The following is a 115,343-nucleotide window of genomic DNA, read 5'->3' as shown; positions in this document are numbered from 1 at the left end:
GCAGGTGATCGTGTTGCCGGTCCTCTTCGAGGGCAAGGTGCTCGGTGTGATCGAGCTGGCGTCCTTCACGCCGTTCACGCAGATCCAGAGGGACTTCCTCAACCAGATCGCCGAGATGATCGCGACCAGCGTCAACACCATCTCGGTCAACACCAAGACCGAGCTGCTGCTGAAGCAGTCGCAGGAGCTGACCGAGCAACTCCGTGAGCGGTCGGCGGAGTTGGAGAACCGGCAGAAGGCGCTGCAGGCCTCCAACGCCGAACTGGAGGAGAAGGCCGAGCTGCTGGCCCGGCAGAACCGGGACATCGAGGTGAAGAACACCGAGATCGAGGAGGCCCGGCAGGTTCTGGAGGAGCGTGCCGAACAGCTCGCGGTGTCGATGCGCTACAAGAGCGAGTTCCTCGCCAACATGTCGCACGAGCTGCGTACGCCGCTCAACTCGCTGCTGATCCTGGCCAAGCTGCTCGCCGACAACGCGGACACCAACCTCACGCCGAAGCAGGTGGAGTTCGCCGAGACCATCCACGGCGCGGGATCCGACCTGCTCCAGCTGATCAACGACATCCTCGACCTGTCGAAGGTCGAGGCGGGCAAGATGGACGTCTCCCCGACGCGTATCGCGCTCGTCCAGCTCGTGGACTACGTGGAGGCCACTTTCCGGCCGTTGACCGCGGAGAAGGGCCTGGACCTGTCCGTGCGGGTCTCCCCGGAGCTGCCCGCGACCCTGCACACCGACGAGCAGCGGCTGCTGCAGGTGCTGCGGAACCTGCTGTCGAACGCGGTGAAGTTCACCGACTCCGGGTCGGTCGAGCTGGTGATCCGGCCCGCCGGTTCCGGTGTCCCGCAGGTCATTCGTGAGCAGTTGCTGGAGACCGGCTCGCTCAGCGATCCGGACGCGCCGCTGATCGCGTTCTCGGTGACCGACACCGGCATCGGTATCGCGGCGAGCAAGATGCGGGTGATCTTCGAGGCGTTCAAGCAGGCGGACGGCACGACCAGCCGCAAGTACGGCGGCACGGGCCTCGGCCTGTCCATCTCGCGGGAGATCGCACAGCTGCTCGGCGGTGAGATTTACGCGCAGAGCGAGCCCGGCCGCGGCTCGACGTTCACGCTGTACCTGCCGCTGCACCCGAGCGAACTGCCGCCGCAGGGCTACCAGCAGTCCGTGACCCCGCTGGAGGCGGGCGAGCTGGTCGCCTCCGCGGCCGGGCTGTCGTCCGAGCTGTCCGCCGTGGAGATCGAGACGCCGGCGGAGGTGAAGTCGTACCAGGAGACGCAGAACGGCGCCGCCGCGCTCTTCCGGCGCCGCCGCCGGAGCCTGCCGCCGGTCGAGTACCGCCCCGAGCGGTGGGCGACGGTCGGCGAGCAGGAGAGCGCGCCGCAGCCGGACCGAGCGGTACGGTTCGGCGGTGAGAAGGTGCTGATCGTCGACGACGACATCCGCAACGTGTTCGCGCTCACCAGCGTCCTGGAGCAGCACGGGCTGTCGGTGCTGTACGCCGAGAACGGACGCGAGGGCATCGAGGTGCTGGAGCAGCACGACGACGTGGCGGTCGTGCTGATGGACATCATGATGCCCGAGATGGACGGATACGCGACGACCACGGCGATCCGCAGGATGCCGCAGTTCGCGGGGCTGCCGATCATCGCGCTGACCGCGAAGGCGATGAAGGGCGACCGGGAGAAGGCGATCGAGTCGGGTGCCTCCGACTACGTGACGAAGCCGGTCGATCCGGACCATCTGCTGGCGGTCATGCGGCAGTGGATGCGTGAGGAGTGACGGGGTGACCGGCGCGGATGTGAACGCTGGGGGAACCTTGGGAGTGCACTCGGAGTTGTCGTTCCGAAGGGTCCGGGGGCGTGCGGGAATCCCGGATTCCGGGAACTTTCCGGTCTCTCGCGGCGTTTCCGTTGCGTGCACAGTGACATCGCGGTGACAGGGTGTGGCGACGGGCGGGGTGCGGCTACGATGACCGGCACAAGGACGGGCGGCGAAAGGGAGTCGTCCCCTGGGGCGGCGCCCGGTGTACCGCCGGGGCGAGGAGGGCGGGCCATGGTGCAGAAGGCCAAGATCCTCCTGGTCGATGACCGGCCGGAGAATCTGCTGGCGCTGGAGGCCATCCTCTCTGCGCTCGATCAGACGCTGGTGCGGGCATCGTCCGGGGAGGAAGCGCTCAAAGCACTGCTCACGGACGACTTCGCGGTCATTCTGCTGGATGTCCAGATGCCGGGCATGGACGGTTTCGAGACCGCGGCGCACATCAAGCGGCGGGAGCGGACCCGGGACATCCCGATCATCTTCCTCACCGCGATCAACCACGGTCCCCACCACACCTTCCGGGGCTACGCGGCGGGCGCGGTCGACTACATCTCGAAGCCGTTCGACCCGTGGGTGCTGCGCGCGAAGGTGTCGGTCTTCGTCGAGCTGTACATGAAGAACTGCCAGCTGCGCGAGCAGGCGGCGCTGCTGCGGCTCCAGTTGGAGGGCGGCGGCAAGGGCGCGGTCGGCGGCAAGGAGTCGGCCGGGCTGCTCGCCGAGCTGTCGGCGCGGCTCGCGGCCGTCGAGGAGCAGGCCGAGGCGCTGTCGAAGCAGCTGGACGACGAGTCGGCGGACGCGGCAGCGGTGGCCACGGCCGCGCATCTGGAACGCAAACTCACCGGGCTGCGCCGTGCGCTCGACGCGCTGGAGCCCGGTGCGGGCAGCGGTACCGCGTCGGTGCCGACGCAGAACTGACACTCGCCGGGGGCGCAGTTGCCCATGAGCGTGCGTCAGTTCCGCGCCCCGGCAAGGGCGACACGAACGGGTGAAGCAGTGGGCACGCGTGTCCACTGTCGTCTCCCCCGGTAACCTCACACCCATGGCCTCACGTCCCTCCGCAGCCAAGAAGCAGCCCGCGAAGAAGGCGGCCGCTCCCGCGAAGGCTCCGGCGAGGAAGGCCGCAGCGAAGAAGGCCCCGGCCAAGAAGGCGCCCGCCAAGAAGGCTCCGGCGAAGAAGGCCGCGCCTCCGAAGCCGGCACCGAATCCCACGGGGGGCGTGTACCGGCTCGTGCGCGCCGTCTGGCTCGGTCTCGCGCACGCGGTCGGCGCCGTCTTCCGGGGCATAGGGCAGGGCGCGAAGAACCTCGACCCGGCCCACCGCAAGGACGGTGTCGCACTGCTGCTCTTCGGCGTCGCGCTGATCGTCGCCGCCGGTACGTGGGCCGATCTGCGCGGTCCCGTCGGCGACCTGGTGGAGATCCTGGTCACCGGTGCCTTCGGCCGGCTCGACCTGCTGGTGCCGATACTGCTCGCGGTGATCGCCGTACGGTTCATCCGGCACCCGGAGAAGCCGGAGGCCAACGGGCGGATCGTCATCGGCCTGTCCGCGCTCGTCATCGGCGTGCTCGGCCAGGTCCACATCGCCTGCGGCTCGCCCGCCCGCGGCGACGGCATGCAGGCCATAAGGGACGCCGGCGGCCTCATCGGCTGGGCGGCGGCGACCCCGCTGACGTACACCATGAGCGAGGTGCTCGCCGTACCGCTGCTGGTGCTGCTGACGATCTTCGGGCTGCTGGTGGTCACCGCCACCCCGGTCAACGCCATCCCGCAGCGGCTGCGCGCGCTCGGCGTGCGCCTGGGCCTGCTGCCCGACCCGGAGGAGTACGAGCCCTCCGAGGACGACACGCGGTACGAGGAGCAGTGGCGCGAGGATCTGCCCGCACGCCCCCGAAGGCGCCGGAGCGTCCCCGAGGCGTACGACCCCGACGGCGCCGAGGAGGAGGCCCTCTCGCAGCGCCGCGGCCGCCCCAGGCGCTCCGCGGTGCCCCAGCCCGATCTGCAGCGCCAGATGGACGCGGTGGACGTCGCCGCGGCCGCCGCTGCCGCCCTAGACGGTGCCGTCCTGCACGGCATGCCGCCGTCCGCGCTCGTCGCCGACCTCACCCAGGGGGTGAGCGTGGGCGACCGTGAGGAGACCACACCGGTTCCCGCTCCGTCGCCGGAGCCCACGCCGGCCCCGGTTCCCGCGCCCGCCGCGCGCCCCAAGCAGGAGAAGCTGAAGGTCGCGAGCGTCCCCGACCTCACGAAGGCGGCCCCCGAGGAGTCCCGTGACCTGCCCGCGCGCGCGGAGCAGCTCCGGCTCTCCGGGGACATCACCTACTCGCTGCCGTCGCTCGACCTCCTCACCCGTGGAGGCCCCGGCAAGGTCCGCAGCGAGGCGAACGACGCGATCGTCGGCTCCCTGCGCAACGTCTTCTCCGAGTTCAAGGTGGACGCCGACGTCACCGGGTTCACCCGTGGCCCGACGGTCACCCGCTACGAGGTTCAGCTCGGCCCCGCCGTGAAGGTGGAGCGGATCACCGCGCTGACCAAGAACATCGCGTACGCCGTGGCCAGTCCGGACGTGCGGATCATCAGCCCCATCCCGGGCAAGTCCGCGGTCGGCATCGAGATCCCGAACACCGACCGGGAGATGGTCAACCTCGGCGACGTGCTGCGCCTCGCGGAGTCCGCCGAGGACGACGACCCGATGCTGGTCGCCTTCGGCAAGGACGTCGAGGGCGGGTACGTGATGCACTCGCTGGCGAAGATGCCGCACATGCTCGTCGCCGGTGCGACCGGTTCCGGCAAGTCCTCGTGCATCAACTGCCTGATCACCTCGGTCATGATGCGGGCGACCCCGGACGACGTCCGGATGATCCTGGTCGACCCCAAGCGCGTCGAGCTGACCGCCTACGAGGGCATCCCGCACCTGATCACGCCGATCATCACCAACCCCAAGCGGGCCGCCGAGGCGCTGCAGTGGGTCGTACGCGAGATGGACCTGCGCTACGACGACCTGGCCGCGTTCGGCTTCCGGCACATCGACGACTTCAACAAGGCCATCCGCGACGGCAAGGTGAAGCTGCCCGAGGGCAGCGAGCGGGAGCTGCAGCCGTACCCGTACCTGCTGGTGATCGTGGACGAGCTGGCCGACCTGATGATGGTCGCGCCGCGGGACGTCGAGGACGCCATCGTGCGCATCACGCAGCTCGCGCGTGCGGCCGGCATCCACCTGGTGCTCGCCACCCAGCGCCCGTCGGTCGACGTGGTCACCGGCCTGATCAAGGCCAACGTGCCCTCCCGGCTGGCGTTCGCCACCTCCTCGCTCGCCGACTCCCGGGTCATCCTCGACCAGCCCGGCGCCGAGAAGCTGATCGGCAAGGGCGACGGCCTGTTCCTGCCGATGGGCGCGAACAAGCCGACCCGTATGCAGGGCGCGTTCGTGACCGAGGCCGAGGTCGCGCTCGTCGTGCAGCACTGCAAGGACCAGATGGCGCCGGTGTTCCGGGACGACGTCACCGTGGGCACCAAGCAGAAGAAGGAGATCGACGAGGACATCGGCGACGACCTCGACCTGCTGTGCCAGGCGGCGGAGCTGGTCGTCTCCACCCAGTTCGGGTCGACGTCCATGCTCCAGCGCAAGCTGCGCGTCGGCTTCGCCAAGGCCGGGCGGCTCATGGACCTGATGGAGTCCCGGAACATCGTCGGCCCCAGTGAGGGCTCCAAGGCGCGTGACGTTCTTGTGAAACCTGACGAACTGGACGGCGTGCTCGCGCTGATTCGCGGGGAGTCTGACGGATAGGGCTGCGGACCGCCCGGCGTGTCGGGTTTACGCCGGGTGGCGGCAGGACCGTGATCCACCCGTTAGAGATCTGCGAGCAACCGTTTCCCTTTGTCGCACGTCAAGTTGAGCGAGAGGACAGGTTAGGGGCTCACTGTGGGCTTTGTGCCTGGCCCGCCGTTGGGATGAGCGGCCGTTCCGATGGCGTACAAATAGCACCGCACGGTCGCCTCATCGTTTCGCACCCCCCTAGACTGAACCTCCAGCACAGGTGGCTCACACGCTCGAAAGGCGCCCCCGTGTCCATCGGCAACTCCCCTGAAGACGAGCGTCCGTTCCAGGACGCGTCGGAGGAAGTCCGTCCCTCAGTGGGACGCGCCCTGAAGCAGGCGCGCATCGAGGCCGGGCTCACCGTCGACGACGTCAGCAGCGCCACTCGTGTCCGTATCGCCATCGTGCACGCCATCGAGGCGGACGACTTCGCCCCCTGTGGCGGGGACGTCTACGCCCGTGGGCACATCCGCACGCTGGCCAAGGCCGTCCATCTGGACCCCGCTCCGCTGATCGCGCAGTTCGACGCCGCGCACGGCGGGCGGCCCGCACCCACTCCGGCGGCTCCCCTGTTCGAGGCGGAACGTATCCGCCCCGAGCGGCGCGGGCCCAACTGGACCGCGGCCATGGTCGCCGCGATCGTCGCCGTCGTCGGCTTCGTCGGCTTCACCGCCTTCAAGGGCGGCGACAACGGGAACGACGCCAAGTCGCAGGTGGCCGACGGCGCCACCTCGCCCACCCCCAGCAAGGCCGCCTCGCCCACGCCCAAGAAGGACAAGCCCGCCGCGCCGACCTCCGAGGCGTCCGACAGCGCCATCGCGGCCGCCCCCCAGGACAAGGTGACCGTCCAGGTCAGTGCCGCGGGCGGGCGCAGCTGGATCTCCGCCAAGGACCACAACGGCCGGATGCTCTTCGACGGGCTGCTGAAGCAGGGCGAGTCCAAGACCTTCCAGGACAGCTCCAAGATCAACCTCATCCTCGGTGACGCCGGCGCGATCCAGCTCTACGTCAACGGAAAGAAGATCGAGGACAACTTCCAGAAGGGCGCTGTGGAACGCCTCACGTACACGAAGGGCGACCCCGAGGCCGGATGACGGGCCTCTGGGGGAGCGGACGCGAAGGGGTTGGCCAAGATCGGCCAACCCCTTCGACATGGGGTGTCTGACAGACAAAGTAGTCTTGAGCCCATGCCTGAACGCCGTACCGTCGCTCTCGTCACTCTCGGCTGCGCCCGTAACGAGGTGGACTCGGAGGAGCTCGCAGGCCGTTTGGAGGCGGACGGCTGGCAGCTCGTCGAGGACGCCGCGGACGCCGACGTCGCCGTGGTCAACACCTGTGGCTTCGTCGAAGCCGCCAAGAAGGACTCCGTGGACGCCCTGCTGGAGGCCAACGACCTCAAGGACCACGGCAGAACCCAGGCCGTCGTGGCGGTGGGCTGCATGGCCGAGCGGTACGGCAAGGAACTCGCCGAGGCCCTGCCCGAGGCCGACGGCGTGCTCGGCTTCGACGACTACGCCGACATCTCCGACCGCCTGCAGACCATCCTGTCCGGCGGCATCCACGCCGCCCACACCCCGCGTGACCGGCGCAAGCTGCTGCCGATCAGCCCGGCCGAGCGGCAGGAGTCGGCCGCCTCCGTCGCGCTGCCCGGCCACGGCCCGTCCGACCTCCCGGAAGGGGTCGCGCCCGCCTCCGGCCCCCGTGCGCCCCTGCGCCGCCGCCTGGACGGCGCCCCGGTCGCCTCCGTCAAGCTCGCCTCCGGCTGTGACCGGCGCTGCTCCTTCTGCGCCATCCCGTCCTTCCGCGGCTCCTTCATCTCCCGCCGCCCGAGCGACGTGCTGAACGAGACGCGGTGGCTGGCCGAGCAGGGCGTCAAGGAGATCATGCTGGTCTCCGAGAACAACACCTCCTACGGCAAGGACCTGGGCGACATCCGCCTGCTGGAGTCCCTGCTGCCGGAGCTGGCCGAGGTCGACGGCATCGAGCGGGTGCGGGTGAGCTACCTGCAGCCGGCCGAGATGCGCCCCGGCCTGATCGACGTCCTGACGTCCACCCCGAAGGTCGTGCCCTACTTCGACCTGTCCTTCCAGCACTCCGCGCCCGACGTGCTGCGCGCCATGCGCCGCTTCGGCGACACCGACCGCTTCCTGGAGCTGCTGGACACCATCCGCAGCAAGGCCCCCGAGGCCGGTGTGCGCTCCAACTTCATCGTCGGCTTCCCCGGCGAGACCGAGTGGGACCTGGCCGAGCTGGAGCGCTTCCTGAACGGCGCCCGCCTGGATGCCATCGGTGTCTTCGGCTACTCCGACGAGGAGGGCACGGAGGCGGCGACGTACGAGAACAAGCTCGACGAGGACGTCGTCGCCGAGCGCCTGGCCCACATCTCCCGGCTCGCCGAGGATCTCGTCTCGCAGCGCGCCGAGGAGCGCCTCGGCGAGACCGTGCACGTCCTCGTGGAGTCCGTGGACGAGGAAGAGGGCGTGTACGGCCGTGCCGAGCACCAGGCGCCGGAGACGGACGGACAGGTGCTGCTCACGAGCGGCGAGGGCCTGAGCGTCGGACGTATGGTCGAGGCGAAGGTGGTCGGTACGGAAGGTGTCGACCTCGTCGCCGAGCCGCTCACCGGCTCGCTCGCGTGTAGTGAGGAGGCGGGCAGATGACCGGAGTCCCGGCATCCGCCGCGGGCGGCTCCTCCGGCGCGCAGGGCGCGCGGGGTTCCGCCGCCGCTGCCGACGGCGCTGCTTCCGAGGTCTCCGGTCCCGCTTCCGACTCCGCTGCCGAAGGTGCGAAGCCCCCGCGTGGCGCGAAGATCGCGGCCGCGGCCGTCAACCAGGCCAGCCTGTGGAACGTCGCCAATCTGCTGACGATGCTCCGGCTGCTGCTGGTGCCCGGTTTCGTGGCGCTGATGCTGGCGGACGGCGGCTACGACCCGGCCTGGCGCTCGCTGGCCTGGGCGGCCTTCGCCGTCGCCATGATCACCGATCTGTTCGACGGGCATCTGGCGCGCACCTACAACCTGGTCACCGATTTCGGGAAGATCGCCGACCCCATCGCCGACAAGGCGATCATGGGGGCGGCGCTCATCTGTCTGTCCGCCCTGGGCGACCTCCCGTGGTGGGTGACGGCCGTGATCCTCGGCCGGGAACTCGGCATCACGCTGATGCGTTTTCTGGTCATTCGCTACGGCGTGATCCCCGCGAGCCGGGGCGGCAAGCTCAAGACGCTCACCCAGGGCGTGGCCGTCGGGATGTACGTCCTGGCACTGACGGGGTGGCTGGCGACCCTGAGGTTCTGGGTGATGGCCGTGGCGGTCGTCCTCACCGTCGTCACTGGCCTCGACTACGTGAGACAAGCCATTGTGCTGCGCCGGCAGGGAATCGCCGAGCGCGCGGCCGCGTTGGAGGAGAAGGAAGCGTGAGTTCCCCGGCCACCGAACTGGTGCGACTACTGACCGTGAGGGGCGAGAGCATCGCCGTCGCGGAGTCGCTCACCGGTGGTCTCGTCGCGGCGGAGATCACGGCCGTCCCCGGGGCGTCCAAGGTCTTCCGGGGTTCGGTCACCGCCTACGCCACCGACCTGAAGCACGAGCTGCTCGGCGTCGACGCCACTCTGCTGGCGGCGCAGGGGGCGGTGGATCCGCAGGTCGCGGCCCAGATGGCGGCCGGGGTCCGCAAAGCCCTGGGAGCCGACTGGGGTATCGCGACGACCGGTGTCGCCGGACCCGAACCGCAGGACGGCCGCCCCGTCGGAACGGTCTTCGTGGCCGTCGACGGGCCTCTCACCGCCAGCTCCGGTTCTGCCGGTGGCGGAAAAGTAGCGGCCCTGCGGTTGAACGGCGACCGTGCGGAAATTCGTATGGAGAGTGTACGGAGCGTACTCGCACTGCTTCTGAGGGAGCTTGCGGGCGAACAGACCGGGAACGAGCGGGCACAGGATACGGAACGGAACGGGGGGTTTTGATGTTTACAGCCCTGAGTGAACACGACATCGCTCCCCGCACGGCCGCGGCGCGAGGCGGTACGGTGGGGCGAGAAGGATGCGGCTACGCGGTCCGAGGAGGGAGCCACCGATGATTCTGCTCCGTCGCCTGCTTGGTGACGTGCTGCGTCGGCAGCGCCAACGCCAGGGCCGTACTCTGCGCGAAGTCTCCTCGTCCGCCCGAGTCTCACTCGGCTATCTCTCCGAGGTGGAGCGGGGGCAGAAGGAGGCTTCCTCCGAGCTGCTCTCCGCCATCTGCGACGCGCTGGACGTACGGATGTCGGAACTGATGCGAGAGGTGAGCGACGAACTGGCGCTCGCCGAGCTGGCCCAGTCCGCCGCGGCTACCGAGCCCGTACCCACGCCGGTCCGTCCGGTGCTGGGTACCGTGTCGGTGGCCGGCGTGCCACCGGAACGGGTGACCATCAAGGCGCCCGCCGGAGCGGTGGACGTGGTCGCCGCGTGACGTCCGTGTGCGCGGCTTAGCCACCCGGGAAGGCGTGAAGCCTCGGCCGGGCTTCCCCAGGTCTCCCTGGGGAAGCCCGGCCGAGGCTTTTGTGTGCTCCGGGCGTGTGATTCCTGTCTCTTTTGCCTCCATTTGCCGGTATTCGGCGGGGCGGTCATCGTGGAGGGACGTGCCTGCGCCGAATGCACCGGAGGAAAGTGGATGTCAGTCGTGAAGAGCCCATTGCCCGATGACGATCTGAAGACCGTGTCCGAGGCGCTGCACGGCGCCCTGGTCGACCTGGTGGACCTCTCGCTGGTCGCCAAGCAGATCCACTGGAACGTCGTAGGACCCCGCTTCCGGTCCATCCACCTCCAGCTCGACGAGGTCGTCGACTCCGCCCGCACGCACTCCGACACGGTGGCCGAGCGGGCGTCCGCCCTCGGTGTCCCGCCCGACGGGCGCGCGGCCACGGTGGCCTCCGCCAGCGGCATCGGGACCGCCCCGGCCGGCTGGATCAAGGACACGGACGCGGTCCGCACGATGGTGGACGCCCTGGGCGCGGTGATCACCCGGATGCGGGAGCGGGTCCAGGGGACCGGAGAGGCGGATCCGGTGTCCCAGGACATCTTCATCGGCATCACGGCGGACCTGGAGAAGCATCACTGGATGTTCCAGGCGGAGAACGCGTGAGCGTGTCGGAGTGCCCGGTGTTGCATCGGTGAGCCCTCGGTGCGCCTCCCGTGCGGGTCACGAGGCGTTCTAGCTTCCCGCTGGAGGTGGCGGCCATGGTGGGGCGGATACTGCGCTGGGGGGCCGCGCTCGGGCTGGGGGCGGTCTGGTGGTGGGCGGTCCTGCGGATCGCCGTGGGGTCCGGCGCCGGGGTGCTCGAGGGGGCCGTCGCGGTCAGCGGATGGGGGCTGAGCGTGCTGCCGGTGCACTGCGTGTCCAAGAGACGTGCGGTGGGAGCCGTGGAAACGGGGCGGTGGGCGGCCGCCTGGCGGGCGGAGGGCGCTACCAGGGCATCGCCACGCCCCCGTTCGGACGCAGGATCTGACCCGTCGTGAACGCCGACGCGTCCGACGCCAGGTACAGCACCGTGTGCGCGACGTCGTCCGGCTCGCCGACCCGGCCCAGCGGGGACATCCGGGCCATCAGGGACTCGGTGTGCGCCTGTGCCTCCTGGTCGTGACGGTCGGTCATGGGCGTCCGGATCCAGCCCGGTGCGACCGCGTTCACCCGGATGCCGTGCCGGCCGACCTCGGTGGCCAGCGTCTTCGTCAACTGGACCACGGCCGCTTTCGCCGCGCCGTAGCAGAGCAGTCCGGGGCCTCCGGTGTCGACGGCGCCGGAGGCCATGGTGACGATGCTGCCCCGGGTGCCGTGGGCGAGCATCAGCCGGGCCGCCTCCTGGCAGGCGTACAGCACACCCTTGAAGTTGACGTTCAGGACGCGGTCCAGATCCTCGTCCCGGGTCTCCAGGACCGGGCTGCTGTGCATGATCCCGGCGATCGCGGCCATGGCGTCCAAGTGTCCGCAGGAGCGGACGGCCGCCGCGAGGGCGGCTCGGTCGGTGACGTCGACGGTGTGCGTGCGGGCCGTGCCGCCGCGGTCCTCGATCAGCTTGGCCGTGCCGAGCAGGCCGTCCGCGTCCAGGTCGGCGCAGTGCACCATGGCACCAGCCGACGCGAGCAGGACGGCGGAGGCCCGGCCGATGCCGCCGGCGGCTCCGGTGACGAACGCGGTGCGTCCGGTGAGGTCGTACGCCTGGAGGGGCATACAGGGACGGTACGAGCGTTTCTGACGGTCCGTCAATTGGCTGGACGGGGATAGCGGCTGCGCCACTGCTGTGCCGTCCCCGGCGCCGGCGCGGGGCCCGTCTGACAGGCCGGGCACCAGTAGGTGGGGCGCTCCTGGGATCCGTCGCCCTGGTCGGCCACCCTCACCGGTGTGCGACAGCGCAGACAGGGGCGGGACGCGCGGCCGTACACGAACAGGTCCTGCCGGGGCAGGCCCGTGGTCTGGCGGACCGGGCGGTCGCGGTTGGCCTCCAGGAGCTTCTTGGCGAGGGCGGGCAGCTTGGCGGCGCGGTCCGCGGGCAGGGCGCCGGCCGGCAGCCAGGGCGTCACGCCAAGCAGGAAGCACAGCTCGCTCTTGTAGACGTTGCCGATGCCGGCCAGATTGCGCTGGTCGAGCAGGGCCTCGCCGAGGGGGCGGGCGGGGTCCTCGAGGAGGTTGGCGAGGGCACGCTCCGGGTCCCAGTCCGGACCGAGCAGGTCGGGTCCCAGGTGACCGACTACGCGCTCCTCCTCGCCGGTGCGCAGGAACTCCAGCACCTGGAGGCGATAGCCGACGGCGGTGCGATCGGCGGTGCCGAGGATCACCCGGATCTGGTGCGCCGGGCCGCCCCGCCAGCGCTCGTCCGTGCCGTACACCTTCCAGGCGCCTTCCATGCGCAGGTGCGTGTGCAGGGTCAGGTCGCCCTCGAAGCGGGTGAGCAGATGTTTGCCGCGCGGGGTCGTGCTCAGGACCGTACGGCCCTGGAGGTCGACCGTCGCGTATTTCGGCACCCGGAAGTCGCTGCGGGTCAGCACCTTGCCCGCGAGGGCCTCGTGCAACCGCCTCGCGGTCTGCCAGACCGTGTCACCTTCGGGCATGCGTCAAGGGTGCCACGGTGGGGTGACACGGGGCGGCCGTAACCCGGGGGCCGATGCTCCGCGGGATCGCGGTGCTCAGGCTCTCAGCCGCAGACCACGCGGCGTGGCGATGAAGCCCGCCGCCTCCAGCAGGGTGCCCAGGGGAGCGGTCAGGGCCTGGGCGCCGTTGATCCGCTCCACCGTCACCGTGCCCAGCGAGCCCGCGCGGGCGGCAGCGGCCAGGGCCTCAGCGGCCGTGCCCAGCCGTGGATCGTCGGCGGCGGCGGCGGCATCCGGGTCCGCGGGCCAGGCCAGCAGCGTCTTGCCGCCGCGCTCCATGTACAGCGTCAACTCGCCCTCCACCAGCACGACGAGGGAGCCCGCCTTGCGGCCCGGCTTGTGCCCGGCCCCGTTCGGCGGCTCGGGCCAGGGGAGCGCCGCGCCATAGGCGTTGGCGGGGTCGGCCGCGGCGAGGACCACGGTGCGCGGGTCGGGGGACGACGGTCGCGTACGACGGTCGCCGAAGCCGCGGCTCGCCGGTGAGCCGTACGGGGAGGCCGCGCCGCCGCGGGGGCCGCCGTAGCCGGGGGAGGCGAAGGGGTCGGGGGGAGCAAGGTCGCGGGGGGAGACGTACTCGTCGGCGCGACGGTTCTCCGGTGGCCAGGTGAAGTCGCCCGGCGTGGCCGGGTGGTCCTCGGGCGGCCAGGTGAAGTCGCCGTCGAGGCCCGGGTGGGCGCGTCCGGCGTCGGCCTGGTCGAAGACGTTCGGGGTGGTGTGGCCGCCGTCGAGGAACAGCGGGTTTCCGCTGCCGAAGCCGTTCGGACCCGGGGCGGGCAGGCCCTCGCCGCGATCGCGGGCGTTGGACACCGCGCGGAGACGGTCGACCGCGCCGTCCATCGCGAACTGGGCTGCCCCCAGGCCTTCGACCACGTAGCCGCGCCGCGCCTGACCGCTCTCCTCGAACGCCGACAGCACGCGGTACACCGCCGAGAAGCCGCCCTCGACGCCCTCCGCGGCGACCGCTCCCCGGGTGACCACACCGTGCCGGTCGAGGAGGGTGCGGGCCAGCGCGTGGGCGCGCACGGTGGCGTCCGGCTCGGCCGCGGGCAGCAGGGCCCAGCGGCCGGCCACCGTGGGCGGGCCGGTGCGGGAGGCGGGGCGGGCGGCGGCCGTCAGAGAGCCGTACCTGCCGCGCGGGACGGTTCGCTTGGCGCGGTGCGCCGTCGAGCCCGCCGTACGGCCCGAGCCCAGCAGGGAGCGCATCGGGGCGAGGGTGTCGTTGGTGAGCCGCCCCGACCACGCCAGGTCCCACAGGGCGTCGGCCAGTTGGGGATCGGTGGCGTCGGGGTGGGTGGTGGCCCGGATCTGGTCGGCGATCTGCCGGAAGAACAGGCCGTAGCCACCGGAGAGCGCGTCCAGGACGGACTGGTGGAGCGCCGTCGGCTCAAGGGGATGCGGCGGCGGCAGGAGCAGCGGCGCAGCGTCCGCCATGTACAGCGAGACCCAGCCGTCCTTGCCGGGCAGGGCGCCCGCTCCGGCCCACACCACCTCGCCGGCGGAGGTCAGTTCGTCGAGCATCGACGGCGTGTAGTCCGCCACCCGGGAGGGCAGGACCAGCTTCTCCAGCGCGGAGGCCGGCACGGAGGCGCCCTGCAACTGCTCGACGGCGCGCACCAGTCCGTCGATGCCGCGCAGACCGTGACCCTTGCCGATGTGCTGCCACTGCGGCAGGAACTGTGCCAGGGCGGCCGGCGGCACCGGCTCCAGCTCGTGCCGCAGCGCGGCCAGGGAGCGGCGGCGCAGCCGGCGCAGTACGGCGGCGTCGCACCACTCCTGGCCGATGCCCGCCGGGTGGAACTCGCCCTGCACGACCCGGCCGTTCGCGGCCAGCCGCTGCAGGGCGCCCTCGGTGACCGCCACGCCCAGGCCGAAGCGGGCCGCCGCGGTGGCCGACGTGAAGGGACCGTGGGTGCGGGCGTGGCGCGCGAGGAGGTCGCCGAGCGGGTCCTTCACCGGCTCGGTGAACGCCTCGGGGACACCGACCGGCAACGCCGTGCCGAGCGCGTCGCGCAGCCGGCCCGCGTCCTCGACGGCCGCCCAGTGGTCCCTGCCCGCGATACGGACCCGGATGACCCGGCGGGCAGCGGCCAGCTCCCGTGCCCACTGAGGCTCGGCGCCCCGCTCGGCCAGCTCGGCGTCGGTGAGCGGGCCGAGCAGGCGCAGCACGTCGGCCACGCCCTCCACGTCCTTGACCCGCCGGTCCTGCGTCAGCCACTGCAGCTCGCGCTCCAGCTCGGCCAGCACCTCCGCGTCGAGCAGCTCACGCAGCTCCGCCTGGCCCAGCAGCTCGGCCAGCAGCCGGGAGTCCAGGGACAGCGCGGCGGCGCGGCGCTCGGCGAGCGGGGAGTCGCCCTCGTACAGGAACTGGGCGACGTACCCGAACAGGAGGGACCGGGCGAACGGGGACGGCTCCGGGGTGGTGACCTCGACCAGGCGGACCTTGCGGGACTCGATGTCGCCCATCAGCTCCACGAGGCCGGGGACGTCGAAGACGTCCTGGAGGCACTCGCGGACCGCTTCCAGGACGATCGGGAACGAGCCGAACTCGCTGGCCACCTGCAAAAGTTGGGCCGCCCGCTGGCGCTGCTGCCACAAGGGCGTGCGCTTGCCGGGGTTGCGGCGCGGCAGCAGCAGCGCGCGGGCCGCGCACTCCCGGAACCGGGAGGCGAACAGGGCGGAGCTGCCGACCTGGTCGGTGACGACCTGGTCGACCTCGCCCTTGTCGAAGGCGACGTCCGCCGCGCCCACCGGAGCCTGCTCGCTGTCGTACTCGGTGCCCCCCTTCATGGGCTCCTGGTCGAGCAGGTCCAGGCCCATCAGGTCGGCGTCGGGCAGACGCAGCACGATGCCGTCGTCGGCGTGCATGACCTGCGCGTCCATGCCGTACCGCTCGGCGAGGCGGGCGCCGAGCGCCAGGGCCCAGGGGGCGTGCACCTGGGCGCCGAAGGGGGAGTGGACGACGACCCGCCAGTCGCCCAGCTCGTCGCGGAAGCGCTCGACCACGATCGTGCGGTCGTCGGGGACATGGCCGCAGGCCTCGCGCTGCTCGTCCAGGTAGGACAGGACGTTGTCGGCCGCCCATGTGTCCAGGCCCGCCGCGAGCAGACGCAGCCGGGCGTCGTCCTTGGGCAGCGAGCCGACCTCGCGCAGGAACGCGCCCACCGCGCGCCCCAGTTCGAGCGGACGGCCCAGCTGGTCGCCCTTCCAGAACGGTAGCCTTCCCGGCACGCCCGGCGCGGGGGAGACCAGCACCCGGTCGCGTGTGATGTCCTCGATGCGCCAGGAACTCGTGCCCAGCGTGAAGACGTCCCCCACCCGGGACTCGTACACCATCTCCTCGTCCAGCTCGCCGACCCGGCCGCCGCCCTTCTTGGGGTCGGAACCGGCGAGGAAGACACCGAAGAGGCCGCGGTCGGGGATCGTGCCGCCGGAGGTGACGGCCAGGCGCTGGGCGCCCGGCCGGCCGGTGATCGTGCCGGCGACGCGGTCCCACACCACGCGCGGGCGCAGCTCGGCGAACGCGTCGGACGGGTAGCGGCCCGCCAGCATGTCCAGGGTCGCCGTGAACGCCGACTCGGGCAGCGAGGCGAAGGGGGCGGCGCGGCGGACCGTGGCGAGCAGGTCGTCGAACTGCCAGGTGTCCAGTGCCGTCATGGCGACGAGCTGCTGGGCCAGCACGTCCAGCGGGTTCGCGGGGACCCTCAGGGACTCGATGGCACCGGTGCGCATCCGCTCGGTGACCACGGCCGACTGGACCAGGTCGCCCCGGTACTTGGGGAAGACCACACCGGTGGAGACGGCGCCCACCTGGTGCCCCGCGCGGCCGACGCGCTGGAGCCCGGAGGCCACCGAGGGCGGGGACTCGACCTGCACGACGAGGTCGACGGCGCCCATGTCGATGCCCAGCTCCAGGCTGGACGTGGCGACCACGGCGGGCAGCCGGCCCGCCTTCAGGTCCTCCTCGACGAGGGCCCGCTGCTCCTTGGAGACCGAGCCGTGGTGCGCGCGGGCGATCACCGGGGGCGCGCCCTGGGCCGCTCCCGAGCCGCCCATCAGCTCGGCCGGTGCGTGGTGCTCCTGCAGCGTCTCGCCGGTCGCCCGCTCGTAGGCGATCTCGTTGAGCCGGTTGCACAGCCGCTCGGCCAGGCGCCGGGAGTTGGCGAACACGATCGTGGAGCGGTGGGCCTGGACCAGGTCGGCGATCCGCTCCTCCACATGCGGCCAGATCGACGGCTTCTCCGCTCCCTCGTTGCCGTCGGCCGCCTGGGAGCCTCCCACCCGTCGCTCACCACCACCCTTATTGGGACGCGCTTCGCGCGGCTCGCCCGGATTGCTCATGTCCTCGACCGGGACGACCACGGAGAGGTCGAACTCCTTGCCGGACTCCGGCTGGACGATCTCCACCTTGCGGCGCGGCGAGAGATAGCGGGCCACCTCGTCCACCGGGCGGACGGTCGCCGACAGGCCGATCCGGCGGGCCGGCCTCGGCAGCAGCTCGTCCAGCCGCTCCAGGGACAGCGCGAGGTGCGCGCCGCGCTTGGTGCCCGCGACCGCGTGCACCTCGTCCAGGATCACCGTCTCCACACCCGTCAGCGCGTCCCGCGTGGCCGACGTGAGCATCAGGAACAGCGACTCGGGGGTGGTGATCAGGATGTCCGGCGGACGCGTGGACAGCGCGCGCCGCTCGGCGGCCGGGGTGTCGCCGGAGCGGATGCCGACCTTCACCTCGGGCTCGGGCAGGCCCAGGCGCACGGACTCCTGGCGTATACCGGTCAGCGGGCTGCGCAGGTTCCGCTCGACGTCGACCGCGAGCGCCTTCAGCGGTGACACGTACAGCACCCGGCAGCGCTTCTTCGGGTCGGCCGGGGGCGGGGACGAGGCCAGCTGGTCAAGGGCGGCGAGGAACGCGGCCAGCGTCTTGCCCGAGCCGGTGGGGGCGACCACCAGCACGTCCGAGCCCTCGCGGATGGCCTGCCACGCGCCCGCCTGGGCCGCGGTGGGCGCGGAGAACGCCCCCGTGAACCAGCCGCGGGTCGCGGGCGAGAAGCCGTCGAGGGCTCGGTGTGCGGAGCTGACCATGCCACCCATCCTGCACCCGGCCACTGACAATCGTGCTGACCTGCAAGGAACAGGCGGGAGCGGGCCGGGGCGGACGGCCGGCGGGCGGGACGGACAATGGTCGTATGGCGGGTTCAGCGGAGCGGGCGCGGCACTGGCGGTACGAGGAGCTTCCCGGCGTCGACCTGCTGCGCGCCCACTACATCCGCAAGACCTTCGTCCGGCACACCCACGAGAACTTCGTGATCGCGGCCATCGCCGACGGCGTCGAGGTCTTCCACCACCGAGGCTCCGACGTGTCCGCCGGCGCAGGTGCCCTGGCACTGGTCAATCCGGACACCCCGCACACGGGCCGGGCCGGTGTCCCCGAGGGCTGGCGGTACGGTGCGGTCTACCCCTCGCCCGAGGTGGTGGCCGGGATCGCGGCCGAGACCACCACGATTCGCGGCACACCCGGCTTCGTCAGTCCGGTCCTCGACGATCCGTACGCCGTCCGCCTGGTCCATCAGGTGCTCCGCGCCGCGGACGAGGGCAACGCGCTGGCCGCGGACACCCTCTTGCGTGTGGCCGTCACCAGGCTGCTGCGGCTCAACGGCGGGCCGCTGCCGCAGCGGCGGACACGGACCGCCGGAGCGCGGACCGCGGCACGCGCGCGTGCCGTGCTGGAGGAGCGGATGGCCGAGCCGCCGACCCTGGAACGCCTCGCCACCGACCTCGGAACCAGTCCGTTCGCCCTGCTGCGGGCGTTCCGCGACGCCTACGGCATGCCGCCGCACACCTGGCTGACCGACGCCCGGGTACGGCGCGCGCGGCTGTTGCTCGACGCGGGCACGGCGCCCGCCGAGGCGGCCGCCGCCGTCGGCTTCACGGACCAGCCGCACCTCAACCGGCACTTCACCCGGATCGTCGGAGTCCCTCCGGGCGCCTATCAGCGCGAGCGCAAGAACGTACAAGACCTGGGCTGACGACCGCCCGTAGCGTCAGGTGTGTGGCACAACAGACAGCACTCGCGGACATGGCCGCCGACGGCACGGAAAAGCCCGACTCCGCCGTCGTACGGGACGCCCTGGGCGTCGGCGTCGCCGTCGGGCTGTCCGGGGTCGCCTTCGGGGTGACCTCGGTCGGCAGCGGACTCGGACTCATGCAGACCTGCGCGCTCAGCCTCCTGGTGTTCACCGGCGCCTCCCAGTTCGCCCTGGTGGGCGCGCTCGCCGCCGGCGGCAATCCGTTGACGGCCGCCGCCGGCGCGTTCTTCCTGGGCGTGCGCAACGCCTTCTACGGGCTGCGGCTGTCGCAGCTGCTGGCCCTCCCGCGCGCGGTGCGGCCGTTCGCCGCCCAGTGGGTGATCGACGAGACCACGGCGGTGACCCTGGCCCAGCCGACCCGGCGGGCCGCGCGGATCGGGTTCACCGTCACCGGGCTCAGTCTCTATCTGCTGTGGAACCTCACCACGCTGCTCGGCGCGGTGGGTGCTAAGGCCATCGGGGACAGCGACGCGTGGGGCCTGGACGCGGCCGGACCGGCGGTCTTCCTGGCCCTGCTCGCGCCGATGCTGAAGACGTCCACGGAGCGCATGGTCGCGGGCCTCGCGATCCTGCTGGGCCTCGGCCTGCTGCCCGTCCTGCCGGCCGGCGTACCGGTCCTGGCGGCCGCGCTGGCGGCACCGGCCGTGCTGTTCGCCGCGGGGCGGCGCAGCGGTCGTACCCGGCAGGACGCGCCGGACGCGCAGGGGGAGCCGGACGGTCAGGATGTGCCGGGCGGATCGGAGGAGGTCCGATGAACACGTGGATCGCGATCGCTGCGACCGCTCTCGGCTGCTACGTCGTCAAACTCGCCGGACTGCTGGTCCCCGCGGACGTCCTGGAGCGGCCGTTCGTCCGGCGGCTCGCCGCCCTGCTGCCCGTCGCCCTCCTCGCCGCGCTCACGGCCCAGCAGACGTTCGCCGACGGGCACACGCTCGTGCTGGACGCGAGGGCCGCCGGACTCGGCGCGGCCGCCGTGGCGCTGGTGCTGCGGGCACCGTTCCTGCTGGTCGTCGCGGCGGCCGTGGTGGTGACGGCGGGGGTGCGGGCGATCGGTGGGTGAGCGCGGCTGGGGCCGGCGGGCTGGCAGGCTCAGCCGGGTCAGCCGGGTCAGCCGGGTCAGCCGGGTCAGCCGGGTCAGCCGGGTCAGCCGGGTTCAGCGAGGTCGGTCGGGCTCGGACGGGGGCGGCCGCGCTCAGCCCGGGGCAGCTGGACTCAGCCCACGAAGCGGCTGTACGCCCTGAGGGTGCGCAGCGCCTCGATGGTCACCACGGGGCGCGCCTCCAGCGTGGCCGCCGGTGCCCAGTGGTGCCAGCGGACGGGCCAGCCGCCGTCCTCCTGCTGCTCGGCCGCGAGGTGGTCCAGGGAGCGCGCCATCTCCGCGTCCGTGAACCACGCGCGCGCGAGCGATTGCGGGATCTTCGCGAAGTCGTGCGGGAAGTGGTGCTCGCCCGGGGCGTAGCCGGGAGCGACCGGGAAGGCGTCGAGGTGATCCGGGTCCAGGGCCGCCAGCCGTTGCTCGCGCACGAGGCGGCCGAGACGGTCGGCGGCGGCCTCCGCGCGCGAGCGGTCGGGAGCGGAGTCCAGGAAGGCCACGGCGGCCTCCACCTCGTAGGGGTGGGACTTCTCCAGGGACTCCACGGCCTGCCAGCAGAAGTCGGTGGCCCGGAACAGCCAGGCGTGCCAGACCTCGTTGCGGTGCAGGAGACCGACCACGGGGCCGGTGGCGAGCAGCTCGCTCGGGGGGTTGTCCACCACCGGGACGAACGGGGCCGACGGGTAGCCGCGCTGGCTGGGGTGGATCGCCGGCAGGGCGCCGTCCGCGGTGGAGACGGAGGTCAGATAGCGGCACACCCGCTCCACCCGCTGCCCGCCGCAGCGCCCGACGGCGTCCAGGACGCGCAGCGCGTGACCGGTGTGCAGGGGCTGGCTCACCGGGCCGCGCAGATCGGGTTCCAGCGCGTGACCGTACCCGCCGTCCTCGTTGCGGTAGGCGTCCAGCGCCGCCTCCACCGGATCGGCGGCTCCGTTCAGGAAGTGGTACGCGAAGAGCCGCTGCTCCAGCACGCGCGCGGTGAGCCAGACGAACTGTTCGGCGCGGAAGAGCGGGGAGCGCGCCGGGGGCGTAGAGGGCAGGGAGGAAGCTCCTGATTCGGCCATGCGACAGACCGTAGGGCGGAAAGCGGTCTCGGCAAGCGGTCCCGGGCGGGCCCCACTCTCAGGGGCGGGATACTGGGGTCATGCGGTTGACGGTCTTCTGGCAGCGGATGGCGGAACACTTCGGTCCGGGGTACGCCGACACCTTCGCGCGCGATCATGTGATGTCGGAGCTGGGCGAGCGCACGGTGCACGAGGCGCTGGACGCCGGCTGGGCGGCCAAGGACGTGTGGCGCGTGGTCTGCTCGGTCATGAACGTGCCCGGGGAGCGGCGCTGACCGGGCACGAACTTCCCGGGCGGCCATCGGGTTGTCGGCGGCGTGGGCGAGACTTGGCCCGTGGCACCCACTGACGAGACCGTGCCGGTCGACCGGCACGCAGCATCCCCGACCGCTTCGACGACGCCCGACCGGCCCCCGGCCGACGCCGCCGCGCCGGGCGGCCGCATGCCGCGCTGGCTGCCGCGCGCCATGGTGCTCGCGCTCGCGCTCATAGCCGCCTTCCAGCTGGGCAGCTGGGCCTTCCACCAGCTGACCGGACTGTTGATCAACATATTGATCGCGTTCTTCCTGGCCCTCGCCATAGAGCCCGCGGTGAGCTGGATGGCCGCCCGCGGCATGCGCAGGGGACTCGCCACCTTCCTGGTCTTCCTGGGCCTGGTGATCGTCACCGCCGGCTTCGTCACGTTGCTCGGCTCGATGCTGGCCGGCCAGATCATCAAGATGGTCGAGGGCTTCCCCGACTACCTGGACTCGGTCATCAACTGGATCAACGAGACGTTCCACACGGACCTGAGGCGCGTGGACGTCCAGGAGGGCCTGCTGCACTCCGACTGGCTGCGCAAGTACGCGCAGAACAGCGCGGCCGGAGTGCTCGACGTGTCCGCCCAGGTGCTCGGCGGCCTCTTCCAGCTGCTGACGGTCACGCTGTTCTCGTTCTACTTCGCCGCCGACGGTCCCCGGCTGCGCCGCGCGCTGTGCTCCGTCCTGCCGCCCGCGCGCCAGGCGGAGGTGCTGCGGGCCTGGGAGATCGCCGTCGACAAGACGGGCGGCTACCTCTACTCGCGCGGTCTGATGGCGCTCATCTCCGGGATAGCGCACTACATCCTGTTCCAGGCCCTGGGCGTGCCGTACGCGCCCGTGCTCGGTGTCTGGGTGGGGCTCGTCTCACAGTTCATCCCGACCATCGGCACCTACCTCGCGGGTGCGCTGCCGATGCTGATCGCGTTCACCGTGGCCCCCTGGTACGCGGTGTGGGTGCTGGTCTTCGTCGTGGTCTACCAGCAGTTCGAGAACTACATGCTGCAGCCCAAGCTGACCGCCAAGACCGTCGACATCCACCCGGCCGTCGCCTTCGGCTCGGTGATCGCGGGCACCGCGCTGCTGGGCGCGGTCGGCGCGCTGATCGCCATCCCGGCGGTCGCCACGCTGCAGGCCTTCCTGGGCGCGTACGTGAAGCGGTACGCCGTCACGGACGATCCCCGGGTGCACGGACACCGCACACGGGGGCCCGGCCGCCCAGGGGGGCGCACCCGCATTCGGCAGCTGTGGGAACGGCGGCCCGGCACGGAGGAGTCCTCGTAGGGTCCCGGGCCCGGGGTCGTGGTCAGTACGTCAGGACCGCCCACACCCCGGCGGCCGCGACGGCCGCCGCGTAGCAACCCACCGCGGCGGCCACGACACGCCACCGCGCGCGCTCGCTCCAGGTCGTGCGGGACAGCAGCCAGGCCAGCAGCGGCAGGACCAGGACGGCGTGCAGGCTCACTCCGTGCAGCGGCTTGAGCGGGGCCGTCGAGTGATAGGCGGCCTCCTGGTGGCCCGTCCGGGTGAGCACGACCCCGCGCGCGATCATCGCCACGCCCGAGGCCAGCGCCACGAGCAGGATCGCGAACCCCGAGCGCACCGCGAGCGGCATGCCGGCGGGGCCCGCCGGGTGGTGCCGGAAGGACGCGACGGCGAAGACGGTGAGCAGCGCCACCAGGACACCACCGCCCACCGCGAGCGTCATGGACACCGCGGTGTCGAAGGGGGTCTCCATGTTCAGGTGCGAGGGCACCCGGCGCCAGGCCTGAAGGGTGATGCCGCCGACCTCCAGCACACAGTCCGCGGCGAAGACGGCGAGCAGGACGGTGCGCAGCCGCGACCCGACGCGCAGGTACGACGTGACCCAGGTGATCGCGATCAGCGTCACCCCGAAGGAGAGCCCGAACGTGACGGGCTTGCGCCAGGAGACGGGACCGTCCCACGGGCCGCCGTCGACCGCGAACACCACCAGGTGGGCGAGACCGGAGAGAACGAGGAGCAGACCGGTCGCGTGGCACAGCCGCTCGGCGGGGCGCGGATTCTTCATGGGCCCAGGCTCCCGGGAGCGCGCCGTGCGGTCGTCGTCCGGCCGAAGACACCCGCTCTACGACGCCGGGAGTAGGGCGGGCGCCGCGGCGTGGGAGGGGGCTGCGGGCACTGCGTGGTGCGCTTGACACGAAAATCGAACATCCATTCTCATGGGGGCTTGGGCAAGGCTCCAGACGGGGATTTCGGCATGTTTCATGTTGAGATGTCCCCTTGTTATCCACAGGCCGGGCCGACGTCGGGGCGCATTGTCAGTGGCAGGCGTTAGCGTCTTTGACGTGAAGCGATCGACTCAAGCAAACCGGGTGGAACCCATGGCAGGAACCGACCGCGAGAAGGCGCTCGACGCCGCGCTCGCACAGATTGAACGACAATTCGGCAAGGGCGCGGTCATGCGCATGGGCGAGCGGTCGCGGGAGCCCATCGAGGTCATCCCGACCGGGTCGACCGCACTCGACGTCGCCCTCGGCGTCGGTGGGCTGCCGCGCGGCCGTGTGGTCGAGATCTACGGCCCGGAGTCCTCCGGTAAGACGACCCTGACCCTGCACGCCGTGGCCAACGCCCAGAAGGCGGGCGGTCAGGTCGCCTTCGTGGACGCCGAGCACGCCCTCGACCCCGAGTACGCGCGCAAGCTCGGTGTCGACATCGACAACCTGATCCTCTCCCAGCCCGACAACGGTGAGCAGGCCCTGGAGATCGTGGACATGCTCGTCCGCTCCGGCGCCCTCGACCTCATCGTCATCGACTCCGTCGCCGCGCTCGTCCCGCGTGCGGAGATCGAGGGCGAGATGGGTGACAGCCACGTCGGTCTGCAGGCCCGACTGATGAGCCAGGCCCTGCGGAAGATCACCAGCGCGCTCAACCAGTCCAAGACCACCGCGATCTTCATCAACCAGCTGCGCGAGAAGATCGGCGTGATGTTCGGCTCCCCGGAGACCACGACCGGTGGCCGGGCGCTGAAGTTCTACGCCTCGGTGCGTATCGACATCCGCCGCATCGAGACCCTGAAGGACGGCACGGAGGCGGTCGGCAACCGGACCCGCTGCAAGGTCGTCAAGAACAAGGTCGCCCCGCCCTTCAAGCAGGCCGAGTTCGACATCCTCTACGGCCAGGGCATCAGCCGCGAGGGCGGCCTGATTGACATGGGCGTGGAGCACGGCTTCGTCCGCAAGGCCGGCGCCTGGTACACGTACGAGGGCGACCAGCTCGGTCAGGGCAAGGAGAACGCGCGCAACTTCCTCAAGGACAACCCGGACCTGGCCAACGAGATCGAGAAGAAGATCAAGGAGAAGCTGGGCGTGGGTGTCCGGCCGGAGGAGCCCTCCGCCGAGCCGGGCGCGGACGCGGCGGTGACCAGCGCGGCCGAGGACGACACCAAGGCGGCGCCCGCCAAGGCCACCAAGCCCAAGGCCGCCACTGCCAAGAGCTGACCCGTGACACGACGAACCGACTGGGCCGAGTACGAGCACGCCATCCCCGGTGCCCCAAGGGGAAGAGGCAGCGGCGGCGACTCGGGCTCCGCCACGGCCGGTGACGACGGGTACGGCGACGGGGAGCACGGCGGGGCCGGGCCACGGGGCGGTCGGGGGCGCAGCCGTGGCCGCAGGCGGGGCGGCTTCGGGGAGCCGCCCGGTGAGGACGAAGGCACCCCTACCTCGTCGAGGGCCGAGCGGGGGGAGTCTTCAGGGGACCCGGCTGAGCGGGCGCGGGCGATCTGTCTGCGCCTGCTCACCGGGACCCCGCGCACCCGCAAGCAGCTCGGGGACGCCCTGCGCAAGCGGGAGATCCCCGAGGACGTGGCCGAGGAGGTGCTGTCCCGGTTCGAGGAGGTCGGGCTCATCGACGACAGCGCGTTCGCGGACGCCTGGGTGGAGTCCCGGCATCACGGCCGGGGGCTCGCCCGCCGCGCGCTGGCCCGGGAGCTGCGCACCAAGGGCGTCGACTCCGCGCTGATCGACGAGGCCGTCGGCCAGCTCGACTCCGAGCAGGAGGAGGCGACCGCCCGCGAGCTGGTCGCCCGCAAGCTGCGGGCCACCCGTGGCCTCGACCGCGACAAGCGGCTCCGGCGTCTCGCCGGCATGCTCGCCCGCAAGGGCTACCCCGAGGGCATGGCCCTCCGCGTGGTCCGCCAGGCCCTGGAGGAAGAGGGCGAGGACACGGAGTTCCTCGAGGGCGACTCGTTCTGACAGCCGGGCGCCCGGTTTGGCGGTGGGGTTAACCCCCGGCCAAGACGCCGGGCCACCGCAGTGCTTCCGGACCCGTGCACGCGCGAGTGTGTATCCATGCCCCGGACCACGGCCCGAGCCGAGGCCGGGGCGGCGCACGGACCCCCGAGACGCACAACAGAAGAGAGCCCGCCCCGATGATGCTGCGTTACGCCCTCCAGACCGTCCGCGCCCGAAAGGCGGGCTTTCTCGGCGCCTTCCTCGCCCTGATGTGCGCGGCCGCTCTGATCACCGCCTGTGGCACCCTCCTCGACACCGGCCTGCGCGGCACGATCCGCACCGAGCGCTATGCCGCCGCTCCCGTCGTGGTCTCCGCCGACCAGTACGTCCACCAGACCACCGTGAAGCACAAGAAGGGCAAGACCAAGGTCAAGCACAAGGCGAAACCCGTCGCCGAACGCGCCTGGCTCTCGGCCGACCTGCGCGACACCATCGCCCGCACCCCCGGAGTCGCCCGTGTCGTCCCCGAACTGACCTTCCTCGCACAGCCGTTGACCCAGGCGGGCGTCGACGGCCGTACCGCCTACGGGCATGCCTGGGACTCCGCGGCGCTGACGCCGTACCGGCTGACCACGGGCAGTGCGCCCAAGGCCGCCGGCGACCTCGTCATCGACGACGACCTCGCGGCACGCGCCCACCTCGGCCCCGGCGACCGCCTCACCGTGCAGTCGACGCAGTCCCCGCGCAGCTACCGGATCACCGGTATCGCCACACCGGCCACCGCCGTCCGCCACCAGACGTCGCTGTTCTTCGCCACGGCGGAGGCCGAGCGGCTGGCCGCGCACCCCGGGCAGGTCACCGCGTTCGGCGTGCTCCCGGCCAGGGGCACCGACCCGGAGGCGGTGCGGCAGGCCGTGGCGCGGGCACTGCACGGGACCACCGCGCAGGTCAGCGCCGGCGACGCCCGCGGGCCCGTCGAGTTCCTGGACGCGGCCGCCGCCCGCACCCGGCTGGTCAGCATGGGCGGCGCGATGGGCGGCACCTCGCTGCTGGTGGCGGTACTCGTGGTCGTCGGCACCTTCGCGCTCTCCGTCCAGCAGCGCCACCGCGAACTCGCCCTGCTCCGGGCCATCGCCGCCACGCCCGGACAGATCCGCACCCTGCTGGGCCGGGAGGCACTGATCGTCGGCGCGGCGGCGGGAAGCGCCGGCGCACTGCTAGGGCTGCCGCTGGGCGGCTGGCTGCACTCCAGGTTCGTCGCCCTGGGAGCCGTACCCGTCACGCTCCAGCACACCGTCAGCGTGTTCCCGCCGTTCACCGCCCTCGCCGCCACCCTGCTCGGCGCCTGGGCCGCGGCCCGGATCGCCTCCCGCAGGATCGCCGGGATCCGCCCGGCGGAAGCCCTGGCGGAGGCCAGGACCGAGCGCGCCCGCCCGGCCTGGGGGCGTATCGCCGCCGGTCTGCTGCTCCTCGCCGGCGGAGTGGTCCTCGTCGCCGTCCTCAGCTCCCTGCGTACCGAGCCCGCCTCGACTCCCGTGACCTTCCTCGCCGTCGTCGTCCTGTCCACCTCCGTGGCCCTGCTCGGCCCTCTGCTCGTCAAGGCGGCCGCGCTGCTGCTGGCCGGCCCCCTGCGGCTCACCGGTCACGGCGGCCGCCTCGCCACCGCCAACCTGCGCGGCAACGCCACCCGGATGGCCTCCGTCGTCACCCCCCTCACCCTGCTCATCGGCATGACCTGCACCGTCCTGTTCGTCCAGTCGACCCTCGGTGACGCCGCCCGGAGCCAGGCGCGCGAGGGCGTCACCGCCGACTGGGTCGTCGCCGCCCAGGGGCCCGGTGTCCCGGGCGAGGCCGCACGGCTGCTGCGCGCGCAGCACGACACCGTCACCGAGGTGGTCCGCACGACCGTTCGCATCGGCCTCGACAAGTACCCGGCCCAGGGCGTCACGCCGACCGGTCTGACCCGCACCTGGGACCCGAAGGTCACCGCCGGCTCCCTCCGCGATCTCGCCCCCGGCACCGTCGCCGTCAGTGAACTGGCCGCGGACCAGCACCACTTGAAGCCCGGAAGCACTCTGAAGCTCACGCTCGGCGACGGCACGCCCGCCACGCTCACCGTCGCCGCCGTCTACGACCGGGGTCTCGGCTTCGGCGACCTCACTCTCGCCCACGACCTCGTGGCCCGGCACATCGACAATCCGCTCGCCTCCTCCGTCCTCGTCGGCACGACCCGTACACAGACACAACTCGCGACTACGCTGCGTGAGTTCCCGGGGCTGCGGATTCTTTCGCCGGCCGCCGCGGATTCCCTCCAGGCCGACCGGCAGCAGGCGAACGCCGAGGTCAACTACCTGGCCATGGGGCTCGTGCTGGCCTTCACCGCCATCGCGGTCGTCAACACCCTCGCCATGTCGGTCGCTGAGCGTGTCCGGGAGTTCGCCCTGCTCCGCCTCGCCGGAGCGACCCGCCGTCAGGTGCTTCGCGTGCTGCGCACCGAGGTACTGTCCGTGCTGCTCCTCGCCACCGCGCTCGGCAGCGGCATCGCGCTCGCCGTACTCACCGCGTTCAGCGTCGGCATGACCGGCCGGGCGGCCCCGACGGTCACACCCCTGCTCTACGTCGGCGTGGTCGCGGTCGCCGCCCTGCTCGCGCTCGTCTCCAGTGCCCTTCCGGGCCGCGCGGCGCTGCGCGTCCCGGCGGTGACGGTGGCCACGGCGAAGGAGTGAGGAGGAGGGGGGAAGGCCTCGGCCACCGTCCCGTCGGGCCTGCGTCAGCCGGTCACCGGCTCCACCGGCAGCCCCTGTGTCCGCCACGCCTGGAAGCCACCCACCAGGTCCGTCGCCCGGTGCAGGCCAAGCTGGTGGAGCGAGGCGGCTGCCAGGCTGGAGGCGTAGCCCTCGTTGCAGATGACGACGACGCGCAGGTCGTGGCCGGTGGCCTCGGGGACCCGGTGGCTGCCCCGGGGGTCGAGACGCCACTCCAGTTCGTTGCGCTCGATGACGAGCGCGCCGGGGATCACGCCGTCCCGCTCGCGCAGGGCCGCGTACCGGATGTCGACCAGCAGGGCCTCACCGCGGCCTGCCGCCGCGTGCGCCTCCTGTGCCTCGATGCGCCGGTAGCCCGCGCGGACCCGCTCCAGCAGGTCGTCGATACCGACCGGCCGAATCTCCGTACCGTCGCTCACTGCCAGTCCTCCGGGCGCTCGACCTGCTCCAGGCGCAGCACCTGACCCGTGCGACTGTAGCGACGGATCCGCGGCAGCGGCGGGTAGTAGGCGTGGACGGAGACCGCGTGCCGGTCCGGGGACTCGTTCAGCACCTCGTGCACATGGTGGCGGCCGAAGGAGCGGCCCTGTCCCGCGGGCAGCCGGCGCTCGCGGTCGACGCCCTCGGCGAGTTCCAGGGTCTTCCAGCCGTCGGTGGGCAGCCGGGCGGCCAGGGAGGACTCAGTGAGCGCACCGTCCGCGGTGACGAAGGCGCCGACCGAGTCTGCGTGGTCGTGCCAGCCGGTGCCGCTGCCGGGCGGCCAGCCGATCAGCCAGGCCTCACTGCCGCCGGGGCCTTCGAGGCGCACCCAGGTGCGGCCCTCCGGGTCGAGCGGGAGCGAGGCGATCAGCTCGGTGTCGGCGGCCGTGCGCCGCGCGAAGTCGAGGAGGTCCGCCTGGGTCGGCGGCGAGTCGGCGGTACCGCCGGTGGCAGCGGGGGAGACGGAGGGGGTTACGGACACGTGCACCGTCCTGAAGAGGGTTCGCCGAACGGGCGCACAACGGCGCCCGGAGGAAGAAGAGGGGAGCGAATTCAGCAGGACGGGCGACACACGCAGCCCGCATAGCGGACGAGGTCCATATGGACCCTCCGCCACAGGCGCACACAGGTGTCGGTCACGATCCGGAGTACAGCATGCTGCTGCACTCCGGTCAACTCACCGTCACCATGTGGACAGAGGGTGACAGGGCGCACGGTCAGCGCACACCGGAGCCGGCCTCAGCCTCCTCCTTCTTCTCCTCCTCCTGCTCCTTCTCCTCCGGCACGGCGCCGCCGAGCGTCGCCTCGGCCGCCGCGTACAGGTCGGCCGGACGCACCCCGTTCAGCGCGGTGACCAGGTGGCCGTCGGGGCGCACGAGCAGCACGCTGTGCGCCGGCGCACCCGGGTAGCCCTCGGCGACCAGCAGCTCGGCCGGGTGCGGAAGGGCCGCCACCGCGGCGGCGAGCCGGGGCATGACCCCGGCGGACACCCAGTGCTTGCGGTCCCACACGCCCGTGCCCGGCGCGATCAGCACGACGAGCAGCGCGCCACGGCCCAGCCGGTCGCGCAGCTGTACGAAGGAACCGTCCTCCGCGGTGACCCGTACATCGGCGACCGGTGAGCCGAACGGGGTGTCGACCTGGATCTCCGCCTCCAGATGCCGGGGCGTCAGCGGCGAGTCGGCGTACGCCCCCGGCGCACCCACCGGGCCGCGTCCCAGATGACCGTCCGTGAGCAGCGCGTCGTGGCCCCGGGCCGCGCCGGGCACGTAGTGCCGCAGCCCGCCCCCGCCGCGCAGCACCGGCAGCAGCTGGTCGGCGGCGCGCAGCCGGGCGGCGACCACCGCGCGCCGCTCGGCCTGGTAGCTGTCGAGCAGTGCCTCGTGGTGCCCGTGGTGCCAGGCCGGGGCCAGCTTCCAGGCCAGGTTGTCGGCGTCCCGGAGACCCTCGTCGAGCCCCTGGGTGCCGAGCGCGCCGAGCAGGTGGGCCGCGTCCCCGGCCAGGAAGACCCGGCCGGCGCGCCAGCGACGGGCGAGCCGGTGGTGAACCGTGTGGACACCGGTGTCGAGGAGGTCGTAGGCCGGTGTGGTGCCGTCCGTCCAGCCCGCGAGGGTCTCGCGGATCCGGGCCACCAGGATGTCGGGCGTGACCAGGTCCTTGCCCGGTGGCAGCAGCCAGTCCAGACGCCACACGCCGTCCGGGAGGGGGCGGGCGGTCACCTCCCCGGCCGAGGGCCCGGACGACCGCCACGGCGGCATCCGATGGAGCAACGCCTGGCCCTCCCAGGGAAGTTCCACGCGCAGGGCCGCGACCGCGTGCCGCTCCACCGAGGTACGGCCCGGGAAGCGGATGTCCTGCAGCTTGCGCACGGTCGAGCGGGGCCCGTCGCAGCCGACCAGGTAGCTTCCCCGCCACCAGGTTCCCTTGGGGCCACGGGTGTGGGCGGAGATGCCGGAACGCTCCTGCTCGATCGAGTCGAGCCGGCTGTCCGCGGCGACCTCGACCAGGGGCTCGTGCGCCACGGCCGCGCGCAGGGCACCCGTGAGGACGTGCTGGGCGAGGTGCAGCGGGGCCGCGGGGTCGCCCTCGTCGAAGGTGATCTCGGTCAGCACCTGCCGTCGCCTGACCGACCGCCATCCGGTCCATCTCACGCCGTGGTCGGCGACGGCGACCCCGGTCAGCCGCTCCAGCAGCGCGGCCGTGTCCTCGCGCAGCACGACGGTGCGTGCCGGGCGTGGTTCGTCCTTGCCGGGGCCCTCGTCCAGGACGACGGAGGGCACCTCCTGACGGGCCAGCGCCAGGGCGAGCGTGAGCCCGACGGGCCCCGCTCCGACGATGATCACCGGGTCCACGGTGCGGCGCCCCCTGCCCGCAGTGGTGCCCTGACGGACATGGAGGAACAGGAAGGTGAAGCGGGGTGCACGATCACAGAACGTATGCAACCCATTGGCAGAGTTTGCGTCAAGTGACCAGAGGCAGTGGCGATCATGCCACTGCCTCCGGGTGACGCATTCGGGTTTGACCTGACGTCAGGCTGCGATTCCGGTTCCCGCGGCGCCCGCGATGTTGACGGTGTCGTCGACACCGAGCACCGCGCCGGTCGACTTCTTGCGCCGCCGCAGCCGCCCCTCCAGCCAGCTCGCGAACGAGGTCAGCGAGAAGTTGATGACCACGAAGATCGTGGCGACGATCGTGAACGAGGCGATGGTGTTGGCACCGTAGTAGCCGCTCATCGTGTTGGCCGAGGCGAGCAGTTCGGGGAAGGTCAGGACCGCGCCGCCGAGCGCCGTGTCCTTCACGATCACGACCAGCTGGCTGACGATCGCCGGAAGCATCGCAGTGACCGACTGCGGCAGCAGGATGAGCCGCATCACCTGGTTCTTGCGCATACCGATCGCCATGGCCGCCTCGGACTGGCCCTTCGGCAGGGCGAGGATGCCCGCGCGGACGATCTCCGCCAGCACCGACGCGTTGTACAGCACCAGACCGGTCACGACTGCGTAGAGCGGACGGTCGTCGGAGGGGACGTCGGTGTACTGGGCGAACAGGGCGAGCCCGAAGATCATCAGGACCAGCACCGGGATCGCGCGGAAGAACTCCACGACCATCGCGACCGGGACACGTATCCATACGTGGTCCGAGAGGCGGGCGATGCCGAGCACGGCGCCGAGCGGGAGCGCGATGACCATCGACAGGGCCGCGGCCTTCAGGGTGTTCTGCAGACCCGGCCAGATGTACGTCGAGTAGGCCTCGGTGCCGGTGAAGAACGGCTTCCAGAGCACCCACTCCCACTGGCCCTTGTCGTCGAGCCCCTTGTACACCCACCACAGGACGGCCGCGAGGACGACGAGGAAGCCCGCCGTGTAGAGGATGTTGCGCCGCTTGGCCCGGGGGCCCTGGGCGTCGTACAGGACCGAACTCATCGCTTCACCGCCACCTTCTTGCCCACCCAGCCGAGGATCAGACCGGTCGGCAGGGTCAGGCAGCAGAATCCGAAGGCGATGAACGCGGAGATCAGCAGCAGCTGTGCCTCGTTCTCCACCATCTCCTTCATCAGGAGTGCCGCTTCCGCCACGCCGATCGCGGCCGCCACCGTCGTGTTCTTCGTCAACGCGATCAACACGTTGGTCAGCGGGGCGACGGCCGCGCGGAACGCCTGCGGCAGCACGATCAGGCCGAGAACCTGCGTGAAGCTCAGGCCGATGGCCCGGGCCGCCTCCGCCTGGCCGACCGGAACCGTGTTGATGCCGGCGCGGATCGCCTCGCAGACGAAGGCCGACGTGTAGACGGTCAGCCCGAGCACCGCCAGCCGGAAGGTGCTCGTGTCGACCTGGTCCGACCCCAGGGTGATGTTCAGCGTGTCCTTCAGGCCGAGCGAGGCGAACAGGATGATCACCGTGAGCGGGATGTTCCGCACGATGTTCACGTACGCGGTGCCGAAACCGCGCATCAGCGGCACCGGGCCCACCCGCATGCCGGCCAGCAGGGTGCCCCAGATCAGGGAGCCGACGGCCGACAGCAGCGTGAGCTGCACTGTCGTCCAGAAGGCGCCCAGCACGTCGTACTTGTCAAGAAAGTCGAACACGATCTCCCGCGCTTTCGCGTGTAGGGATGCCCGGGTGCGCCGCCGTCAGGAGCGGCGCACCCGTCGGGCGTTGCCTCAGCTCTTGATGTCGCCGATCTTCGGAGCGGGCTCGTTCTTGTAGCCGGCCGGGCCGAAGTTCTTGTCCACGGCCTTCTGCCAGGAACCGTCGGAGACCATCTCCTCCAGGGCCTTGTTGATCTTGGCCTTGAGGTCGCTGCCCTTCTTGACGCCGATGCCGTAGTTCTCGTTGGTCATCTTGAAGCCGCCGAGCTTGAACTTGCCCTTGAACTGGGACTGGGCGGCGTAACCGGCGAGGATCGAGTCGTCCGTCGTCAGCGCGTCGATCGCCTTGCTCTGCAGACCGGTCAGGCAGGCCGAGTACGTCGGGTACTGCTGGAGCTGCGCCTTGGGGGCCAGCTTGTCGTGGACGTTCTGCGCCGACGTGGAGCCGACGACCGAGCACAGCTTCTTCTTGTTCAGGTCCGCCGGCGACTTGATGGTGTTGTCGTCCGCGCGGATCAGCACGTCCTGGTGGGCCAGCAGGTACGGGCCGGCGAAGTCGACCTTCTGCTGACGCTCCGGGGTGATCGAGTAGGAGGCCGCGATGAAGTCGACGTCACCGCGCTGCAGCATGGTCTCGCGGTCGGCGCTCTTCGACTCCTTCCACTCGATCTGGTCGGGCTTGTAGCCGAGCTTGCCGGCCACGTAGGTCGCCACGTCGACGTCGAAGCCCGCGTAGCCCTGCGGGGTCTTCTGGCCGATGCCGGGCTGGTCGAACTTGATGCCGACGGCGATCTTCTTGCCGCCGCCGGAGCCGTTGTCGTCCTTCTTGTCGCCGCCGCACGCGGTGGCGGACACGGTGAGGGCCAGTACGACGGCGGAGGCGGCGGTGACCTTGCGGAGCTTCATCGTGAACATCCTTTGAGTGGTGAGGAACGCGGTCCGTGAGGGACGGGTGGCGCCGGGGCGGCCGCAGCGAGCGGGCCCGGTGGCGTCAGTGGTGCAGGATCTTCGACAGGAAGTCCTTGGCCCGGTCACTGCGCGGATTGCTGAAGAACTGGTCGGGCGCAGCCTCTTCGACGATGCGACCGTCCGCCATGAAGACCACCCGGTTTGCAGCCGATCGTGCGAAACCCATCTCATGGGTGACGACGATCATGGTCATGCCCTCCCGGGCGAGCTGTTGCATGACCTCGAGGACCTCGTTGATCATCTCGGGGTCGAGGGCCGAGGTCGGCTCGTCGAAGAGCATGACCTTCGGGTCCATAGCCAGCGCCCGGGCGATCGCGACGCGCTGCTGCTGGCCGCCGGACAGCTGGGCCGGGTACTTGTCGGCCTGGGCGCCGACACCGACCCGGTCGAGCAGGGCACGGGCCTTCTCCTCGGCCTGCTTCTTGTCCGCCTTGCGGACCTTGACCTGCCCGAGGACGACGTTCTCGAGCACGGTCTTGTGGGCGAAGAGGTTGAAGGACTGGAAGACCATTCCGACGTCGGCGCGCAGCCGGGCCAGCTCCCTGCCCTCGTGGGGCAGCGGCTTTCCGTCGATCGTGATGGCGCCCGAGTCGATCGTCTCCAGGCGGTTGATGGTGCGGCACAGGGTCGACTTTCCGGACCCGGAGGGCCCGATGACCACGACGACCTCACCGCGGGCGATCGTCAGGTCGATGTCCTGGAGTACGTGCAACGCGCCGAAGTGCTTGTTGACGCTCTTCAGGACGACCAGTTCGCCGGACGCGGCCACGTCTTCCTTGGCCACCGATACTTTGGTCATCGCTCTCAGGCTCCGTCCTCCTCGGTTTCGGTGGACAGTAGTGATGGCCGGTGACCAGCGTCATCACATCTGAGGGGAATCTGAGCATCACGATCCGATAGCAATCGGACACGTGTCGTAGCACTTGAGACCCGTGCGTATATCGGGGGGATAACGGAAGCGCCAGGCAACCGGAACCCTCTTGACGCCGTCCTTCTCCATCGGCGTGACTTCCATGGTGCACGCGTGCGTGCGCGCGATCTACAAGCCGAACGAGAACCATGACCGTATGACCGCTGAACCGGAGGGGGCCGGGATGAGACTGCTGCTCGTCGAGGACGACAACCATGTCGCGGCCGCGCTGTCCGCGGTCCTCGCGCGGCACGGATTCGACGTCACCCACGCGCGCAGCGGCGAGGAGGCCCTCCAGGCACTCGTCCCCGAGGGCGCCGGATTCGGCGTGGTCCTGCTCGACCTGGGCCTGCCCGACCAGGACGGCTACGAGGTGTGCGGCAAGATCCGCAAGCGCACCGGCACCCCGGTGATCATGGTCACCGCGCGCTCCGACGTCCGCTCCCGCATCCACGGGCTCAACCTGGGCGCCGACGACTACGTGGTGAAGCCGTACGACACCGGGGAGCTGCTCGCCCGGATCCACGCGGTCAGCCGGCGCACCGCCCACGAGGACGCGGCACCGGGCGCCGAGACCTCGCTGCGTCTCGGTTCCGTGCTCATCGAACTGCCCAACCGCCAGGTCAGCGTGGGAGGTTCGGTGGTCCAGCTGACCCGCAAGGAGTTCGACCTGCTCGCGCTGCTCGCCCAGCGGCCGGGCGTCGTCTTCCGGCGGGAACAGATCATCAGTGAGGTCTGGCGCACCAGCTGGGAGGGCACCGGCCGCACCCTGGAGGTGCACGTCGCCTCCCTGCGCGCCAAGCTGCGCATGCCCGCGCTGATCGAGACGGTACGGGGCGTCGGCTACCGGCTCGTCGCGCCGGCCGCCTAGCGGGGCCGGGTGCGCACACGGCTCCTGCCGCTGCTCATCGTCCTGATGGCGGCCGTACTCCTCGCCCTCGGTCTCCCGCTCGCCGTCAGCGTGGCCGCGGCCCAGCAGCAGAAGGTGGTCGTCGACCGGATCGACGACACCGCGCGCTTCGCCGCGCTCGCGCAGTTCGTCACCGATGCGCCGAGCGGATCCCGACGTACTGCCCCGGACGAGCGCCAGGCGACGCTCCGCCGGGAACTGGACAGCTATTACGACGTCTACGGCATCCGTGTGGGTGTCTTCTACGGCAACGGCTCGGTCATGGCCAACGCCCCGGACGACTGGGTCGTCCCGCAGACGGGGGAGGTCCGGGAGGCGTTCGGCGAGGCGCTGCTGAGCCGCCGCAGCCACGACCCCCGGCAGGTGTGGCCCTGGCAGCGCAGCCGGCTGATCGTCGCCTCGCCGGTGATCCGGGACGGGGACGTCGTGGCGGTCGTCGTCACCGACTCGCCCACCGGGCAGATGCGTTCGCGGATCCTGCGCGGCTGGCTGTTCATCGGGGCCGGCGAGTTCGCCGCGATGCTGCTCGCCGTGGGCGCCGCACTGCGGCTGACCGGCTGGGTGCTCCGGCCGGTACGGATCCTGGACGCCACCACCCACGACATCGCCACCGGACGCCTCAAGTCCCGGGTGGCGGTGGCCGGCGGGCCGCCGGAACTCAGGAGGCTGGCCCGGTCGTTCAACGAGATGGCGGACAACGTCGAGGAAGTGCTGGAGCAGCAGCGCGCCTTCGTCGCGGACGCCTCGCACCAGCTGCGCAACCCGCTCTCGGCGCTGCTGCTGCGCATCGAGCTGCTCGCCCTGGAACTCCCGCAGGGCAACGAGGAGATCGCCTCGGTCCGCACCGAGGGCAAGCGCCTGGCGCAGGTCCTGGACGACCTGCTCGACCTGGCGCTGGCCGAGCACGCCGCGGCCGACCTCAGGCTGACCGATGTCGGAGCCCTGGCCGGGGAGCGGGTGGCCGCCTGGTCGCCGACCGCCGCCGCCAAGGGCGTCCGGCTGGTCGGCGACTGCCCGCCCATCACCGCCTGGGCCGACTCGATCACCCTCTCCAGCGCGCTGGACGCGGTGATCGACAACGCCGTGAAGTTCACCCCGGAGGGCGGCACGGTCGAGATCGTCGTCGCCTCCAACGGCGACACCTCGACGGTCGTGGTCACGGACACCGGCCCCGGCCTCACCGACGAGGAACTCGCCCGCGTGGGCGACCGGTTCTGGCGCAGCGGCCGCCATCAGAACGTCAAGGGCTCGGGTCTGGGCCTGTCCATCACCCGCGCCCTGCTCGCGGCGGGCGGCGGCTCGATCACCTACGCGCACCACGAGCCGGGGGGACTCCAGGTGACCGTGGCGGTGCCGAGGAACCCGGACGGCCTCTGAGGTCTCACCGAGAACAGGGCCTCACCGAGCAGGTCCTCACCGAACCGAGAACAGAGGCCGAGAACAGAGTCTCACCGAGCAGGCACTGAGCGAATAGACACTGACCGAGCAGGCACTGACCGAGCAGGCACAGAGCGAGCAGGCACGGGCCGACTAGGGCTTCATCGACCTGTAGTACCGCCGGGCGCCCTCCTGCAGAGGCAGCGGGTCGGTGTAGATCGCCGTACGAAGGTCGACGAGCTGGGCCGAGTGGACATGGGCGCCGATGCCGTCGCGGCTCTTGATCACCGTGCGGGTCAGCCACTCGGTCAGCCGGGGATCCATGTCCTTGCGGGTCATCAGCACGTTGGACACCGCGATCGTCGGCACCGCGGTGCCGTGCTGCACCGACGGGTAGGCCGTCTCGGGCATGTTGGTGGCCCGGTAGTAGCGGGCGGCGTCCCCGCCGGCGTGCAGCTTGGTGACGAGGTCGCCGTCGATCGGTACGAACCTGAAGGCGTACTTCTCGGCCAGCTCGACCAGCCCCTTGGTGGGCAGGCCGCCCGACCAGAAGAAGGCGTCGATCTTGCCGTGCCGCAAGCGGTCCGGGCCGGTGTCTATGCCCTCCGCCATCGGCGTGATGTCCTTGTGCGGGTCGATGCCCGCGGCTCTGAGCACCCGGTTCGCGATCAGCCGCACCCCGGAGTCGGGCAGCCCGGTGGCGACCCGCTTGTGCCGCAGGTCCGCGACGCTGTCGACCTTCGAGTCGCGCGGCACGATCAGCTGCACGTAGTCGTCGTAGAGCCGGGCCACACCGCGCAGCCGGTCCGCGCCGCTGCGGTGCCGAAGCTCGTACGTCTCCACCGCGTCGGCCGCCGCGATCGTGAAGTCGGCCTTCCCGGTCGCCACCCGCTCGACGTTCTCCTGCGAGCCGGCGCTGTTCAGCAGCTTCACCTGCAGCCCGGGCATGTCCCTGGCCAGTTCGTTGCGCAGCCGCTCGCCGTACTCCTGGTAGACCCCGCGGGGTGTGCCGGTGCTGAAGACGATCGTCCCGCTCGGCGGGGTCTCGCCCAGCGGCAGCAGCCACCACAGCAGCAGCCCGAGGGCCACGACGCCGACGGTCGCGCCCTGGAGCGACCGGCGCCTGCTGACACGGGGGAACACCTTGGACATGCGGGCGATCCTGCCAGGCCGTGCGCCGGGCTGACCAGGGGCGGGGTCACTCCGGGCCCCCGGGAAGCGCGGCGGGACTGTCGGTGGCGGCCGTTAGAGTCGCCGTATGAGCTCTTCGCCCGCCCGACTCGTCCGTGAGTTCCACCGCGTCTTCGGCCTCGACACCCGCGCCACGCCGACGGAGGTGGGACCCGAACTGGCCGCGCACCGCGGGGAACTGCTCGCCGAGGAGGCCGCGGAGGTCGCCGAGGTCTCGGTCGAGGGCCCGCTGGACAAGCTCGCCCACGAACTGGCGGACGTGGTGTACGTGGCCTACGGCACCGCACTGGTCCACGGGATCGATCTCGACGAGGTGATCGCCGAGATCCACCGCGCCAACATGAGCAAGCTGGGCCCGGACGGCCAGATCGCCCGCCGCTCGGACGGCAAGGTCCTCAAGGGCGAGCACTACCGGGCGCCGGACGTGTCGGCCGTGCTGCGCCGCCAGGGATGGACACCCGGCGGCGCAGCCTGACGGCTACGACGACAGGGAGCCGCCCGCCAGCTTCCACTCGCGGTGCAGGGAGCCCAGCGGCACGCTCCGCTGCAGCACCGGCGTGCCGAAGATGGAGAGCTGGATCCGCAGGGTGCCCGACAGGTCGACGCCGCCGTACACCGCCCAGGTGCCCTCGGCCTTCACATCGGGTGTGTCGGAGGAGGCGGTGACGGTCCCGGCGGCCTCGCCGCGCAGGTACGGCGCCAGGTCGGCGGTGACGCCGACGGTGCCGTAGAGGCCGACGGTCGCCTCGGCGCCGAGAGCCGTCTGCACGCTCCCGGCGGTGGTCAGGGAGGCCCGGACGGGCGTGCTCTTCATGTCGGAGGAGCTGACCGGCGTCCACCCCTTGCCGACCCCGAAGGTGCCGCCCGCCTTGAAGTCGCCCTTGAGGCTCTGCTCGACGTCGACGGTCACGTGTCCGTCGGCGCTGATCTGGAAGTAGCAGGTCAGGTCGAGGTTGACGACGACGGGGACCGGGCCGACCTGCAGGACGGGGTCGGCGTGCAGCTTGGCGAACGGGATCCGCAGCGGGGTGCCGGTGGTCGCGGCGGCGCGGCCCTTCACGGCCCATCCGGAGGTCCAGTCGCCGGACACCCCGAGGTAGGCCGAGCCGGGCGTCGCGTCGGTCCCGGTGCCGCCGTAGCTGAAGTCGACCTGCGGGGCCACCTGGACGAACCCGGACACCGAGGCGCCGGCCGAGGCCGGGGCGCCCTCGGCCGTCTGCACCTTGGCGCCGACGTCGAGCCGGAGGCTGCCGAGCGGCACGGTCGCGCCCTTGGGTCCGACGTGCACGTCACCGGCCTTGGACCAGGAGACCTTTACGTCGGGCAGCAGCTTGTCGACGGCGAAGGAGGACGGGTCGACCGGCACGGTGCCCTTGGCCGTGTCGGCACCCAGCAGCGAGTTGAGCGCCGCCGGTTCGGTCTGCACCTCGGTGCCCCGGTCGCTCTCGCCGATCACCTTGGTGACCTTGGCGAGCAGGCCGTGCGGGGCCCCGGGCGCGGGGGCGCTGGCGATGACGTCGCCCACGGCGGCCCGGTGCGGCGCCGCCGAGGAGGTGGGCGAGGGGGGCGCGGGGGTCTGCGAAGTCCCGCTCCTCGCCGGTGCCTTGGAGATGACGGCGCGTCGGGTCCGGCTGTCGTACGAGCTGACGGTGAGTGCGGTCTTGTGCGCCCGCCGGTCCGTGCCGGAGGTGCCGGCCGTGGCGGTCGCGGTGGCGGCGGGGGCGGCCGCGACGGTGAGCGAGTGGCCGGTGTCGCCGGTGGGGCCTTCGGTGGCCCGGACGTCCTGGCTCTGGCCCGCCGCCGGTGGCGCGGCGTGCGGCGGGGAAGAGGAGCAGCCCGCGGCGAGGAAGAGGGCGGTCACGGCGAAGGCGGGCAGGAGGGCACGGCGGTGCCTCGTGCGTCTGCGCAAGGTCGGTCCTGGGGTGAAGTGGGGGGTGGTGAAAAAGGGCAGCACCGACGGCCGGCTACCTATGGGTAGAACCGGCCGGTAACTCGGTGGTGAGCCATGAGCATGCCATGGCTGCGCGCACGGACCGCGCACAATTCGGCCACAACCCAACGTGACCTGGAACACGGTGAGTTCAGGCCGTGCGGTGGCCGGAACCCAGTCAGGGGGGCGAGACCCAGTCAGGGGGGGCGAGTCCCGGTCTGGGGGCGAGTCCCGGTCAGGGGGGCGAGTCCGCCGACCCGCCCCCTCCCCGCAGGACGGAGGTCAGCCCGTCAGCCCCGTGCCGCCGAGCCGGGTCAACAGACCGGAGAGCAGGGCGATGTCCTCCTCGCTCCACGCGGGACCGACGAAGATCTCGGAGGCCGTCTCCTTGGCCGTGGCCAGCATCTCCGTCAGGCGCTCCCGGCCGGTCCCGGTCAGCGACGCGTAGGCCACGCGCGCGTCACGGGCGTCCGGCTCGCGGGTCACCAGCCCGATCCGCTCCAGGGGAGCCAGCCCGCGGGTCACCCCGGAGGCGGTCAGCCCCAGCGCCTCGGCCAGATCGACCCGGCGCATCCGGCCGCCGGGAGCCTGCCCCAGGCGCAGCAGCATCGTGAAGTCGGCCAGGCTCACCCCGTGCAGCCCGCCGAGCCGGGCGTCGAAGCGCCGCACGAGCGCCGTCTGCGCCCGCACCAGCCGCAGCGAGGCGTCCAGGGCGTCACTCATCACTCACCGGCATCCCGCTCGCCGCCCTCCTGTTGATTGCCATCTCCTTGACTACTCAAGTTTATGCGCGGCCGGAACGCGCGGCACGCCGCTGCCGCTTCCCCAGGGGTGCCTGGGAGAGGTCCTCCGCGCTGGACCTGAGGTTCTTGAAGCCGTAGCCACGCTCCGTCAGCCACGCCTTCGCCGCCTCCTCGGCCCGCTCGGTCGCCTCCAGGATGTCCTCCTCTTCCTCCCCGGTGTCCGAGAAGCGGAAGACGAAGGCGGGCCGGGCGGCGATGTCGTAGCTGAGGTGCCCCTCGGGCGTGTAGGCGGCGTGCAGCACGTCGTGCCGGGCGGCGTCGGCGAGCAGTTCGGCCCGCTGGGCCTCGCCGAGCCCGTCGAAGGCGCCGCGGACCGTGATACGGAAGGTTCGGGTACTCATCCCGCGACCTTAGGCACGGAGTGCGGCACGCCTCCACCGGGTTTCCGGCACGAAACTAGACTTTGGGGGGAAGGCGGTGGCGTTCCATGCCGTACGTGACTGTGACCGCGCTGAGCCATCCCGGGCTGCTCCGCGAGCGGAACGAGGACAGCCTCGTGGTGGGCCCGTGGACGCTGTGTGCCACCGTGACCGAGAGCCCGCAGACCCTGTTCTTCCCGCTCGGGTCGCCTCTGGTGGTCGCCGTGGCGGACGGACTCGGCGGGCATCCCGGCGGTGACGTGGCCAGTGCGCTGGTCGTCCGCCGGATCGCGTCCATCGGCTCCTCCCTGGGTAGCGAGGGCGCCGTCCGCGACGCCCTCAGCGCCTGCAACCGCGCGGTGTACCTGGCCGCCGGCGGCGACGACGCGAGCGAGCTGGCCGCCATGGGGACGACGGTCGCCGGCATCGTCGTACAGCCCGGCTCGCTCATGGTGTTCAACGTGGGCGACAGCCGGGTCCTCGCCGCCTCCGAGGACGGGCTGCGCCAGCTGAGCGTCGACGACAGCCCACCCCTCGAGCCCGGGCAGCGCACCACCTCCATCGTCACCCAGTGCCTCGGCGGCAGTCCCGGCTACCGCCCCATCCGCCCGCATGTGGCGGCCGTGCCCCTGACGCCCGGCGACCGCTACCTCATCTGCACCGACGGACTGACCGATCCGGTGCCGCCGGAGGTCCTGGACGACGTCATGCGGGAGCGCGACGACAACCGCGCTGCCTTCGAGCTGTGGAAGGCCGCCATCGCGGCCGGCGGTCCCGACAACATCACGCTCGCGGTCGCGCGCGTCGTGGACGAGTAGCCCGGTCCCGGCCGGGGTGGCCCCGGTGGATGAGGGCGGCCCGGGCCGCCGGGTGGTCCGGCCCCGGTCCCTCGGCCGGCTCGTCGCGAAGGCTGCTGCCGGGCGCCCGAATGTGCCCGCCGGACGCCCGGATCGATCACGCGGTCGGCGACCGGGCGAACACCGGGCGACGTCCGGGCCCGGTGTTCACCGCACCCGGATTCCACTGCTTACCTGGAGTCGGGCCGGAACGGCGGACGGAGGAGGCGTGGACGTCGGGGGAGCGACCGCGCTCGTGGTCGCGGTCGTCGGAGTCGTCGGGACGCTGCTGTCCGCGCTGCTGACCCAGCGCGCGGCCGACCGCAGCCGCCGGCGCGAGCAGGAGCACGCCGAGGAACTGCAGGAGCGGCGCAGGCAGGCCCAGGAGCTGCGGTCGTGCTACGTGGCCCTGAACACCTCCGCCCGGCATTATCTGGCCGCGCTCACCGACCAGTTGCACGCGCTGGGCCGCACCGAGGACGGGCGGGTCGTACGGCAGCGGCTCACCGAAGCCCGTGACCAGTACCGGGACGTGTACGCGGAGGCGCAGCTGCGGGTGCCGGAGCGCGTGCTCGACCTCGCGGGCGACTTCAGCCGTGACCTGGGCACGGTCTACGGCATGGTCCGGCGCCTGGACGAGGGCGCCCCGCGCGCCGGTGACTCGCCGGCCGCCGTGCAGCAGGGCATCGACGCGTTGTGGGGCGGACTGCGGCGGATACGGCGGGCGATGAGGGTCGAACTGGGCGCCTCCTGGGTGGATTTCGGGCGATGAGCACCCGAAGCCCGGGATCTTGTCGCCACCGGTCCGGTGGATCGGCATAGTGGCGCTCAGGCCGAGGGCAGAAGCAGGTACCGAAGGGGGGAACGCATGAGCGACGACGGTACGGGCGACGGCCCCGGCGGTTCGACGGAGCGGCTGCTCGTCCTGATCGGCGAGCACCGGGACGCCATCCGCGAGGCGCTCGACGACGAGCAGTACGCGCTGCTGCTGGCCCGGCTGGAGGCCCTCGCGGCCACGGACGCGGCCGACGACAGGGCGGTGCGCCGGGCGTCCCAGAGGGTTCGGCTGGCCCTGCTGCCCCTGCCGCTGGACCATCCCGTACGCAGGGCGCTGGACTCCGTACGACTCGGCGCGGCGCCGCCCGGCCCGAGGACCGTGGTGGGGGCTCGCGAATTGATGGCTCTGCTGACCGCGCTGCCGAGCGCCCCCGAACCGGCGTACGGCACCGCGTCCGAAGAGGACCGGATGCTGCTCGGGGCGCCGTCCCTCTCGGCCGACGAGGCGCGGGTCCGCTGCGGCGGCGCGCCGCCCCCAGAGCTGATCAGACTGACGGATCCCCAGGACGGCGACCGCTATCCGGAGTTCCAGTTCGGCGCGGGCGACGGTACCCCGCGCGAGGTCGTCCTCCGGGTCAACCGGCTGCTCCTCGCCGACATCGACCCCTGGGGCGCCGCGGCCTGGTGGCTGAACGGCAACACCTGGCTGGGCGGGACACCCGCGTCGCTGCTCGGCCGGCTGCCGGACCATCGGCTGGTCGGCGCTGCCGCCGCACTGGTGGAGGGGGACTGATGAGCGGCTTCTTCCCGATGATCGAGCTGGAGTTGCGCCCCAACCGTCTGGTGATCCCGGCCGGTGCGGAACTGTGGCGGGTGCACCAGTCCAAGTACGCGCCGGACCAGTTCAGCCCGAAGCTCGCGGACATCCATTTCGGCGGGGGCCGCTTCGAGGGCACGGTGCTGGATCCGTACCACAGCCTGTACCTGGCGGACACCGGGCTCACCGCCCTCGCGGAGAGCGTGCTGCGCTCGCGGCCCTTCGAACTGCCGGCCGGTACACGGCGGATCCCCTACAGCGCCGTCTGGCGGCGGTCGCTGAGCGGCCTGCGCACCCGGTGCGAGCTGAACCTGGTCTCCCTGGTCGACGGGCAGGATCTGGCCGCCGTCTGCCAGGACTCCACGCTCCTGGAGGACGAGAGCAACTACGCGCTCGCACGGCGCTGGTCGAGCGAGATCCGGGCGCAGGCACCCGATGCGATGGGGCTGATCTGGGAGTCCCGGCGCAACCGGGCCCAGCGCGCCCTGGTGCTCTTCCACGACCGCTTCGAGCACTGCGACGGCGGGCCGCTGGAGGTGCTGCGGGACGGCGGGATCCCGGACCTGGGCTCCCAGGAGGGCATGAAGAAGGCCAACGAGATCCTCGAACCGCTGCGGGCGGTCATCTCGGAGCCCGTGTGGCAGTGATGTGGGGACGGCCCCGTCCCGCTTGTCGGTGGCCGAGACGTGATGCCATCGTGGGCGCATGGCATCGTCCCTCCCTGACCATGCATCACTTGTCCATGAACTCAAGGAGGTCAGGCGCGCCGGACTGGTGAGGCTGCGCGGGCGTGCGCTGCCCGGCCTGGAGTCGGCGGCGCAGGCGGTGCCCGCGACCGGCGCCCGGCCTGCCGGCGCGGCCGTGGAGGCGTTGCTGCGGCTCGCCGTGTCGCGCCTGGACGCCGGGACCCTGCGCACCGCCGCCGAGTACACCCTGGGGCTGGCCCAGGGCACCCGGGACTGGCCCGCATCCTCCCGCCGGGCCCGGGCGGCCTCGGTGTACGGGGTGAGCGTCGAGCGGTTCCGCAAGGACCACGAGGTGATGGTCCTCGGCCAGGTCGCCGAGCACGTGCTGCGGCTGGCGGCGGAGCCGGCCGCGGCACCCGGAGCCGCCGTGGCCGAGGCGGGGACCGGCACGCACCGGACCGTGCGGGCCCGGGTCGGCGAGCGGCCGGTGACGCTCACCCTCCATGTGCACCCGGTGGACCTGCTGCGCGACGTGGACGTGGTCGTCTCTCCGTCCAACGTCCACTTCGCGCTGCCCCAGCCGTACAAGTCGTCGGTCGCCGCCTCGCTGCGCCGGGTGTCCTCGGTGCGCGGCGTGACCGGTGACGTCCTGGACGATCCGGTCCACGCCGAGCTGCACAAGTGGGCGTGCCGGAACGGCACTTCCGGGCGCGCCGTGCTGCCCGGCACCGTGGCCGCCACCGGTACGGGGTCCCTGGCCGCACAGGGCGTACGACGGATCTACCACGCCGCGGTCGCCGTTCCCCGGGCCGGGACCAACGACTACGACGTGCTGCCGTCCGACATCACCCGGGCCGCCTCCCGGGCGCTCGCGCTCCTGGCGGAGGAACGCGACCGCTTCGACCCGCCGCTGCGCTCGGTGTGCTTCCCGCTGCTCGGCTCGGGCCGGGGCGGGCTGGCGTACGACGTCAGCCTGGCCGCCTTATGGGCCGCGGTGGAGGCGGAGTTGGCCCGAGGGGCCGACTGGGACGTCCACTTCCTGGTGCGTACGCCCGAGGCGGCGGCGCTCGTGGAGCGCATACCCGCCGGGATCCGCCCACCGTACGACCGACGGCCGCCCGGCGGCCCCGATGGAATGGGGGAAGACCCCCGCTCCGTATGAGGGGCGCGCGGGTCGGGCGAGCGGGCGCGAGGGGGGAACCCGCTCGCCCTGAGCGCTTCTGCAGCCTTGGGGCTGAGTGCACGAACCCAGTTTCGGCTGCCTGTGGCGTCACGGTGGTGCCGCGGGGTCGCTCTCGCCGCGTTCGTCGCCACGCCGCCGAGCGGCCCGGCGGGGAGGCGTTGCGGGCTCACCGCGCCAGGGTGTCGGCGACCTCGATGTCCGGCAGGTCGAGCGCGCAGATCCGCTCGGCCTCGTCGGCGGGGATGCCGAACTGTCGCAGGAGGCCGCTGGTGACCAGGTCCGCGGACCTGGCGTCGTCGCGGTCGGGCTGCGAGTGCAGCAGCGCGCCCAGTGCCGACGCGGCGCCCGCCGTCATCGCCAGCGCGAGGTCCAGGTCCTCCACCCCGAAGCGGCCTGCGTCCACCGCGGCACGGATGTCGTGGACGGCTCGTGGTGCCGATCCGCTTTCGGACCGGGCCAGTTCGAGTCCGTGGTGCAGCAGGATCCGGCTCAGCTCAGGGTGCGGGCGGTGCAGCCGGCCGGTCATGCGGAAACTCTGGGCGGAACGCCACCGCGGGGTCGTCGACGTCCGCGGTGAGGCGGTCCATCACCGTGCCCCACCACTCCAGCGTCTCCTCGACCGCGACCCGGAAGAGGTCCTCCCTGCTGTCGAAGTGGTTGAGGTACGCGTGAGCATCGACCCGCGTGCGGGGCGGCCGGGCTACGACCACCCCGACGAGCCGGCCGGCATCGAGGCCATCCCGCTGGCCGAGCGCGGGCTGCCCGCCACCTCTTGCGAGCTGCGGCGGTGCACGGCCGAGCAGTGGCCCGAGCGGACCGCGCCCACCGTCCTGCCGGATGCCGCGTCCTGGCGCTCGCCCAGGTCCCGCACCCATACGGAGCTGCTCGCCGACGTGCACCGGACCGCCGACGCCCTCCACCGGCTCGGCGTCCGCCGCCCCGACACCGTCGCCGGACGCGCGAAGGACCTCATCATCCGCGGAGGCCACAACATCGACCCCCGGGTCGTCGAGGACGCGCTGCTCTCGCACCCCGCGGTGACCGGCGCCCAGGCCGTCGGACAGCCGGACCGGCGGGCGGGCGAGGTCCCGGTGGCGTACGTGACCCTCGCCGACGCCACGGTCACCGCGGACGACCTGCGCGCCTGGGCCGCGGCCCACGTGAGCGAGGCAGCCGCCGCGCCCAGGGCCGTCCGCATTCTCGACGCGCTCCCGGTCACCGCGGTCGGCAAGCCGTCCAAGCTCCCGCTGCGCGCCGCCGCCACCCGCCGCGTGCTGACCGACGTCCTTCGCGGCATCGACGACGTCGAGGAGATTCGCGCCGCCGCCGACTCCGGGACGGTGCAGGTCATCGTGACACTGCGCGCCCGGGCGACGGTCCCGGGCCGGCGGCCTACGCGAAGGAGATCGTCGGCGAGGCCGCGGCGTTCGACATCGAATGGGGGGACCACAGCCTCTCCTGCGGGACCGCCCATTTCCCTGAGGAAATGCGCGGGCGCCACCCGGAGCTGACGGACGAGGCCGTCGCGGCGCTCGGCTGGTTCTTCAGTCACATGTGGCGCTGACGCAGACACGGGCGCCGATTATCAGAAAAGGACCCGAGGTGTTTCGTATATGGCGACGGGTGCCGACCGCGTGCACGCCGGCGGACGGGAGCACCGAGGCACCGGGTCTCCGGGAGCGCCTACCCTTGACCCATGACCATCAGCAGCGACCGGAGCCCCGCAGTGGACGTAGCAGCACCCAAGACCTACGAAGTCCGTACCTACGGGTGCCAGATGAACGTCCACGATTCCGAGCGATTGTCCGGGCTGCTCGAAGACGCCGGGTACGTGCGCGCCCCCGAGGGGTCGGACGGCGACGCGGACGTCGTGGTCTTCAACACGTGCGCGGTGCGCGAGAACGCCGACAACCGGCTCTACGGCAACCTCGGCCGCCTCGCGTCCAAGAAGGCGGGCCACCCCGGTATGCAGATCGCGGTCGGCGGCTGCCTCGCGCAGAAGGACCGCGACACCATCGTGCAGAAGGCGCCCTGGGTGGACGTCGTCTTCGGCACGCACAACATCGGCAAGCTGCCCGTCCTGCTGGAGCGTGCCCGCGTCCAGGAAGAGGCGCAGGTCGAGATCGCCGAGTCGCTGGAGGCGTTCCCCTCCACACTGCCGACCCGGCGCGAGAGCGCCTACGCGGCCTGGGTCTCGATCTCCGTCGGCTGCAACAACACCTGCACCTTCTGCATCGTGCCGGCCCTGCGTGGCAAGGAGAAGGACCGCCGTCCCGGCGACATCCTCGCCGAGGTCGAGGCGCTGGTCGCCGAGGGCGTCTCCGAGATCACGCTGCTCGGGCAGAACGTCAACGCGTACGGCTCCGACATCGGCGACCGCGAGGCCTTCAGCAAGCTGCTGCGCGCCTGCGGCAGGATCGAGGGCCTGGAGCGGGTCCGCTTCACCTCGCCGCACCCGCGCGACTTCACCGACGACGTCATCGCCGCCATGGCCGAGACACCGAACGTCATGCCGCAGCTGCACATGCCGCTCCAGTCCGGCTCGGACACCGTCCTGAAGGCGATGCGCCGCTCCTACCGGCAGGACCGCTACCTCGGGATCATCGAGAAGGTGCGGGCCGCCATCCCGCACGCCGCCATCACCACCGACATCATCGTGGGCTTCCCGGGGGAGACCGAGGAGGACTTCGAGCAGACCCTCCACGTCGTCCGCGAGGCGCGCTTCACGCAGGCGTTCACCTTCCAGTACTCCAAGCGGCCCGGCACCCCCGCCGCCACCATGGACGACCAGATCCCCAAGGAGGTCGTCCAGGCGCGCTACGAGCGGCTCGTCGCCCTCCAGGAGGAGATCTCCTGGGAGGAGAACAAGAAGCAGGTCGGCCGCACCCTGGAGCTGATGGTCGCCGAGGGCGAGGGCCGCAAGGACGGCGCCACCCACCGGCTGTCCGGCCGCGCCCCCGACAACCGGCTGGTCCACTTCACCAAGCCGGAGCAGGACGTCCGCCCCGGTGACGTGGTCACCGTCGAGATCACGTACGCCGCCCCGCACCACCTCCTCGCCGAGGGTGCCGTCCTCGCCGTGCGCCGCACGCGCGCGGGCGACGCGTGGGAGAAGCGCAACGCCGCCCAGGCCGCCAAGCCGGCGGGCGTGATGCTGGGGCTGCCGACGATCGGGGTGCCGGCGCCGCTGCCGGCCGCCACGAGCGGCTGCGCGCTGGACTGACCACATCCGGAACCCAGGGACGGGGGGCGGAGCATGCCGCACTGGACGGTTCTCGCGCAGTTCGGTCACGGGGACGAGTACCGCAGCGAGGAGGCGGCGCGCTTCGAAGGCACCCTGGAGGAGGCCCGCGCCCGCCTCTACGAGCTCGCCCGCACCCATCGCCCCCGCCCCGGGCTGCGCCAGAAGCGCCGTGACGTCTACCGGATCGGGGACGGGGACGCCTACTACGCGAACATCGAGGGGATGGTCTCCACGTTCCGCGTGATCTACCGGCTTGCCGAGCTGGTGTGGAGCTCCGACCCGGTGCCGCCCCCCTGGCAGTAGGCTCCCGATCATGCTTGTCGCCGCAGCCGTCTGCCCCTGCCCGCCGCTGCTCGTGCCCCAGGTCGCCGCGGGTGCCGCGCCCGAACTGGACGCCGCGCGCGCGGCGTGCACCGACGCGCTCGGCGTGCTCGCCGCCGCCCGCCCCGACCTGCTGGTGGTCGTCGGGCCCGCCGAGCCGAGCGGGCGCGGCCGGCATCCGCAGGGCACCCCGGGCTCCTTCCGGGGCTTCGGTGTCGACGTGGACGTACGCCTCGGTCCGGCCACGGACGCCGCCGCCGAGGGTGAGCTGCCCACGTCGCTGGCGGTCGGGGCCTGGCTGCTGGAGCGCACCGGCTGGGCGGACGCCCCGATCGAGGGGCTCGGTGTCGGGGAACCGCTCGCGACCGAGCTGTGCGTCGAGGCCGGACGGGACATCGCCGCCCGGGCCGAGCGGGTGGCGCTGCTGGTGATGGGCGACGCCAGCGCGTGCCGCACGCTCAAGGCACCGGGCTACCTGGACGAGCGGGCGGCGCCCTTCGACGCCGAGGTCGCGCGTGCGCTGGGAGCGGCGGACATGGCGGCCGTCGAGGCGCTGGACGCCGGGCTGGCGTACGAGCTGAAGGCCTCCGGCCGCGCGCCCTGGCAGGTCCTCGCCGGAGCGGCCGCGGGCACGGGCCTGAGCGGGGCACTGTTCTACGACGACGCCCCTTACGGCGTCGGGTACCTGGTCGCCACCTGGTCCTAGGCGCCGCGCGGCGGCGGACAAGCCCCGGGCGGCGCCCCGCCGCGGAGACGAAACGGCGGACGGCCGGGAGCGCTGGCGCTCCACGGCCGTCCGCCGATCCGCGTGTCGTTCAGGAAGCCGGTGGCGGGCCCTCCGGCCGGGTCGGGGTCGCGGCGTCGCCGGTCTCCGGACCCTCCTTGTGCGCCAGGCGGTCCATCGCCCCCTTCGCCTTGTCCGTACCGACATGGATCTTGTCGCTGTACTTGCCCTTGGTCCGATCGTCCACGGCCTTGGCGGCCTTGTCGATGCTGTGCTGGACCTTGTCCCCGTGCTTCTGGGCGAGGTCCGACACCTTGTCCCTGGCCGGGGCGAGCTTGGCCTTCACGTTGTCCATCAGACCCATGGTCCACCTTCCCTCACGGGGACAGTCATGTGCGGGCGCTCTCACCGGCCTCGCTGTCGGCGGCCGCGTCCGCCGACTGCTGCTTGGGGATCTCCGCGCTCTCGGCCGCGCCGGACTCGGTGGCCTTCGCCTCCGCCGCCTCGCCCTCGCGCCCGTCCTCGGCCGACCCCTTCGCCTCCGCTGCCCGGTCCGCTTCCGCCACCACCTCGGCCGCTCCCGACTCGGTGCCGGTCTGCACCTCGTCGGGCGCCGCCTCCTGCGTCGCTTTCGACCTGCCGAGGAGCCGTGCAAAAACGCCCATATCCACTCCTTACATTACTCGTGTGGGCGAAATCCCGCGTCACACGGTGCATCCGTTTGCGCCACCCGGGTCACCATGTCCGACGACCGGTGGGCACCTCGGTGCAACGAAGTGCGATGCGTACCGTCACGTAACTCGTTCGAGGCGTGGTCGTGAGGTTTGCGAGACTGGTGCGGTGAGCAGTGCATCTTCCGCCCCCCGCGTCATCGCCGTCGTCGGACCCACAGCGGCCGGAAAGTCCGATCTGGGCGTTTTCCTGGCCCAACGACTCGACGGCGAGGTCGTCAACGCCGACTCCATGCAGCTCTACCGAGGGATGGACATCGGCACCGCCAAGCTGACGCGCGAGGAGCGCGGCGGCATCCCGCACCACCTGCTGGACATCTGGGACGTGACGGTCACCGCCTCCGTCGCCGAGTACCAGAAGCTGGCCCGCGAGCGGATCGACGCCCTGCTCGCCGAGGGCCGCTGGCCGATCCTGGTGGGCGGCTCCGGACTCTACGTCCGCGGAGCCGTCGACAACCTGGAGTTCCCCGGCACCGACCCCGTGGTCAGGGCCCGCCTGGAGGAGGAGCTGGCGCTGCGTGGCTCCGGCGCCCTGCACGCGCGCCTGGCCGCCGCCGACCCCGAGGCCGCCCGCGCGATCCTGCCCAGCAACGGCCGCCGTATCGTCCGCGCCCTGGAAGTGATCGAGATCACCGGGCAGCCCTTCACGGCCAACCTTCCCGGCCACGACTCCGTCTACGACACCGTCCAGATCGGCGTCGACGTCGCGCGCCCCGAACTCGACGAGCGCATCGCGCTCCGTGTCGACCGGATGTGGGAGGCGGGTCTCGTCGACGAGGTGCGCGCCCTGGAGACGCAGGGGCTGCGCGAGGGCGTCACGGCCTCGCGCGCGCTGGGCTACCAGCAGGTACTCGCCGCGCTCGCCGGGGACTGCACCGAAGCGGAAGCGCGGGCCGAGACCGTGCGCGCCACCAAGCGCTTCGCGCGCCGCCAGGATTCATGGTTCAGGCGCGATCCGCGGGTGCACTGGCTGAGTGGGGCCGCGGCGGACCGCGGGGAACTTCCGCGGCAGGCCCTGGCGTTGGTCGAACGACCGGTCACAGCCTGATCACGTCATGGCATCGGGATGCGCCGCCGGTCAGCGGGGCGCGCGGCGCCGTGCCATCATCGTGCTTCGATCGACCAAGTGGAGTCCTAGTTGGGAGGGCGCGTGGCGATGGAGGCCGGCCCTCGCGACACCGCACGGAGTACCGAGCACGTCACCACGGACGGTGACGAGCCGGACCGGCGCGAGGACTCTCTGACCGAGCTGACCGACCTGACCGACGACGGCCCGGACGAGACCCCGGGCGTTGTCACTGCCGACGGGCCTGCGCCCGAGGAGATGTACGCGAGCGGCCCGGAGGTCGAGGTCGAGCTGCGCCCGCAGCGGCGCCTGCGCATCTGGCAGCTCGCGCCCATCGTGGCCCTGGCCGCGGGCGGCTCCCTGATGTTCGCCTTCCCGCTCGCCTTCGACTTCGGCGACAGCGGCGCCGTGATCGCCATGCTGGGCCTCCTGATCTGCTCCTGCGCGGCGGGCTGGGGCATGATGGCCGCCCGCCGGGTGGGCTACACCTGGCCGGGTCTCCCCGCCCGCGGCTCGGGCCGCCGCCCGGACTGGCGGGTGGTGCTCGGGTACGTCCTGCTGGTTGCCGTCGTGGTCACTCTTGCCGTCTGGCGCGTGGCGAGGCTCCGCTGAGGCGTCCCGCAAGGGGTGCAGGTCCCGCAGCGCGAGGACGCCCTTCCCTTACGATCGAGGAATGAGCACGCGCACGCGGATTTCCTTCCTCAAGGGCCACGGCACCGAGAACGACTTCGTGATCGTCCCGGACCCCGAGAACGCCCTCGACCTCACGCCGGAGACCGTCGCCGCCCTGTGCGACCGCCGCGCCGGCATCGGCGGCGACGGGGTGCTGCACGTCGTCCGGTCCGCCGCGCACCCGGAGGCCCGGGAGATGGCCGCCGAGGCGGAGTGGTTCATGGACTACCGCAACGGCGACGGCTCGATCGCGGAGATGTGCGGCAACGGCACCCGGGTGTTCGCCCGCTACCTCCAGCACGCCGGGCTCGTGGGCGAGGGCGACCTCTCGATCGCCACGCGCGCGGGCGTGAAGAGCGTGCACATCGCGAAGGACGGTGACGTCACCATCGGCATGGGCAGGGCCCGCCTGCCCGAGGGCGAGGTCTCCGTGAGCGTCGGCGAGCGCAGCTGGCCCGCGCGCAACGTGAACATGGGCAACCCGCACGCCGTCGCCTTCGTCGAGGACCTCGCACACGCCGGCAACCTGTACGCCGCGCCGCCCGTCAGCCCGGCGGCCGCCTACCCGGACGGGGTCAACGTCGAGTTCGTCGTCGACCGCGGCCCCCGGCACGTCGCGATGCGCGTGCACGAGCGCGGCTCCGGCGAGACCCGCTCCTGCGGCACCGGCGCGTGCGCGGTCGCCGTGGCCACCGCCCGGCGCGACGGTGCCGACCCGGCCGTCACCGGTGCGCCGACGACGTACACCGTGGACGTGCCCGGCGGGCGCCTGGTCATCACCGAACGGCCGGACGGCGAGATCGAGATGACCGGACCCGCCGTGATCGTCGCCGAGGGCGAGATCGACTCCCAGTGGCTGGAAAACGCGCTCCGCTGACCTGGGGAAACCGTGCAACGAGCGGCTCCGGGCGCCGGTTTCGGTGATTTCCGGCGGCCGGGACCGTTCGAAACCGCGGCCGAGTGCAGGGCAGGTGGCGCAAACTCTAAACCTCCTCGTCGTCGCTCGATTGGGTGATCCGTTTCACGCTCGGCGAGAGGCGGTCAGTCGCACGTGGTGGGCTCGGTAGCATCAAGCACCGGCACGGACGGGGGAACGTTGCCATCCCTGAGCCGCGCATGCCCTGGGCTCCGTCCGCCGGTCGACGAGCCGGAGGTGCCCATGAGTGCGGAGGCCACGAACCCTGCGACCCCTGGCCCGGTAGCGCCCACGGCGCCCACAGTGGCCCGCAGGAAGTCCCGGGCCCGGATCGACCTGCGCAGGCTCGGCCGGGCCGCGCTGCTCGGCCCCGCCGTTCGCGGCAGGCTGCCCGACGCGATCGGCCACGTCGTGGAGGCGCACCGCGCCCACCACCCCGACGCGGACCTCGAACCCCTGCGCCGCGCCTACGTCCTGGCCGAGTCCTCGCACCGCGGCCAGATGCGCAAGAGCGGCGAGCCGTACATCACGCACCCGCTGGCCGTGACCCTGATCCTCGCCGAACTCGGCGCCGAGACCACCACCTTGACGGCCTCTCTGCTCCACGACACCGTCGAGGACACCGATGTGACGCTGGACCAGGTGCGCGAGCAGTTCGGCGAGGAGGTGCGTTACCTGGTCGACGGCGTCACGAAGCTGGAGAAGGTCGACTACGGAGCGGCCGCCGAGCCCGAGACCTTCCGCAAGATGCTCGTCGCCACGGGCAGCGACGTGCGCGTCATGTCGATCAAGCTCGCCGACCGCCTGCACAACATGCGCACGCTCGGCGTGATGCGCCCCGAGAAGCAGGAGCGGATCGCCAAGGTCACCCGCGACGTCCTCATCCCGCTCGCCGAACGCCTGGGTGTGCAGGCCCTGAAGACCGAACTGGAGGACCTCGTCTTCGCCATCCTCCATCCCGAGGAGTACGAACACACCAGGGAGCTGATCGCCGCGAACGCGGCCCGCTCCGACGATCCCCTCTCGGAGATCGCCGACGAGGCCCGTGGAGTGCTGCGCGAGGCGGACATCCCGGCCGAAGTCCTCATCCGCCCCCGCCACTTCGTCTCCGTCCACCGTGTGGCCCGAAAACGCGGAGAACTGCGCGGCGCCGACTTCGGCCGCCTCCTGGTGCTCGTGAACGAGGACGCGGACTGTTACGGCGTCCTCGGTGAACTGCACACCTGCATGACGCCGGTCGTCTCGGAGTTCAAGGACTTCATCGCCGTACCGAAGTTCAACCTCTACCAGTCCCTGCACACCGCGGTCGCCCGCGCGGACGGCCAGGTCGCCGAAGTCCTCATCCGCACCCACCAGATGCACAAGGTGGCCGAAGCCGGCGTGGTCGCCCTCGGCAACCCGTACGCACCGGGCTCCGACGACCCGGCCGACGGCGAGCGCGCCGACCCCACCCGCCCCGGCTGGCTCTCCCGCCTCCTCGACTGGCAGCAGGCCGCGCCCGACCCGGACACCTTCTGGTCCACCCTGCGCGAGGACCTCGCCCAGGACCGCGAGATCACCGTCTTCCGCCCCGACGGCGGCACTCTGGGCCTGCCCGAGGGCGCCACCTGTGTGGACGCCGCCTACGCGCAGTACGGCGAGGACGCCCACGCCTGCATCGGCGCCCGGGTCAACGGCCGCCTGGCTACCCTCAGCACGATCCTGAGAGACGGCGACACGGTCCAGCTCCTCATGGGCCAGGACCCGGCCTCCGAGCCCTCCCGCGAGTGGCTGGAGCACGCACACACCCCGGCCGCCCGCATCGCCATCCAGCGATGGCTGGCCACGCACCCGGCCGGGGACGCGGAGGGCGGGGCCGAGGGTGCGGAGGGCGGGACTGGCGCGGCCGCGGCGAGCGGTGCGGAGGGCGAGTCAGCGAGCGCCGGCGGGAGCACCGCGGGCACGGGAGGCGGCGCGGCCACGGCGAGCGGTACGGCCGCCCGGTCCGCCGGGACCGACGGCGCCGCCGCGGGCCGCCCACGCGGCGCCGACGTCCTGGCGGACCGCCCCGGGGCCGCCGTACGCCTCGCCGGGTGCTGTACGCCCGTACCGCCCGACGAGATCACCGGCTTCGCCGTGCGCGGGGGAGTGGTGACCGTGCACCGCGTGGGGTGTGCGGGGGTGGCGCACATGAAGAGCCGGGGGCGTGCGGAGATCGGTGTGCGCTGGGGAGACACCACCGCGTGCCGGGTCACCCTGGTCGCTGAATCGTTCGGCCGCCCCCATCTGCTCGCCGACCTCACCGAGGCGATCGCCCTGCAGGGCGCCGAGATCGTCTCCGCGACCGTGGAACCCCCGACCCAGCAGCGGGTCCGCCACACCTACACCCTGGAGCTGCCCGACGCGGCCCACCTCCCGGCCCTCATGCGCGCGATGCGCGACGTGGCCGGGGTGTACGACGTGAGCAGGGCCCAGCACCAGGCGCCCGCTTCCTGAAGCGACGCCGGCGTCCCGCGAGAAGAGCCGCCGGGCTTCCTGAGAAAGGCGCTCCGGACGAACCCGTTCGGGTGGGCCGGGCGCGCGTCGCCGCCGTGGCGCACGCGCGCGCTGGTAGCGGTGTTGCATGCCGCTCACCTCCCGCCCGCGCGCGAACCACCGGCCCCTGCGCCGCCGGACGGCTGCCCTGCTCGCCTCCGCCGTCTCCGTCTGCCTCCTCGCCGCCGCCGCACCCGCCCAGCCCCTGGGCGTCGGCGACCGCCTCTACCCGTACCTGGGCAACCCCGGATACGACGTGGCGTCGTACGACCTGTCCTTCACCTATCCCGGCTCCAACGACAAGCCGCTCCGGGCCGTCACGACGATCGACGCCCGGACGACCGCCGACCTGGACCGCGTCAACCTCGACTTCGCGCACGGCAAGGTCGAGTCCGTCGAGGTCGACGGCCGCCGCGCCGGCTTCACGAGTGCCGGCCAGGACCTGGTCGTCACGCCGGTGCGATCCCTGCACAAGGGCCACTGGACCCGGATCGTCGTGACGCACACCAGCGATCCCGTCGCTGGCAAGGACGAGGACGGCGGCTGGGTGCGCACCTCCGACGGCCTCGCCATGGCCAACCAGGCCGACGCCGCCCACCTGGTCTTCCCGTGCAACGACCACCCGTCCGACAAGGCGATGTTCACCATCCACGTCACCGCCCCGAACGGTTACACCGTCGTCGCCAACGGCGTACCCGCCGGAGCGAACCGGGTCGGCAACGGCACCACCTGGACCTACCGCACCGAGCACCCCATGGCCACCGAACTCGCCCAGGTGTCCATCGGCCGCTCCGCCGTCCTGCACCGCGACGGGCCGCACGGGCTGCCGGTCCGGGACGTCGTGCCCAGCGCCGACCGCAAGGAACTCGAACCCTGGCTCGCGAAGACGCCCGACCAGATCGCCTGGATGGAGAGCAAGGTCGGCAAGTTCCCGTTCGAGACGTACGGCGTGCTCATGGCGCAGGCCTCCACCGGATTCGAACTGGAGACACAGACTCTCTCGCTCTTCGAGAAGCGCCTGTTCACGGGGCCCGACTACCCCAAGTGGTACCTCGAGTCGATCATGGTGCACGAGCTGTCCCACCAGTGGTTCGGCGACAGCGTCAGCCCCCGCACCTGGTCCGACGTCTGGCTGAACGAGGGCCACGCCACCTGGTACGAGTCCCTCTACTCGGAGGAGAAGGCGCACAAGCCCATGGAGGACCGGATGAAGGCCGCCTACAGCGCCTCCGACAGCTGGCGCGCCTCCGGCGGCCCGCCCGCCCGGCCCAAGCCGCCCGCGCCCGGCCAGAAGATCGGCATCTTCCGTCCCAACATCTACGACGGCGCCGCGCTGGCCCTCTACGCCCTGCGCCAGGAGATCGGCGCACGGGCCTTCGAGCGCCTGGAGAAGCTGTGGGTCAAGCAGCACCGGGACTCCACCGCCACCACCGCCGACTACATCCGCCTCGCCTCGGCCGTCGCCGGCCGCGACCTGAGCGGGTTCCTCGAGGACTGGCTGTACGGGGAGAAGACCCCGCCGATGCCCGGCCACCCGGACTGGAAGACCATGAAGCCGGGCAGGGACGCCAAGAACACCGAGGACACCATGCGTGCCATGGGCCCGGCCCGGAAATAAGGCGGTGACGAGACGGGCCGTACCGTGCGACCATCTTCAGGTCGGCGCGGTACGGACACGGGAATCTCCCGGGGTGCCCACGCGTTGAGACAATGTCCGCCGATTCGGCATTCGCATCGACGTAAGGATCCAATGACCTCCTCTTCTTCCCCTTCCCAGGACACCAAGCGCCTCGCGCACGACTATCCCGAAGGTCTTCGGGCCGATGCCCTGATGGAAGAGGACGTCGCCTGGAGCCACGAGATCGACGGCGAGCGGGACGGCGACCAGTTCGACCGCTCCGAACGCGCGGCGCTGCGCCGTGTGGCGGGCCTCTCCACCGAGCTCGAGGACGTCACCGAGGTCGAGTACCGACAGCTCCGCCTGGAGCGGGTCGTGCTCGTCGGGGTGTGGACCACGGGCACGGCGCAGGACGCGGACAACTCCCTCGCGGAGCTGGCCGCCCTCGCCGAGACCGCGGGCGCGCTCGTGCTCGACGGCGTGATCCAGCGCCGTGACAAGCCCGACGCGGCCACCTACATCGGCTCCGGCAAGGCGCTGGAGCTGCGCGACATCGTCCTCGAGACGGGCGCCGACACCGTCATCTGCGACGGTGAGCTGAGCCCGGGCCAGCTGATCCAGCTCGAGGACGTCGTCAAGGTCAAGGTCATCGACCGCACGGCCCTGATCCTCGACATCTTCGCCCAGCACGCCAAGTCCCGAGAGGGCAAGGCGCAGGTCGCGCTCGCGCAGATGCAGTACATGCTGCCGAGGCTGCGAGGCTGGGGTCAGTCGCTGTCCCGCCAGATGGGTGGCGGTCGCGGCGGCCTCGCCACCCGTGGCCCCGGTGAGACCAAGATCGAGACGGACCGGCGACGGATCCGCGAGAAGATGGCGAAGATGCGCCGGGAGATCGCGGAGATGAAGACCGGCCGCGAGATCAAGCGCCAGGAGCGCCGGCGTCACAAGGTGCCGTCCGTCGCCATCGCGGGCTACACCAACGCCGGCAAGTCCTCCCTGCTCAACCGCCTCACCGGCGCGGGCGTCCTGGTCGAGAACGCCCTGTTCGCGACCCTGGACCCGACCGTGCGCCGCGCGGAGACCCCGAGCGGCCGCCTGTACACCCTGGCCGACACCGTCGGCTTCGTCCGGCACCTGCCGCACCACCTGGTCGAGGCGTTCCGCTCCACCATGGAGGAGGTCGGCGACTCCGACCTGATCCTGCATGTGGTGGACGGCTCGCACCCGGCCCCGGAGGAGCAGCTCGCCGCCGTGCGCGAGGTGATCCGGGACGTCGGCGCCACCGACGTACCCGAGATCGTCGTGATCAACAAGGCGGACGCGGCCGACCCGCTGGTGCTCCAGCGGCTGATGCGGATCGAGAAGCGCTCCATCGCGGTCTCGGCCCGCACCGGCCAGGGCCTCGAGGAGCTGCTGGCACTGATCGACAGCGACCTGCCGCGGCCGTCGGTCGAGATCGAGGCGATCGTGCCGTACACGCACGGCAAGCTCGTCGCCCGCGCCCACACCGAGGGCGAGGTGATCTCCGAGGAGCACACCCCGGAGGGCACCCTGCTCAAGGTCCGGGTCCACGAGGAACTCGCGGCCGACCTCGCGCCGTACGTTCCGGCGCAGCTCGCCTGACACTCCCAGCACGGCCGGAAGGCCCGTTCCCTCGCACGAGGGAACGGGCCTTCCGGCCGTGTGCGGTCAGCGACCGCCGTACGTCTTGCTCATGCTCTCGTAGAGCGCCTGGGCCTCCGGACCGAGCTGCGGGCCGGCGAGCCAGGTGTTGTTCGTCGGGCCGATCGACGTGTTCGAGACCAGCGCGGTCCTGCCGTTCACCACACGGAACCAGCCGCCGCCGGAGGAGCCGCCGGTCATGGTGCAGCCGATCCGGTACATCGTGGGCAGCGACGAGCTCAGCGACAGCCGGCCGGGCCGGTCGAGGCACTTGAACATCTTCAGCCCGTTGAACGGCGGCGCCGCCGGGTAGCCCCAGGCGCCCATGGTCGACACCTCGGTCGCGGACGGCGCCGAGAAGTCGACGTCGAGGGCAGCCCCGACCGTCTCCTCCAGCGACTTGGCCCCGGACTCGGGCTTCACGTGCAGCACCGCGTAGTCGTACGGCGCACCCGAGCCGCCCGACTCCGAGCCGCCCTGGATCCACTCGTTCGAGGTCGAGGCCCAGTCCGCCCACCACGTGCCGTACGGCGCGACCTCCGAGGTCGTCGCGTTCGCCAGCTCCGACTCCGGCTTGCCGAGGTCGTTGTACGACGGCACGAAGGCGATGTTGCGGTACCAGCCGCCCTCCTTGCCGGCGTGCACGCAGTGGCCCGCCGTCCACACCAGGTTGGACTTGCCCGGGTGGTTGACGTCCTTGATCACCGTGCCGGAGCAGACCATCGCACCCTCGGGCGAGTCGAAGAAGACCTTGCCCACGGGGGCCGCGTTCCGGTGGTACGGCGTCTTCTCCGCCACGGCCTTGACCGGCTGCGGCTCCGGGTCACTGACGCCCTGGTCGGCGGCGGCGTCCTTGGTGGACAGCGTCTTGTTGGCCTCCTTGGCGGACTTCATCCGCTCCGGCTTCCACAGACCCTGGATCACCGGGTTGACGAAATCCTTGGCCTCACTGAGCCACTTGTCCTTGTCCCAGTTCTTCCAGCCGCCGTTCTGCCACTTGTCGACGTCGACGCCGTGCTTCTTGAGCTTGTCCTTGATGTCGTCCGGTATGTGGACCTTGCCGTCGTCGCCGGCGGCCTGCGAAGCGCCGGCCCGGCCGCCCGCCTTGTCGTCGTCGGAGCCGTTGCAGGCCGTGGCGGTGAGCGCCAGGGCGGCGACCAGGCCGGTCGCGGCAAGGACGGTACGGCGACGGCCCCTCGAGGACCTATGTGCGGAACGCATTGGTGCGATAACCCCCGTTGAAGCTTTTGATGACATCCCACTATGCCCGTGGGATCGGGGACGGACGGCGGCGAGACGGTGAAGGTTCCTGTGAGACGCCTTGCCGCCGCCCGTGCCCGGACTGTGCCCGCGGACCTACCGTCCGGCGAACTTCTTGCTGACCGAGTCGTACACGCCCTTGGCCACCTCACCCAGCCGGGGACCCGCCAGCCAGCCCGAAGTCACCGGGCCGATGGACGTGTTGGACACGAGCGCCGGCTTGCCGTCCGCGCCCGTCTCCACCCAGCCGCCGCCGGAGGAGCCACCGGTCATCGTGCAGCCGATGCGGTACATCGTCGGGTCCGACTTGTTGATCGACAGCCGGCCCGGCTTGTCCTGGCACTGGTACGCCAGCTGGCCGTCGTAAGGAGCCGCCGCCGGGTAGCCGGTCGCCGTGATGCTCCGCACCTGCGGCACGGCAGGGGCGTTGAAGTTCACCGGAAGCGCGCCGCCGACAGTCTCCTCAAGCGACTTCCCGGCGTTGCCCTGCTCCGGGGTCACGTGGATCACGGCGTAGTCGTAGGAGGCGCCGTTGCCGCCGGTCTCACCACCCTGGTCGATCCACTGCTGCGAGGTCTTCGCACCGTCGGCCCACCAGACGCCGTACGGCGCGACCTCTTCCCGTGCGGCGTTCTGCAGCTGGTCCGCCGACTTGGCCGCGTTGTTGTACGACGGCACGAAGGCGATGTTGCGGTACCAGCCGCCGCTCTTGCCGGCGTGCACGCAGTGCCCCGCCGTCCAGATGAGGTTGGACTTGCCCGGGTGCGCCGGGTCCTGCACGACCGTCGCCGAGCAGACCATGGTGCCCTCGGGGGAGTCGAAGAACACCTTGCCCGACGTGGCCGCGCTGGTGTGGTACGGCGGCCGGACCGCCTGTGCCTTCACCGGCGCCGGGGTCGGGTCGGTCACGCCCTGGTCGCCGGAGATGTCGTTGTCGTCGACACCCTTGTCCTTGTCCGGGTCGTTGGCGCCCCGCATCCGGTCCGGGTCCCACAGGCCCTTGATGATCGGGTTGATGAAGTCGTTGGCCTCGCGCAGCCAGTCGTCCCTGTTCCAGTTCTTCCAGGCGCCGTTCTTCCACTTGTCGATGTCGATCCCGTGCTCTTTGAGCTTGTTCTTGATGTCGTCCGGGATCTGGATCTTTCCGTCGCCGGTCCCGTTCGCCGTCGCGCTGGCGGTCGGCTTGCCGTCGGCGTGGTCGTCGCCGTTGCAGGCGGTGGCGGTCAGGGCCAGCGCCGAAGCGAGGGCGACCGCCGCCAGCGCGGGGGAGGTTCTGCGGGACGCACCCCTCCCGCGGCGAACGGTGAACGACGGCCGTATGGATCGCATGGTCTTGACTCCCCCTGCTGTAAAGGAACTCGGCGCTTCGGCTGCGGCACCGGCCGTGAACCCGCTCGGAGTTCATGCCGGTGTCACGGCTTTATGGGAACGGGACCACACACTATGCGCTCGCTGTGGGTGACTTCCGACGGAAGCGCAACAGTTCCGTCACGGCAAGGATCTTGAGGCAACCCGTAACCCGCAGGCTCGTGAGCTGTTGGTAGCGGTGGGGGTCCTGCTGCCTGTGCCCGGTCCCCGTGGATCAACTCGCCTCTGGACAGCAGGGAGGACAGCGAGCCGTGGCCGTGACCGAGTCGGTGGCTGAAGGGGCGCACGGGGGAGCGCGTGCCGTGCACGAGGGGATCCTCAGGCGCCAGTCGGCGCGCGAGTCCGCGGCGCGCACCTACGCACGCGCCCTGCCCATCGTGCCCGTGCGGGCCCGGGGGATGACCATCGAGGGCGCCGACGGCCGCCGCTACCTGGACTGCCTCTCCGGCGCCGGAACGCTCGCCCTCGGCCACAACCACCCGGTCGTGCTGGAAGCCATCCGCCGCGTCCTCGAATCCGGCGCCCCGCTCTCCGTCCTCGACCTGGCGACCCCCGTCAAGGACGCGTTCATCACCGAACTGTTCCGCACCCTGCCGCCCGGGCTCGCCGACCGCGCCCGCGTCCAGTTCTGCGGACCGGCCGGCACCGATGCGGTCGAGGCCGCCTTCAAGCTGGTCAGGGCCGCGACCGGGCGTACCGGCATGCTCGCCTTCACCGGCGCCTACCACGGCATGACCTCCGGAGCCCTCGCCGCCTCCGGCGGCGCGGGCGACGTACGGGTCGCCCGTCTGCCCTACCCGCAGGACTACCGCTGCCCCTTCGGTGTCGGAGGCCCGCCCGGCGCCGAACTCGCCGCCCGCTGGACCGAGTCCCTCCTCGACGACCCCAAGTCGGGCGTGCCGCTGCCCGCCGGGATGATCCTCGAACCCGTCCAGGGCGAGGGCGGGGTGATCCCGGCGCCGGACGACTGGCTGCGCCGTATGCGGCAGATCACGGCCGACCGGTCCGTCCCGCTGATCGCCGACGAGATCCAGACCGGCGTCGGCCGCACCGGCGCCTTCTGGGGCGTCGGGCACAGCGGCGTCACGCCCGACGTCATGGTCCTGTCCAAGGCCATCGGCGGCAGCCTCCCGCTGGCCGTGGTCGTCTACCGCGACGACCTCGACGTCTGGCAGCCCGGCGCCCACGCGGGCACCTTCCGCGGCAACCAGCTGGCCATGGCCGCGGGCACCGCAACCCTGGCCCATGTCCGAGAGAACGGCCTCGCCGAGCGGGCCGCCGTCCTCGGCTCCCGGATGCTGTCCGAACTGCGCGGACTGCAGCCGGAGTTCCCCTGCGTCGGGGACGTGCGGGGCCGCGGCCTGATGATCGGCGTCGAACTGGTGGACCCGGAGGGCGAGGGGACCGGGCCGGGTGCAACCCCCTCCGCCGACGACCACCACGTCACGACGAGCGGGCTGGAACCCACCCGCGCGCCACGCCCCGCGGACCCCGAACTCGCCGCGGTCGTCCAGCGGGAGTGCCTCGACCGCGGCCTCATCGTGGAGCTGGGCGGCCGCCACGACAGTGTCGTACGGCTCCTTCCGCCGCTGACCATCAGCGACGAGCAGGCGGCAGCCGTGCTGGACCGCCTCGCCGACGCGGTGGCCGCCGCGACCCGCCGTCAGCAGGACCGCGGCCACCGTCAGCACCGGCCGGACGGCCCTGCCCAGGGCACCGGCTAGACACCGCACACCGGCGCCCGCACCGCCGCAGCCGGAGAGCCCGACACCGCCTGCGCCACACGTCCTCGCCACCAGGGCGCCCCACCGACCACGGCACGACGACCGAGCGCGCCCGACCGGACGAGACCAGCCCCGCCACACCCCAGACCAGCCCCGAGGAGCCGTCTTGAACGCCACCCCCACACCCGACGGCAGGTCCGGCGGCCCCGACGACCAGGGTGACTCCGGCTCCCAGCCCTCTCCGGTGCCGCTCGCCGATTCGGTACCCCCGCAGAAGAGGCGGACCCCGGACGGCACCCGTGCGGGAGAGCCCGGCGCCGATCCGCTGGACGACCCCGACCCCCGCACCGCAGCCCAGGCCGCCGCCGTGGAGAGCCTCCTGCGCTGCTGGGTACGGGAGACGAACCTCGCCGCCCCCGCGACCAACACCCTGCGCATCCCCCTGCCCGGCAGCGGCACCGCCCTGATCGCACCGATCCGCCACTGGTCCCCGACGGGCTGGCACCGCTTCGGGCCACCCCGCCTCGCCGACGCCCCCGAAACGGCCCCACCGGTCGACGCGGTCACCCTCGCAGCGCTGCTCGCCAGGGAGACACCCGGGGACAGGGAGGGCAGAAGCACCTCGAAGCCCACGGCCTCCGACGACGGCGCCGACATGGTCGCCAGGGTGGCCGACTCCCTGCGCCGCACCGCGATCTTCATCCGCGACCGCCGCACACACCCGGCGGACGGCCCCGACCTGTTCCTCGCCGCCGAGCAGGCCCTTCTCCTCGGACACCCCCTGCATCCGACCCCGAAGAGCCGGGAAGGCCTGACCGAGACCGAGGGCCTGCTGTACTCGCCGGAGCTGCGCGGCTCCTTCCCCCTGCACTGGATGGCTGTCGCCCCCTCTCTGCTCGCGACCGACTCGGCCTGGACCGAGCGCGGACGTCCCGTCCCCGCCGACCACCTCACACAACGACTCGCCGGGACCGCCCTGCCGCTGCCCGACGGATACTGCGCCCTGCCCCTGCACCCCTGGCAGGCACGCGAGGTCCGGCACCGTGAACCGGTCGCCGCTCTGCTCGACTCCGGCGCCCTCCGCGACCTCGGTCCGCTCGGCTCCGACTGGCACCCCACCTCCTCCGTACGCACCGTCCACCAGTCCGGCGCCCCCGCGATGCTCAAGCTGTCGCTGGGACTGCGCATCACCAACTCCCGTCGCGAGAACCTGCGCAAGGAACTCCATCGCGGAGTCGAGGTGCACCGGCTGCTGCGCGGCGGCCTGTTCAAGCAGTGGCAGGCCGTGCATCCCGGCTTCGACATCGTCCGCGACCCGGCCTGGCTCGCCGTCGACGACCCGGACGGCCGCCCCGTGCCCGGCCTCGACGCCATGATCAGGCACAACCCGTTCGCCCCTGCCGACGACGTCGGCTGCGTCGCCGGTCTCGTCTCACCCCGGCCCCTCACCGAACCCGGCATCAACGCCGCAGCGACTAACGGCCCCTGGCTCCACCGCTCCCGACTGGCCCAGCTCGTCGCACGGCTGTCCGCCGGCACCGGCCGGCCCGTCGGAGCCGTCGCCGCGGAGTGGTTCCTGCGCTACCTCGAACAGGTCGTCCGCCCCGTGCTGTGGCTGGACAGCGAAGCCGGCATCGCCCTCGAAGCGCACCAGCAGAACACGCTGCTCCTGCTCGACCGCGACGGCTGGCCCGCCGGTGGCCGCTACCGCGACAACCAGGGCTACTACTTCCGCGAGTCCCGGCGGGCCGACCTCGATGCCCGGCTGCCCGGCATCGGCGAGCACAGCGACACGTTCGTCTCGGACGAGGTAACCGACGAACGCTTCGCGTACTACCTCGCCATCAACAACGTGCTCGGCCTGATCGGCGCGTTCGGCTCCCAGCGCCTCGCCGACGAGCGACTGCTCCTCGCGGCGTTCCGCCGCTTCCTCACCGACGTCGCCTCGGGCCCCGACGCCCCCCGCTCCTCGCTCCCCGGCCTCCTCCTCGACTCACCCACCCTGCGCTGCAAGGCCAACCTGCTGACCAGACTGCACGGCCTCGACGAACTCGTCGGCCCGGTCGACACCCAGTCCGTCTACGTCACCATCGCCAACCCCCTTCACTCCTGAACGAACCGCACCGTCTTCCGTCATCTCCGAGGGCCATGCCCCCCTTCGTCTCCTGAGAGGAGCGCTCCGTGCCTCCCACCGACGCGAGCGCCGGCACCGGCCCCGGCTCCGTCCCCCTCCACCCGGGCGACACCGGCCCCTGGGACTTCCGGGGCACCGGGGGCGACGGCGCCTGGGGCAAGGGCGCCGGGGACACCTCGTCCTTCGGGGACGGCGAGGACACGCTGGACCTGCGCCTGCCCGACGAGTTCATCGCCCGGTTCGTCGAGCCTCGCCTCGCCCACGGCCTGGACGACCTGCTCGACCAGATCCCCACCTGGGGGCCGAACCCCACCCCTGTGGGCATGTTCCAGCTGGTGCCGGTGCGTCTCGAACACGATCTGCCACTCGTCCGGCGCTGGATGCACGACCCCGCCGTCGCCCCGTTCTGGGAGCTGGCCGGGGCCCACAACCAGACGGAGAGCCACCTGCGCGCCCAGATCGACGGCGACGGACGCAGCACTCCCTGCCTGGGCGTGCTGGACGGCACCCCCATGAGCTATTGGGAGATCTACCGGGCGGACCTGGATCCACTGGCCCGCCACTACCCGGCCCGTCCGCACGACACCGGGATCCACCTCCTCATCGGCGGCGCCGCCGACCGAGGGCGCGGACTGGGATCCGCCCTGCTCAGAGCCGTGGCCGATCTGGTCCTCGACCGTCGCCCCGCATGCTCCCGTGTCGTCGCGGAGCCCGATCTTCGCAACACCCCCTCCGTGGCCGCCTTCCTGAGCGCAGGCTTTCGGTTCGAGGCCGAGATCGACCTGCCCGGCAAGCAGGCCGCCCTCATGATCCGGGACCGAGTCCTGCGCGGTCTGATGTAACGCTGCGTGGCTGAGCGTTCACATGTTGTACGTCCGGCGGGCCGCTGTGGTTCCCGCTCGCCCGGAACGGATTCCGGAGCCCCGCCGAACGAGCCGTACGCGCCGCCCGTCCTCGCCCCCATCCCGCCCCGTCCCAGGAGCCCCGGCCGTGATCCCATCCCTCGTACCAGCCTTGATCGCCCGTTTGTCAGTGCCGGGCCGTAGGGTGGTCGGGCTATGACGAAGCCCTCACTCCCCGAACTCCTGCATGCCGCTGTCGCAGCCGTCGGCGGTACGGAGCGCCCCGGCCAGGTGTCCATGGCCGAATCGGTCGCCGAGGCGATCGACGACGGATCCCATCTGCTGGTCCAGGCCGGCACCGGCACCGGAAAGTCGCTGGGCTATCTCGTGCCCGCGCTCGCGCACGGGGAGCGTGTGGTCGTCGCCACGGCCACACTCGCGCTGCAGCGCCAGCTCGTCGAACGGGACCTGCCCCGCACCGTCGACGCCCTGCACCCGCTGCTGCGCCGCCGCCCGGAGTTCGCCATGCTCAAGGGCAGGTCGAACTACCTGTGCCTGCACCGCCTGCACGAGGGCATGCCGCAGGACGAGGAGGACGGGCTCTTCGACCAGTTCGAGGCCGCCGCTCCCACCAGCAAGCTGGGCCAGGACCTGCTGCGCCTGCGGGACTGGGCCGACGAGACGGAGACCGGCGACCGGGACGACCTCACGCCGGGCGTCTCCGACCGTGCCTGGTCCCAGGTGTCGGTGTCCTCCCGTGAGTGCCTGGGCGCGTCGAAGTGCGCCTACGGCGCCGAGTGCTTCGCGGAGATGGCCCGCGAGCGGGCCAAGCTCGCCGAGGTCGTCGTCACGAACCACGCGCTTTTGGCCATCGACGCCATCGAGGGCGCACCGGTGCTCCCGCAGCACGAGGTTCTGATCGTCGACGAGGCGCACGAGCTGGTCTCCCGCGTCACCGGCGTCGCCACCGGCGAACTCACGCCCGGCCAGGTCAACCGTGCCGTGCGCCGAGCCGCCAAGCTCGTCAACGAGAAGGCCGCCGACCAGCTCCAGACCGCCGCCGAGGGCTTCGAGCGGCTGATGGAGCTGGCCCTGCCGGGCCGTCTGGAGGAGATCCCGGAAGACCTCGGCTATGCCCTGATGGCGATGCGGGACGCGGCCCGCACGGTCATCTCCGCGATCGGCGCGACCCGTGACAAGTCCGTCCAGGACGAGGACGCGGTCCGCAAGCAGGCGCTGGCCTCGGTGGAGACGGTCCACGACGTGGCGGAGCGGGTCCTGAACGGCTCCGAGTGGGACGTCGTCTGGTACGAGCGCCACGACCGGTTCGGCGCCTCCCTGTGTGTCGCCCCCATGTCGGTCTCCGGGCTGCTCAGGGAGAAGCTCTTCGCGGACCGCAGCGTCGTCCTCGCCTCGGCGACCCTCAAGCTGGGCGGCGACTTCAACGGCGTGGGGGCCTCCCTGGGGCTGGGGCCGGAGGGCGTGGAGGGCGAGGATCTCCCGGTCTGGAAGGGCCTCGACGTGGGCTCGCCCTTCGACTACCGCAAGCAGGGCATCCTCTACGTCGCCAAGCATCTCGCCCGCCCCGCACGGGACGGCGAGCGCACCGACATGCTCGAGGAGCTGACCGAGCTGATCCAGGCGGCCGGGGGCCGCACCCTCGGGCTGTTCTCGTCGATGCGGGCCGCCCAGCTCGCCGCCGAGGAGCTGCGCTCCCGGATCCCCGAGTTCCCGATACTGCTCCAGGGCGAGGAGACCCTCGGCGAGCTGATCAAGAACTTCGCGGCCGACCCCAAGACCTGCCTCTTCGGCACGCTGTCGCTGTGGCAGGGTGTCGATGTCCCGGGCCCCAGCTGTCAGCTGGTCGTCATGGACAAGATCCCGTTCCCGCGCCCGGACGACCCGCTGATGAGCGCCCGCCAGAAGGCGGTGGAGGAGGCGGGCGGCAACGGCTTCATGGCGGTGGCCGCGACACATGCGGCCCTGCTCATGGCCCAGGGCGCCGGCCGTCTCGTCCGGGCCTCCGAGGACCGCGGTGTGGTCGCCGTACTCGACCAGAGGCTCGCCACCGCGCGGTACGGCGGCTACCTCAAGGCGTCACTGCCCGAGTTCTGGTACACCACGGACCGCAACCAGGTGCGCAAATCGCTCGCGGCGATCGACGCGGCCGCGAAGCTGACGGAAGCCCAGTGACCCTCTCCCACCTGGACCGATAGGGCCAGGTGGGCCGTACGGCGGCTCTGTGCGGAGCCGAACGCACAGGGCCCCGGAACCGGCGCAGAGGTCCCGGGGCCCGGTCAGGGAGCGGGCCGCACGGCCCGTCCGCCGCAGCGGTCACACGCGCCGCAGCACTGCGACGACCTTGCCGAGGATGGTCGCGTCGTCGCCGGGGATCGGCTCGTAGGCCGAGTTGTGCGGGAGGAGCCAGACATGGCCGTCCTCGCGCTTGAACCGCTTGACGGTGGCTTCACCCTCCAGCATGGCCGCCACGATGTCGCCGTTCTCGGCGACGGGCTGACGGCGGACGGTGACCCAGTCGCCGTCACAGATCGCGGCCTCGATCATGGAGTCGCCGACGACCTTGAGGACGAACAGTTCGCCGTCGCCGACGAGCTGCCGGGGGAGAGGGAAGACGTCCTCGACCGACTCCTCAGCGAGGATCGGGCCACCGGCGGCGATACGGCCGACCAGCGGGACGTACGACGCCGCGGGCTTGCCGGCGGTGTCGGTGGGCTGCACGGTCACGGCCTGGTCGGAGCCGCGCACCTCGTAGGCGCGCGGGCGGTGCGGGTCGCGGCGCAGGAAGCCCTTGCGCTCCAGCGCCATCAGCTGGTGCGCGACCGAGGACGTGCTGGAGAGCCCGACGGCCTGGCCGATCTCGCGCATCGACGGCGGGTAACCGCGTCGCTGCACGGAGTCCCTGATGACCTCGATCACCCGGCGCTGCCGGTCGGTGAGTCCGGAACTGTCCGCCCGGATGCCTGGAGGTCGGCCCGGCAGGGAGCGCTTGTGCCCCTCGGGATTCGTGGCTTCGTTCATCGCATGTACCGGCTCGACTCGGCCCTGGGAGCGGTCCTGGGCAGTGATGGTGGCACTGTCTGCGGTGGTGGTCACGTCGGCCCCTCTCGATGGTCTCCCTGCTGGACAACGGTAGTTGCTTTCGAAAGGTTGCGCCAAACACACGTTCGAGTGAAAAAGTGCGATTCACCTGACGCGATCATGTGTCCGGGTGTATGGGCTAACGCGACCTCTGGCAGACAAAAGCGCCCATCGTTGTACGCTTCACCGCCGGGGCGGATCACCTCGTGGGTTGCTTCCCCAGTCTGCCACCCGACCCTGTCAACCGGGATCCGGGTCCCTTCTGTGCCGGAGCCCTACTCGTCCTCCGTGCGGCGCCCACGCTATCTCCGCAAGTGTCCTGGCGGTACGTCCGTGTGCGCGTGTTTTCACAGGTGGCGGGCCGACTGGGCCGTTCGGGGGTGTGCCTCTGCGACACGCGCGAGCTGTCGATGTATCAGCCAATCCCCACATCTAGTGGTTGGATTGCTACAGCAGCCCACAAGTTGTGGTCCCCCGGGTCTGAGAGGCCTCCGCGATCGCCTATGCTTGGGGCTGCTTCGAGAGGCCCCAGAGGCCTCTGGGGGCTGTTTAGTCTGCTGTGAGGAGGGTTGGAGATCATGCACTGCCCCTTCTGCAGGCACCCCGACAGCCGCGTGGTCGACAGTCGTACGACCGACGACGGCACGTCGATCCGCCGGCGCCGCCAGTGCCCGGACTGCTCCCGTCGTTTCACGACCGTGGAGACGTGTTCGCTCATGGTGGTGAAGCGGTCCGGAGTCACCGAGCCATTCAGCCGTACCAAGGTCATCAACGGCGTGCGCAAGGCGTGCCAGGGGCGGCCTGTCACCGAGGACGCACTCGCCCAGCTGGGCCAGCGGGTCGAGGAGGCGGTGCGGGCCACCGGGAGCGCCGAGCTGACCACCCACGATGTGGGCCTGGCCATACTCGGCCCCCTGCAGGAGCTCGACCTCGTCGCCTATCTGCGATTCGCCTCCGTCTACCGGGCGTTCGACTCGCTCGAGGACTTCGAGGCCGCCATCGCGGAACTGAGGGAAGCGACGCGCGGCCCCGCCGCGGACGACGCAGGCGCGGGAGCGGGGAGCCAGGAAGACCATCGCGGGCCCGGAGGGACCACCCAGGTCCCCGTGCCCGTCCACGCCGCCGACTGACCGGTGGGCCGGAACCGGACGGAGACCCGGGTTCCGGCCGGGAGGCGGCGACCGAAGACCTGTTGCGGGCGTATCCGAGGGTGCCCGCAACACAAGACAGAACACCGTGTCACGGGAACATCGTGGCACTTCAGGGCGTTTTAGCCCGTAGAGGGAGGCGGCATGACAGAGACGGCGAGCGGTCCGGCACGAGGTTCCCGAGCGAAGGGCGCCAAGGCCACCAAGGGGCTGCGTATCGAGCGCATCCACACCACCCCCGGCGTACACCCGTACGACGAGGTCGAGTGGGCGCGCCGTGACGTCGTCATGACCAACTGGCGCGACGGCTCGGTCAACTTCGAGCAGCGTGGCGTCGAGTTCCCCGACTTCTGGTCGGTGAACGCGGTCAACATCGTCACCAGCAAGTACTTCCGTGGTGCCGTCGGCACCCCGCAGCGCGAGGTCAGCCTCAAGCAGCTGATCGACCGCATCGTGAAGACGTACCGGAAGGCCGGCGAGGACCACAAGTACTTCGCCTCGCCCGCCGACGCCGAGATCTTCGAGCACGAGCTGGCGTACGCCCTCCTGCACCAGATCTTCAGCTTCAACAGCCCCGTCTGGTTCAACGTCGGAACCCCGCAGCCCCAGCAGGTCTCCGCCTGCTTCATCCTGTCCGTCGACGACTCCATGGAGTCGATCCTCGACTGGTACAAGGAAGAGGGCATGATCTTCAAGGGCGGCTCCGGAGCCGGCCTGAACCTCTCCCGCATCCGCTCGTCCAAGGAGCTGCTGTCCTCCGGCGGCAACGCCTCCGGGCCGGTCTCCTTCATGCGCGGTGCCGACGCCTCCGCCGGCACCATCAAGTCCGGTGGCGCCACCCGCCGGGCCGCCAAGATGGTCATCCTGGACGTCGACCACCCCGACGTCGAGGACTTCATCGAGACCAAGGTGAAGGAAGAGGAGAAGATCCGCGCCCTGCGCGACGCGGGCTTCGACATGGACCTCGGTGGCGACGACATCACCTCGGTCCAGTACCAGAACGCCAACAACTCGGTCCGTGTGAACGACGAGTTCATGAAGGCGGTCGAGCAGAGCGGCAAGTTCGGCCTGCGTGCGCGCATGACCGGCGAGGTCATCGAGGAGGTCGACGCCAAGTCCCTCTTCCGCAAGATGGCCGAGGCCGCCTGGGCCTGCGCCGACCCGGGCATCCAGTACGACGACACCATCAACCACTGGCACACCTGCCCGGAGTCCGGCCGGATCAACGGCTCGAACCCCTGCAGCGAGTACATGCACCTGGACAACACGTCCTGCAACCTGGCCTCGCTGAACCTGATGAAGTTCCTCAAGGACGACGGCAAGGGCAACCAGTCCTTCGACACCGAGCGCTTCCAGAAGGTCGTCGAGCTGGTCATCACCGCGATGGACATCTCGATCTGCTTCGCGGACTTCCCGACCCAGAAGATCGGCGAGAACACCCGCGCCTTCCGCCAGCTCGGCATCGGCTACGCCAACCTCGGCGCCCTGCTGATGGCGACCGGCCACGCGTACGACTCGGACGGCGGCCGCGCCCTGGCCGGTGCCATCACCTCCCTGATGACGGGTACGGCCTACCGCCGCTCCTCCGAGCTGGCCGCGGTCGTCGGCCCGTACGACGGCTACGCCCGCAACGCCGACGCCCACAAGCGCGTCATGAAGCAGCACGCCGACGCCAACGGCAAGGCCGTCGGCATGGACGACCTGGACACCCCGGTGTGGGCCGCCGCCACGGAGGCCTGGCAGGACGTGCTGCGCATCGGTGAGCAGAACGGTTTCCGTAACTCCCAGGCGTCCGTCCTCGCCCCGACCGGCACCATCGGTCTGGCGATGTCCTGTGACACCACCGGTGTCGAGCCCGACCTCGCGCTGGTGAAGTTCAAGAAGCTCGTCGGCGGCGGCTCGATGCAGATCGTCAACGGCACCGTCCCGCAGGCCCTGCGCCGCCTGGGTTACCAGGAGGAGCAGATCGAGGCGATCGTCGCCCACATCGCCGAGCACGGCAACGTGATCGACGCCCCCGGCCTCAAGCACGAGCACTACGAAGTCTTCGACTGCGCCATGGGCGAGCGCGCCATCTCCCCGATGGGCCACGTCCGCATGATGGCCGCGATCCAGCCCTGGATCTCCGGCGCCATCTCCAAGACGGTCAACATGCCGGAGACGGCGACCGTCGAGGAGGTCGAGGAGATCTACTACGAGGCCTGGAAGCTCGGCGTCAAGGCGCTCGCGATCTACCGCGACAACTGCAAGGTCGGCCAGCCGCTCTCCGCCAAGAAGAAGGAGGAGGAGAAGGCCGAGATCACCGAGAAGGCCGAGGAGACGATCCGTACCGCGGTCGAGAAGGTGGTCGAGTACCGCCCGGTCCGCAAGCGTCTCCCCAAGGGCCGCCCGGGCATCACCACGTCCTTCACGGTCGGTGGCGCCGAGGGCTACATGACCGCCAACTCCTACCCGGACGACGGTCTCGGCGAGGTCTTCCTGAAGATGTCCAAGCAGGGCTCGACTCTCGCGGGCATGATGGACGCCTTCTCCATCGCGGTCTCCGTCGGCCTCCAGTACGGCGTGCCGCTGGAGACGTACGTCTCGAAGTTCACGAACATGCGCTTCGAGCCGGCCGGTATGACGGACGACCCGGACGTGCGGATGGCGCAGTCGATCGTCGACTACATCTTCCGCCGCCTGGCGCTGGACTTCCTGCCCTTCGAGACGCGCTCCGCGCTCGGTATCCACTCCGCCGAAGAGCGTCAGCGCCACCTGGAGACCGGCTCCTACGAGCAGTCCATCGACGATGACGAGGTCGACGTCGAGGGCCTGGCCCAGTCGGCGCCGCGCGCCCAGGAGCTGAAGGCCGTCGCCGCCCCGAAGGCCGAGGTCGAGGTGGCCAAGCCCGCCACGAAGCAGGCGCACACCAGCGCCGAGCTGGTGGAGATGCAGCTGGGCATCCAGGCCGACGCCCCGCTGTGCTTCTCCTGCGGCACGAAGATGCAGCGCGCCGGCTCCTGCTACATCTGCGAGGGCTGCGGCTCGACCAGCGGCTGCAGCTGATGACACGCGGCTTCTGAGGTAAGGGGCGCCGGCCATGGGCCGGCGCCCCTTACTTTTGCGGTTGATCCTCCCGGGTGCGCGGAGCGCCGTAGCCTCCGTTCATGACCACACCACAGCGGTACGACGCCGACATCCGCGGCCTCTCCGAGGCGGACCGGGCCATGGCCCTCGACACCTTGGCCGAGGACCTGCGTTCACCCGATCCCGTGGTGCGCGACGACGGCGCCTACCTCGCGGCCGTCCGCTGGACACCCGCGCTCCGCGCCGGGGAGCGTGCCCGGCTCGGCGACCGTATGGCCCTTCATCTGAAGGACCCTGCCGTGCAGGCGCGCAGCTTCGCGCCGCTCGTCCTGGCCCGGATCGTGGAGGCCGGCGACTGGCAGCCGCAGTGGTGGGACGCCTTCGCGGACTGGTACCCCGCGGAGACGGATCTGCGCGGCCACGACCCGGACCTGGGCTGGGTGCACGCCGTCGCCCACGGCGCGGATCTCCTGGCGGTACTCGCCCGGCACCCCGGCCAGCCACCGCAGCCGCTGGCCGAGTTGGCCGCCGCCCGGTTGATGGCGCCCACGGATCACCTCTTCGACGCGCAGGAGGACGACCGCCTCGCCTACGCGCTCGCGCAGATCCTCTGCCACCCCGACCTCACCGAGGCCGACTCGGTGCGCTGGCTGGCCCCGGTCGCGGCGGCTTTCCGGACCGGTGAGCCCGGCCCGGTGCCGGCCTGGGCCTCCAACGCCATGCGCACGCTGCGGATGCTCTACCTCCTGGCCGACCGGGGGCTGAGCAGGCGAAACACGGACGAGCCCCCGCGCTCGCCCACCCACCGTGAGGCCGTCCTCGGGGAGCTGGCCGGGACGCTCGCGATCGTGGCCCCTTACACGGCCTGAGCGTCAGGACCGGTGTGCCCTGCCCATGACCCGGGTGAAGGTCGCCGGATCCTCGTCGAAGCCGTGGACACCGGCGCGGAAGTTCCACGCGCCGGACTCGTCCCGTACGAACTCGGCGATCGTGGCCGCCGTGGCCCTGGGAACCGAGCCGAATTCGTCCTCGGCGAGCACGGTGTAACCCTCACGCACACGCATGGCCGGATTGAGCACGTCGGCGAACGTCCTGGGACCGGACTGCTGCTGGATGACGACACCGATCACCACGCGCGCGTACCGGCTGTCGAGCCGGTCCAGTTCGAGCGTCATCACCTCGTCCCAGCCGAATCCCTTGCCGTCCGTGCTGTCCCGGTTGAGGAAGATCGTGCCGTCCGGTGAGCGGCTGTCGTAGTGCACCAGATAGGCCGGAGTTCCGTACGGGTCACCGGACACGAAGGTCGCGGCGACGACGTCGAGGTCCGTGGGCGGCTGACCCGTCGGACTGGGGTCCCACTTGAGGGCGACCTCGATCTTGCGGTTTCCCTTGCTGAAGCCGGTCACCGGGCTTCCCCTTCCCCCCTGAAGATCCTTCTTCCCCAACTGCCATGGAGCCGGGGTTCCTTGTTCATCGTGCCACGCGCGCGGGGGCGTATGCGCGGGCGATCTCCGCCGGAGCGTGACCGACGCCACGCCCGGTGGCCTTACGATGGCGCGGTGCTGGTCAAGTGGATTCGCTGCACCGTGGTGGACCGCCGCGGCTTCGAGCGCGGGCAGCGGAAATGGGCGGGGCTTCTGGGGGAGCCGGGGTTTCGGGGGCAGGGTGGCGGCTGGAGCCGGCAGCGGCCGGGAGTGGCGCACATCTTCGCCTTCTGGGAGAGCCGTGCCTTCTACGACTCCTTCATGGCCCGCTCCCACGACCGCCTGGCGGCCGCCCAGTCCGGCACGTTCAAGGACGCCCAGGTCAAGCTGTTCGAGTACCGCTTCGACGTGAAGACGGGCTTTGAGCCCCGGTTCACCGACTCGGATCTGATCCGTGTGGCCCTCTGCCGGGTGCACGAGGAGCGCGTCGAACACTTCACCCTCATGCAGGAGAAGGTCTGGAACCCCGCGATGGCCGGCTCGCCGGGCATGATCCGGGGCATGTTCGGCGAGGCACCCGAGCATGAGTTCCTGGTCCTGTCCATGTGGCGGTCGGCGGCCGAGCACGGCAAGTACCGCACCGAGCGGGTGGAGCGCCTCGCCCTGCGCGCCCAGACGGAAGCGGACATCGCCGCTCTCTCCGGTGACATCGTGGAACTGGAACCGTCCTGGACGGTCTGAGATAGTTGGAAAATCCAACGCTCAAATTGCCTGCCGGGAGCGGTTCCATGAGCGGGATTCGTGTGACCTACGCCGTAAGGGGCCCGTTCGAGTGCTCGACCGCCCCCCACACGATCTAGGGTTTTGGCATGGCACGACCACGGCGCATCGTCCTTGTCCGGCACGGCGAGTCAACGGGCAATGTTGATGACTCCGTGTACGAGCGGGAGCCCGACCACGCGCTCGCACTGACCGAACGCGGCCGGCAGCAGGCCGAGGAGACCGGCAAGAGGATCCGGGAGGTCTTCGGCCGGGAGCGCGTGAGCGTGTACGTCTCCCCGTACCGCCGTACGCTCGAGACCCTGCGCGCCTTCCACCTCGACCCGGACCACATACGGGTGCGGGAGGAACCCAGGCTGCGCGAGCAGGACTGGGGCAACTGGCAGGACCGCGACGACGTGCGCCTGCAGAAGGCGTACCGGGACGCGTACGGCCACTTCTTCTTCCGTTTCCCGCAGGGGGAGTCCGGCGCCGACGTGTACGACCGGGTCGGCGGCTTCCTGGAGAGCCTGTTTCGCAGCTTCGAGGCCCCTGATCATCCGCCGAACGTGCTCCTGGTGACCCATGGACTCGCGATGCGGCTGTTCTGCATGCGCTGGTTCCACTGGACGGTCGCGGAATTCGAGTCGCTGTCGAACCCCGGGAACGCCGAGATGCGGATGCTCGTTCTCGGGGACGATGACAAGTACACCCTCGACCGGCCCTTCGAGCGCTGGCGGGACCCAGTGCCGTACTGGGTCACCGGATAGAGTGGCAGAGCGATGACCGCTGACTCCTCTTCCCTCCGGCGCCTGGAGCGCGCCCTGGCCAGCCTGCGCGGACTGGCGGTGGGAGACGCGCTGGGCTCGCAGTTCTTCGTCCCGGTGAACTACCCCCTGCTCAAGAGCCGCGAGACGCCCGTGGGCCTTTGGCAGTGGACCGACGACACGGAGATGGCCTGCTCCGTGGTGGCTGTCCTGGCCGCCCACCAGCGCCTGGACCAGGACGCACTGGCCCGCTCCTTCGCCGAGCACCACGACTTCGACCGCGGCTACGGCCCCGCCGTCAACCGGCTGCTCCGCCTCGTCCGGGAGGGCCAGGACTGGCGTGAGCTGGCCGCGGGCCTCTTCGGTGGACAGGGCTCCTGGGGCAACGGCGCCGCGATGCGCATCGCGCCCCTGGGCGCCTGGTACGCGGACGATCCGGAGCAGGCGACCCACCAGGCGGAGATCTCGGCCTATCCCACGCATCAGCACCGTGAGGCCGTGGTCGGAGCGATGGCCGTCGCGGCGGCCGCCTCGCTGGCGGCCTCGCCCGACGGCCCGCCCAGCCCCGAGGCGCTCCTCGACGGCGTGATCGCCCTGGTGCCGAAGAGCGCCGTCGGCGCCGGGCTGCGCCGTGCCCGGGACATGCTCGACTACGGCGACGCGGGCACGGTCGCCGCCGTTCTGGGGTGCGGACGCCGTACGAGTGCCCATGACACCGTCCCCTTCGCGCTCTGGTCCGCGGCGCGGTCCCTCGCCGACTTCGAGACGGCGTTCTGGACGACCGCCCAGGTGGGCGGGGACGTGGACACCACCTGCGCGATCGTGGGTGGTGTGCTCGCGTCCGGCAAGGCGGGGGCGCCGCCCGCGCAGTGGGCGGAGCGGACCGAGGCGCTGCCGGACTGGGTGCCCGCAGGTCTCTGAGGGGCGCACCGGCCCCTGCAACTCTCCGTGCCTTGTGGGAACTCTGCGTGACTGTGGCCCGTTGTCCCGGTATCCGCCGCCCGAGCCGGACCGAACGAGGGGCTCGGCTCGGGCAGGCGGCGGACCAGGAGGCAGGAGGGTGAGGGTGGTGTCGGTCGTTGCTGTGCCGGGCTCAGCCCATTCCCGGGCCCGCCGTCCCGGCGAGGGCTTCGAGGTCGCTCTTGCGGACCTTGATCGCCGTCCAGGCGGTGAGGAACGCGAGTCCGGCCATCGCCACGGCCGGGATGAAGGCGATCGAGATGCCGTGGGCGAGCACCTCGCTTCCCCAGGGTGCGGGCAGCTGATGCGTCTTGGCGAACTGCGCCTTCTGCTCCGGCGTGCCCTGCGCGAGGAACTTCGGCAGCTGCTTCTTCGCCTCGTCCGTGCTCGCCGAGCCGAAGACGGTGGTCAGGATGGACAGGCCCAGCGAGCCGCCGACCTGCTGCGTGGCGTTGAGCAACCCGGAGGCCGCGCCCGCCTCGTGCGGGGCGACACCGGAGACCGCCGTGACGGTGACCGTCACGAAGTTCAGGCCCATGCCGAAACCGAAGACCAGCATCGGGCCCAGGATCCCGCCGGCGTAGGAGCTGTCAGGGGTGATGAAGGTCTGCCAGAACAGCCCGATCGCCACGAGCGCCGAGCCGGTCACCATGAACGGCTTGGGGCCGAGCGTGGGCAGGAACCGCTGCGACAGGCCCGCGCCGACCGCGATGGCGACCGTCACGGGGAGGAAGGCCAGGCCGGCCTTGATGGGGCTGTAGCCGAGCACGTTCTGAACGAACAGCACGATGTAGAAGAACATGCCGAACATCGCGGCCGCCAGGCTCAGCATGACCACGTAGGTGCCCGAGCGGTTGCGGTCGCGGAACATCTTGAGCGGGGTGATCGGTTCCTTCGCCCGCAGCTCGGTGAAGACGAAGGCCACCAGAAGGACCACCGCCGCGCCGAACGAGCCGAGGGTGAGCCCGTCCCGCCAGCCGTCCTCCGCGGCACGGATGAACCCGTACACCAGCGAGGCCATGCCCGCCGTCGACGTCAGCGCACCCGCGATGTCGAACCGCCCCGGGTGGCGCTGGGACTCGCTGATGTACAGCGGCGTGAGTGCGGCGATCAACACGCCGATGGGCACGTTGACGAAGAGCACCCACCGCCAGTCGAGCCAGTCGGTCAGCATGCCGCCCGCGAGCAGACCGATGGCGCCGCCGCCCGCCGACACCGCGGCGAACACCCCGAACGCCCGGTTGCGCTCGGGGCCTTCGGGGAAAGTGGTGGTGATCAACGCGAGCGACGTGGGCGATGCGATCGCGCCTCCCACGCCCTGCAGGGCGCGTGCGGCCAGCAGCTGCCAGGGTTCCTGGGCCAGGCCGCCCAGCAGCGAGGCGAAGGTGAACAGCAGGATTCCGGTCATGAAGACCCGGCGCCGGCCGAGGATGTCACCGGCCCGTGCGCCGAGGAGCAGCAGACCGCCGAAGGTGAGCGTGTAGGCGCTGACCACCCAAGTGAGGTCGGTGGTGCTGAACTTGAGTGCGTCTTGAATGTGTGGGAGCGCGATGTTCACAATCGTCGCGTCGAGCACCACCATGAGTTGGCAGGCCGCGATGACGGTGAGCGCTATGCCGGGATGCCCCTCCCGGCGGGCCGCTCCTGGTTTCTGTTCCTGGATGAGCTGAGAGGTTGTCACTATGGGTCCCCCACAAAGGCGTTAGTGAACGCTCGCGTTCACTGTCGCGTCAACGGTAATGAGTCCCCAACAGTGAACGCAAGCGTTCACTTAATCCTGTGTCGCGTGCCGCGTCCCCCCTTGCTGCGGCGCGACGCAGCCCCGCCCCGGAACACCCGCTTCCCCTTGTCTGCTGGAGAAACTCGGATGGTTACCTCGCGCTGGACGGCCGCCCCTGCTCAGGCGGCTTCCCCTCGTCGGCGCGGTGCGGTGCTCGAGCGCGCAATTCTGGACGCCGCTCTGGAGCAGCTCAGTACGGTCGGCTGGAACGGCCTGACGATGGAGGGCGTCGCCGCAGGCGCCCAGACCGGCAAGGCCGCGGTCTACCGTCGCTGGCCCTCCAAGGAGGACCTGGTCGCCGACGCGCTCGAGGCCGGACTGCCCCGCTTCGAGGAGGTGCCCGACCTCGGCAGTGTGCGCGAGGACCTGCTGGCCTTGTGCCGGCGAGCGCGGGACGCCATGTTCTCGCGCCCCGGTTTCGCGCTGCGTGCAGTGATTCACGAATGCGATCCAGCGCAGGTCGAGCGCTTCCATGGTGTGATCTTCGAAGGAGTGGTCGAGCCGACCATCAAGCTGCTGCGTGAGGTCATCACCCGGGGTATAGGGCGAGGAGAGGTACGGTCCGACGCGGCCAACGGCTACGTGTTCGACGCCATCCCCGCGATGATGATGTACCGCTCGAAAATGTGCGGCAGCGAATGGAGTGAGCAGGATCTGGAAGAGATGATCGACCGGCTGATGCTTCCGCTGCTGCGGCCGCACGGCGCCTGATCCCGGCCGCCGGCGACCTTCGCGCCGACCGGGGGACCTGGGGTGTCGCGCGACGATCTCGGCGGCGTACGCTAAGGACGCCATGCCGTACGAACCACCCACTCATACCGTCGAGCGCTCCCTGCGCGCCACGACCGGAGCGAAGGTCATTGCCGGTGTCGACGAGGTGGGGCGGGGAGCCTGGGCAGGGCCCGTCACCGTCTGCGCGGCGATCACCGGACTCCGCCGGCCGCCCGAGGGCCTGACCGATTCCAAGCTGCTGACCGTAAAACGGCGCACGGAACTGGCCGAGATACTGCAGTCGTGGGTGACGGCCTATGCCCTGGGGCATGCTTCCCCCGAGGAGATCGACGAACGGGGGATGACCGCCGCACTGCGGCTCGCCGCCGTCCGTGCCCTGGACGCTCTGCCGGTCCGTCCTGAAGCCGTGATCCTCGACGGGAAGCACGACTACCTCGGTGCCCCGTGGAAGGTGCGCACGGTGATCAAGGGTGACCGGTCGTGCGTGGCTGTTGCGGCGGCGTCGGTGATCGCCAAGGTTCAGCGCGACAAAATGATGGCCGAACTGGGCATCGACCATGCAGACTTCGGATTTGCGGACAACGCCGGGTATCCGTCGCCCGTGCACAAGGCCGCACTGGAGGTACGGGGACCCACCCCGTACCACCGCTTGTCGTGGGCGTATCTTGATTCGCTGCCCCAGTGGCGGCACCTCAAGAAGGTCCGCAGCTGGGCGGACGGAAGCGCTCCGGAAATCGAGGGTCAGCTCGGCTTCGATTTCTGACGGTTCCGATCGCACTGATGTGCCACCCGGTCACCCGCGCCGCACCAATGTTTGATAAATATCAGCTCATGCCTCTCATTCCCGAGGAGCCTCAGATTCACGAGAGTGCCCAGGGTCCCCGCGCCACGCCCGCCAGCGGCCGTACCGCGCCGACCCCCCGCCCCGTACCCGGCCCCCGCCCCGCGGCTCCGTCGCGCCCCGGTCGTCCCGGCCCTCCGCGGCCCACGCCGCCGGTGCAGCGGACACAGCGTGACGTGGCTCCGTCCAAGCCAGGCCCGTCGGGTCCGGCCGCTCCCGCCGCCCCGGCGGCCACCCCGCAGATCCAGCTGATCCCGGCCTCGCCAGAGGGTGCGCTCGACGCAGCCGACGAGGCGGTGGACCTGCTCCTGGACTCGGGCCGTGCCCCCGCGGACGTGCTGGTGATCACCACCGGTTCCCAGCACCCGTGGGCCGAGCACGAACTGTCCTTCGGCGAAGCCTCCTACTGGGCGCAGCATGACGCCGGTGACGACGTGTTCTACACGGACGCCGCCATCGCCTCCCGTGCCGCGTCCCGCCCCGTGGTCGTCGTGGCCGTCAACGGCGATTCCGCCGCCGCTGCCGCCACCGCCCTTCCGCTGGCCCACTCCCGGGCCGGTGCGCTGCTGATCGTCTGCGGTGACCCGCAGCAGATCAATTCGGTGCTGGGCGCGGCTGTCTGAGTCCCGCCCGGCACCTCGGGGTGCCGGGGCGACGAAGACGGCTCCGAGGGCAGCCGCACGGTGCTGCATTCGGCATGCCCGGATGACTGGCGGTGGCCGTTCCTCCTCCGGGGACGGCCGCCCGTCGGACCGTCCGGGCGGCAGTGCGAAGGCTGTGCGTCCGCGCACCGGGCGGACCGCGCGGGTCTCGCGCAGGCCGTGCCGCCCCGCGTACGAGCCTCGGTGTCGCGTGACTCGTACGCGGCCGAACCCGGGTCGGCCCTTCAGCGAGCGGCCGCGCGGCGCAGCACCTCGGAGACCGGGCCGCCGGTACGTGGTGCCAGGGCCGGGACTTCCGACATGGCGAAGGGCTCCGGCTGCGAGTGGATGCTGGGCCGGCGTCCGCCGCGCCCCTCGCCGAGCACCTGCCAGCCGTCACCGGTCAGCGTGATGTACGCCCCGCAGCGCAGCCCGTGCAGTGTGCAGGCGTCGCGCAGCCCCCACATCCAGGCGCCGTCCTCCTCGGTCCAACGCGCATCGCCCTCGCGGCAGTAGAGCAGCACGGCGGTGCGCACCGGGGTGCGTCGGCGCAGGTCGTGCGGAATGACCCGGCGCAGCTGGGCGAGCAGCGCGTTGCGGAACATCCAGCCGTCGGCCGGCGCCGGACGGCGCACGAACGAGGCGCTGGCGCAGAGCCGTTCCTCGGGATCCAGCACGGCCACGATCGCCATGGACGGCTTGGGACGATGGCGGGCGTGCAGCCCGCTGACGACCTCACGGGGATTGCGCAGCAGGGGGATTCCGGCGGCTGCCCACTCCGCGGGCTCGAGCAGACGGCTGGCGGAAGCGGCGGACGCGGACGTCGACAACGAGGCCGCCGAGGACGAGGCGAATCCGAAGGTCACGTTCCTCCCTTCGGCTACGCGCCCACACTGCGGGCGAGGTCGGATTTCGGGGGACCGCGCACCGCAGCAAAGCCCAGCCGGATCACGGACGAGCCGTGCGGGGAGCGGACTTCAATTCTTCCTGTCGAACTGGGATGCGGCAACGAGCAATTGGGGCCACCGACTGTTATCTGGTGGAGCGTGGCTTATATCCCTACCCACAAGTGCCGCTGACGACCCCTGCGGTGTTCGATCACGGCACATACGTGCGCCGGTCCGGGCGCCGACGCACCCCACGCGCCACGGCTGGTCAGCCCTGGACGGCCAGCACCAGGGGCAACACCCCGGCGGCGCCGGCCCTTCTCAGTAGACGTGCCCCGACCGCGAGGGTCCAACCCGTCTCCGTGAAGTCGTCCACCAGCAGGACCGGACCACTGGCCTCGGCGAGCGCGTCGGCGAGGGCTGGCGGCACGGTCAGCGATCCGTCGAGGGCCTTCAGACGCTGGGCACTGTTGCTGCGTGACACCCGTGACGCGTCACCGGCGTACTCCACGGAGCCCAGCAGGGGCAGCCGGCCGATCTCGGCGATACGGGCGCCCAGGGAGTGGATCAGCGTCGGCCGGGTGCGGGAGGCGACGGTGACCACACCCACGGGCCGGGACTGCGCGCCGGCCGCCCCGGAGGCCCAGCCGCCGGGGCCCTTCGCCCAGTCAGCCAGCACCTCCACCACGGCTCGCGCCACGTCGTCCGGCACGGGCGCGTCCGGGGCCTGGGGTGCCAGCAGGGGCCGCAGCCGGTTGCCCCAGCCGATGTCCGACAACCGACCCAGCGCCCGCCCGGACGAGGCCTGTTCACCGACCGGGATACGCCCCTTGAGGTCGATGCCGATCGCCGGGAGGCCGGTCGGCCACATACGGCGGGGCTCCACCTCGACCCCGGCACGATCCAGGTCGACACGTGCGGCGTCCAGGGCCGACGTGGACATGTCGGCGGTGAAGCGTGGCCCCGCGCAGTTGTCGCACCGGCCGCAGGGCTTGGCGCCCTCGTCGTCGAGCTGGCGCTGGAGGTACTCCATCCGGCAGTCCGTGGTGGCGGCGTATTCGCGCATCGCCTGCTGCTCCGCCTTGCGCTGCCGTGCCACCCAGTCGTATCGCTCGGCGTCGTACGACCATGGCTGCCCGGTCGCGGTCCAGCCGCCCTTGACGCGGTTCACCGCTCCGTCCACGTCGAGGACCTTCAGCATCGTCTCCAGCCGGGAACGACGCAGTTCCACCAGGGGTTCGAGCGCCGGGAGCGACAGGGGTCCCGCCGCCCGGGCGAGAACGTCCAGAGTGCGGCGCACCAGATCCTCGGAGGGGAAGGCGAGCGACGCGAAGTACTCCCAGATCGCCTCGTCCTCCCTGCCCGGCAGCAGCAGTACCTCGGCGTGCTCGACACCACGGCCCGCGCGGCCGACCTGCTGGTAGTAGGCGATGGGGGACGAGGGCGACCCCAGGTGCACGACGAATCCGAGGTCCGGCTTGTCGAAGCCCATGCCGAGCGCGGAGGTGGCGACCAGTGCCTTGACCCGGTTGGCGAGCAGATCGTCCTCGGCCTGCTGCCGGTCGGCGTTCTCCGTCCGGCCCGTGTACGAGGCGACGGCGTGCCCGCGCTGCCGCAGGAAGGCGGTGACCTCCTCGGCGGCGGCCACGGTGAGGGTGTAGATGATGCCGGAGCCCGGCAGGTCGTCGAGATGGTCGGCTAGCCAGGCCATCCGGTGCGCTGCGTCGGGCAGCCGCAGTACACCGAGGCTCAGGCTCTCCCGGTCCAGCGGTCCGCGCAGCACCAGGGCGTCCGAGGAGCCACCCGTGCCGAGCTGCTCGGCGACGTCGGCGGTCACGCGCGCGTTGGCCGTGGCGGTGGTGGCCAGCACCGGGACACCTGGCGGAAGTTCACCGAGCATGGTGCGCAGCCGGCGGTAGTCCGGTCGGAAGTCGTGGCCCCAGTCGGAGATGCAGTGGGCCTCGTCCACCACGAGCAGTCCGGTCGCCGCGGAGAGCTTGGGCAGGACCTGGTCGCGGAAGTCGGGGTTGTTCAGCCGCTCCGGGCTGACGAGCAGCACGTCGACCTCGCCGGCCTCGATCTCGGTCTGGACGGCTTCCCACTCCTCCGTGTTGGAGGAGTTGATGGTCCGGGCGTGGATTCCGGCCCGGGCCGCGGCCTCCACCTGGTTGCGCATGAGCGCGAGCAGCGGGGAGACGATCACCGTGGGTCCGCCGCCTCTGGCCCGCAGCAGCGAGGTCGCCACGAAGTACACCGCGGACTTGCCCCATCCCGTGCGCTGCACGACCAGGGCCCGGCGCCGGTCGGCGACCAGTGCCTCGATCGCCCGCCACTGATCCTCGCGCAGCCGGGCCGTGCCCGTGGCGTCCCCGACGAGCCGGGCGAGGACGGTGTCGGCCTGTGCCCGGAGGTCCGCGTTGCTCGTGTGCTCCATGCGTCCCATACAACAGGACGCGACTGACAACCGGGCGGGCGCCGGCCGCGAGCGGACGACCGCGACGGCCCGGCCGTGGGCGAAGCGCCCACGGCCGGACGGACTTGTCGTGTCCCTGATTCGAGTTATCCACAGGCCCAACCGGAATCTCGTGATCCGCGAGATCGTCTGCGCATGACGAATCACAGCGAAACGGCCGGACCCTTCGAGAACGGCGACATCACGGGACGAGAGCCGCTGAACGAGCAGTCCGCGCACGACACACAGGTCACTCTGCGCTCGCCGGCCGAGCTGGCCGACGCCCTGCCCTACCTGCTCGGCTATCGCCCCGAGGACAGCATCGTGCTGGTCGCCCTGCACGACCGGGAAGGCCGCGGCAGGTTCGGCGGCCGGGCCAGGCTGGGCATCCCCGCACACACCGAGGACTGGGAGGAGGCCGTGCAGCAGCTGGTCAGGGGGCTGGTGACCAGCAGCGAGCGGCGCGGCAGGCGGCCCGAGCAGATGGTCGCCTACGTGTGCCAGGAACCGGGCCGGGGCGAGACCGGCCGGGACGTGATGCTCCGCCTCGAGCCGCTGATCGCCCAGCTGCGCACCGAATGCGGCGACCTCGACGCACCCGTGGTCGAGGCCCTGTGCATCTCGGACGGCCGTTTCTGGTCCTACAGCTGCGCGGTCGCGGGATGCTGCCCTGCCGACGGAACGCCGATGGGCCTGCCCGGCACCTCGGTGCTGGCCGCCGCGGCCACCTACGCGGGGATCCAGGTGCGTGGGACGCTCCGTGAACTGCGGGCCAGGCTGCTGCCCTGGGAGACCAGCGCCGCCCTGGCACAGGAGGTAGCCCTGGATGCGGCCGGGATGTCCCTGGTGCCCCGCATCCTGGACGACACGGCCCGGCAGAGCGTGGCGGACGAAACCCTCGATCTGGCCGAGCGGATCATTCGCAGGTTCGCCGCGGCGGCGCCGGTGTCCGGCACGCACCCGGCCGACCTCCGCGACGACGCACTGCTCACCCACGACGAGGGGGCGACGCTGATCCTCGGACTCCAGGACCGCACGACCCGCGACCGGGCGGCCGCATGGATGGAGGGCGACGAGGCCGGTCCGGCTCTGCGGCTCTGGCGCGCACTCGCCCGCCGCTGCGTCGGGCCGTACGGCGAGCACGCCGCCGCCCCGCTCACCCTGGCGGGCTGGGTGGCCTGGTCCACGGGCGACGAGCTGGAGGCCCGGGAAGCCCTCGCGATGGCGCTGGGCGCGGACCCCGACTACCTCTTCGCCCGCCTCCTCCATCAGGCCTGCAACGAAGGGCTCGACCCCGAGTCGGTCCGCCGCTGCCTGCGTGCGGAACGCGCGGGGCGTGCCGGCACCGACACCCTGGAGCAGGCGGACGCGGCGGCGGAAGCGACCCCCGGCGCGCTTTCGGAAACAGCCGTCGCAGGCCCCGGAGCAGCCGCCCGGACGGACGGGCGCCACGGTGAGCCCGCCTCGCGGACCGGCGGTTCTCGGCGCCGCCGGCGACCGCGGGCCGCGGAGGGCGGCGACCGTGGCCCTCGTCCGCCGCGAGGGGAGGACACACGGCGGCGCTCGACCGGCTCCCACCCCGGATCAACGGCCGGCGGACCCTCGCGTCCGGGCGGCACGAAGCCGGACGGCAAGCGCGCGCGTACCGGTGGGAGCCCGAGCCGCGGCACCGCGGCGGCGGGCGGCCGACGCGAGACCGAGGGGGACGGGTGAGCGCAGAGAAACTGCGGCGGGGGTCGAGGCCCTTCCTCCGCACAGAAGCCGTGCCGGGCTTGCGCCCGACACGCCGCCCTTCGGTCGGCTCGCCCGATGCGAGGCGTGACCAGGAGGAGCTTCTCTCCGTTCACCTGAGTGGCGGAACGCCTGGACCGGTCGTGCCGCCCTACGACCCTTGTCCCTCCGGGCGCTCCACCCCGCGCGCAGCAGGCCCGAGGCGCACCGAGTGCAGAAGAAGCCATCGCATGCATCAGCAGCCGACTCGGCTCTCAGTCATCGACGAGAGCCACCTGCCAGAGGTCGGGCACACGCCCTTCCCGCAGCCCGGTGCCGGGATCACTGCACCGGAAATCATCGGTGCGCCCAGGCCACCGTCGCCTCCGGGCGCGTCCTCCGTCCCCCCGGCAGTCGATGGCCGGCCCCGCGGCTCGGCCCAGCCCAGGAGCCGGCCGGGCCGCCCCGCCACCGCACCGGCTCCCGGCGCTTCCCCGCGCATGCCGTACCCGACGCCCCGGCCGGCTCCCGACCTGCCGCCCACGCACACCGCCCTGATCTGCGTCGCCCTGCCGGGCCTCGCCATCTCCGGCGACCAGGGACAGCTGGCCGGACGGGGACTGGAGGGGTTCTACCGGGGCGGCCGGCGCCTGCTCTCGCGGTGTCAGGTCCGGATCGCCGGGCGGGAACCGCTCGCGGTGCAGGCCGGGATGACCGGGGCGGACCGGGCCCGCTTCGTCGGGACGCTGCGTGTCTCCCCGGGGGCGGGTCCGGATCCCGACGTCGTCGTCGAGCGGATCCGCAGCGCCGACGGAACCGAGCGCATCACACTTCGGAACGCCTCCCCACGCTCCCTCCGCCTCCCGTTCGAGGTCGCCCTCGGCTCGGACCTGGCGGACCTCGGCGCCATCGCCTGCGGCAGAACAGGCCCCGAACTCCCGGCCAGCGTCCATGACTCGGGCCTGCGCTGGTCCTCGGCCGGTGGCGGCGCCAGTGTCACCGCCGACCCCGCGCCCGCCGACGCACTGGCTTCCGCCGGACTGCTGCGCTGGGAGCTGGAACTGCCTTCGGGCGGAACGGCGAGCGTGGAACTACGAGTACGCCCGGACGGTGCTGGACCGCTGCGCGCGGTGGGCCAGGCCGCGACGAGCCCCTTCGCGTCCGCCCGGGCGGCAGGCGACGACCCGCGAGTGGCAGCCCTTCTCCGGGCCGCCGTCGACGACCTCCAGGCCCTGCTGCTGCGCGACCCCGCGCACCCGGCGGACTTCTATCTCGCGGCGGGCGCGCCCTGGCGCTGCGGCATGGCCCCGGCGGAGGCGCTCGCCGCGGCCCGGATGGCGCTGCCCCTCGGCGCCAGGCTCGCCGCGGGCACGCTGCGCACCCTCGCCCGTACCCAGCTTCAGGGCCGGGGCCCACAGGCCGGCCTGATCCCCGGTCCGCGACGCGACGCCGGGGCCCTCCTCCCGCCGGCGTGCACAGGCACCGAGGCCACGCTTCTCTTCCCCGTCCTGCTCGCCGAGGCCCGCCGCTGGGGGCTCCCCGAGCAGGAGACACAGGAGCTGCTGCCTGCCGCCGAGCGCTGTCTGACCTGGTTGCGGACCACCGTCGGTGACGGCGCCTACCTGCGCGACCCCCAGCCGGGAGGCCCGGTCCGCTGCGAGACGCAGGCGCACGCCCACCGTGCCGCCGTCCTCGGCGCCGATCTTCTCGATGCGTACGGCAGGCCGGGGGGCTCGGAGTCGAGACAGTGGGCCCAGGCTCTCCGCAACGCGTTCCGCACGGACTTCTGGGTGGAGGACCGCAGCGGCGGACGCCCGGCCGCGGCCCTGGCGCCGGACGGCCGCCCCGTTCCGCACCTCGGCTCCGCCGCCGTGCACCTTCTCGACACCGGTCTGCTCGGCGCCGGCAGGCTCGCCCCCGGTCTGCTCGACAACGTGCAGACCGAACAGCTCGCCCGGCTGCTCGGCGGCCCCGCGATGGACGCGGGCTGGGGACTGCGAGGTCTCGGGACCAAGGAGGCCGGACACAATCCGTTCGGCCACCGCACCGGCGCCGTGCGGGTCCACGAGACCGCGCTCGCCGTCGCCGGACTGGCCGCCGGCGGCTACGAGAAGGAGGCGGGCAGCCTGCTGACGGGGCTGCTGGAGGCAGCGGAGCACTTCGGCCACCGGCTACCGGAGATGTTCGCGGGGGAGCAGCGCTCCGCCGGGAGCGCTCCTCTCCCGCACCCGGCGGCCTGCCGCCCGGCGGCCACCGCCGCTGCCTCCGCGGTCCGGGTCCTCACCGCGCTCGCGGGCATCCGGCCCGACGCTCCCGCCCGCACCGTCACCCTGCGCCCGGTGCAGAGCGCTCCCGTCGGCGAGATCGGTCTGACGGGGCTGCGCGTCGCGGGTGCTCCCTTCGCCGTGCGAGTCAGCCGACTGGGACTCGCCATGGTCGAGGAGGCGGCGGACGGTCTGCAATTGGGACTGTGACCTCGTACGACGCGACCGGCACGACGAACGGGAGCTCACCCCGCGCCTCATACCGGAACGAAGCGGACCGCGCCCGTGCGGCAGACGAAGGGAGTGTTTATCGTCAGGCAGACGACTATGATCGCCGCATGCCCTACGACCCGTCAGCCTTTCCGCCCTTCGCCGTCACCGTGGACCTGGTCGTGCTGACCGTGCGCCGCCATGCCCTGTGCGCGTTGGCGGTACGCAGGGGCGAGCCGCCGTTCCAGGGGCGCTGGGCACTGCCCGGCGGATTCGTACGGGCCGACGAGGACCTGTCCCAAGCAGCAGCGCGTGAGCTGGTCGAGGAGACCGGGCTGCGTGCCCACGACCCCTCGGCTCCGGCCCAGGACAACGGCGCTCACCTGGAACAGCTCGCCACCTACGGCGACCCGAAGCGGGACCCCCGGATGCGGGTCGTCAGTGTGGCGCACCTCGCCCTCGCCCCGGACCTGCCCGCACCGCGGGCCGGCGGCGACGCGAGCAACGCGCGCTGGGCGCCGGTCGAGGAGCTGCTCCAGCAGGGCGGGTACGGTCGCGACGGTGAGCCGGTGGCACCGCTCGCCTTCGACCACGCCCAGATCCTCGCCGACGGTGTCGAGCGGGCCCGTTCCAAGATCGAGTACTCGTCCCTGGCCACCGCGTTCTGCCCGCCCGAGTTCACCGTCGGCGAGCTGCGCCGGGTCTACGAGGCGGTGTGGGGAGTGGCCCTCGACCCGCGCAACTTCCACCGCAAGGTCACCGGAACGCCGGGCTTCCTGGTTCCGACGGGCGGTACGACCACCCGCCAGGGCGGCCGGCCGGCCCAGCTCTTCCGGGCCGGCGGCGCCACCCTGCTCAACCCTCCGATGCTCCGTCCCGAGGTCTGATCCATCGAACGGCGGACAAAAGTCCCCTCCGACTTGCGCGCCACCGAAGAACAGATCAGGTGATACCGGAAAAACCGGACACCCCGCGCTATCTTGCTGCAGGTGATCCAGGCTTTCGGACTGACCAGCACCCCCCGCAAGGGTCACCCGCCTGCCGTCGACGACGTCTCCTTCGAGGCGCCCGCCGGCCGTGTCACCGTGCTCCTCGGCGCGGAGGGCGCGGGCAAGACGACCGCGCTCAGGCTGATGCTCGAACTCCAACAGGGCCGCGGCATCACCTACTTCAAGGGCCGGCCCCTGCATCAGATCGCCCATCCGGCACGGGAGGTCGGCGTACTCCTCGGCGACGTACCCGGCCATCCGGCTCGCTCCGTGCGCGGGCATCTGCGCATGCTGTGCGCGGCGGCGGGAGTTCCCGCCCGGCGTGCCGACGAGGTCCTCGAGGTCGTGGGCCTCGTCAGCCTTCGTGAGGAACGCCTCGGCACCCTGTCGCGGGGCATGGACCGCAGACTCGGCCTGGCCTGCGCCCTCCTGCCCGACCCGCACACGCTCGTGCTGGACGAACCCGCCGACGGCCTCTCCGCCCGCGAGGCGCGCTGGCTGCACGGCATGCTGCGCGCACACGCGGCCCAGGGCGGCACCGTGCTGTTCACGACTGCCGACTCCAAGGAGGCCGCGCGTGAGGCCGACCGGGTCGTCACCCTCGACGACGGCACGATCGTCGCCGACCTGGAGGCCAAGGAGTTCGCCCGCACCCGGCTGCGTCCGCGCGTGGCCGTCCGCAGCCCCCACGCCGCTCGCCTCGCGGCACTGCTTGCCAAGGAGGCCCGGACCGACCAGCGGTCCGTCGAGGTCGTGCGCGAGGGCGGCAACCGCCTCTCCGTGTACGGCAGTACCACCGCCGAGATCGGCGAGACCGCATTCCGGCACGGCATTCTCGTCCACCAACTCGCGGACGAGGTCGGGGACATGGGGCCAAATGCGGGAGCCGGGGGCGAGGTGCGAGCGGCCGATTTGGAGGTGGCGGCCGCCGGGCCGGAACGGGCAGAAATGGACCACTTGCCGCAGGAGCCGGAGCAAGTCGCGTCCGGCGCGTCGTCGGAGGACCGGGGCGCTCCCCCTGCGCAGGCAGTGTCCGGCCGTACGTCCGAGGATCACGAACCGGTGGCGTCCGGAATCTCCACGCCGGAGCGGGAGCCCGAGCCGGAGCAGTGCGCCGGCGACGATTGGCCTCACGAAGGCGTTCATGGCCGCGGCTCCCTGCCGAGCCGCACGAGGGTCGCCGACGACATCTCGGCCGAGGTGTCGTCGCAGGCCGACACCGTCTCCGGAACCGGCCGCACATCCCTCGGCGCTCCTCCTGGAGCCGACCGCGCGGCCCCGAGTGTGGCCTCCGCCGCCGCGGCCGGAGTGGCCGGCGGTGCCGAGGGGGCCGCTCCCGCCGGTGCGCCTGCGATCGCCGCCGACATCCGCCCCCACGCGGCCGCACGCGAGGTCGACTCCCCGGAGGCGTCCACGGAGCCGGGAGCAGAGGCCGGCACCGCGAGCACCACCGCGGTCGGCACACTGGCGGTCGGCACGACCGTCCCCGGCGCTCGGAATCCGGACGCCCGGAGACCCGGCGGCCCCCAGCCCCGGACAGGGCAGGCCGGGCGACCGGCACCCTCGCGCGCCGACGCCACCCCTGCCCCCGACGCTCTGTCCGCCCTCCCGCCCTCCATCTCCATCCGCCCCGCGCGCAGCCCGCTGCGCCCCCTGCGCTACGAACTCCGGCGCGCCACCGGAATCGGCACCGGATTCCTCACCTGCGGGGCCGTGCTGGTGGTGTCCGCGCTCACCGCCGTACTCCTGGCGAGGCTCGGCCACACCCCGCAGGCGCGGCTCTTCGCGGCGTGGCCGCGGGAGCTTCCCCTGCCGCCCACGGCGCTCGCGGCGGGGCTGCTCGGTGCGCTGGCCTTCGGAGACGAGTTCCGCCACCCCGCGCTGGCGGCGGACCGCGGGACCGTCCCCCGCCGGCTGGGGCTGCTCACCGCGAAACTCCTCGTCTCCGGAGCCACCGCCCTGACGCTGGCCATCGTCACCGTGGGCTGCGACGCCGAAGCGCTCTATCTCGTCTACGGACGGGAGCTGACGCGAGTTCCCCCGGACTGGCTCTCGCTCAGTGCGAGTTGGCTCGGGCTGGTCGTCGGCTGCGCGTGGGCCGGTGTCCTGGCGTCCGGTGTCTTCCGGTCCACGACGGCGGGCCTCGCCGCCGTTCTCGCCGTACCCGTCCTCGTCGTGCCGGCCGTGCACCAGGCGCTACAGGGGCCCGCCGTGGGGATGGCGGCCGGCCTCCCGGTGCGGATGCGGGAGGTCCTTCTGTTGCAGTGGCCCTTCGGAGGGGATCGGTATGTGCTCGCCATGGCCCGGGTCGTCGCCCAACCCGTGGGTGGTGCACTGACGTTGTCGCTGGCGGCGCTGCTGTGCGTGTATCTGGTCACGACGCTTCGCGCCAGGGTCCGATGACGACCGTCCGTACGCTTGTGGCCCTGCTGTGCGCACAACTCCCCGGAGAAAGCCCGTTTCTTTCCGATAAGGCGTCAATTGCGACGGGGTGAGCGATCACCCTTTCGTGTGCTTTTCACCAAAGACCTCAAGGGAGTTGGAGGCGACGCCGACAAAGGATGCGTGAGTACCCTTGCGCACACCATGATGACCGCCGCCCGCTCCGCAGACTCTGGTCTGACCGGCCCGGGCGATCTCGACCGCTACCCCTACGCCGAGGTCCCGGTGCCCGACCGCGTCGGAGCACCCGTCTGGGACGGAGCGGAACCCGAGCTGGGCCGCGTGGGCCGGCGTGCCGCGGGCAGCCGCGGACGCGGTCTGCACGGCCAACTCGTCCAGCAGCTGGGGCAGATGATCGTCTCCGGCGACCTGGGGGCGGACCGCCCGCTGGTGCCCGAGGAGATCGGCCAGCGCTTCGAGGTCTCCCGCACCGTCGTCCGCGAGTCCCTCCGCGTCCTGGAGGCCAAGGGCCTCGTCAGCGCCCGTCCGAACGTCGGCACGCGCGTGCGGCCCGTCAGCGACTGGAACCTCCTGGACCCGGACATCATCGAATGGCGGGCCTTCGGGCCGCAGCGCGACGACCAGCGCCGTGAGCTGAGCGAGCTGCGCTGGACGATCGAGCCGCTCGCCGCCCGCCTCGCCGCCGGGCACGGACGTGAGGAGGTGCAGCAGCGCCTGTCCGACATGGTCGAGATCATGAGCCACGCCATGGCCCAGGGGGACGCGCTGACCTTCTCGCGCGCCGACACGGAGTTCCATGCGCTGCTCATCCAGATCGCGGGCAACCGCATGCTGGAGCACCTCTCCGGGATCGTCACGGCCGCCCTCCAGGTCTCCGGTGGGCCGGTCACGGGCTGTGACCGGCCGAACGAGGCCTCCCTCGCCCTGCACGCGCGGATCGTCGACGCGCTCGGCACCGGCGACGGTACGGCGGCGGAGTCGGCCATGCGGCAGCTGCTCACCGTCCACCCCGAGGTGGAGCGCGTGGTCCCCGCCCCGCGCGAGCACTGACCCGTACCGAAGGCGATGCGGTCGCCGGTGTGCCGCGTCCTCGTGGCTCTCGTGGCGGCGCCGGGCCTGGGAACCGGCCGTCGCCGGGCCTCGCCGGATCCTCGGGGATCCGGCGAGGCCCGGCGACGCGGCGGGCCGCCCGTGCCGGCAGAGCTGTCCCGGTCGACGCAACAGCAATCTCATCTGTCCGTGCCTGACCGCTTTTGACCGCTTACGAGGTGTGACTCGGGCCACGCAGATTGGGCGTAACGCTCGCGGGAGCAGCGCGATGACCTAAGAGGTGACAGCCGCGGAGGGAATACGGACGCCATGACAGGCGCTGTGACTCTTCCCGGCCCCCGCCCGCGCCGTCGGCCCATCCCCAGGCCGGTGGTCGGCTCCTGTCCGCTGTGGACGGGGCCGGAAGCCGTTTTCCAACGTTCCGAGAGGTTGTTCGTGTCGGCCAGCACATCCCGTACGCTCCCGCCGGAGATCGCCGAGTCCGTCTCTGTCATGGCGCTCATTGAGCGGGGAAAGGCTGAGGGGCAGATCGCCGGCGACGATGTGCGTCGGGCCTTCGAAGCTGACCAGATTCCGGCCACTCAGTGGAAGAACGTACTGCGCAGCCTCAACCAGATCCTTGAGGAAGAGGGTGTGACGCTGATGGTCAGTGCCGCAGAGCCCAAGCGCACCCGAAAGAGCGTCGCAGCGAAGAGCCCGGCGAAGCGCACCGCCACCAAGACGGTCGCGGCGAAGACGGTGACCACCAGGAAGGCCACCGCCACCACGGCCGCCCCGGCCGCGCCCGCCGCCCCGGCAGCCGACGACCCCGCCGGGGAAGTCGCACCCGCCAAGAAGGCAGCAGCAGCCAAGAAGGCGACCGCCAAGAAGGCGGCCGCGAAGAAGACCGTCGCCAAGAAGACGGCCGCCAAGAAGACCACTGGCAAGTCGGACGACGTCGAGCTGACCGAGGACGAGGTCCTCGAGGAAACCAAGGTCGCCGACGAGCCCGAGGGCACCGAGAGCGCCGGCTTCGTGCTCTCCGACGAGGACGAGGACGACGCTCCCGCCCAGCAGGTCGCCGCAGCCGGTGCCACCGCCGACCCGGTCAAGGACTACCTCAAGCAGATCGGCAAGGTCCCCCTGCTCAACGCCGAGCAGGAGGTCGAGCTGGCCAAGCGCATCGAGGCGGGTCTGTTCGCCGAGGACAAGCTGGCGAACTCCGACAAGCTCGCCCCGAAGCTGAAGCGCGAGCTGGAGATCATCGCCGAGGACGGCCGCCGCGCCAAGAACCACCTCCTGGAGGCCAACCTCCGTCTGGTGGTCTCCCTGGCCAAGCGGTACACCGGCCGCGGCATGCTCTTCCTGGACCTCATCCAGGAGGGCAACCTCGGTCTGATCCGCGCGGTGGAGAAGTTCGACTACACCAAGGGTTACAAGTTCTCGACGTACGCCACCTGGTGGATCCGTCAGGCGATCACCCGGGCCATGGCCGACCAGGCCCGCACCATCCGTATCCCGGTGCACATGGTCGAGGTCATCAACAAGCTCGCGCGCGTGCAGCGCCAGATGCTCCAGGACCTGGGCCGCGAGCCCACCCCGGAGGAGCTGGCCAAGGAACTCGACATGACCCCGGAGAAGGTCATCGAGGTCCAGAAGTACGGCCGCGAGCCCATCTCGCTCCACACCCCGCTGGGTGAGGACGGCGACAGCGAGTTCGGTGACCTCATCGAGGACTCCGAGGCCGTCGTCCCCGCCGACGCCGTCAGCTTCACGCTTCTGCAGGAGCAGCTGCACTCCGTTCTGGACACCCTGTCCGAGCGCGAGGCCGGCGTCGTGTCCATGCGGTTCGGTCTCACCGACGGTCAGCCGAAGACCCTCGACGAGATCGGCAAGGTCTACGGCGTGACGCGTGAGCGCATCCGTCAGATCGAGTCCAAGACCATGTCGAAGCTGCGCCACCCGTCGCGTTCGCAGGTGCTGCGCGACTACCTCGACTAGGTCCCGGTCGTACGACGACGAAGGCCCGGCTCCCCACGAGGGGAGCCGGGCCTTCGTGCTGCGCGCAGTCGTGCGGTGACTGACTCTGGGTGTCCCAGCACCACCGCAGAGTGAGGAGCATGCATGCGCCGTTCCATTGCCCGGGCCCTGATCCGGCCCCTGGTCCTGGCGGCCACGATGACCGCCATACCCCTGATGGGCGCTGCCCCGGCGGCCGCCGACAGCGTCGTCGTAGGGGGTTTCCCGATAGAGATTTCGCAGGCCCCGTGGACCGTGGCGCTCTCCAGCCGTGACCGGTTCGGGGGTACGCGCGCGGGGCAGTTCTGCGGCGGAGTGGCGGTCTCCCGGACCACCGTGCTCACCGCGGCCCACTGCGTGGACGACGAGGTCCTGGGGACGCCTCCGAACGAGACGCACGACCTGAAGGTCATCGCGGGCCGTACGGACCTGCTGTCCGGTGAGGGCGCGGAGATCGCCGTACAGGGCATCCGGGTGAATCCGCGATACGACCCGGTCACCAACTCCGGCGACTTCGCCGTGCTCACGCTTGCCGCGCCACTGCCGCAGAGCGCGGTCGTGGCCATGGCGCAGGCGGGAGATCCGGCGTACAAGGCGCAGACGCAGGCTCTGGTCTCCGGATGGGGTGACACGACCGGCGGCGGCGCCTATGCGCATCGGCTCCACGCCGCACGCGTGCGCGTGCTGGCCGACGACCTGTGCGCTCGTGCCTACCCGGGCGGTCTGGACGGCACCTACCGGGCCGACTCCATGCTCTGTGCCGGAGAGGTCGGGGGCGGTCCGGACGCCTGTCAGGGCGACAGCGGCGGCCCTCTGGTGGCCTCAGGAAGGCTGATCGGCCTCGTGTCCTGGGGGAGCGGCTGTGGGCGCCCCGGCAGTCCCGGGGTCTACACCCGAGTGTCCGACGTCCTGCGCACGCTGAAACCGGCCCTCGCTGGTCCGCAGAGGCCCTACAAGGGCACCTGAGGGACTGCGTGCGGGCATGAGCACGGGCGGCTGCTCCTGATGGTGAGGAGCGGCCGCCCGTCTGCTGGCCTGTGCCAGGGCTGGCTCGTCGTCGTGCGAGACGTCAGCGCTCGTCCTCGGAAGCAGAGCCAGGAACGGTCGTCAGCCGCTCCGTCTCGTCCTGTATCTCAGCGGCGATCTTCTTGAGTTCCGGCTCGAACTTGCGACCGTGGTGGGCGCAGAAGAGCAGTTCTCCGCCGCTGAGCAGGACCACGCGCAGGTATGCCTGGGCGCCGCAGCGGTCGCAGCGATCGGCGGCCGTCAGCGGGCTCGCGGGGGTCAGAACAGTAGTCACGTCGCCTCTTCTCTAGCTCGACGAGCTGTCGTACCAGGGTCAACATCCAACCAGCCCGAAAACGTTCCCGCTCGTGGCTTTTCCTCGAAAAAATCTTTCCGGGGCTGCTGTCTGCTGCCGGTTGGCGGCGAATGTGCCGTAGTGCGTGTCTTATGTGCTTACGGTTTCGCGCATGTCTTGGGTTCACGTCCTCCCGGCCGGGTTGCCGGTTGTTCATGAGGACGTGCCCGGAGCCTAAATGGTTCATGCCTCCAATGGAACGTGATATGTACTTCACTCCATCGAGGGATCGAACATGCATGCGAGCCTGGACTAGGCTGACTTCCCGACGAGGGTGGCGTTACAACGGCTCTACCAGGCCTCGGTACCCTCTGAGCGGCGACCGAAGCCGCCCCCTTACCCAAAAGGGGGTCACCTGAAATTCAGCGAGGAGCGAACCGCGTGACCGCCGATACGTCCGTGCCGTCCACAGCGCTGCTGGCAGGAGCAGACCGGGACGGTTCCAACTACACCGCGCGGCACCTGCTCGTCCTCGAGGGCCTCGAGGCCGTGCGCAAGCGCCCGGGTATGTACATCGGCTCGACCGACAGCCGCGGTCTGATGCACTGCCTGTGGGAGATCATCGACAACTCCGTGGACGAGGCCCTCGGTGGCTACTGCGACCACATCGAGGTGATCCTCCACGACGACGGCTCCGTGGAGGTGCGGGACAACGGCCGCGGCATCCCCGTGGACGTGGAGCCCAAGACCGGCCTGTCCGGCGTCGAGGTCGTCATGACCAAGCTCCACGCCGGCGGCAAGTTCGGCGGCGGCTCCTACGCCGCCTCCGGCGGCCTGCACGGTGTCGGCGCCTCCGTGGTCAACGCGCTCTCCGCCCGTCTCGACGTCGAGGTGGACCGCAGTGGCCACACCCACGCAGTCAGCTTCCGGCGCGGTGTGCCGGGGGCCTTCCGGGGAGAGGGCCCGGACGCGAAGTTCGAGGCCAGGAGCGGTCTGGCCAAGGGCAAGAAGATCCCCAGGACCCGTACCGGTACGCGTGTGCGGTACTGGGCCGACCGGCAGATCTTCCTGAAGGACGCCAAGCTCTCCCTGGAGACGCTGCACCAGCGCGCCCGGCAGACCGCCTTCCTGGTACCCGGCCTCACGATCGTCGTCCGCGACGAGTTCGGCCTCGGCGAGGGCGGCAGCAAGGGCGAGGAGTCCTTCCGCTTCGACGGCGGCATCAGCGAGTTCTGTGAGTACCTGGCCAGCGACAAGCCGGTGTGCGACGTCCTCCGCTTCTCGGGGCAGGGCACGTTCAAGGAGACCGTCCCGGTCCTGGACGAACACGGCCAGATGACCCCCACCGAGGTCACGCGTGAGCTGGGCGTGGATGTCGCGTTGCGCTGGGGCACGGGCTACGACACCACCCTGAGGTCCTTCGTCAACATCATCGCCACCCCCAAGGGCGGCACCCACGTGAGCGGCTTCGAGCAGGCCATCACCCAGACGCTGAACGACGTGCTGCGCGCCAAGAAGATGCTGCGTGTGGCCGAGGACAACATCGTCAAGGACGATGCCCTCGAAGGCCTCACCGCCGTCGTCACCGTGCGGCTGGCGGAGCCGCAGTTCGAGGGACAGACCAAGGAGGTCCTCGGTACCTCGGCGGCCCGCCGCATCGTGGGCAACGTGGTCTCCAAGGAGCTGAAGGCGTTCCTGACCGCCACCAAGCGTGACGCGGCCGCCCAGGCCCGGGTCGTCCTGGAGAAGGCGGTCGCCGCCGCCCGTACGCGCGTCGCGGCCCGCCAGCACAAGGACGCCCAGCGGCGGAAGACCGCTCTGGAGTCCTCGTCCCTGCCGGCCAAGCTCGCCGACTGCCGCAGCGACGACGTCGACCGCAGCGAGCTGTTCATCGTCGAGGGCGACTCCGCGCTCGGCACGGCGAAGCTCGCCCGGAACTCCGAGTTCCAGGCGCTGCTGCCGATCCGGGGCAAGATCCTCAACGTGCAGCGGTCCTCGGTGACCGACATGCTCAAGAACGCCGAGTGCGGCGCCATCATCCAGGTCATAGGAGCCGGGTCGGGCCGTACGTTCGACATCGACGCGGCCCGCTACGGCAAGATCATCATGATGACCGACGCCGATGTGGACGGCTCCCACATCCGGTGCCTGCTGCTGACGCTGTTCCAGCGCTACATGCGGCCCATGGTCGAGGCGGGCCGGGTCTTCGCCGCGGTGCCGCCGCTGCACCGCGTCGAGCTGATCCAGCCGAAGAAGGGCCAGGACAAGTACGTCTACACGTACTCGGACCGTGAGCTGCGCGACAAGCTCATGGAGTTCCAGAGCAAGGGCATCCGGTACAAGGACTCCATCCAGCGCTACAAGGGTCTGGGCGAGATGGACGCCGACCAGCTGGCCGAGACCACCATGGACCCGCGTCACCGCACCCTGCGCCGGATCAACCTCTCCGACCTGGAGGCCGCCGAACAGGTCTTCGACCTGCTCATGGGCAACGACGTCGCGCCGCGCAAGGAGTTCATCTCCAGCTCGGCGGCGACCCTGGACCGGTCGCGGATCGACGCGTAACCGCTGAGCCGGGCTTCGGCCGACCGGTTCGCTCACCAGGAGCGGGCCGGTCGGCCGATGCGCGTGGCCGCTCCGTGCCGCGACACCTCGCGCCCGGCCGGCCGCCCCGATCTCGCGACCGGCGCCCCACCGCAGCTCTCTCCACCCGTGGGTGGAGGCCGGCCGGTCTTCGGATTCCACCCGCGATCCACCCCTGCTCCGATCTCCTGACCTGCGGATTTCCGTAACTTCGAAGGCGTCGGCAGCGCTCGCTCCCGACACCACCTTCTCGCTTGCGGAGGCTGTGATGTCCGGGCTCGCCAACGTGTTGATGATCGTGGCCGTGGTCGCCGTAGTGGTCGTGCGGCAGTTCCGTGCCCGCGCGATCGACACCGACCGGCGCTGGTGGCTGTTGCCCGTGATCCTCGCGGTCGTGGCGCTGCGCGAGCCCGGCATACTCGATGCCCACCACCGCGCCGGATCCGCCGTGCTGCTCGCCGTGGAGGTGCTCATCGGCCTGGCCACGGGCGCCGGCTGGGCCTGGACCACCGGGATCTGGACGGCACCGGACGGCGTCGTGTGGAGCAAGAGCACCAAGGCCAGCGTCGTCGTATGGCTCGTCGGGATCGCCCTCCGGGTCGGCGTCTTCGCCGTCGGCGCCGCGTTCGGCGTGCACCAGGACAGCTCGGCGCTGATGCTCGGCCTCGCCGTCACCCTGCTCGTCCGTGCCGGGGTCCTGGCCTGGCGGGCCCGGTCCGTCGGCTCCGCGAGCCGTCCGGCCCCGGCGTACGGTGACGACATGCGGTCGGCGTGGAAGGAGCGGGTGTGAAGGACAACGCCTGGACCCGCTGGCCGTCGCGAGAGGCGCTCGGCCGGGCCGGGACCAGCCGGCCCCGGCGCATGATCGCCTGGGCCGTCAGGCTGCTCGTGATCGCCCTGCTCCTGTGGAGCGCCTTCAGCCAGAAGCACGTCGGCATCTGGGGCGCGCTCGCGGCCGCGTCGGGAGTCGTGCTGGCCGGCGTCGTCTCCTGGGCCTTCTTCCGCACCACCTACGAACACCGGCTGCTGCCGTCCCTGGGGCTCGTCGGCGTGCTCCTGGGGATCGCGCTCGCGGCCCAGGCCACCGGGTTCGAAGGGCCGGCCCTGGTGATCTGGTGCGGCTGCGGGGTCGCCGCCCTGGAGCGGCTGCCGCTCGGGGCCGCCCTGCCCGTGACGTCCGTGGCACTGGCCTCGTACTCAGCGTCCAACAAGGACGTGTGGCTGACCACGGCCGCCACGGTGGCGGGCATGGCTCTCGCCGGATACGTCCTGCGACTGGACGCGGAGGCCCGGGGCAGCGCACAGCGGCTGCTCGCCCAGGAGCGGGCCGCGAGGGTCGCCGAGGCGGAGTCGGCGGCGCTGGGCGAGCGGGCGAGGATCGCCAGGGAGATCCACGACGTGCTGGCGCACAGCCTCTCGGCCCAGCTGGTCCACCTGGAGGCGGCCCGGCTGCTGATCGAGCGCGGCGCCGACCGGGAGCAGATCCTGGAGCGCGTGGTCGCCGCCCGGGGCATGGCTCGCGACGGCCTCGCCGAGACCCGGCAGGCACTGTCCGCGCTGCGCGGCGAGCTGACCCCGCTGGAGGACTTCCTGACCGAGATCGTCAGCGGGTCCGACGGCGCCGAGGTCACCGTCACGGGTGAGCGCAGACCCCTGCCGGCCGAGGCGTCCCAGGCCGTGCGCCGGGTGGCGCAGGAGGCACTGACGAACGTCCGCAAGCACGCCCACGGCGCCAAGGTGCACCTGCGGCTCGACTACGGCGCGCACGAAGTGACCCTGGACGTACGGGACTCGGGCGGCCTGCCGGGCGAACTGACCGGGTCCGGCGGCGGGTACGGTCTGCTGGGGATGCGCGAGCGCGCCGAGCTGCTGGGCGGCTCGCTCGACGCGGGACCGGACGAGGAGGGGTTCTCGGTGACGCTGAAGGTGCCGGTATGACGGAGGCGGAGGGGGAGAAGAAGCCTGCGCGGGTGGTCGTCGCCGACGACCAGACCGTGGTCCGGGAAGGCATCGTGATGCTGCTCGGGCTGCTGCCCGGTGTGGAGGTCGTGGGTTCCGCGGGGGACGGCGAGGAGGCCGTTCGGCTGGTCGGGGAACTCGCCCCCGACGTGGTCCTGATGGACCTGCGGATGCCCCGCTGCGACGGCGTGGAGGCCACGCGGCGGATCCGGGCCCGGTACCCGGGGACCCAGGTCGTGGTGCTCACCACGTACGCGGACGACGAGTCGCTGTTCCCCGCGCTGCACGCGGGAGCCCGGGGCTATCTCACCAAGGACGCGGGTGGCGACGAGATCGTGCGCGCCGTGGAGAGCGTCCTGTCGGGGGACGCGGGACTGTCGCCGAGTGTCCAGCGCCGACTGCTGGAACGGCTGTCGGAGCCCGCGCCCAAGCCGGCCGAGGCCGAGGCGCCCGACGGGCTGACCGCGCGGGAGACCGAGGTCCTGGTGCTGATCGGTGAGGGGCTGAGCAACCAGGAGATCGCCCGCAAGCTGCATGTCTCCACCGCGACCGTGAAGACACACATCAACAACCTCTTCGCCAAGACGGGCCTCAAGGACCGGGCGCAGGCGGTGCGTTACGCCTACGGGAAGGGGCTGGTGCGGCCCCGCGCGGAGTGAGTCACCTGATGGGGTGAAGAGCCGAGGGAAGAAGAGTCAGGGATCTTCCCGATCTGTCCATCCTTGGACATGCAGTCAAGCAACGGTCGTGCCCGCGGAGCCGGGGACGGTTCCGGGGACCCGGCCGAGAGCCAGGAAGACCCCGGCGTGGTGTCCCGCGACGCGAGGTACGAGGACCCTTGGTACGACGCGCTGGCCACCGGCTGGGGCGAGCTGGACGGCACCGGTGTGCCGGCCCGGGCCGTACCGTCCGCGCGCGGGCAGCAGGACGCGGCGGACCTTCGCGCTCGTGACGTGTACGTCGAGGTGCAGCGCAGCGAGGCCTTCCAGGAGGTGCGCGGCAGGTACCGGCGGTTCGTGGTGCCGGGGGTCGCCGCCTTCCTCACCTGGTACGTGGGATACGTGGTCGCCGCGACGACCGCTCCCGGATTCATGGCCCGTCCCGTGGTGGGAGCGGTGAACGTGGGGATGCTGGCGGGGCTCGGGCAGTTCCTGACCACGTTCCTGTTCACCTGGGCCTACGCCCGGCATGCGCGGCTGCGCCGGGACCGGGCGGCGCTGGAGCTGCGCTGGGACACCCAGGAACTGACGCGCGGAGCCCAGGGAGGCGCCTTGTGACGGGCGATCACCAGATGCCTGCGCTACTGCTGTTCAGCGCCTTCGTGGCCGTCACCCTGGGGATCACGACATGGGTGAGTCGCAGGCGGCAGGGTTCGGCTGAGGAGTTCTACGCCGGCGGACGGCTCTTCTCCCCGATGGAGAATGGTTTTGCCATCGCGGGCGACTACATGTCGGCCGCCTCCTTCCTGGGGGTCACCGGGCTCATCGCGCTGTTCGGCTACGACGGGCTGCTGTATGTGGTGGGCTTCCTCGTGGCCTGGCTGGTGGTGCTGTTCCTGGTGGCGGAACTGGTGCGCAACTGCGGGCGGTTCACCCTGGCCGACGTGGTGGCCGCGCGGATGAGCGAGCGGCCGGTGCGGATCGCCGCGGGAACCTCCTCGGTCACGGTGTCCGTTCTGTATTTGGTGGCGCAAATGGTGGGCGCGGGCAGCCTGGTGGCGCTGCTGCTGGGGCGGACGAGCGAGGCGGCCCAGGCCTGGACGGTCATCGGCGTGGGTGCGCTGATGGTGATCTATGTGTCCCTCGGAGGCATGCGGGCCACCACCTGGATCCAGATCGTGAAGGCGGTCCTGCTGCTGGGTGGGACGGTCGCGCTGACCGTGCTGGTGCTGGTGCGGTTCCACGGCGACTTCGACCGCCTGCTGGTCACGGCCGCGGAGCGCAGCGGCCACGGGAGCGCGTTTCTGGCGCCGGGACTGAAGTACGGCGGGAGCTGGACGGCCCGTCTCGACTTCATCAGCCTGGGGCTCGCGCTGGTGCTGGGCACGGCGGGGCTGCCGCACATCCTGTCCCGCTTCTACACGGTGCCGACCGCGCGGGCGGCCCGTCGCTCGGTGGTGTGGTCCATCGGCCTCATCGGCGGCTTCTACCTGATGACGATCGTCCTCGGCTTCGGGGCCGCCGCCGTGGTGGGGCCGGACGTCGTGAGCCGCTCGAGCGCATCCGGGAACACGGCGGTGCCCCTGCTGGCGCTGGAACTGGGCGGCGGCGCCGGTTCCACCGGTGGAACGGTTCTGTTCGCTGTCGTCGCGGCCGTCGCCTTCGCGACGATCCTCGCGGTGGTCGCCGGGATCACGCTCGCCTCCTCCGCGTCCGTGGCGCACGATCTGTACGCGTCGCTGCGGCGGCGGCACGTCAAGGCGCGCAGTGAGGTGGCGGTGGCGCGGATCGCGGCGGTCGGCATCGGCGTCGTGGCGATCGCCCTGGGCCTGCTGGCCCGCGACCTCAACGTCGCCTTCCTGGTGGGCCTCGCCTTCGCCGTGGCCGCGTCGGCGAACCTCCCGGTGCTGCTCTACTCGCTGTTCTGGCGTGCCTTCACCACACGCGGTGCGGTGTGGGCCGTCTACGGCGGGCTGATTCCCGCGATCGGTCTGGTGCTGCTGTCGCCGGTGGTGTCCGGCAGCCCGGACTCGCTCTTCCCGGACGTCGACTTCCAGTACTTCCCCCTGCAGAACCCGGGCATCGTCTCCATCCCGCTCGGCTTCCTCGCCGGCTGGCTGGGCACGGTCACCTCGGACGAGTCCGCGGACGAGGCCAAGTACGCGGAGACCGAGGTGCGCTCGCTGACCGGGGCGGGAGCCGTCTAGCCGACGGCGTCCGCACGGCCCTGGCCCGGCAGACGGCCGCCCGTCCGCCTACGGCGCCACCCACGCGTACCGGTGTTCCGGGCGGCCGGTGTCGCCGTACTTCAGGGAGAGTCGCAGGCGGCCCGCCTGCTCCAGATGGCGGAGGTAGCGCTGGGCCGTGGAGCGGCTGAGTCCGGTTCGGGCGGCGACCTCGTGGGCCGACAGGGGCTGGGCGGCGCTGTGCAGGACGCCGCAGATGAGGTCCGTCGTGGGCTCCGAGTGACCGCTGGGCAGGCCCGGCGCCGACGGTGCGGAGGAGGTGCGCAGGGCGCCGAAGATCCGGTCCACCTGGTCCTGGCCCGTCAGACCCCGGCCGCCCACCCGGTCGACGGTGCGGCGCAGGGCCGCGTAGGAGTCCAGTCGGGTGCGCAGGGCGACGAAGGTGAAGGGCTTGACCAGGTAGTGCAGGGCGCCCAGGCGCATCGCCTGCTGCACGGTCGTCACATCGCTGGCTGCCGTGATCATGATGACGTCGGTGCCGTGGCCCTGCTCCCGCATGCGGTGGACGAGTTCGAGGCCGGTCCGGTCCGGCAGGTAGTGGTCGAGCAGGACGAGGTCGATGGCGCCGCGTTCGACGGCGGCCAGGGCCTGGGCGGCACTGTGCGCGCGGGCGGTCACCCGGAAGCCGGGAACCTTCCCCACGTACTTGGCGTTTATCTCAGCGACGCGAAAGTCGTCGTCCACCACCAGGACGTCAATCATCAGGCCTCTCCTTCAAGGCCGGCGAGCGTTAAGCCCGTGTTTCGTGCTCCGCAGTTGTAGCGCGAGCAAAATGAGCACAACAGGCCCTTGCGAGCAAAAGAACGGCTTGTGCTCACAAGACTGCAGGTGTGGCCGGGGCCACACCTACCGTCCCGGCCCATGAGCACAGACACCAGCCCCGCCATCGAGCTACGGGGCGCGAGCAAAACCTTCAGGACCCCGTCGGGGGGTCTGCACACGGCCGTGCGCAACCTGGACCTCACCGTGCGACGTGGCGAGTTCGTGGCCGTCGTCGGACCCACCGGGTGCGGGAAGTCCACCACGCTGACCCTCGTCAGCGGTCTGGAGGAGCCCACCGAGGGCGAGGTGCTGGTGGCCGGGGAGCCGGTCGACGGCGTCGGCGACAAGGTCGGCTTCGTCTTCCAGCAGGACGCCACCTTCCCCTGGCGGACGGTCCTGTCCAACGTCATGGCCGGCCCCCGCTTCCGGGGCGTGCCCAAGGCGGAGGCCAGGCAGAAGGCCCGCGAGTGGCTGGCCCGTGTCGGACTCGCGGCCTTCGAGGACCGCTACCCGCACCAGCTCTCCGGCGGGCAGCGCAAGCGCGTCGCCCTCGCCGCCACCTTCGTCAACGACCCCGGGATCCTGCTCATGGACGAGCCGTTCTCGGCGCTCGACGTGCAGACCCGCGCGCTGATGTCGGACGAACTGCTGGAGCTGTGGGAGGGCACCGGCGCCTCCGTCGTCTTCGTCACCCACGACCTGGAGGAGTCCATCGCGCTGGCCGACCGGGTCGTCGTGATGACCGCCGGGCCCGCGACCGTGAAGCAGGTCTTCGACATCGACCTGCCGCGGCCGCGCAAGGTCGAGTCGGTGCGCCTGGAGCCGCGGTTCATCGAGATCTACCGCGAGATCTGGGAGTCCCTCGGCGAAGAGGTCCGCATCACCCGCGAGAGGGGTGCCGCCCATGTCGCCTGACGTCATGCCCGAGGCCCAGGTCGCGCTGACCATGACCGAGCCCGGCAACAGGACGGACCGCACGCAGACGCGCGTGCGTGCCGCCCGCAGACGCAAAGTCGTCGTCATGGGCGCCCGCGTACTGCTCCTGATCGTCGTCCTCGGCCTGTGGGAGGCGCTCTCCCGGGCCAAGACCATCGATCCGTTCAACTTCTCGATGCCCTCGAAGATCTGGGACCAGATCTGGACCTGGGTGATGCACGGGACCGCCCAGGGCTCCCTCGGCGAGCAGATCTGGGCCACGGTCCACGAGGCGCTGCTCGGCTGGGTGCTCGGTGTGGTCGCCGGTGTCGTGTTCGGTATCGCCCTCGGACGGATCGCCTTCCTCGCCGACGTCCTTGGTCCATACATCAAGGTGCTCAACTCGATACCCAGGATCGTCCTTGCCCCGATCTTCGTGATCTGGTTCGGACTCGGCCCCGCCTCCAAGGTCGCGTCGGCCGTCGTGCTGGTGTTCTTCCCGGTGTTCTTCAACGCCTTCCAGGGCGCCCGTGAAGTCGACCGCAACCTGGTCTCCAACGCCCGGATCCTCGGCGCCAGCGACCGCAGGGTGACGCTCCAGGTCGTCATCCCGTCGGCCACCTCGTGGATCTTCACCAGCCTCCACGTCAGCTTCGGCTTCGCCCTCATCGGCGCCATCGTCGGCGAGTACATCGGCGCGACCGAGGGCATCGGCCTCCTCGTCGCGCAGTCGCAGGGCACCTTCAACGCGGCCGGCGTCTACTCCGCGATGGTCATCCTCGCTGCCGTCGCCCTCGTCGCCGAGGGGCTGCTGACCTTCGCCGAGCGCCGCATCTTCCGGTGGAAGCCGGCCGGCTCCGACAGCTGAACGCCCCCCGAGCCACCCCCCCCTTCCGAACGCTTCCGCGAGCCACCCCCCTTTCCCCGCACCGCCCTCTCACAAGGACGTGAACCGCCATGCGCAAGTCCGCCAGATACACCACCCTGGCCGCCGCCGGTCTGCTCGCCCTCTCCTCCCTCACCGCCTGTGCCAATGACGCGGCGAGCACCGCCTCGGCCGGCTCCGGCAGCAAGGGCGACGGCAAGGGCACGAAGGTCAAGATCATGGTCGGCGGCCTCGACAAGGTCATCTACCTGCCCGCGATGCTCACCCAGCGGCTCGGCTACTTCGACGCCGAGGGCCTCGACGTGGAGCTGCTGAGCGAGCCCGCCGGTGTCCAGGCCGAGACCGCGCTCGTCTCCGGGCAGGTGCAGGGGGCGGTCGGCTTCTACGACCACACCCTCGACCTCCAGGTGAAGGGCAAGTCCGTGGAGTCGGTGGTGCAGTTCTCACACGCGCCCGGCGAGGTGGAGGTCGTCTCCGGCAAGGCGGCGGGCGACATCACGTCGCCCAAGGACTTCAAGGGGAAGAAGCTCGGTGTCACCGGTCTCGGTTCCTCGACCGACTTCCTCACCAAGTACCTCGCCGTCAAGAACGGCGTGAAGGTCAGCGAGTTCACCCCGGTCGCCGTCGGTGCCGGCCCGACCTTCATCTCGGCGCTGCAGCAGGGCGCGATCGACGGCGGCATGACCACCGACCCGACCGTCGCCACCATCCTGGACAAGAAGGCCGGCAAGGTCCTCCTCGACATGCGTACCCCCGAGGGCTCGCAGGAGGCGCTGGGCGGGCCGTACCCGTCGTCGAGCCTGTACATGCAGACGGACTGGGTCAACAGCCACAAGGACACCGTCCAGAAGTTGGCCAATGCATTCGTCAAGACGCTCAAGTGGATGTCCACCCACAGTGCGGACGAGATCGCGGCCAAGATGCCCGCCGACTACTCCCAGGGCGACAAGGCGCTCTACGCCCAGGCGATCAAGAGCACGCTGCCGATGTTCACCAAGGACGGCGTGATGCCCGCGAACGGTCCCGAGACCGTCGAGAAGGTCCTCAAGTCGTTCAACCCCACCATCCAGAACGCCAAGGTGGACCTGAGCAAGACGTTCACGACCGAGTTCGTCGAGAAGGCCGCCGAGTGACGGCTCGCTGACGCCCGCTCAGGCGCGGGTCGCCCACACGTAACGGTGTTCCGGGCGGCCCGCGTCGCCGTATTTGAGAGTCAGCCCGGCCCGTCCCGTGCGCTCCAGGAGCTTGAGGTAGCGCTGGGCGGTCTGGCGGCTCACCCCGGTCCGCTCGGCGATCTCCTGGGCGGACAGCGGCCCCTCGGCGCTCATCAGGGCCTGGCGCACCAGCTCGGCCGTGGTGGGGGAGTGCCCCTTGGGCAGCCCCGGCTCCGACGGCGCCGACAGGGCACCGAAGATGCGGTCCACCTCGGCCTGTTCGGCCTCGCCGCCGCCGTCCAGCGTGCGGCGCAGCTGGGCGTAGGCCTCCAGCTTGGCCCGCAGCCCGGCGAAGGCGAACGGCTTCACCAGGTACTGCAGGGCGCCGTGCCGCATGGCCGCCTGGACGGTCGACACGTCCCGGGCGGCCGTCACCATGATCACGTCGGTCTGGTGGCCGCGCCGGCGCATCTCCTGGACGACCGCGAGGCCGGTGTCGTCGGGCAGGTAGTGGTCCATGAGGACCAGGTCGAGCCGCGGGAGCGTGTCCAGGTGGCGCAGTGCCTCGGCCGCGTTGTGCGCCTCACCGGCCACATGGAAGCCGGGCACCTTCTCGACATAGGCGGCGTTGACCCGAGCGACCCGCACGTCGTCGTCCACGACCAGGACCTCGATCATCGCGCCTCTTCCTCGGCACCGGTCGGTACATCGCCGGTGGCCGGCTCCCCGGACCCAGGGAGGACCGGCTGTCCGGACCCCGTGAAGGCCGGCTCCCCGGACCCCGTGAGGACCGGTTCCAGTTCCGGCTCGGTCAGTGCCTCGGGCAGGACGACCGTGAACTCCGCACCTCCGCCGTCCGCCGCGCCCACCGCCGCGCTCCCGCCCTGCCGTTCGGCGAGCCGGCGCACCAGCGAGAGCCCGAGGCCCCGCTTGCCGTGCGCGGGGGGCTTCTTGGTGGACCACCCCGCCGTGAAGATCAACTCCCGTTGGTCCGCCGGGATCCCGGGCCCGGTGTCCTGCACGCGGAGGACGACCGTACGGCCCTCGGTGCGCAACTCGACCTCCACGCGCGCGTGCGGAGTGCCCGCGACCGCGTCGAGCGCGTTGTCCACGAGGTTGCCCACGACCGTGACCAGCCCCCGGGGGTCGATCAGCCGGTCCGGGAGCCGGGTGCGCTCCGACACCCACAGGGCGACCCCCCGTTCGGCAGCCACGGTCGCCTTGCCGACCAGCAGGGCGGCGAGCAGTGGGTCCTGGATCTTCTCGGTGACCTGCTCGGCGGTGACCCGGTGGTCCCCGACGACCTCGCCGACGAACTCCACGGCGTCGTCGTACATCTCCAGCTCCAGCAGCCCGAGCAGGGTGTGCATGCGGTTGGCGTGCTCGTGGTCCTGGGCGCGCAGGGCGTCGATCAGGCCGCGCGTGGAGTCGAGTTCGCGGCCCAGCTGTTCCAGTTCGGTGCGGTCGCGCAGGGTGGCGACGGCGCCGCCGTCGTCCGTGGGCATGCGGTTGGCGACCAGGACGCGCTGGCCGCGCACGGTCAGCAGGTCGGTGCCGGTCACCCGCCCGGCCAGGACGTCCGCCGTACGGCCCTCGCCCAAAGCCTCGTCAAGGGACTTGCCGACGGCCTCGTCGCCCATGCCCAGCAGCCGCCTCGCCTCGTCGTTGAGCAGCCGGATGCGGCCGCCGCGGTCGAGGGCGACCACGCCCTCGCGGATGCCGTGCAGCATCGCCTCGCGCTCGGCGAGCAGCGCCGAGATGTCGGAGAAGGCAAGGTCCCGGGTCTGCCGCTGCACCCGACGGGAGATCAGCCAGGCGGCCAGCGCGCCCACCGCGAGAGCGCCGCCGGCGTAGGCGAACAGCCCCGGGATCGCGCTGATCAGCCGGGCGCGCACGCTGTCGTACGCGATACCGACCGAGACCGCCCCGATGATGCGGTGGTCGGCGTCGTACAGGGGGACCTTGCCGCGGGCCGAACGGCCCAGGGTGCCCCTGTCGATCTCCATGACCTCCTTGCCGGCCAGGGCCTCGCGCGGGTCGGTGGAGACCGGACGGCCGATCTCGCCCGGGGTCGGGTGCGACCAGCGGATCCCTCGCGGGTCCAGCACCACGATGTACTCGGCGTCCGTGGCGTGCCGGATCCGCTCGGCCTCCTTCTGCACCGGGCCGTTCCTGGTCGGCGGGGTGTGCTGGACGCCCTCGCCGATCTGCGGGTCCTGCGCCGTGGTCTGGGCGATGGCCAGCGCGCGGCGCATCGCCTCCTGGTCCAGCTGCTTGCTCAGCGGAGCCAGGAAGAGCCCGGTCGCGAGCACCGCGACCCCCGCGGCGATCGCCACCTGCATCAGCAGCACCTGCGAGAAGACCCGCCGCGGCAGACCGAGGCGCAGGCGGCGCGCGGGGGGAGTGGGGCTCATGCCCACGACGGTACGTGGGCAGACGTCGGTCCCCGTAGCGGGTGTGGCGTGGATCTCTTGACCATTTCTTGAAGAAGCGGGTGCGGGGGTTCTCGAAGGCGCGGCCGGGGGAGTGGTCCGGATCAGCTCGCCAGCGCCGTCGTCCGCAACTCGCGCACGGCCACCACGTCCATCCGCGCCGGCGTCCCGAGCACCGTCGCGCCGCAGCTCTCCGGACGCGGCGGCAGGGACGCGCCCTGGGCCACGGTGACGAGCCAGTGGCGGCCGTCGGTGTGGGCGACCACCACCTCCCAGTGCGGTGCCCTGCCCTCGGTCCGTACGACGCTCAGCGCGCCCGCCGCGTACTCGCCCGCCGCCGAGCGCACGGCCAGCTCGGCCGCCTGGCCGGGCCGGTCCCAGGCGGAGCACCCGCGGCACCCCTCGACCACCACGCGGCCCTCCTGGACCCCGTGCAGGGCCTCCTTGATGGTGTGCGCCTCCGCGCGTCCGTACGCGTAGCCGTACGGCAGGACGAGAACGGTGGGGGAGAAGCGATGACCACCCAGATGGGTGACCTCCCAGACGCCACGTACACCGGACGAGCCCAGTTCGGCGGCGAGGGGGCGTCCCAGGAGGGCGCAGCAGCGGTCGCGCCTGCCGTTGGTGCACACGAGCGCGAGCGGGTCGCCGGTGTGCGGCCGGCCGCCCAGTGCCGTGCCGAAGGAACGGTGGTCGCCCGCGCCGAGAGCGGCGAAGTCGAGGCCGAGCAGCCGGTACGGATCGCGGGTGGTGGCGCTGTGCAGCCAGACGTTCCCGGGGACGGTGTGGGCCACGTACACCTGCCGAAGCGCCTGCGTGCCGCAGTCGGCGTGGCGGCCGGGACGGCGGATGAGCGCGACGCGGACGCCGGTTCCCTCGGCGGCGGCTTCCAGAGCACGGCCCAGTGCGGCGTCGAGGTGGCTCGAAGTGAGCGCCTTGACGCCCCATGGGCCGGGCTGTTCCAGCAGCAGCCACGTCGTCGCCGTGGCAGCCGTGCCGGAAACGGGCTCGTCCAGGCTCCGGGAGACGGTCGCACACCTACTCACAGAGGTGAGCCTAACCTGACTTTGCCCGGGGCGACTTCCGGCCGTGTCCGTGCGCTACTCCGGGAGGGGCTGCGGAGGACGCGGACCGACGTAGTGACCGCTGGGGCGCATGCGCAGCGGACGCTCGCCGTACTCCTCCAGGGCATGGGCGATCCAGCCCGCGGTCCGGGCCACCGCGAAGATGGTCTCGCCGGCCGTGGCGGGCATGCCGCAGGAGGCGGTGAACACGGCGAGGGCCAGATCGACGTTGGCGTGCAGCGGGGTGTGACGGGCGGTCGTGGCGACGATGTCGCGGGCCGCGAGCAGGGCGGGTTCTGCTCGCGGAAGCTGCTCCAGGAAGCCGAACAGGACCCGCGCGCGCGGGTCTTCACCGGGGTAGAGCCGGTGGCCGAGCCCGGGGACACGGCGTCCCGCGCGCAGTTCGTCCGCGATCACCGGGACCGCGGTGCCCTGGTCGAGGACGTCGAGCAGCATCCGGTGGGCCAGGCCGCTGGCGGCGCCGTGCAACGGGCCCTCCAGGACGCCGAGTCCGGCCGAGACGGCCGCGTAGGCGTGTGCGCGGGCCGAGGCGGCGACCCGGACGGCGAGCGTCGAGGCGGCCAGGTCGTGGTCGACGAGCAGGGCGAGGGCGGTGTCCAGGACGCGCAGTGCCGCCTCGTCGGCGGGGCGTCCGGTCAGCCGGCACCACAGCCGGTGGGCCAGCGGGCCGTCGTCCTCGGGCGTGTGCAGGACCGGCGGCAGCGCGGCGACGAGCGTGGGGATGAGGGTGCGTGCCGTGCTCAGCACGGCCCGCTCGGACAGGTCGAAGCGCAGCGGGTCCTCGGCCGCCGCGGCGATCGCCGCCACCCGCAGCCGGTCGGTGGGGGAGGTGTGCTCGGGCAGGGCGCGCACGGCGTGCCGGGCGACCTCGACGGTCTCCTCGGGCGCGGTGAAGGTGACGCCCCGGGTCATCCGGCCCGTCCACAGCCACTCCGCGACCTCCTCGTAGGAGTGGCGGACGGCCAGTTCCGTGGCGTCGACGCCACGGAAGTAGTACCGGTCCTTGTCGATGAACGTGAGCCGGGTACGGACGGACAGATCCCCGCCGGAGCCCGGACTCCCCGCCGCTTCCCGGCGGTTGCGGCGTGCCAGGGCCTCGACTTCGCGCGCCTCGAAGGTGCTGGCCCGGCCGCCCGGCTCGCGGGCGCTGCTGAGCAGGCCGCGGCTCACGTAGGCGTACACCGTCTCCGGTTTCACGCCGAGCAGTTCGGCGGTCTCCCTGGTGGTCAGCCTTCGCCCCGGACGATCGGGAGCGGGTTCGTGATGGCGCATGGGAGTCACCGTAGTCGCCTCTGCACACCTTGATAGCAAAACATTGATTCGATCAACGTTGACAGGAAATGCGTCAAGCATGGACAGTCGGATCAAGTCCAGGGAGGAACATCATGTCCATCAACAGGACCGCACCCCGTGTCGACGTACCGCGCGGTCTCGCGGGAGTCGTCGTCACCGACACCGAGATCGGAGACGTACGGGGGCTCGAGGGCTTCTACCACTACCGCCAGTACTCGGCCGTCGAACTCGCGCGGACCCGTGGCTTCGAAGACGTCTGGCACCTCCTCGTCCACGGTGCGCTCCCGGACACGGAGCACCGCGCCGCCTTCACCGCCGAGACGGCGAGACTGCGCCGGCTGCCCGAGGAGGTCCGCGCGGCCCTGCCCGCCATAGCGGCGGCGAGCCGCATCTCCGGACCGCTGGCCGGGCTGCGCACCGCGCTGTCGCTGCTGGGCGCGGCGCGGGGGTTCCGGCCGGTGTACGACATCGGCGCCGGCCGGCGCCGCGCGGACACCGTCGCCGTCTGCGCGGCCGTACCGACCCTGCTGACCGCGCTCCACCGGCTGGGGCAGGGCCTCGACGCGGTCGAGCCGCGCGAGGACCTGTCGTACGCGGCCAACTACCTCTACATGCTCACGGGTGAGGAACCGGACCCGCGGCGGGCCCGTGCCGTCGAGCAGTACCTGATCTCAACCATTGATCACGGATTCAATGCATCAACCTTTACCGCGCGGGTCATCGCGTCCACGGGCGCCGACGTGGCGGCCTGCCTGGTCGGGGCCGTGGGCGCACTGTCCGGGCCGCTGCACGGCGGAGCGCCCAGCCGCGCCCTCGACACGCTGGACGCGATCGGCACGCCCGACCGGATCGACTCCTGGATCCGGGAGCGGGTGCTCGCCGGCGACCGCATCATGGGCTTCGGACATGCCATCTACCGCACGGAGGACCCCCGTTCGCGGATGCTGCGCGAGATCGCCCAGGGCTTCGGAGGCGAACGCGTCGCCTTCGCCGTCGAGGTCGAGCGGCAGGTCGAGGCGATCCTCGCCGAGCTGAAGCCCGGCCGCGAACTGCACACGAACGTGGAGTTCTACGCGGGCGTGGTCATGGAGCTGTGCGGCCTGCCCCGGGAGATGTTCACCCCCACCTTCGCGGCGGCCCGCGTGGTCGGCTGGAGCGCCAACATCCTGGAACAGGCGGAGGACTCGAAGATCATCCGGCCGATCGCGAGGTACGTGGGCCCGGAGCCGCCGGTCGCGGTGCCGGCACAGCCCTGAGGGACCCCGCAGGCCGTCGCCGCCCGGCCCGGCACGCACGCGGGCCCCGGCGGCGCCCCGCCCCGGGGCGCCCCGCTCTTATCCTGGTCCGGCAGTCGGTCCACGTGAGAGAGGGCGCCCGTTGGGCAACAGCCGCACCCCGCAGCAGATCCCCGTCGTCGTGCTCGCCGGATTCCTCGGCTCGGGGAAGACGACGCTCCTCAACCACCTGCTGCACCGCAGCGGAGGCAGCCGCATCGGGGCGATCGTCAACGACTTCGGTGCCATCGAGATCGATGCCATGGCCGTCGCCGGCGCCCTCGGCGACTCGACCGTCTCGCTCGGCAACGGCTGCCTGTGCTGCGCGGTCGACGCGAGCGAGCTCGACGTCTACCTGGAGCGGCTCGCCGCGCCCGACGCCGGCATCGACGTCATCGTCATCGAGGCCAGTGGCCTCGCCGAGCCGCAGGAACTCGTGCGGATGGTGCTCGCCAGCGAGCATCCCGGCATCGTCTACGGCGGTCTGGTCGAAGTCGTCGACGCCGCCGAGTTCGACGGCACCCGGGCCCGGCACCCCGAGATCGACCGGCACCTCGCCCTCGCCGACCTCGTCGTGGTCAACAAGCTCGACCGGGTGCCGGACGCCGACCGCGTCCTGCGTCCGGTCCGCTCGCTGGCCGAGCGGGCCGCCGTCGTCCCCGCCACCTACGGCCGCATCGACCCGGAATTCCTCTTCGACTGCCGCCCGAGCGAGGAGCGCATCGGGCAGCTGTCCTTCGACGACCTGCACGAGCACGGCGACGACGACCACCGCGGTCACCTGCACACCGGCTACGACAGCCTGTCCTTCACCTCCGACGTGCCGATGGAGCCCCGTCGGCTGATGCGGTTCCTGGACAGCCGTCCGCAGGGGCTGTACCGGATCAAGGGGTACGTGGACTTCGGGCCGTACGACACGGTCAACCGGTACGCCGTCCATGCCGTCGGCCCGTTCCTGCGCTTCTACCCCGAACCGTGGCCGCCCGCCGACGCCCGCGGCACCCAGCTCGTGCTGATCGGCTCCGGCATCGAGGCGGACACCCTCGGCAAGGACCTGGAGGGGTGCAGGAACGACGCCCCACACGCCGACGAGCACGGCATGTGGGGCGTCCTGCGGTACGTACCGGGCTCCGCGGAGGAGCCCGACGCGGTGGCGTACGAGGGCTAGAACACCGGTCCCGCGACCACCGAGACCGTCTTCGCCAGCGACGTGCCCGAGCCGTCCCGGCGCGGGTCC

100 protein-coding genes (2 of these 100 running past the window's edge) are annotated in these 115,343 nt (G+C 71.5%); 66 read left to right on the top strand and 34 right to left on the bottom strand.

The window, feature by feature from the left end; genetic code table 11:
• The 9 genes from FB157_RS25765 to FB157_RS25725 form a co-directional block, all read left to right on the top strand.
• Window positions 1–1,780: the final stretch of a HAMP domain-containing protein gene (locus FB157_RS25765; protein ID WP_145883019.1), read on the top strand. The gene continues 3,680 nt to the left of window position 1, outside the view; 1,780 of the gene's 5,460 nt are visible here — the last part of the coding sequence; its start codon lies off the left edge, out of view; it ends in the stop codon at window positions 1,778–1,780.
• Window positions 1,781–2,053: 273 nt separating this feature from the next.
• The gene (locus FB157_RS25760) at window positions 2,054–2,734 is read left to right on the top strand and encodes a two-component system response regulator (protein WP_145883018.1); all 681 of its coding nucleotides are present in this window, start codon (window positions 2,054–2,056) and stop codon (window positions 2,732–2,734) included.
• A gap of 124 nt (window positions 2,735–2,858) precedes the next feature.
• On the top strand, window positions 2,859–5,603 hold the full coding sequence (locus FB157_RS25755) for a DNA translocase FtsK (RefSeq protein WP_186581677.1): 2,745 nt from the start codon (window positions 2,859–2,861) through the stop codon (window positions 5,601–5,603).
• A gap of 278 nt (window positions 5,604–5,881) precedes the next feature.
• Complete coding sequence (locus FB157_RS25750; RefSeq protein ID WP_145883016.1) at window positions 5,882–6,727, top strand: helix-turn-helix domain-containing protein; 846 nt, start codon at window positions 5,882–5,884, stop codon at window positions 6,725–6,727.
• A 93-nt stretch (window positions 6,728–6,820) separates the two neighbouring features.
• Window positions 6,821–8,293: a 30S ribosomal protein S12 methylthiotransferase RimO gene (rimO, locus tag FB157_RS25745; RefSeq protein WP_145883015.1), complete on the top strand. Its 1,473-nt coding sequence runs from the start codon at window positions 6,821–6,823 to the stop codon at window positions 8,291–8,293.
• Window positions 8,290–9,051: a CDP-diacylglycerol--glycerol-3-phosphate 3-phosphatidyltransferase gene (gene pgsA / locus FB157_RS25740; protein ID WP_145883014.1), complete on the top strand. Its 762-nt coding sequence runs from the start codon at window positions 8,290–8,292 to the stop codon at window positions 9,049–9,051. Before rimO ends, pgsA begins: the two co-directional genes overlap by 4 nt.
• Window positions 9,048–9,593 (top strand): CinA family protein, encoded by a 546-nt coding sequence (locus FB157_RS25735; protein ID WP_145883013.1) that lies wholly within the window; start codon window positions 9,048–9,050, stop codon window positions 9,591–9,593. Before pgsA ends, FB157_RS25735 begins: the two co-directional genes overlap by 4 nt.
• 109 nt (window positions 9,594–9,702) lie before the next feature.
• Window positions 9,703–10,077: a helix-turn-helix domain-containing protein gene (locus FB157_RS25730; protein WP_145883012.1), complete on the top strand. Its 375-nt coding sequence runs from the start codon at window positions 9,703–9,705 to the stop codon at window positions 10,075–10,077.
• Window positions 10,078–10,278: 201 nt separating this feature from the next.
• Window positions 10,279–10,749 carry a Dps family protein gene (locus FB157_RS25725; protein ID WP_145883011.1) on the top strand — a complete coding sequence of 157 codons (471 nt, stop codon included), beginning with the start codon at window positions 10,279–10,281 and terminating at the stop codon, window positions 10,747–10,749.
• Between the two features lie 321 nt (window positions 10,750–11,070).
• On the opposite strand, the gene FB157_RS25715 is transcribed toward FB157_RS25725, so the two are convergent.
• The 3 genes from FB157_RS25715 to FB157_RS25705 form a co-directional block, all read right to left on the bottom strand.
• Entirely contained in the window at window positions 11,071–11,835 is a 765-nt protein-coding gene (locus FB157_RS25715) for an SDR family NAD(P)-dependent oxidoreductase (protein WP_145883009.1), read from the bottom strand.
• 32 nt (window positions 11,836–11,867) lie between these two features.
• Entirely contained in the window at window positions 11,868–12,713 is an 846-nt protein-coding gene (locus FB157_RS25710) for an Fpg/Nei family DNA glycosylase (RefSeq protein WP_145883008.1), read from the bottom strand.
• Window positions 12,714–12,788: 75 nt separating this feature from the next.
• Window positions 12,789–17,831 carry an ATP-dependent helicase gene (locus FB157_RS25705; protein ID WP_145883007.1) on the bottom strand — a complete coding sequence of 1,681 codons (5,043 nt, stop codon included), beginning with the start codon at window positions 17,829–17,831 and terminating at the stop codon, window positions 12,789–12,791.
• A gap of 104 nt (window positions 17,832–17,935) precedes the next feature.
• On the opposite strand from FB157_RS25705, the gene FB157_RS25700 reads away from it, so the two are divergent.
• The 3 genes from FB157_RS25700 to FB157_RS25690 are packed head-to-tail and all read left to right on the top strand — an operon-like array spanning window position 17,936 to window position 19,895.
• Window positions 17,936–18,775, top strand: coding sequence for an AraC family transcriptional regulator (locus FB157_RS25700; protein ID WP_145883006.1), 840 nt, complete (start codon window positions 17,936–17,938; stop codon window positions 18,773–18,775).
• 23 nt (window positions 18,776–18,798) lie between these two features.
• Window positions 18,799–19,590: an AzlC family ABC transporter permease gene (locus FB157_RS25695; protein WP_392283688.1), complete on the top strand. Its 792-nt coding sequence runs from the start codon at window positions 18,799–18,801 to the stop codon at window positions 19,588–19,590.
• Entirely contained in the window at window positions 19,587–19,895 is a 309-nt protein-coding gene (locus FB157_RS25690) for an AzlD domain-containing protein (RefSeq protein ID WP_145883005.1), read from the top strand. Before FB157_RS25695 ends, FB157_RS25690 begins: the two co-directional genes overlap by 4 nt.
• Window positions 19,896–20,047: 152 nt before the next feature.
• Here the strand turns inward: FB157_RS25690 and FB157_RS25685 are convergent, their stop codons facing one another.
• Window positions 20,048–20,992, bottom strand: coding sequence for a hypothetical protein (locus FB157_RS25685; RefSeq protein WP_145883004.1), 945 nt, complete (start codon window positions 20,990–20,992; stop codon window positions 20,048–20,050).
• A gap of 80 nt (window positions 20,993–21,072) precedes the next feature.
• On the opposite strand from FB157_RS25685, the gene FB157_RS25680 reads away from it, so the two are divergent.
• Window positions 21,073–21,267, top strand: a complete 195-nt coding sequence (locus tag FB157_RS25680) for a DUF3046 domain-containing protein (RefSeq protein ID WP_145883003.1) — start codon at window positions 21,073–21,075, stop codon at window positions 21,265–21,267.
• Window positions 21,268–21,327: 60 nt separating this feature from the next.
• Window positions 21,328–22,572, top strand: coding sequence for an AI-2E family transporter (locus FB157_RS25675; protein ID WP_145883002.1), 1,245 nt, complete (start codon window positions 21,328–21,330; stop codon window positions 22,570–22,572).
• A 22-nt stretch (window positions 22,573–22,594) separates the two neighbouring features.
• Here the strand turns inward: FB157_RS25675 and FB157_RS25670 are convergent, their stop codons facing one another.
• Window positions 22,595–23,338 (bottom strand): hypothetical protein, encoded by a 744-nt coding sequence (locus FB157_RS25670; RefSeq protein ID WP_145883001.1) that lies wholly within the window; start codon window positions 23,336–23,338, stop codon window positions 22,595–22,597.
• A 313-nt stretch (window positions 23,339–23,651) separates the two neighbouring features.
• On the opposite strand from FB157_RS25670, the gene recA reads away from it, so the two are divergent.
• The 3 genes from recA (at window position 23,652) to FB157_RS25655 (ending at window position 28,228) form a co-directional block, all read left to right on the top strand.
• Window positions 23,652–24,767 (top strand): recombinase RecA, encoded by a 1,116-nt coding sequence (recA, locus tag FB157_RS25665; protein WP_145883000.1) that lies wholly within the window; start codon window positions 23,652–23,654, stop codon window positions 24,765–24,767.
• Between the two features lie 3 nt (window positions 24,768–24,770).
• A complete protein-coding gene (gene recX, locus FB157_RS25660) occupies window positions 24,771–25,523 on the top strand; it encodes a recombination regulator RecX (protein ID WP_145882999.1) in 753 nt (250 codons plus the stop codon).
• A 176-nt stretch (window positions 25,524–25,699) separates the two neighbouring features.
• Window positions 25,700–28,228, top strand: a complete 2,529-nt coding sequence (locus FB157_RS25655) for an FtsX-like permease family protein (RefSeq protein WP_145882998.1) — start codon at window positions 25,700–25,702, stop codon at window positions 28,226–28,228.
• Window positions 28,229–28,272: 44 nt separating this feature from the next.
• Here FB157_RS25655 and FB157_RS25650 read toward each other — a convergent pair whose 3' ends face one another.
• The 8 genes from FB157_RS25650 to FB157_RS25620 all read right to left on the bottom strand — a co-directional run bounded on the left by FB157_RS25650 (window position 28,273) and on the right by FB157_RS25620 (window position 34,602).
• Window positions 28,273–28,686, bottom strand: coding sequence for a rhodanese-like domain-containing protein (locus FB157_RS25650; RefSeq protein WP_145882997.1), 414 nt, complete (start codon window positions 28,684–28,686; stop codon window positions 28,273–28,275).
• Window positions 28,683–29,228, bottom strand: a complete 546-nt coding sequence (locus FB157_RS25645; RefSeq protein ID WP_145882996.1) for a cysteine dioxygenase — start codon at window positions 29,226–29,228, stop codon at window positions 28,683–28,685. Before FB157_RS25645 ends, FB157_RS25650 begins: the two co-directional genes overlap by 4 nt.
• Before the next feature lie 71 nt (window positions 29,229–29,299).
• Window positions 29,300–29,347 carry a hypothetical protein gene (locus tag FB157_RS49460; protein ID WP_309506048.1) on the bottom strand — a complete coding sequence of 16 codons (48 nt, stop codon included), beginning with the start codon at window positions 29,345–29,347 and terminating at the stop codon, window positions 29,300–29,302.
• A 116-nt stretch (window positions 29,348–29,463) separates the two neighbouring features.
• Window positions 29,464–31,098 carry an FAD-dependent monooxygenase gene (locus tag FB157_RS25640; RefSeq protein ID WP_145882995.1) on the bottom strand — a complete coding sequence of 545 codons (1,635 nt, stop codon included), beginning with the start codon at window positions 31,096–31,098 and terminating at the stop codon, window positions 29,464–29,466.
• Between the two features lie 177 nt (window positions 31,099–31,275).
• A complete protein-coding gene (locus FB157_RS25635) occupies window positions 31,276–32,169 on the bottom strand; it encodes an amino acid ABC transporter permease (protein ID WP_145882994.1) in 894 nt (297 codons plus the stop codon).
• Window positions 32,166–32,831, bottom strand: a complete 666-nt coding sequence (locus tag FB157_RS25630; protein ID WP_145882993.1) for an amino acid ABC transporter permease — start codon at window positions 32,829–32,831, stop codon at window positions 32,166–32,168. Before FB157_RS25630 ends, FB157_RS25635 begins: the two co-directional genes overlap by 4 nt.
• A gap of 75 nt (window positions 32,832–32,906) precedes the next feature.
• A complete protein-coding gene (locus FB157_RS25625; protein ID WP_145882992.1) occupies window positions 32,907–33,740 on the bottom strand; it encodes a glutamate ABC transporter substrate-binding protein in 834 nt (277 codons plus the stop codon).
• Between the two features lie 85 nt (window positions 33,741–33,825).
• Entirely contained in the window at window positions 33,826–34,602 is a 777-nt protein-coding gene (locus tag FB157_RS25620; protein ID WP_145882991.1) for an amino acid ABC transporter ATP-binding protein, read from the bottom strand.
• A gap of 295 nt (window positions 34,603–34,897) precedes the next feature.
• Between FB157_RS25620 and FB157_RS25615 the strand changes: the two genes are divergently transcribed.
• Together FB157_RS25615 and FB157_RS25610 are read left to right on the top strand one after the other, a co-directional pair.
• The gene (locus FB157_RS25615; protein WP_145883031.1) at window positions 34,898–35,584 is read left to right on the top strand and encodes a response regulator transcription factor; all 687 of its coding nucleotides are present in this window, start codon (window positions 34,898–34,900) and stop codon (window positions 35,582–35,584) included.
• 9 nt (window positions 35,585–35,593) lie between these two features.
• Window positions 35,594–37,000: a HAMP domain-containing sensor histidine kinase gene (locus FB157_RS25610; protein WP_145882990.1), complete on the top strand. Its 1,407-nt coding sequence runs from the start codon at window positions 35,594–35,596 to the stop codon at window positions 36,998–37,000.
• A gap of 153 nt (window positions 37,001–37,153) precedes the next feature.
• Here the strand turns inward: FB157_RS25610 and FB157_RS25605 are convergent, their stop codons facing one another.
• Window positions 37,154–38,152: a TAXI family TRAP transporter solute-binding subunit gene (locus FB157_RS25605; RefSeq protein WP_145882989.1), complete on the bottom strand. Its 999-nt coding sequence runs from the start codon at window positions 38,150–38,152 to the stop codon at window positions 37,154–37,156.
• Window positions 38,153–38,258: 106 nt separating this feature from the next.
• Here FB157_RS25605 and FB157_RS25600 point away from each other — a divergent pair, with 106 nt between their 5' ends.
• Window positions 38,259–38,666 (top strand): MazG nucleotide pyrophosphohydrolase domain-containing protein, encoded by a 408-nt coding sequence (locus FB157_RS25600; protein ID WP_145882988.1) that lies wholly within the window; start codon window positions 38,259–38,261, stop codon window positions 38,664–38,666.
• 3 nt (window positions 38,667–38,669) lie between these two features.
• Here FB157_RS25600 and FB157_RS25595 read toward each other — a convergent pair whose 3' ends face one another.
• The 3 genes from FB157_RS25595 to FB157_RS25585 all read right to left on the bottom strand — a co-directional run bounded on the left by FB157_RS25595 (window position 38,670) and on the right by FB157_RS25585 (window position 41,265).
• Window positions 38,670–40,100 carry a hypothetical protein gene (locus tag FB157_RS25595; RefSeq protein ID WP_261386523.1) on the bottom strand — a complete coding sequence of 477 codons (1,431 nt, stop codon included), beginning with the start codon at window positions 40,098–40,100 and terminating at the stop codon, window positions 38,670–38,672.
• A gap of 303 nt (window positions 40,101–40,403) precedes the next feature.
• A complete protein-coding gene (locus tag FB157_RS25590) occupies window positions 40,404–40,844 on the bottom strand; it encodes a MarR family winged helix-turn-helix transcriptional regulator (RefSeq protein WP_145882987.1) in 441 nt (146 codons plus the stop codon).
• A 61-nt stretch (window positions 40,845–40,905) separates the two neighbouring features.
• Entirely contained in the window at window positions 40,906–41,265 is a 360-nt protein-coding gene (locus tag FB157_RS25585) for a DUF6204 family protein (RefSeq protein ID WP_145882986.1), read from the bottom strand.
• A gap of 86 nt (window positions 41,266–41,351) precedes the next feature.
• On the opposite strand from FB157_RS25585, the gene FB157_RS25580 reads away from it, so the two are divergent.
• The 5 genes from FB157_RS25580 (at window position 41,352) to FB157_RS25560 (ending at window position 45,561) form a co-directional block, all read left to right on the top strand.
• Window positions 41,352–42,101, top strand: coding sequence for a PP2C family serine/threonine-protein phosphatase (locus FB157_RS25580; protein ID WP_145882985.1), 750 nt, complete (start codon window positions 41,352–41,354; stop codon window positions 42,099–42,101).
• Between the two features lie 247 nt (window positions 42,102–42,348).
• Window positions 42,349–42,891: a hypothetical protein gene (locus tag FB157_RS25575; RefSeq protein WP_145882984.1), complete on the top strand. Its 543-nt coding sequence runs from the start codon at window positions 42,349–42,351 to the stop codon at window positions 42,889–42,891.
• Between the two features lie 96 nt (window positions 42,892–42,987).
• Complete coding sequence (locus FB157_RS25570) at window positions 42,988–43,689, top strand: hypothetical protein (RefSeq protein WP_145882983.1); 702 nt, start codon at window positions 42,988–42,990, stop codon at window positions 43,687–43,689.
• Window positions 43,689–44,360, top strand: coding sequence for an RES family NAD+ phosphorylase (locus FB157_RS25565; RefSeq protein WP_145882982.1), 672 nt, complete (start codon window positions 43,689–43,691; stop codon window positions 44,358–44,360). Before FB157_RS25570 ends, FB157_RS25565 begins: the two co-directional genes overlap by 1 nt.
• 58 nt (window positions 44,361–44,418) lie before the next feature.
• A complete protein-coding gene (locus FB157_RS25560; RefSeq protein WP_145882981.1) occupies window positions 44,419–45,561 on the top strand; it encodes a hypothetical protein in 1,143 nt (380 codons plus the stop codon).
• Window positions 45,562–45,748: 187 nt separating this feature from the next.
• Here FB157_RS25560 and FB157_RS25555 read toward each other — a convergent pair whose 3' ends face one another.
• Window positions 45,749–46,108 (bottom strand): hypothetical protein, encoded by a 360-nt coding sequence (locus FB157_RS25555; protein ID WP_186581676.1) that lies wholly within the window; start codon window positions 46,106–46,108, stop codon window positions 45,749–45,751.
• Between the two features lie 142 nt (window positions 46,109–46,250).
• On the opposite strand from FB157_RS25555, the gene FB157_RS25550 reads away from it, so the two are divergent.
• The 4 genes from FB157_RS25550 to FB157_RS25535 all read left to right on the top strand — a co-directional run bounded on the left by FB157_RS25550 (window position 46,251) and on the right by FB157_RS25535 (window position 49,853).
• On the top strand, window positions 46,251–47,093 hold the full coding sequence (locus FB157_RS25550; protein WP_261386522.1) for an AMP-binding enzyme: 843 nt from the start codon (window positions 46,251–46,253) through the stop codon (window positions 47,091–47,093).
• A gap of 185 nt (window positions 47,094–47,278) precedes the next feature.
• Window positions 47,279–48,805: a tRNA (N6-isopentenyl adenosine(37)-C2)-methylthiotransferase MiaB gene (gene miaB / locus FB157_RS25545; RefSeq protein ID WP_145882980.1), complete on the top strand. Its 1,527-nt coding sequence runs from the start codon at window positions 47,279–47,281 to the stop codon at window positions 48,803–48,805.
• A 33-nt stretch (window positions 48,806–48,838) separates the two neighbouring features.
• Window positions 48,839–49,129: a hypothetical protein gene (locus FB157_RS25540; RefSeq protein WP_145882979.1), complete on the top strand. Its 291-nt coding sequence runs from the start codon at window positions 48,839–48,841 to the stop codon at window positions 49,127–49,129.
• 10 nt (window positions 49,130–49,139) lie between these two features.
• Window positions 49,140–49,853: a class III extradiol dioxygenase subunit B-like domain-containing protein gene (locus FB157_RS25535; RefSeq protein WP_145882978.1), complete on the top strand. Its 714-nt coding sequence runs from the start codon at window positions 49,140–49,142 to the stop codon at window positions 49,851–49,853.
• A 109-nt stretch (window positions 49,854–49,962) separates the two neighbouring features.
• Here the strand turns inward: FB157_RS25535 and FB157_RS25530 are convergent, their stop codons facing one another.
• Complete coding sequence (locus FB157_RS25530; protein ID WP_145882977.1) at window positions 49,963–50,235, bottom strand: antitoxin; 273 nt, start codon at window positions 50,233–50,235, stop codon at window positions 49,963–49,965.
• 25 nt (window positions 50,236–50,260) lie between these two features.
• On the bottom strand, window positions 50,261–50,536 hold the full coding sequence (locus tag FB157_RS25525; protein ID WP_145882976.1) for a hypothetical protein: 276 nt from the start codon (window positions 50,534–50,536) through the stop codon (window positions 50,261–50,263).
• Between the two features lie 175 nt (window positions 50,537–50,711).
• On the opposite strand from FB157_RS25525, the gene miaA reads away from it, so the two are divergent.
• From miaA to hflX, 6 genes are all read left to right on the top strand, one after another.
• Window positions 50,712–51,650: a tRNA (adenosine(37)-N6)-dimethylallyltransferase MiaA gene (gene miaA, locus FB157_RS25520; protein ID WP_145882975.1), complete on the top strand. Its 939-nt coding sequence runs from the start codon at window positions 50,712–50,714 to the stop codon at window positions 51,648–51,650.
• Between the two features lie 108 nt (window positions 51,651–51,758).
• Entirely contained in the window at window positions 51,759–52,280 is a 522-nt protein-coding gene (locus FB157_RS25515) for a hypothetical protein (protein WP_145883029.1), read from the top strand.
• Window positions 52,281–52,341: 61 nt separating this feature from the next.
• On the top strand, window positions 52,342–53,217 hold the full coding sequence (gene dapF / locus FB157_RS25510) for a diaminopimelate epimerase (RefSeq protein ID WP_145882974.1): 876 nt from the start codon (window positions 52,342–52,344) through the stop codon (window positions 53,215–53,217).
• A 282-nt stretch (window positions 53,218–53,499) separates the two neighbouring features.
• Complete coding sequence (locus FB157_RS25505; protein WP_145882973.1) at window positions 53,500–55,731, top strand: bifunctional (p)ppGpp synthetase/guanosine-3',5'-bis(diphosphate) 3'-pyrophosphohydrolase; 2,232 nt, start codon at window positions 53,500–53,502, stop codon at window positions 55,729–55,731.
• A gap of 127 nt (window positions 55,732–55,858) precedes the next feature.
• Entirely contained in the window at window positions 55,859–57,388 is a 1,530-nt protein-coding gene (locus FB157_RS25500) for a M1 family metallopeptidase (protein ID WP_145882972.1), read from the top strand.
• Window positions 57,389–57,520: 132 nt separating this feature from the next.
• Window positions 57,521–59,011, top strand: coding sequence for a GTPase HflX (gene hflX / locus FB157_RS25495; RefSeq protein ID WP_145882971.1), 1,491 nt, complete (start codon window positions 57,521–57,523; stop codon window positions 59,009–59,011).
• A 66-nt stretch (window positions 59,012–59,077) separates the two neighbouring features.
• Here the strand turns inward: hflX and FB157_RS25490 are convergent, their stop codons facing one another.
• Both FB157_RS25490 and FB157_RS25485 read right to left on the bottom strand, forming a co-directional pair.
• Complete coding sequence (locus tag FB157_RS25490) at window positions 59,078–60,271, bottom strand: serine protease (RefSeq protein ID WP_145882970.1); 1,194 nt, start codon at window positions 60,269–60,271, stop codon at window positions 59,078–59,080.
• 135 nt (window positions 60,272–60,406) lie between these two features.
• Window positions 60,407–61,639, bottom strand: coding sequence for a serine protease (locus FB157_RS25485; protein ID WP_145882969.1), 1,233 nt, complete (start codon window positions 61,637–61,639; stop codon window positions 60,407–60,409).
• A gap of 290 nt (window positions 61,640–61,929) precedes the next feature.
• Between FB157_RS25485 and FB157_RS25480 the strand changes: the two genes are divergently transcribed.
• The 4 genes from FB157_RS25480 (at window position 61,930) to FB157_RS25465 (ending at window position 68,571) form a co-directional block, all read left to right on the top strand.
• Window positions 61,930–63,402, top strand: a complete 1,473-nt coding sequence (locus tag FB157_RS25480) for a diaminobutyrate--2-oxoglutarate transaminase family protein (RefSeq protein WP_145882968.1) — start codon at window positions 61,930–61,932, stop codon at window positions 63,400–63,402.
• Between the two features lie 166 nt (window positions 63,403–63,568).
• Window positions 63,569–65,515 carry an IucA/IucC family siderophore biosynthesis protein gene (locus FB157_RS25475; RefSeq protein WP_145882967.1) on the top strand — a complete coding sequence of 649 codons (1,947 nt, stop codon included), beginning with the start codon at window positions 63,569–63,571 and terminating at the stop codon, window positions 65,513–65,515.
• A 68-nt stretch (window positions 65,516–65,583) separates the two neighbouring features.
• Complete coding sequence (locus FB157_RS25470; protein WP_145882966.1) at window positions 65,584–66,378, top strand: GNAT family N-acetyltransferase; 795 nt, start codon at window positions 65,584–65,586, stop codon at window positions 66,376–66,378.
• Between the two features lie 216 nt (window positions 66,379–66,594).
• Complete coding sequence (locus FB157_RS25465) at window positions 66,595–68,571, top strand: ATP-dependent DNA helicase (RefSeq protein ID WP_145882965.1); 1,977 nt, start codon at window positions 66,595–66,597, stop codon at window positions 68,569–68,571.
• A gap of 141 nt (window positions 68,572–68,712) precedes the next feature.
• Here the strand turns inward: FB157_RS25465 and lexA are convergent, their stop codons facing one another.
• The gene (lexA, locus tag FB157_RS25460; protein WP_094216449.1) at window positions 68,713–69,492 is read right to left on the bottom strand and encodes a transcriptional repressor LexA; all 780 of its coding nucleotides are present in this window, start codon (window positions 69,490–69,492) and stop codon (window positions 68,713–68,715) included.
• Between the two features lie 563 nt (window positions 69,493–70,055).
• Here lexA and nrdR point away from each other — a divergent pair.
• From nrdR to FB157_RS25445, 3 genes are all read left to right on the top strand, one after another.
• Entirely contained in the window at window positions 70,056–70,607 is a 552-nt protein-coding gene (gene nrdR / locus FB157_RS25455; protein ID WP_145882964.1) for a transcriptional regulator NrdR, read from the top strand.
• Window positions 70,608–70,769: 162 nt separating this feature from the next.
• Window positions 70,770–73,670 carry a vitamin B12-dependent ribonucleotide reductase gene (locus FB157_RS25450; protein WP_145882963.1) on the top strand — a complete coding sequence of 967 codons (2,901 nt, stop codon included), beginning with the start codon at window positions 70,770–70,772 and terminating at the stop codon, window positions 73,668–73,670.
• A 101-nt stretch (window positions 73,671–73,771) separates the two neighbouring features.
• Window positions 73,772–74,560 (top strand): DUF2785 domain-containing protein, encoded by a 789-nt coding sequence (locus tag FB157_RS25445; RefSeq protein WP_145882962.1) that lies wholly within the window; start codon window positions 73,772–73,774, stop codon window positions 74,558–74,560.
• A 3-nt stretch (window positions 74,561–74,563) separates the two neighbouring features.
• Here the strand turns inward: FB157_RS25445 and FB157_RS25440 are convergent, their stop codons facing one another.
• Complete coding sequence (locus FB157_RS25440) at window positions 74,564–75,136, bottom strand: TerD family protein (protein ID WP_145882961.1); 573 nt, start codon at window positions 75,134–75,136, stop codon at window positions 74,564–74,566.
• 114 nt (window positions 75,137–75,250) lie between these two features.
• Here FB157_RS25440 and FB157_RS25435 point away from each other — a divergent pair, with 114 nt between their 5' ends.
• The 3 genes from FB157_RS25435 to FB157_RS25425 all read left to right on the top strand — a co-directional run bounded on the left by FB157_RS25435 (window position 75,251) and on the right by FB157_RS25425 (window position 77,562).
• On the top strand, window positions 75,251–75,856 hold the full coding sequence (locus tag FB157_RS25435) for a YdbC family protein (RefSeq protein WP_145882960.1): 606 nt from the start codon (window positions 75,251–75,253) through the stop codon (window positions 75,854–75,856).
• Window positions 75,857–75,984: 128 nt separating this feature from the next.
• Window positions 75,985–76,644, top strand: coding sequence for a histidine phosphatase family protein (locus FB157_RS25430; RefSeq protein ID WP_145882959.1), 660 nt, complete (start codon window positions 75,985–75,987; stop codon window positions 76,642–76,644).
• Window positions 76,645–76,656: 12 nt separating this feature from the next.
• Window positions 76,657–77,562: an ADP-ribosylglycohydrolase family protein gene (locus tag FB157_RS25425; protein ID WP_145882958.1), complete on the top strand. Its 906-nt coding sequence runs from the start codon at window positions 76,657–76,659 to the stop codon at window positions 77,560–77,562.
• Between the two features lie 172 nt (window positions 77,563–77,734).
• On the opposite strand, the gene FB157_RS25420 is transcribed toward FB157_RS25425, so the two are convergent.
• Window positions 77,735–79,282 (bottom strand): MFS transporter, encoded by a 1,548-nt coding sequence (locus FB157_RS25420; RefSeq protein ID WP_145882957.1) that lies wholly within the window; start codon window positions 79,280–79,282, stop codon window positions 77,735–77,737.
• Between the two features lie 186 nt (window positions 79,283–79,468).
• On the opposite strand from FB157_RS25420, the gene FB157_RS25415 reads away from it, so the two are divergent.
• The 3 genes from FB157_RS25415 (at window position 79,469) to FB157_RS25405 (ending at window position 81,577) form a co-directional block, all read left to right on the top strand.
• A complete protein-coding gene (locus FB157_RS25415) occupies window positions 79,469–80,092 on the top strand; it encodes a TetR/AcrR family transcriptional regulator (protein WP_145882956.1) in 624 nt (207 codons plus the stop codon).
• 82 nt (window positions 80,093–80,174) lie between these two features.
• Entirely contained in the window at window positions 80,175–80,876 is a 702-nt protein-coding gene (locus FB157_RS25410) for a ribonuclease HII (protein ID WP_145882955.1), read from the top strand.
• Between the two features lie 68 nt (window positions 80,877–80,944).
• Window positions 80,945–81,577: a hypothetical protein gene (locus FB157_RS25405; RefSeq protein ID WP_145882954.1), complete on the top strand. Its 633-nt coding sequence runs from the start codon at window positions 80,945–80,947 to the stop codon at window positions 81,575–81,577.
• 263 nt (window positions 81,578–81,840) lie between these two features.
• Here the strand turns inward: FB157_RS25405 and FB157_RS25400 are convergent, their stop codons facing one another.
• Together FB157_RS25400 and FB157_RS25395 are read right to left on the bottom strand one after the other, a co-directional pair.
• On the bottom strand, window positions 81,841–82,461 hold the full coding sequence (locus FB157_RS25400) for a hypothetical protein (RefSeq protein ID WP_145882953.1): 621 nt from the start codon (window positions 82,459–82,461) through the stop codon (window positions 81,841–81,843).
• Window positions 82,462–82,750: 289 nt separating this feature from the next.
• A complete protein-coding gene (locus tag FB157_RS25395; RefSeq protein WP_145882952.1) occupies window positions 82,751–84,916 on the bottom strand; it encodes an ATP-dependent DNA helicase RecQ in 2,166 nt (721 codons plus the stop codon).
• 174 nt (window positions 84,917–85,090) lie between these two features.
• On the opposite strand from FB157_RS25395, the gene FB157_RS25390 reads away from it, so the two are divergent.
• The 7 genes from FB157_RS25390 to FB157_RS25360 all read left to right on the top strand — a co-directional run bounded on the left by FB157_RS25390 (window position 85,091) and on the right by FB157_RS25360 (window position 96,524).
• The gene (locus tag FB157_RS25390) at window positions 85,091–86,647 is read left to right on the top strand and encodes a DUF4192 domain-containing protein (protein WP_145882951.1); all 1,557 of its coding nucleotides are present in this window, start codon (window positions 85,091–85,093) and stop codon (window positions 86,645–86,647) included.
• A gap of 497 nt (window positions 86,648–87,144) precedes the next feature.
• The gene (locus tag FB157_RS25385) at window positions 87,145–89,118 is read left to right on the top strand and encodes a glycogen debranching N-terminal domain-containing protein (RefSeq protein WP_145882950.1); all 1,974 of its coding nucleotides are present in this window, start codon (window positions 87,145–87,147) and stop codon (window positions 89,116–89,118) included.
• A 128-nt stretch (window positions 89,119–89,246) separates the two neighbouring features.
• Window positions 89,247–90,005 (top strand): NUDIX domain-containing protein, encoded by a 759-nt coding sequence (locus FB157_RS25380; protein ID WP_145882949.1) that lies wholly within the window; start codon window positions 89,247–89,249, stop codon window positions 90,003–90,005.
• Between the two features lie 93 nt (window positions 90,006–90,098).
• A complete protein-coding gene (locus tag FB157_RS25375; protein WP_398947230.1) occupies window positions 90,099–92,510 on the top strand; it encodes an ATP-binding cassette domain-containing protein in 2,412 nt (803 codons plus the stop codon).
• Between the two features lie 162 nt (window positions 92,511–92,672).
• On the top strand, window positions 92,673–93,560 hold the full coding sequence (locus FB157_RS25370; protein ID WP_145882947.1) for a FadR/GntR family transcriptional regulator: 888 nt from the start codon (window positions 92,673–92,675) through the stop codon (window positions 93,558–93,560).
• 435 nt (window positions 93,561–93,995) lie between these two features.
• Entirely contained in the window at window positions 93,996–95,540 is a 1,545-nt protein-coding gene (locus FB157_RS25365) for an RNA polymerase sigma factor (RefSeq protein ID WP_145882946.1), read from the top strand.
• A gap of 123 nt (window positions 95,541–95,663) precedes the next feature.
• Window positions 95,664–96,524, top strand: coding sequence for a serine protease (locus FB157_RS25360; RefSeq protein WP_145882945.1), 861 nt, complete (start codon window positions 95,664–95,666; stop codon window positions 96,522–96,524).
• Between the two features lie 103 nt (window positions 96,525–96,627).
• Here FB157_RS25360 and FB157_RS25355 read toward each other — a convergent pair whose 3' ends face one another.
• Complete coding sequence (locus tag FB157_RS25355; RefSeq protein WP_145882944.1) at window positions 96,628–96,858, bottom strand: hypothetical protein; 231 nt, start codon at window positions 96,856–96,858, stop codon at window positions 96,628–96,630.
• Window positions 96,859–97,299: 441 nt separating this feature from the next.
• On the opposite strand from FB157_RS25355, the gene FB157_RS25350 reads away from it, so the two are divergent.
• The 6 genes from FB157_RS25350 (at window position 97,300) to FB157_RS25325 (ending at window position 104,266) form a co-directional block, all read left to right on the top strand.
• On the top strand, window positions 97,300–99,423 hold the full coding sequence (locus tag FB157_RS25350) for a type IIA DNA topoisomerase subunit B (RefSeq protein WP_145882943.1): 2,124 nt from the start codon (window positions 97,300–97,302) through the stop codon (window positions 99,421–99,423).
• Window positions 99,424–99,709: 286 nt separating this feature from the next.
• A complete protein-coding gene (locus tag FB157_RS25345; RefSeq protein WP_145882942.1) occupies window positions 99,710–100,231 on the top strand; it encodes a DUF1453 family protein in 522 nt (173 codons plus the stop codon).
• Entirely contained in the window at window positions 100,228–101,379 is a 1,152-nt protein-coding gene (locus FB157_RS25340) for a histidine kinase (protein ID WP_145882941.1), read from the top strand. The genes FB157_RS25345 and FB157_RS25340 overlap by 4 nt, the downstream gene beginning before the upstream one ends.
• Window positions 101,376–102,059, top strand: a complete 684-nt coding sequence (locus tag FB157_RS25335) for a response regulator transcription factor (RefSeq protein WP_145882940.1) — start codon at window positions 101,376–101,378, stop codon at window positions 102,057–102,059. The genes FB157_RS25340 and FB157_RS25335 overlap by 4 nt, the downstream gene beginning before the upstream one ends.
• Window positions 102,060–102,128: 69 nt before the next feature.
• Window positions 102,129–102,677: a DUF485 domain-containing protein gene (locus FB157_RS25330; protein WP_145882939.1), complete on the top strand. Its 549-nt coding sequence runs from the start codon at window positions 102,129–102,131 to the stop codon at window positions 102,675–102,677.
• Window positions 102,674–104,266, top strand: a complete 1,593-nt coding sequence (locus FB157_RS25325; protein WP_145882938.1) for a cation acetate symporter — start codon at window positions 102,674–102,676, stop codon at window positions 104,264–104,266. Before FB157_RS25330 ends, FB157_RS25325 begins: the two co-directional genes overlap by 4 nt.
• A 48-nt stretch (window positions 104,267–104,314) precedes the next feature.
• On the opposite strand, the gene FB157_RS25320 is transcribed toward FB157_RS25325, so the two are convergent.
• Window positions 104,315–105,007, bottom strand: coding sequence for a response regulator (locus FB157_RS25320; RefSeq protein ID WP_145882937.1), 693 nt, complete (start codon window positions 105,005–105,007; stop codon window positions 104,315–104,317).
• Between the two features lie 159 nt (window positions 105,008–105,166).
• Between FB157_RS25320 and FB157_RS25315 the strand changes: the two genes are divergently transcribed.
• From FB157_RS25315 to FB157_RS25305, 3 genes are all read left to right on the top strand, one after another.
• Complete coding sequence (locus tag FB157_RS25315) at window positions 105,167–105,982, top strand: ABC transporter ATP-binding protein (protein WP_145882936.1); 816 nt, start codon at window positions 105,167–105,169, stop codon at window positions 105,980–105,982.
• A complete protein-coding gene (locus FB157_RS25310) occupies window positions 105,972–106,850 on the top strand; it encodes an ABC transporter permease (protein WP_145882935.1) in 879 nt (292 codons plus the stop codon). Before FB157_RS25315 ends, FB157_RS25310 begins: the two co-directional genes overlap by 11 nt.
• Window positions 106,851–106,939: 89 nt before the next feature.
• Window positions 106,940–108,001 (top strand): ABC transporter substrate-binding protein, encoded by a 1,062-nt coding sequence (locus FB157_RS25305; RefSeq protein WP_145882934.1) that lies wholly within the window; start codon window positions 106,940–106,942, stop codon window positions 107,999–108,001.
• A gap of 18 nt (window positions 108,002–108,019) precedes the next feature.
• Here the strand turns inward: FB157_RS25305 and FB157_RS25300 are convergent, their stop codons facing one another.
• From FB157_RS25300 to FB157_RS25285, 4 genes are all read right to left on the bottom strand, one after another.
• Window positions 108,020–108,700: a response regulator gene (locus FB157_RS25300; protein WP_145882933.1), complete on the bottom strand. Its 681-nt coding sequence runs from the start codon at window positions 108,698–108,700 to the stop codon at window positions 108,020–108,022.
• Entirely contained in the window at window positions 108,697–110,436 is a 1,740-nt protein-coding gene (locus FB157_RS25295; protein WP_261386521.1) for a sensor histidine kinase, read from the bottom strand. Before FB157_RS25295 ends, FB157_RS25300 begins: the two co-directional genes overlap by 4 nt.
• A gap of 122 nt (window positions 110,437–110,558) precedes the next feature.
• On the bottom strand, window positions 110,559–111,500 hold the full coding sequence (locus FB157_RS25290) for a sucrase ferredoxin (RefSeq protein ID WP_145882932.1): 942 nt from the start codon (window positions 111,498–111,500) through the stop codon (window positions 110,559–110,561).
• A gap of 54 nt (window positions 111,501–111,554) precedes the next feature.
• Entirely contained in the window at window positions 111,555–112,811 is a 1,257-nt protein-coding gene (locus FB157_RS25285) for a citrate synthase (RefSeq protein ID WP_186581675.1), read from the bottom strand.
• A gap of 113 nt (window positions 112,812–112,924) precedes the next feature.
• Here FB157_RS25285 and FB157_RS25280 point away from each other — a divergent pair, with 113 nt between their 5' ends.
• Together FB157_RS25280 and FB157_RS25275 are read left to right on the top strand one after the other, a co-directional pair.
• Window positions 112,925–114,088, top strand: a complete 1,164-nt coding sequence (locus FB157_RS25280) for a citrate synthase/methylcitrate synthase (protein WP_145882930.1) — start codon at window positions 112,925–112,927, stop codon at window positions 114,086–114,088.
• Between the two features lie 121 nt (window positions 114,089–114,209).
• Window positions 114,210–115,274 (top strand): GTP-binding protein, encoded by a 1,065-nt coding sequence (locus FB157_RS25275; RefSeq protein ID WP_145882929.1) that lies wholly within the window; start codon window positions 114,210–114,212, stop codon window positions 115,272–115,274.
• On the opposite strand, the gene FB157_RS25270 is transcribed toward FB157_RS25275, so the two are convergent.
• Window positions 115,271–115,343: the final stretch of a DNA topoisomerase (ATP-hydrolyzing) subunit A gene (locus FB157_RS25270; RefSeq protein ID WP_145882928.1), read on the bottom strand. It continues 2,387 nt past the right edge of the window; the window shows 73 of its 2,460 coding nt (coding positions 2,388–2,460); its start codon lies off the right edge, out of view; the stop codon is at window positions 115,271–115,273. The two genes, FB157_RS25275 and FB157_RS25270, sit on opposite strands and share 4 nt — an antisense overlap.

The organism is Streptomyces sp. BK340 (assembly GCF_007827595.1).
Taxonomy (GTDB): domain Bacteria; phylum Actinomycetota; class Actinomycetes; order Streptomycetales; family Streptomycetaceae; genus Streptomyces.
This window is presented reverse-complemented; position numbering and strand designations above follow the sequence as displayed.

Excerpts from the sequence above, each read along its gene's own strand:
- FB157_RS25390 (WP_145882951.1), top strand. The coding sequence starts at position 85,091 with ATGACGAATCACAGCGAAACGGCCGGACCCTTCGAGAACGGCGACATC.
- FB157_RS25425 (WP_145882958.1), top strand. The coding sequence starts at position 76,657 with ATGACCGCTGACTCCTCTTCCCTCCGGCGCCTGGAGCGCGCCCTGGCC.
- FB157_RS25490 (WP_145882970.1), bottom strand. The coding sequence starts at position 60,271 with ATGCGTTCCGCACATAGGTCCTCGAGGGGCCGTCGCCGTACCGTCCTT.
- FB157_RS25605 (WP_145882989.1), bottom strand. The coding sequence starts at position 38,152 with ATGTCCAAGGTGTTCCCCCGTGTCAGCAGGCGCCGGTCGCTCCAGGGC.
- FB157_RS25380 (WP_145882949.1), top strand. The coding sequence starts at position 89,247 with ATGCCCTACGACCCGTCAGCCTTTCCGCCCTTCGCCGTCACCGTGGAC.
- FB157_RS25465 (WP_145882965.1), top strand. The coding sequence starts at position 66,595 with ATGACGAAGCCCTCACTCCCCGAACTCCTGCATGCCGCTGTCGCAGCC.
- FB157_RS25625 (WP_145882992.1), bottom strand. The coding sequence starts at position 33,740 with ATGAAGCTCCGCAAGGTCACCGCCGCCTCCGCCGTCGTACTGGCCCTC.
- FB157_RS25320 (WP_145882937.1), bottom strand. The coding sequence starts at position 105,007 with ATGATTGACGTCCTGGTGGTGGACGACGACTTTCGCGTCGCTGAGATA.
- FB157_RS25335 (WP_145882940.1), top strand. The coding sequence starts at position 101,376 with ATGACGGAGGCGGAGGGGGAGAAGAAGCCTGCGCGGGTGGTCGTCGCC.
- FB157_RS25715 (WP_145883009.1), bottom strand. The coding sequence starts at position 11,835 with ATGCCCCTCCAGGCGTACGACCTCACCGGACGCACCGCGTTCGTCACC.
- FB157_RS25725 (WP_145883011.1), top strand. The coding sequence starts at position 10,279 with ATGTCAGTCGTGAAGAGCCCATTGCCCGATGACGATCTGAAGACCGTG.
- FB157_RS25685 (WP_145883004.1), bottom strand. The coding sequence starts at position 20,992 with ATGGCCGAATCAGGAGCTTCCTCCCTGCCCTCTACGCCCCCGGCGCGC.
- FB157_RS25280 (WP_145882930.1), top strand. The coding sequence starts at position 112,925 with ATGTCCATCAACAGGACCGCACCCCGTGTCGACGTACCGCGCGGTCTC.
- FB157_RS25305 (WP_145882934.1), top strand. The coding sequence starts at position 106,940 with ATGCGCAAGTCCGCCAGATACACCACCCTGGCCGCCGCCGGTCTGCTC.
- FB157_RS25300 (WP_145882933.1), bottom strand. The coding sequence starts at position 108,700 with ATGATCGAGGTCCTGGTCGTGGACGACGACGTGCGGGTCGCTCGGGTC.
- FB157_RS25315 (WP_145882936.1), top strand. The coding sequence starts at position 105,167 with ATGAGCACAGACACCAGCCCCGCCATCGAGCTACGGGGCGCGAGCAAA.
- FB157_RS25535 (WP_145882978.1), top strand. The coding sequence starts at position 49,140 with ATGCTTGTCGCCGCAGCCGTCTGCCCCTGCCCGCCGCTGCTCGTGCCC.
- FB157_RS25505 (WP_145882973.1), top strand. The coding sequence starts at position 53,500 with ATGAGTGCGGAGGCCACGAACCCTGCGACCCCTGGCCCGGTAGCGCCC.
- FB157_RS25385 (WP_145882950.1), top strand. The coding sequence starts at position 87,145 with ATGCCGTACCCGACGCCCCGGCCGGCTCCCGACCTGCCGCCCACGCAC.
- FB157_RS25410 (WP_145882955.1), top strand. The coding sequence starts at position 80,175 with ATGCCGTACGAACCACCCACTCATACCGTCGAGCGCTCCCTGCGCGCC.
- FB157_RS25710 (WP_145883008.1), bottom strand. The coding sequence starts at position 12,713 with ATGCCCGAAGGTGACACGGTCTGGCAGACCGCGAGGCGGTTGCACGAG.
- FB157_RS25560 (WP_145882981.1), top strand. The coding sequence starts at position 44,419 with ATGGCATCGTCCCTCCCTGACCATGCATCACTTGTCCATGAACTCAAG.
- FB157_RS25755 (WP_186581677.1), top strand. The coding sequence starts at position 2,859 with ATGGCCTCACGTCCCTCCGCAGCCAAGAAGCAGCCCGCGAAGAAGGCG.
- FB157_RS25670 (WP_145883001.1), bottom strand. The coding sequence starts at position 23,338 with ATGAAGAATCCGCGCCCCGCCGAGCGGCTGTGCCACGCGACCGGTCTG.
- FB157_RS25655 (WP_145882998.1), top strand. The coding sequence starts at position 25,700 with ATGATGCTGCGTTACGCCCTCCAGACCGTCCGCGCCCGAAAGGCGGGC.
- FB157_RS25585 (WP_145882986.1), bottom strand. The coding sequence starts at position 41,265 with ATGAGTACCCGAACCTTCCGTATCACGGTCCGCGGCGCCTTCGACGGG.
- FB157_RS25330 (WP_145882939.1), top strand. The coding sequence starts at position 102,129 with ATGCAGTCAAGCAACGGTCGTGCCCGCGGAGCCGGGGACGGTTCCGGG.
- FB157_RS25680 (WP_145883003.1), top strand. The coding sequence starts at position 21,073 with ATGCGGTTGACGGTCTTCTGGCAGCGGATGGCGGAACACTTCGGTCCG.
- pgsA (WP_145883014.1), top strand. The coding sequence starts at position 8,290 with ATGACCGGAGTCCCGGCATCCGCCGCGGGCGGCTCCTCCGGCGCGCAG.
- FB157_RS25445 (WP_145882962.1), top strand. The coding sequence starts at position 73,772 with ATGACCACACCACAGCGGTACGACGCCGACATCCGCGGCCTCTCCGAG.
- dapF (WP_145882974.1), top strand. The coding sequence starts at position 52,342 with ATGAGCACGCGCACGCGGATTTCCTTCCTCAAGGGCCACGGCACCGAG.
- FB157_RS25620 (WP_145882991.1), bottom strand. The coding sequence starts at position 34,602 with ATGACCAAAGTATCGGTGGCCAAGGAAGACGTGGCCGCGTCCGGCGAA.
- FB157_RS25580 (WP_145882985.1), top strand. The coding sequence starts at position 41,352 with ATGCCGTACGTGACTGTGACCGCGCTGAGCCATCCCGGGCTGCTCCGC.
- FB157_RS25310 (WP_145882935.1), top strand. The coding sequence starts at position 105,972 with ATGTCGCCTGACGTCATGCCCGAGGCCCAGGTCGCGCTGACCATGACC.
- FB157_RS25415 (WP_145882956.1), top strand. The coding sequence starts at position 79,469 with ATGGTTACCTCGCGCTGGACGGCCGCCCCTGCTCAGGCGGCTTCCCCT.
- FB157_RS25700 (WP_145883006.1), top strand. The coding sequence starts at position 17,936 with ATGGCGGGTTCAGCGGAGCGGGCGCGGCACTGGCGGTACGAGGAGCTT.
- FB157_RS25690 (WP_145883005.1), top strand. The coding sequence starts at position 19,587 with ATGAACACGTGGATCGCGATCGCTGCGACCGCTCTCGGCTGCTACGTC.
- FB157_RS25760 (WP_145883018.1), top strand. The coding sequence starts at position 2,054 with ATGGTGCAGAAGGCCAAGATCCTCCTGGTCGATGACCGGCCGGAGAAT.
- nrdR (WP_145882964.1), top strand. The coding sequence starts at position 70,056 with ATGCACTGCCCCTTCTGCAGGCACCCCGACAGCCGCGTGGTCGACAGT.
- FB157_RS25525 (WP_145882976.1), bottom strand. The coding sequence starts at position 50,536 with ATGGGCGTTTTTGCACGGCTCCTCGGCAGGTCGAAAGCGACGCAGGAG.
- FB157_RS25555 (WP_186581676.1), bottom strand. The coding sequence starts at position 46,108 with ATGACCGGCCGGCTGCACCGCCCGCACCCTGAGCTGAGCCGGATCCTG.
- FB157_RS25360 (WP_145882945.1), top strand. The coding sequence starts at position 95,664 with ATGCGCCGTTCCATTGCCCGGGCCCTGATCCGGCCCCTGGTCCTGGCG.
- FB157_RS25450 (WP_145882963.1), top strand. The coding sequence starts at position 70,770 with ATGACAGAGACGGCGAGCGGTCCGGCACGAGGTTCCCGAGCGAAGGGC.
- FB157_RS25485 (WP_145882969.1), bottom strand. The coding sequence starts at position 61,639 with ATGCGATCCATACGGCCGTCGTTCACCGTTCGCCGCGGGAGGGGTGCG.
- FB157_RS25600 (WP_145882988.1), top strand. The coding sequence starts at position 38,259 with ATGAGCTCTTCGCCCGCCCGACTCGTCCGTGAGTTCCACCGCGTCTTC.
- FB157_RS25430 (WP_145882959.1), top strand. The coding sequence starts at position 75,985 with ATGGCACGACCACGGCGCATCGTCCTTGTCCGGCACGGCGAGTCAACG.
- miaB (WP_145882980.1), top strand. The coding sequence starts at position 47,279 with ATGACCATCAGCAGCGACCGGAGCCCCGCAGTGGACGTAGCAGCACCC.
- FB157_RS25565 (WP_145882982.1), top strand. The coding sequence starts at position 43,689 with ATGAGCGGCTTCTTCCCGATGATCGAGCTGGAGTTGCGCCCCAACCGT.
- FB157_RS25500 (WP_145882972.1), top strand. The coding sequence starts at position 55,859 with ATGCCGCTCACCTCCCGCCCGCGCGCGAACCACCGGCCCCTGCGCCGC.
- FB157_RS25405 (WP_145882954.1), top strand. The coding sequence starts at position 80,945 with ATGCCTCTCATTCCCGAGGAGCCTCAGATTCACGAGAGTGCCCAGGGT.
- rimO (WP_145883015.1), top strand. The coding sequence starts at position 6,821 with ATGCCTGAACGCCGTACCGTCGCTCTCGTCACTCTCGGCTGCGCCCGT.
- FB157_RS25295 (WP_261386521.1), bottom strand. The coding sequence starts at position 110,436 with ATGAGCCCCACTCCCCCCGCGCGCCGCCTGCGCCTCGGTCTGCCGCGG.
- FB157_RS25590 (WP_145882987.1), bottom strand. The coding sequence starts at position 40,844 with ATGAGTGACGCCCTGGACGCCTCGCTGCGGCTGGTGCGGGCGCAGACG.
- FB157_RS25395 (WP_145882952.1), bottom strand. The coding sequence starts at position 84,916 with ATGGAGCACACGAGCAACGCGGACCTCCGGGCACAGGCCGACACCGTC.
- FB157_RS25345 (WP_145882942.1), top strand. The coding sequence starts at position 99,710 with ATGTCCGGGCTCGCCAACGTGTTGATGATCGTGGCCGTGGTCGCCGTA.
- FB157_RS25540 (WP_145882979.1), top strand. The coding sequence starts at position 48,839 with ATGCCGCACTGGACGGTTCTCGCGCAGTTCGGTCACGGGGACGAGTAC.
- FB157_RS25635 (WP_145882994.1), bottom strand. The coding sequence starts at position 32,169 with ATGAGTTCGGTCCTGTACGACGCCCAGGGCCCCCGGGCCAAGCGGCGC.
- FB157_RS25615 (WP_145883031.1), top strand. The coding sequence starts at position 34,898 with ATGAGACTGCTGCTCGTCGAGGACGACAACCATGTCGCGGCCGCGCTG.
- FB157_RS25530 (WP_145882977.1), bottom strand. The coding sequence starts at position 50,235 with ATGGGTCTGATGGACAACGTGAAGGCCAAGCTCGCCCCGGCCAGGGAC.
- hflX (WP_145882971.1), top strand. The coding sequence starts at position 57,521 with ATGACCTCCTCTTCTTCCCCTTCCCAGGACACCAAGCGCCTCGCGCAC.
- FB157_RS25730 (WP_145883012.1), top strand. The coding sequence starts at position 9,703 with ATGATTCTGCTCCGTCGCCTGCTTGGTGACGTGCTGCGTCGGCAGCGC.
- FB157_RS25515 (WP_145883029.1), top strand. The coding sequence starts at position 51,759 with ATGGAGGCCGGCCCTCGCGACACCGCACGGAGTACCGAGCACGTCACC.
- recA (WP_145883000.1), top strand. The coding sequence starts at position 23,652 with ATGGCAGGAACCGACCGCGAGAAGGCGCTCGACGCCGCGCTCGCACAG.
- FB157_RS25285 (WP_186581675.1), bottom strand. The coding sequence starts at position 112,811 with ATGCGCCATCACGAACCCGCTCCCGATCGTCCGGGGCGAAGGCTGACC.
- FB157_RS25570 (WP_145882983.1), top strand. The coding sequence starts at position 42,988 with ATGAGCGACGACGGTACGGGCGACGGCCCCGGCGGTTCGACGGAGCGG.
- FB157_RS25705 (WP_145883007.1), bottom strand. The coding sequence starts at position 17,831 with ATGGTCAGCTCCGCACACCGAGCCCTCGACGGCTTCTCGCCCGCGACC.